The sequence below is a fragment of the Alicyclobacillus fructus genome (assembly GCF_017329605.1).
In the GTDB taxonomy this organism is placed as follows: domain Bacteria; phylum Bacillota; class Bacilli; order Alicyclobacillales; family Alicyclobacillaceae; genus Alicyclobacillus; species Alicyclobacillus fructus.
This window is the reverse complement of sequence record NZ_JAFMTY010000002.1, coordinates 1-114,120: the sequence shown is the minus strand read 5'-3', so window position 1 is coordinate 114,120 and position 114,120 is coordinate 1. Positions and strand designations below refer to the sequence as shown.

At 62.1% G+C, this 114,120-nt stretch carries 114 protein-coding genes, 1 tRNA gene, 2 pseudogenes and 1 other annotated feature (1 of these 118 only partly in view); of the genes and pseudogenes, 35 read left to right on the top strand and 82 right to left on the bottom strand.

What is annotated here, in order from left to right:
• Positions 1-387 carry the 3' end of an RNA degradosome polyphosphate kinase gene (locus J3481_RS01430; protein WP_206832193.1) on the top strand. 1,746 nt of this gene lie to the left of the window's left edge, so 387 of the gene's 2,133 nt are visible here — the last part of the coding sequence; its start codon lies beyond the left edge, outside the window; its stop codon occupies positions 385-387.
• On the opposite strand, the gene J3481_RS01425 is transcribed toward J3481_RS01430, so the two are convergent.
• Positions 388-903 carry a hypothetical protein gene (locus J3481_RS01425; RefSeq protein ID WP_206832147.1) on the bottom strand — a complete coding sequence of 172 codons (516 nt, stop codon included), beginning with the start codon at positions 901-903 and terminating at the stop codon, positions 388-390. It lies immediately after the preceding gene.
• Between the two features lie 13 nt (positions 904-916).
• Complete coding sequence (locus J3481_RS01420) at positions 917-1,747, bottom strand: SPFH domain-containing protein (RefSeq protein WP_206832146.1); 831 nt, start codon at positions 1,745-1,747, stop codon at positions 917-919.
• A 176-nt stretch (positions 1,748-1,923) separates the two neighbouring features.
• Between J3481_RS01420 and J3481_RS01415 the strand changes: the two genes are divergently transcribed.
• Positions 1,924-3,147: an MFS transporter gene (locus J3481_RS01415; protein WP_206832145.1), complete on the top strand. Its 1,224-nt coding sequence runs from the start codon at positions 1,924-1,926 to the stop codon at positions 3,145-3,147.
• Between the two features lie 25 nt (positions 3,148-3,172).
• Here the strand turns inward: J3481_RS01415 and J3481_RS01410 are convergent, their stop codons facing one another.
• The 3 genes from J3481_RS01410 to J3481_RS01400 form a co-directional block, all read right to left on the bottom strand.
• Positions 3,173-4,384 carry a hypothetical protein gene (locus tag J3481_RS01410; protein WP_206832144.1) on the bottom strand — a complete coding sequence of 404 codons (1,212 nt, stop codon included), beginning with the start codon at positions 4,382-4,384 and terminating at the stop codon, positions 3,173-3,175.
• Between the two features lie 159 nt (positions 4,385-4,543).
• A complete protein-coding gene (locus J3481_RS01405; RefSeq protein WP_206832143.1) occupies positions 4,544-4,882 on the bottom strand; it encodes a hypothetical protein in 339 nt (112 codons plus the stop codon).
• 114 nt (positions 4,883-4,996) lie between these two features.
• A complete protein-coding gene (locus J3481_RS01400) occupies positions 4,997-5,668 on the bottom strand; it encodes a spore coat protein (RefSeq protein WP_206832142.1) in 672 nt (223 codons plus the stop codon).
• A 167-nt stretch (positions 5,669-5,835) separates the two neighbouring features.
• Between J3481_RS01400 and J3481_RS01395 the strand changes: the two genes are divergently transcribed.
• Genes J3481_RS01395 through J3481_RS01385 form a run of 3 tightly spaced genes read left to right on the top strand, consistent with a single transcriptional unit; the run spans position 5,836 to position 8,829 of the window.
• Positions 5,836-6,645 (top strand): DeoR/GlpR family DNA-binding transcription regulator, encoded by an 810-nt coding sequence (locus J3481_RS01395; RefSeq protein ID WP_328702118.1) that lies wholly within the window; start codon positions 5,836-5,838, stop codon positions 6,643-6,645.
• Positions 6,642-7,631: a galactose-1-phosphate uridylyltransferase gene (gene galT / locus J3481_RS01390; RefSeq protein WP_206832141.1), complete on the top strand. Its 990-nt coding sequence runs from the start codon at positions 6,642-6,644 to the stop codon at positions 7,629-7,631. The genes J3481_RS01395 and galT overlap by 4 nt, the downstream gene beginning before the upstream one ends.
• The gene (locus J3481_RS01385) at positions 7,612-8,829 is read left to right on the top strand and encodes a galactokinase (RefSeq protein WP_206832140.1); all 1,218 of its coding nucleotides are present in this window, start codon (positions 7,612-7,614) and stop codon (positions 8,827-8,829) included. The genes galT and J3481_RS01385 overlap by 20 nt, the downstream gene beginning before the upstream one ends.
• Positions 8,830-8,888: 59 nt before the next feature.
• Here J3481_RS01385 and J3481_RS01380 read toward each other — a convergent pair whose 3' ends face one another.
• From J3481_RS01380 to J3481_RS01370, 3 genes are all read right to left on the bottom strand, one after another.
• Positions 8,889-9,161, bottom strand: coding sequence for a GNAT family N-acetyltransferase (locus J3481_RS01380; protein WP_206832775.1), 273 nt, complete (start codon positions 9,159-9,161; stop codon positions 8,889-8,891).
• A 26-nt stretch (positions 9,162-9,187) separates the two neighbouring features.
• The gene (locus tag J3481_RS01375; protein ID WP_206832774.1) at positions 9,188-10,141 is read right to left on the bottom strand and encodes a hypothetical protein; all 954 of its coding nucleotides are present in this window, start codon (positions 10,139-10,141) and stop codon (positions 9,188-9,190) included.
• Between the two features lie 71 nt (positions 10,142-10,212).
• Positions 10,213-11,226, bottom strand: a complete 1,014-nt coding sequence (locus J3481_RS01370) for an endo-1,4-beta-xylanase (protein WP_206832773.1) — start codon at positions 11,224-11,226, stop codon at positions 10,213-10,215.
• 173 nt (positions 11,227-11,399) lie between these two features.
• On the opposite strand from J3481_RS01370, the gene J3481_RS01365 reads away from it, so the two are divergent.
• Entirely contained in the window at positions 11,400-12,125 is a 726-nt protein-coding gene (locus J3481_RS01365; RefSeq protein WP_206832772.1) for a VIT1/CCC1 transporter family protein, read from the top strand.
• A 51-nt stretch (positions 12,126-12,176) separates the two neighbouring features.
• Here J3481_RS01365 and J3481_RS01360 read toward each other — a convergent pair whose 3' ends face one another.
• The 3 genes from J3481_RS01360 to J3481_RS01350 form a co-directional block, all read right to left on the bottom strand.
• Entirely contained in the window at positions 12,177-13,235 is a 1,059-nt protein-coding gene (locus tag J3481_RS01360; RefSeq protein WP_328702056.1) for an NAD(P)-dependent alcohol dehydrogenase, read from the bottom strand.
• Between the two features lie 78 nt (positions 13,236-13,313).
• The gene (locus tag J3481_RS01355; protein WP_236010960.1) at positions 13,314-14,144 is read right to left on the bottom strand and encodes a mechanosensitive ion channel family protein; all 831 of its coding nucleotides are present in this window, start codon (positions 14,142-14,144) and stop codon (positions 13,314-13,316) included.
• 97 nt (positions 14,145-14,241) lie between these two features.
• Positions 14,242-16,359 carry a peptidoglycan D,D-transpeptidase FtsI family protein gene (locus tag J3481_RS01350; protein WP_206831167.1) on the bottom strand — a complete coding sequence of 706 codons (2,118 nt, stop codon included), beginning with the start codon at positions 16,357-16,359 and terminating at the stop codon, positions 14,242-14,244.
• Between the two features lie 228 nt (positions 16,360-16,587).
• Here J3481_RS01350 and J3481_RS01345 point away from each other — a divergent pair, with 228 nt between their 5' ends.
• From J3481_RS01345 to J3481_RS01325, 5 genes are all read left to right on the top strand, one after another.
• Positions 16,588-17,883 (top strand): O-antigen ligase family protein, encoded by a 1,296-nt coding sequence (locus tag J3481_RS01345; protein WP_206831166.1) that lies wholly within the window; start codon positions 16,588-16,590, stop codon positions 17,881-17,883.
• The gene (locus J3481_RS01340) at positions 17,880-19,133 is read left to right on the top strand and encodes a glycosyltransferase family 2 protein (RefSeq protein ID WP_206831165.1); all 1,254 of its coding nucleotides are present in this window, start codon (positions 17,880-17,882) and stop codon (positions 19,131-19,133) included. Before J3481_RS01345 ends, J3481_RS01340 begins: the two co-directional genes overlap by 4 nt.
• An 11-nt stretch (positions 19,134-19,144) precedes the next feature.
• Positions 19,145-19,855, top strand: a complete 711-nt coding sequence (locus J3481_RS01335; protein ID WP_206831164.1) for a DUF1345 domain-containing protein — start codon at positions 19,145-19,147, stop codon at positions 19,853-19,855.
• An 83-nt stretch (positions 19,856-19,938) separates the two neighbouring features.
• On the top strand, positions 19,939-20,187 hold the full coding sequence (locus tag J3481_RS01330; RefSeq protein WP_206831163.1) for a hypothetical protein: 249 nt from the start codon (positions 19,939-19,941) through the stop codon (positions 20,185-20,187).
• A gap of 168 nt (positions 20,188-20,355) precedes the next feature.
• Positions 20,356-21,474, top strand: a complete 1,119-nt coding sequence (locus J3481_RS01325) for a nitric oxide synthase oxygenase (protein WP_206831162.1) — start codon at positions 20,356-20,358, stop codon at positions 21,472-21,474.
• Here the strand turns inward: J3481_RS01325 and J3481_RS01320 are convergent.
• Positions 21,471-22,367 (bottom strand): slipin family protein, encoded by an 897-nt coding sequence (locus J3481_RS01320; protein ID WP_206831161.1) that lies wholly within the window; start codon positions 22,365-22,367, stop codon positions 21,471-21,473. The two genes, J3481_RS01325 and J3481_RS01320, sit on opposite strands and share 4 nt — an antisense overlap.
• 75 nt (positions 22,368-22,442) lie before the next feature.
• Positions 22,443-23,321 carry a hypothetical protein gene (locus J3481_RS01315; RefSeq protein ID WP_206831160.1) on the bottom strand — a complete coding sequence of 293 codons (879 nt, stop codon included), beginning with the start codon at positions 23,319-23,321 and terminating at the stop codon, positions 22,443-22,445.
• A gap of 216 nt (positions 23,322-23,537) precedes the next feature.
• On the opposite strand from J3481_RS01315, the gene J3481_RS01310 reads away from it, so the two are divergent.
• Together J3481_RS01310 and J3481_RS01305 are read left to right on the top strand one after the other, a co-directional pair.
• Positions 23,538-23,622 (top strand) — tRNA-Leu (locus tag J3481_RS01310).
• Positions 23,623-23,738: 116 nt separating this feature from the next.
• Positions 23,739-24,275: a transcription repressor NadR gene (locus J3481_RS01305; RefSeq protein WP_206831159.1), complete on the top strand. Its 537-nt coding sequence runs from the start codon at positions 23,739-23,741 to the stop codon at positions 24,273-24,275.
• 14 nt (positions 24,276-24,289) lie between these two features.
• Here the strand turns inward: J3481_RS01305 and J3481_RS01300 are convergent, their stop codons facing one another.
• The 5 genes from J3481_RS01300 to polA are packed head-to-tail and all read right to left on the bottom strand — an operon-like array spanning position 24,290 to position 30,178.
• A complete protein-coding gene (locus J3481_RS01300) occupies positions 24,290-25,360 on the bottom strand; it encodes an MFS transporter (protein ID WP_328702055.1) in 1,071 nt (356 codons plus the stop codon).
• A gap of 56 nt (positions 25,361-25,416) precedes the next feature.
• Positions 25,417-26,076, bottom strand: a complete 660-nt coding sequence (locus tag J3481_RS01295) for a lytic transglycosylase domain-containing protein (RefSeq protein ID WP_206831158.1) — start codon at positions 26,074-26,076, stop codon at positions 25,417-25,419.
• Entirely contained in the window at positions 26,025-26,657 is a 633-nt protein-coding gene (gene coaE, locus J3481_RS01290; RefSeq protein WP_206831157.1) for a dephospho-CoA kinase, read from the bottom strand. The genes J3481_RS01295 and coaE overlap by 52 nt, the downstream gene beginning before the upstream one ends.
• On the bottom strand, positions 26,654-27,511 hold the full coding sequence (gene mutM, locus J3481_RS01285; protein ID WP_206831156.1) for a bifunctional DNA-formamidopyrimidine glycosylase/DNA-(apurinic or apyrimidinic site) lyase: 858 nt from the start codon (positions 27,509-27,511) through the stop codon (positions 26,654-26,656). The genes coaE and mutM overlap by 4 nt, the downstream gene beginning before the upstream one ends.
• A gap of 12 nt (positions 27,512-27,523) precedes the next feature.
• Positions 27,524-30,178 carry a DNA polymerase I gene (polA, locus tag J3481_RS01280; RefSeq protein ID WP_206831155.1) on the bottom strand — a complete coding sequence of 885 codons (2,655 nt, stop codon included), beginning with the start codon at positions 30,176-30,178 and terminating at the stop codon, positions 27,524-27,526.
• A gap of 176 nt (positions 30,179-30,354) precedes the next feature.
• Positions 30,355-30,608: a binding site (T-box leader), on the top strand.
• A 59-nt stretch (positions 30,609-30,667) separates the two neighbouring features.
• Here polA and J3481_RS01275 point away from each other — a divergent pair.
• Positions 30,668-30,976 (top strand): chorismate mutase, encoded by a 309-nt coding sequence (locus J3481_RS01275; protein ID WP_206831154.1) that lies wholly within the window; start codon positions 30,668-30,670, stop codon positions 30,974-30,976.
• Between the two features lie 59 nt (positions 30,977-31,035).
• On the opposite strand, the gene mdh is transcribed toward J3481_RS01275, so the two are convergent.
• The 11 genes from mdh to J3481_RS01220 form a co-directional block, all read right to left on the bottom strand.
• On the bottom strand, positions 31,036-31,971 hold the full coding sequence (gene mdh, locus J3481_RS01270) for a malate dehydrogenase (RefSeq protein ID WP_206831153.1): 936 nt from the start codon (positions 31,969-31,971) through the stop codon (positions 31,036-31,038).
• A 12-nt stretch (positions 31,972-31,983) separates the two neighbouring features.
• Entirely contained in the window at positions 31,984-33,282 is a 1,299-nt protein-coding gene (gene icd / locus J3481_RS01265; protein ID WP_206831152.1) for an NADP-dependent isocitrate dehydrogenase, read from the bottom strand.
• Between the two features lie 135 nt (positions 33,283-33,417).
• On the bottom strand, positions 33,418-34,716 hold the full coding sequence (locus tag J3481_RS01260) for a sensor histidine kinase (protein ID WP_206831151.1): 1,299 nt from the start codon (positions 34,714-34,716) through the stop codon (positions 33,418-33,420).
• Positions 34,717-34,719: 3 nt separating this feature from the next.
• The gene (locus J3481_RS01255; protein WP_206831150.1) at positions 34,720-35,400 is read right to left on the bottom strand and encodes a response regulator transcription factor; all 681 of its coding nucleotides are present in this window, start codon (positions 35,398-35,400) and stop codon (positions 34,720-34,722) included.
• Between the two features lie 44 nt (positions 35,401-35,444).
• Positions 35,445-36,428, bottom strand: coding sequence for a tryptophan--tRNA ligase (trpS, locus tag J3481_RS01250; protein WP_206831149.1), 984 nt, complete (start codon positions 36,426-36,428; stop codon positions 35,445-35,447).
• A 185-nt stretch (positions 36,429-36,613) separates the two neighbouring features.
• Positions 36,614-38,032, bottom strand: coding sequence for a pyruvate kinase (gene pyk / locus J3481_RS01245; protein ID WP_206831148.1), 1,419 nt, complete (start codon positions 38,030-38,032; stop codon positions 36,614-36,616).
• 97 nt (positions 38,033-38,129) lie between these two features.
• Positions 38,130-39,089 carry an acetyl-CoA carboxylase carboxyltransferase subunit alpha gene (locus tag J3481_RS01240; protein ID WP_206831147.1) on the bottom strand — a complete coding sequence of 320 codons (960 nt, stop codon included), beginning with the start codon at positions 39,087-39,089 and terminating at the stop codon, positions 38,130-38,132.
• Positions 39,079-39,981, bottom strand: a complete 903-nt coding sequence (accD, locus tag J3481_RS01235; protein ID WP_206831146.1) for an acetyl-CoA carboxylase, carboxyltransferase subunit beta — start codon at positions 39,979-39,981, stop codon at positions 39,079-39,081. Before accD ends, J3481_RS01240 begins: the two co-directional genes overlap by 11 nt.
• A gap of 42 nt (positions 39,982-40,023) precedes the next feature.
• Positions 40,024-40,221, bottom strand: a complete 198-nt coding sequence (locus tag J3481_RS01230) for a glutamate decarboxylase (RefSeq protein WP_206831145.1) — start codon at positions 40,219-40,221, stop codon at positions 40,024-40,026.
• Between the two features lie 103 nt (positions 40,222-40,324).
• Entirely contained in the window at positions 40,325-43,306 is a 2,982-nt protein-coding gene (dnaE, locus tag J3481_RS01225; RefSeq protein WP_206831144.1) for a DNA polymerase III subunit alpha, read from the bottom strand.
• Between the two features lie 5 nt (positions 43,307-43,311).
• Positions 43,312-44,619: a DRTGG domain-containing protein gene (locus tag J3481_RS01220; protein ID WP_206831143.1), complete on the bottom strand. Its 1,308-nt coding sequence runs from the start codon at positions 44,617-44,619 to the stop codon at positions 43,312-43,314.
• Between the two features lie 139 nt (positions 44,620-44,758).
• On the opposite strand from J3481_RS01220, the gene J3481_RS01215 reads away from it, so the two are divergent.
• The 4 genes from J3481_RS01215 (at position 44,759) to J3481_RS01200 (ending at position 46,929) form a co-directional block, all read left to right on the top strand.
• A complete protein-coding gene (locus J3481_RS01215) occupies positions 44,759-45,649 on the top strand; it encodes a YitT family protein (RefSeq protein ID WP_206831142.1) in 891 nt (296 codons plus the stop codon).
• Between the two features lie 83 nt (positions 45,650-45,732).
• Positions 45,733-45,975 (top strand): hypothetical protein, encoded by a 243-nt coding sequence (locus J3481_RS01210; RefSeq protein ID WP_206831141.1) that lies wholly within the window; start codon positions 45,733-45,735, stop codon positions 45,973-45,975.
• Positions 45,972-46,163: a hypothetical protein gene (locus tag J3481_RS01205; protein WP_206831140.1), complete on the top strand. Its 192-nt coding sequence runs from the start codon at positions 45,972-45,974 to the stop codon at positions 46,161-46,163. Before J3481_RS01210 ends, J3481_RS01205 begins: the two co-directional genes overlap by 4 nt.
• 79 nt (positions 46,164-46,242) lie before the next feature.
• Complete coding sequence (locus J3481_RS01200) at positions 46,243-46,929, top strand: hypothetical protein (RefSeq protein WP_206831139.1); 687 nt, start codon at positions 46,243-46,245, stop codon at positions 46,927-46,929.
• Between the two features lie 311 nt (positions 46,930-47,240).
• On the opposite strand, the gene cysK is transcribed toward J3481_RS01200, so the two are convergent.
• On the bottom strand, positions 47,241-48,164 hold the full coding sequence (cysK, locus tag J3481_RS01195; RefSeq protein ID WP_206831138.1) for a cysteine synthase A: 924 nt from the start codon (positions 48,162-48,164) through the stop codon (positions 47,241-47,243).
• A gap of 89 nt (positions 48,165-48,253) precedes the next feature.
• Positions 48,254-48,739, bottom strand: coding sequence for an arginine repressor (gene argR / locus J3481_RS01190; protein WP_206831137.1), 486 nt, complete (start codon positions 48,737-48,739; stop codon positions 48,254-48,256).
• A gap of 54 nt (positions 48,740-48,793) precedes the next feature.
• On the opposite strand from argR, the gene J3481_RS01185 reads away from it, so the two are divergent.
• Positions 48,794-50,050, top strand: a complete 1,257-nt coding sequence (locus J3481_RS01185; protein WP_328702057.1) for a DNA polymerase IV — start codon at positions 48,794-48,796, stop codon at positions 50,048-50,050.
• A gap of 126 nt (positions 50,051-50,176) precedes the next feature.
• Here the strand turns inward: J3481_RS01185 and J3481_RS01180 are convergent, their stop codons facing one another.
• On the bottom strand, positions 50,177-50,470 hold the full coding sequence (locus tag J3481_RS01180) for a hypothetical protein (RefSeq protein WP_206831135.1): 294 nt from the start codon (positions 50,468-50,470) through the stop codon (positions 50,177-50,179).
• A 132-nt stretch (positions 50,471-50,602) separates the two neighbouring features.
• Between J3481_RS01180 and J3481_RS01175 the strand changes: the two genes are divergently transcribed.
• A complete protein-coding gene (locus tag J3481_RS01175) occupies positions 50,603-50,854 on the top strand; it encodes a DUF3243 domain-containing protein (protein ID WP_012811617.1) in 252 nt (83 codons plus the stop codon).
• A 52-nt stretch (positions 50,855-50,906) separates the two neighbouring features.
• Here J3481_RS01175 and J3481_RS01170 read toward each other — a convergent pair whose 3' ends face one another.
• The 3 genes from J3481_RS01170 to J3481_RS01160 all read right to left on the bottom strand — a co-directional run bounded on the left by J3481_RS01170 (position 50,907) and on the right by J3481_RS01160 (position 53,344).
• Entirely contained in the window at positions 50,907-52,070 is a 1,164-nt protein-coding gene (locus J3481_RS01170) for a hypothetical protein (protein WP_206831134.1), read from the bottom strand.
• A gap of 216 nt (positions 52,071-52,286) precedes the next feature.
• Entirely contained in the window at positions 52,287-52,970 is a 684-nt protein-coding gene (locus J3481_RS01165; protein ID WP_206831133.1) for a metal-dependent hydrolase, read from the bottom strand.
• Complete coding sequence (locus J3481_RS01160) at positions 52,967-53,344, bottom strand: YlbF family regulator (RefSeq protein WP_206831132.1); 378 nt, start codon at positions 53,342-53,344, stop codon at positions 52,967-52,969. The genes J3481_RS01165 and J3481_RS01160 overlap by 4 nt, the downstream gene beginning before the upstream one ends.
• A 161-nt stretch (positions 53,345-53,505) precedes the next feature.
• Between J3481_RS01160 and J3481_RS01155 the strand changes: the two genes are divergently transcribed.
• Positions 53,506-53,901, top strand: a complete 396-nt coding sequence (locus J3481_RS01155) for a globin domain-containing protein (protein WP_206831131.1) — start codon at positions 53,506-53,508, stop codon at positions 53,899-53,901.
• Positions 53,898-54,401, top strand: coding sequence for a helix-turn-helix domain-containing protein (locus J3481_RS01150; RefSeq protein WP_206831130.1), 504 nt, complete (start codon positions 53,898-53,900; stop codon positions 54,399-54,401). Before J3481_RS01155 ends, J3481_RS01150 begins: the two co-directional genes overlap by 4 nt.
• On the opposite strand, the gene queC is transcribed toward J3481_RS01150, so the two are convergent.
• The gene (queC, locus tag J3481_RS01145) at positions 54,398-55,081 is read right to left on the bottom strand and encodes a 7-cyano-7-deazaguanine synthase QueC (protein WP_206831129.1); all 684 of its coding nucleotides are present in this window, start codon (positions 55,079-55,081) and stop codon (positions 54,398-54,400) included. The two genes, J3481_RS01150 and queC, sit on opposite strands and share 4 nt — an antisense overlap.
• 59 nt (positions 55,082-55,140) lie before the next feature.
• Complete coding sequence (locus J3481_RS01140; RefSeq protein WP_206831128.1) at positions 55,141-55,431, bottom strand: iron-sulfur cluster assembly protein; 291 nt, start codon at positions 55,429-55,431, stop codon at positions 55,141-55,143.
• A gap of 188 nt (positions 55,432-55,619) precedes the next feature.
• Between J3481_RS01140 and ileS the strand changes: the two genes are divergently transcribed.
• Positions 55,620-58,760 (top strand): isoleucine--tRNA ligase, encoded by a 3,141-nt coding sequence (ileS, locus tag J3481_RS01135; protein WP_206831127.1) that lies wholly within the window; start codon positions 55,620-55,622, stop codon positions 58,758-58,760.
• Between the two features lie 66 nt (positions 58,761-58,826).
• Here ileS and J3481_RS01130 read toward each other — a convergent pair whose 3' ends face one another.
• On the bottom strand, positions 58,827-59,645 hold the full coding sequence (locus tag J3481_RS01130; RefSeq protein WP_206831126.1) for an alpha/beta fold hydrolase: 819 nt from the start codon (positions 59,643-59,645) through the stop codon (positions 58,827-58,829).
• 140 nt (positions 59,646-59,785) lie between these two features.
• On the bottom strand, positions 59,786-60,649 hold the full coding sequence (locus tag J3481_RS01125) for a serine O-acetyltransferase (protein WP_206831125.1): 864 nt from the start codon (positions 60,647-60,649) through the stop codon (positions 59,786-59,788).
• A gap of 213 nt (positions 60,650-60,862) precedes the next feature.
• On the opposite strand from J3481_RS01125, the gene J3481_RS01120 reads away from it, so the two are divergent.
• Positions 60,863-62,251 carry a dipeptidase gene (locus tag J3481_RS01120; protein WP_206831171.1) on the top strand — a complete coding sequence of 463 codons (1,389 nt, stop codon included), beginning with the start codon at positions 60,863-60,865 and terminating at the stop codon, positions 62,249-62,251.
• 63 nt (positions 62,252-62,314) lie between these two features.
• Here the strand turns inward: J3481_RS01120 and codY are convergent, their stop codons facing one another.
• Together codY and J3481_RS01110 are read right to left on the bottom strand one after the other, a co-directional pair.
• Positions 62,315-63,103, bottom strand: coding sequence for a GTP-sensing pleiotropic transcriptional regulator CodY (gene codY / locus J3481_RS01115; RefSeq protein WP_206831124.1), 789 nt, complete (start codon positions 63,101-63,103; stop codon positions 62,315-62,317).
• 307 nt (positions 63,104-63,410) lie between these two features.
• Complete coding sequence (locus J3481_RS01110; RefSeq protein ID WP_206831123.1) at positions 63,411-63,731, bottom strand: YerC/YecD family TrpR-related protein; 321 nt, start codon at positions 63,729-63,731, stop codon at positions 63,411-63,413.
• Between the two features lie 192 nt (positions 63,732-63,923).
• Between J3481_RS01110 and J3481_RS01105 the strand changes: the two genes are divergently transcribed.
• Together J3481_RS01105 and J3481_RS01100 are read left to right on the top strand one after the other, a co-directional pair.
• The gene (locus tag J3481_RS01105; RefSeq protein ID WP_206831122.1) at positions 63,924-64,241 is read left to right on the top strand and encodes an antibiotic biosynthesis monooxygenase family protein; all 318 of its coding nucleotides are present in this window, start codon (positions 63,924-63,926) and stop codon (positions 64,239-64,241) included.
• Positions 64,242-64,319: 78 nt separating this feature from the next.
• Entirely contained in the window at positions 64,320-64,685 is a 366-nt protein-coding gene (locus tag J3481_RS01100) for a DUF488 domain-containing protein (protein ID WP_206831121.1), read from the top strand.
• Positions 64,686-64,823: 138 nt separating this feature from the next.
• Here J3481_RS01100 and J3481_RS01095 read toward each other — a convergent pair whose 3' ends face one another.
• The 13 genes from J3481_RS01095 to J3481_RS01035 all read right to left on the bottom strand — a co-directional run bounded on the left by J3481_RS01095 (position 64,824) and on the right by J3481_RS01035 (position 75,293).
• Entirely contained in the window at positions 64,824-65,120 is a 297-nt protein-coding gene (locus tag J3481_RS01095) for a cupin domain-containing protein (protein ID WP_206831120.1), read from the bottom strand.
• A gap of 63 nt (positions 65,121-65,183) precedes the next feature.
• Positions 65,184-66,464, bottom strand: coding sequence for a hypothetical protein (locus tag J3481_RS01090; RefSeq protein WP_206831119.1), 1,281 nt, complete (start codon positions 66,462-66,464; stop codon positions 65,184-65,186).
• A gap of 14 nt (positions 66,465-66,478) precedes the next feature.
• Complete coding sequence (locus J3481_RS01085) at positions 66,479-67,144, bottom strand: Crp/Fnr family transcriptional regulator (RefSeq protein ID WP_206831118.1); 666 nt, start codon at positions 67,142-67,144, stop codon at positions 66,479-66,481.
• 170 nt (positions 67,145-67,314) lie between these two features.
• Complete coding sequence (locus tag J3481_RS01080; protein ID WP_206831117.1) at positions 67,315-67,554, bottom strand: DUF2249 domain-containing protein; 240 nt, start codon at positions 67,552-67,554, stop codon at positions 67,315-67,317.
• Between the two features lie 126 nt (positions 67,555-67,680).
• Positions 67,681-68,592 carry a heme o synthase gene (gene cyoE, locus J3481_RS01075; protein WP_206831116.1) on the bottom strand — a complete coding sequence of 304 codons (912 nt, stop codon included), beginning with the start codon at positions 68,590-68,592 and terminating at the stop codon, positions 67,681-67,683.
• Positions 68,593-68,668: 76 nt separating this feature from the next.
• Positions 68,669-69,001 (bottom strand): cytochrome C oxidase subunit IV family protein, encoded by a 333-nt coding sequence (locus J3481_RS01070; protein ID WP_206831115.1) that lies wholly within the window; start codon positions 68,999-69,001, stop codon positions 68,669-68,671.
• Between the two features lies 1 nt (position 69,002).
• A complete protein-coding gene (locus J3481_RS01065; protein ID WP_206831170.1) occupies positions 69,003-69,617 on the bottom strand; it encodes a cytochrome (ubi)quinol oxidase subunit III in 615 nt (204 codons plus the stop codon).
• Positions 69,618-69,641: 24 nt separating this feature from the next.
• Positions 69,642-71,573, bottom strand: a complete 1,932-nt coding sequence (locus tag J3481_RS01060; RefSeq protein ID WP_236010973.1) for a cbb3-type cytochrome c oxidase subunit I — start codon at positions 71,571-71,573, stop codon at positions 69,642-69,644.
• A 35-nt stretch (positions 71,574-71,608) separates the two neighbouring features.
• Positions 71,609-72,544 (bottom strand): cytochrome c oxidase subunit II, encoded by a 936-nt coding sequence (locus tag J3481_RS01055; protein WP_206831113.1) that lies wholly within the window; start codon positions 72,542-72,544, stop codon positions 71,609-71,611.
• 260 nt (positions 72,545-72,804) lie between these two features.
• A complete protein-coding gene (locus tag J3481_RS01050) occupies positions 72,805-73,332 on the bottom strand; it encodes a sulfocyanin-like copper-binding protein (protein WP_206831169.1) in 528 nt (175 codons plus the stop codon).
• Positions 73,333-73,371: 39 nt separating this feature from the next.
• Entirely contained in the window at positions 73,372-73,671 is a 300-nt protein-coding gene (locus J3481_RS01045) for a metal-sulfur cluster assembly factor (protein ID WP_206831168.1), read from the bottom strand.
• Positions 73,671-75,011: a hypothetical protein gene (locus J3481_RS01040; RefSeq protein WP_206831112.1), complete on the bottom strand. Its 1,341-nt coding sequence runs from the start codon at positions 75,009-75,011 to the stop codon at positions 73,671-73,673. The genes J3481_RS01045 and J3481_RS01040 overlap by 1 nt, the downstream gene beginning before the upstream one ends.
• A gap of 42 nt (positions 75,012-75,053) precedes the next feature.
• Positions 75,054-75,293, bottom strand: coding sequence for an indolepyruvate ferredoxin oxidoreductase subunit alpha (locus J3481_RS01035; protein ID WP_206831111.1), 240 nt, complete (start codon positions 75,291-75,293; stop codon positions 75,054-75,056).
• 147 nt (positions 75,294-75,440) lie between these two features.
• Here J3481_RS01035 and J3481_RS01030 point away from each other — a divergent pair, with 147 nt between their 5' ends.
• The 3 genes from J3481_RS01030 (at position 75,441) to J3481_RS01020 (ending at position 78,206) form a co-directional block, all read left to right on the top strand.
• The gene (locus J3481_RS01030) at positions 75,441-75,917 is read left to right on the top strand and encodes a DUF2249 domain-containing protein (RefSeq protein ID WP_206831110.1); all 477 of its coding nucleotides are present in this window, start codon (positions 75,441-75,443) and stop codon (positions 75,915-75,917) included.
• A 101-nt stretch (positions 75,918-76,018) separates the two neighbouring features.
• A complete protein-coding gene (locus J3481_RS01025; RefSeq protein ID WP_206831109.1) occupies positions 76,019-77,698 on the top strand; it encodes a multicopper oxidase family protein in 1,680 nt (559 codons plus the stop codon).
• Between the two features lie 37 nt (positions 77,699-77,735).
• Entirely contained in the window at positions 77,736-78,206 is a 471-nt protein-coding gene (locus J3481_RS01020) for a hemerythrin domain-containing protein (protein ID WP_206831108.1), read from the top strand.
• Between the two features lie 29 nt (positions 78,207-78,235).
• On the opposite strand, the gene J3481_RS01015 is transcribed toward J3481_RS01020, so the two are convergent.
• Positions 78,236-78,421: a hypothetical protein gene (locus J3481_RS01015; RefSeq protein ID WP_206831107.1), complete on the bottom strand. Its 186-nt coding sequence runs from the start codon at positions 78,419-78,421 to the stop codon at positions 78,236-78,238.
• A gap of 102 nt (positions 78,422-78,523) precedes the next feature.
• Positions 78,524-78,772 carry a helix-turn-helix domain-containing protein gene (locus J3481_RS01010; RefSeq protein WP_328702054.1) on the bottom strand — a complete coding sequence of 83 codons (249 nt, stop codon included), beginning with the start codon at positions 78,770-78,772 and terminating at the stop codon, positions 78,524-78,526.
• 96 nt (positions 78,773-78,868) lie between these two features.
• Here J3481_RS01010 and J3481_RS01005 point away from each other — a divergent pair, with 96 nt between their 5' ends.
• The gene (locus J3481_RS01005; RefSeq protein ID WP_328702053.1) at positions 78,869-79,414 is read left to right on the top strand and encodes a GNAT family N-acetyltransferase; all 546 of its coding nucleotides are present in this window, start codon (positions 78,869-78,871) and stop codon (positions 79,412-79,414) included.
• Between the two features lie 97 nt (positions 79,415-79,511).
• Positions 79,512-80,009: a helix-turn-helix domain-containing protein gene (locus J3481_RS01000; RefSeq protein ID WP_206831104.1), complete on the top strand. Its 498-nt coding sequence runs from the start codon at positions 79,512-79,514 to the stop codon at positions 80,007-80,009.
• A gap of 537 nt (positions 80,010-80,546) precedes the next feature.
• Here J3481_RS01000 and J3481_RS00995 read toward each other — a convergent pair.
• Entirely contained in the window at positions 80,547-80,720 is a 174-nt protein-coding gene (locus J3481_RS00995; RefSeq protein WP_206831103.1) for a hypothetical protein, read from the bottom strand.
• A gap of 22 nt (positions 80,721-80,742) precedes the next feature.
• Positions 80,743-81,563, bottom strand: a pseudogene (locus tag J3481_RS00990) (transposase).
• Positions 81,564-82,417: 854 nt separating this feature from the next.
• On the opposite strand from J3481_RS00990, the gene proS reads away from it, so the two are divergent.
• Complete coding sequence (gene proS, locus J3481_RS00985; RefSeq protein WP_206831102.1) at positions 82,418-83,869, top strand: proline--tRNA ligase; 1,452 nt, start codon at positions 82,418-82,420, stop codon at positions 83,867-83,869.
• A 31-nt stretch (positions 83,870-83,900) separates the two neighbouring features.
• Here proS and tlp read toward each other — a convergent pair whose 3' ends face one another.
• The 9 genes from tlp to J3481_RS00940 all read right to left on the bottom strand — a co-directional run bounded on the left by tlp (position 83,901) and on the right by J3481_RS00940 (position 92,229).
• Complete coding sequence (tlp, locus tag J3481_RS00980; RefSeq protein WP_206831101.1) at positions 83,901-84,134, bottom strand: small acid-soluble spore protein Tlp; 234 nt, start codon at positions 84,132-84,134, stop codon at positions 83,901-83,903.
• A gap of 112 nt (positions 84,135-84,246) precedes the next feature.
• Complete coding sequence (locus tag J3481_RS00975; protein ID WP_206831100.1) at positions 84,247-84,462, bottom strand: hypothetical protein; 216 nt, start codon at positions 84,460-84,462, stop codon at positions 84,247-84,249.
• A gap of 15 nt (positions 84,463-84,477) precedes the next feature.
• Positions 84,478-85,065 carry a hypothetical protein gene (locus J3481_RS00970; RefSeq protein ID WP_206831099.1) on the bottom strand — a complete coding sequence of 196 codons (588 nt, stop codon included), beginning with the start codon at positions 85,063-85,065 and terminating at the stop codon, positions 84,478-84,480.
• Positions 85,066-85,097: 32 nt separating this feature from the next.
• A complete protein-coding gene (locus J3481_RS00965; protein ID WP_206831098.1) occupies positions 85,098-86,123 on the bottom strand; it encodes an alcohol dehydrogenase catalytic domain-containing protein in 1,026 nt (341 codons plus the stop codon).
• A 1-nt stretch (position 86,124) separates the two neighbouring features.
• Positions 86,125-87,351 carry an acyl-CoA dehydrogenase family protein gene (locus J3481_RS00960; RefSeq protein ID WP_206831097.1) on the bottom strand — a complete coding sequence of 409 codons (1,227 nt, stop codon included), beginning with the start codon at positions 87,349-87,351 and terminating at the stop codon, positions 86,125-86,127.
• 76 nt (positions 87,352-87,427) lie between these two features.
• Positions 87,428-89,086, bottom strand: coding sequence for a class I adenylate-forming enzyme family protein (locus J3481_RS00955; protein ID WP_206831096.1), 1,659 nt, complete (start codon positions 89,084-89,086; stop codon positions 87,428-87,430).
• Positions 89,087-89,118: 32 nt separating this feature from the next.
• A complete protein-coding gene (gene acpP, locus J3481_RS00950) occupies positions 89,119-89,373 on the bottom strand; it encodes an acyl carrier protein (protein WP_206831095.1) in 255 nt (84 codons plus the stop codon).
• Between the two features lie 48 nt (positions 89,374-89,421).
• Positions 89,422-90,201, bottom strand: coding sequence for an SDR family NAD(P)-dependent oxidoreductase (locus tag J3481_RS00945; protein ID WP_206831094.1), 780 nt, complete (start codon positions 90,199-90,201; stop codon positions 89,422-89,424).
• A gap of 18 nt (positions 90,202-90,219) precedes the next feature.
• On the bottom strand, positions 90,220-92,229 hold the full coding sequence (locus tag J3481_RS00940; protein WP_206831093.1) for an FAD-dependent oxidoreductase: 2,010 nt from the start codon (positions 92,227-92,229) through the stop codon (positions 90,220-90,222).
• Between the two features lie 160 nt (positions 92,230-92,389).
• Here J3481_RS00940 and J3481_RS00935 point away from each other — a divergent pair, with 160 nt between their 5' ends.
• The 3 genes from J3481_RS00935 to aroF are packed head-to-tail and all read left to right on the top strand — an operon-like array spanning position 92,390 to position 96,198.
• Positions 92,390-93,994, top strand: a complete 1,605-nt coding sequence (locus tag J3481_RS00935; RefSeq protein ID WP_206831092.1) for an AMP-binding protein — start codon at positions 92,390-92,392, stop codon at positions 93,992-93,994.
• A gap of 15 nt (positions 93,995-94,009) precedes the next feature.
• Complete coding sequence (locus J3481_RS00930) at positions 94,010-95,170, top strand: acyl-CoA dehydrogenase family protein (RefSeq protein WP_206831091.1); 1,161 nt, start codon at positions 94,010-94,012, stop codon at positions 95,168-95,170.
• The gene (gene aroF, locus J3481_RS00925) at positions 95,167-96,198 is read left to right on the top strand and encodes a 3-deoxy-7-phosphoheptulonate synthase (protein WP_206831090.1); all 1,032 of its coding nucleotides are present in this window, start codon (positions 95,167-95,169) and stop codon (positions 96,196-96,198) included. Before J3481_RS00930 ends, aroF begins: the two co-directional genes overlap by 4 nt.
• A 432-nt stretch (positions 96,199-96,630) precedes the next feature.
• On the opposite strand, the gene J3481_RS00920 is transcribed toward aroF, so the two are convergent.
• The 15 genes and pseudogenes from J3481_RS00920 to J3481_RS00850 form a co-directional block, all read right to left on the bottom strand.
• On the bottom strand, positions 96,631-97,623 hold the full coding sequence (locus J3481_RS00920; protein ID WP_206831089.1) for a glycosyltransferase family 2 protein: 993 nt from the start codon (positions 97,621-97,623) through the stop codon (positions 96,631-96,633).
• Positions 97,624-97,887: 264 nt separating this feature from the next.
• On the bottom strand, positions 97,888-98,727 hold the full coding sequence (locus J3481_RS15035) for a glycosyltransferase (RefSeq protein ID WP_206831088.1): 840 nt from the start codon (positions 98,725-98,727) through the stop codon (positions 97,888-97,890).
• A gap of 422 nt (positions 98,728-99,149) precedes the next feature.
• Positions 99,150-99,873, bottom strand: a pseudogene (locus tag J3481_RS15150) (transposase); the annotation flags it as partial.
• Positions 99,874-100,037: 164 nt separating this feature from the next.
• Positions 100,038-101,339, bottom strand: a complete 1,302-nt coding sequence (locus J3481_RS15030; RefSeq protein WP_407929310.1) for a lipopolysaccharide biosynthesis protein — start codon at positions 101,337-101,339, stop codon at positions 100,038-100,040.
• A gap of 67 nt (positions 101,340-101,406) precedes the next feature.
• Positions 101,407-102,405: an O-antigen ligase family protein gene (locus J3481_RS00900; RefSeq protein ID WP_206831086.1), complete on the bottom strand. Its 999-nt coding sequence runs from the start codon at positions 102,403-102,405 to the stop codon at positions 101,407-101,409.
• A gap of 534 nt (positions 102,406-102,939) precedes the next feature.
• The gene (locus J3481_RS15025) at positions 102,940-103,848 is read right to left on the bottom strand and encodes a glycosyltransferase family 2 protein (protein ID WP_407929309.1); all 909 of its coding nucleotides are present in this window, start codon (positions 103,846-103,848) and stop codon (positions 102,940-102,942) included.
• A gap of 107 nt (positions 103,849-103,955) precedes the next feature.
• Positions 103,956-105,038, bottom strand: coding sequence for a glycosyltransferase family 4 protein (locus tag J3481_RS00890; protein WP_206831084.1), 1,083 nt, complete (start codon positions 105,036-105,038; stop codon positions 103,956-103,958).
• 120 nt (positions 105,039-105,158) lie between these two features.
• The gene (locus tag J3481_RS00885) at positions 105,159-106,379 is read right to left on the bottom strand and encodes a glycosyltransferase family 4 protein (protein WP_206831083.1); all 1,221 of its coding nucleotides are present in this window, start codon (positions 106,377-106,379) and stop codon (positions 105,159-105,161) included.
• The gene (locus tag J3481_RS00880; RefSeq protein WP_206831082.1) at positions 106,363-107,565 is read right to left on the bottom strand and encodes a glycosyltransferase family 4 protein; all 1,203 of its coding nucleotides are present in this window, start codon (positions 107,563-107,565) and stop codon (positions 106,363-106,365) included. The genes J3481_RS00885 and J3481_RS00880 overlap by 17 nt, the downstream gene beginning before the upstream one ends.
• Complete coding sequence (locus J3481_RS00875; protein WP_206831081.1) at positions 107,562-108,899, bottom strand: UDP-glucose dehydrogenase family protein; 1,338 nt, start codon at positions 108,897-108,899, stop codon at positions 107,562-107,564. The genes J3481_RS00880 and J3481_RS00875 overlap by 4 nt, the downstream gene beginning before the upstream one ends.
• A complete protein-coding gene (locus J3481_RS00870) occupies positions 108,896-110,086 on the bottom strand; it encodes a glycosyltransferase (protein ID WP_236010965.1) in 1,191 nt (396 codons plus the stop codon). Before J3481_RS00870 ends, J3481_RS00875 begins: the two co-directional genes overlap by 4 nt.
• Positions 110,086-110,961: a UTP--glucose-1-phosphate uridylyltransferase GalU gene (galU, locus tag J3481_RS00865; RefSeq protein ID WP_206831079.1), complete on the bottom strand. Its 876-nt coding sequence runs from the start codon at positions 110,959-110,961 to the stop codon at positions 110,086-110,088. Before galU ends, J3481_RS00870 begins: the two co-directional genes overlap by 1 nt.
• 47 nt (positions 110,962-111,008) lie before the next feature.
• Positions 111,009-112,403 (bottom strand): sugar transferase, encoded by a 1,395-nt coding sequence (locus tag J3481_RS00860; RefSeq protein ID WP_206831078.1) that lies wholly within the window; start codon positions 112,401-112,403, stop codon positions 111,009-111,011.
• 262 nt (positions 112,404-112,665) lie between these two features.
• A complete protein-coding gene (locus tag J3481_RS00855) occupies positions 112,666-113,286 on the bottom strand; it encodes a hypothetical protein (protein ID WP_206831077.1) in 621 nt (206 codons plus the stop codon).
• Between the two features lie 47 nt (positions 113,287-113,333).
• The coding region (locus J3481_RS00850; protein WP_206831076.1) for a hypothetical protein at positions 113,334-114,120 on the bottom strand (787 nt) is incomplete at its 5' end.

The window sequence follows — 114,120 nt, the reverse complement described above, 5'->3', positions numbered from 1 at the left end:
ATCCGCGTGTCGAGCATCGTGGGGCGGTTTCTCGAGCACAGCCGCATCTACTATTTTCTGAATGGCGGCGAGGAGGAGTTCTACCTGTCTAGCGCTGACTGGATGACGCGCAACATGGTGAGTCGGGTCGAAATCCTGTTTCCCGTGTTGCAGGATCATCTCAAGCAGCGCCTGAAACACATCCTCGAAGTCCAGCTCCAGGACAACGTCAACCGCTGGGTTCTCAACCCGAACGGCCAATACGAGAAGGTGGCGCCCAAGCCCGGCGAACCCAAGGTCGCGTCGCAAATGCAGTTTTACCTTGAGGCGTGCGGCGCGGCGGACGAAACCGCCAAGGCCATCGCCGAGTCGATGATCCCGCGGACTCCTCCGCGCCTCGTGCCGTGATCACGGGCGAACCCAGGTGTTCCACCGCTCGTTCCGCGTTCGGAGCATCTGTTCCACCTCGCCGATGGTCTCCGGCGAGAGCGCCTGCATTTTCTCGGCGATCTCGCCATCCATTCGCGCGAGATCCGCGAGCACCGCCTCCTGATCCGCTCGCCCGTGAAACACGTACTCATCCGGCGGCACGGGCGCCGACAGGGCGAGCGTCCTCAACGATTCCACTCGCCGGATGTAGGCCTCCAGCTCTTTGACCGCGGCCAACGCCTCAAGGTTCGGAAAGGGATCTTCGCGCGTCGGCTGCGGAAGCCGTTTGCGCAGCGAACCGAGCTCCTCGCGCAACTGCGCCAAATACGCTCCAAAGGCTCGATCCATGGCATTGTGAAACGCCACCATGCGCTCGCGCAGGCGAAAGCGAGGATCGCGCACATTGACGAACCAGGCGTTCATCCAGCCTGTGAGGATTTGGTTGACCGGGGTGCCAGGAGACACCGCGATCCCGTACCGCATGAGGTCGCTCATCGACAAGGCCCCCTTACCGCTTGCCTTCGAGCTGCGTGATGCGATCGGCCGCCACCTGCGGATTTCCAATGAAGAATGGCTCGCCGATGGCCATGTTGGGCGCGGACACGACGCCCTTTTGCGCCATGATCATGGCGGTGTAGTAGCGCACAGCGTCGAGCTCGGACAGTCCAAACGCCCGAAGGGCAATCAATTCCTTCATCCGCTCGTCGCGCGGGTACACGAGCGCCTTCACGTCGTTCAACGTGAGCCCGTACACGGCCAAAAACTCCTGGAGATGATCTTTCACCAGTTCCAAAATTTCAGGCATCCGTTCATTGACCCGCTCTAACTCCGTCAATTGCACAATCTTGTTGATGGACTGTTCGATGACCGGCCCGGCGTACCAATTGACCTCCTTCATGCTCACGTAGTGGCCGGACATCGGCATGTGCTGAACCAGTTTCAGGGCGTCCTCCTTGGTGTCGACATGGACGTAGCAGCTCACGTGATAGCCCATCTCCGCCATCTCTTTCGAATACGCCACGCCGGTGACCTCGAGAATCAGCTTCGCCCGATTGATGTAAATGACCTCGTATTGCCACGGGCTCTGGCCGCCGAAAAACGCCTGCTGGAACGCGCCGATAATGGGCCGATCCGGCGTCTGGATGACGTATTGACCCGTCTCGTACACGTTGAGAATCGCGCCGCGGGACTTCAGCACCGCAAAGTGGTTGGACTCCACGGTGAGCAGAGACCCGTTGAGAATGCTGTTATCGGGATAGTGGTACACCAATACGTCCGGACCCATGATCTCCTTGCCGTCGTTGGTCAAGGTGCTGATCACCTGGCGAATCTGCGGCATCTGACGTCCTCCCTCGGAGATTTCCATCCAACGTTTTCAATTCAATTCCTAATGATGTTAGACCCATCATACCGCTTGGCGGCTGAAATGGGAACACCATTTCGCGACACTGAAATTCCTTGCCCCGTGTCGTCGAAAGAGGGGTAAGATAAAAAGAAAAACGTTGGTGATGGCAGATGGAAATCTGGCAACGAAACCTCTTGGTCCTGTGGATGGGGACGCTGCTCACGTCCGCGAGCTACTCCATGGTCATCCCGTTTCTCCCCCTGTTTTTGCTCAACATCGGCGTGCACGAGCACACCGACATCTGGTCCGGCGCACTGTACAGCGCGGCGTTTGTCGCCGGCGCCATCGCGGCGCCCTATTGGGGCTCGCTCGGCGATCGATACGGTCAGAAGCCGATGATCGTCCGGGCGGGCTTTGTGCTGTTTGTGATCTACGGCCTGACGGCCTTTGTGCATCATCCATGGGAACTCCTGATTCTTCGCACGCTGCAGGGGTTGCTGTCCGGTTACATCCCGGGGTCCGTGGCCCTCGTGGGGAGCAATACGCCTGAGGACAAGGTGGGTTATGCGCTGTCGACCCTGTCCGCGGCCAGTTCCGCGGGCGGGATCGTCGGACCGCTCCTGGGCGGATCCATCGCGCGGCTGTTCGGCAACCGCGTGGCATTTGGCAGCGCTTCCGCGCTTGTGCTCATCTCGACCCTCCTGGCCCTCGCCTTCGTGCGCGAGGTGAACAAGAAGCGCGCCGCGTCCCGGCCTTCTGTGCGAAGCGCCATCGGCGGGGCCCTTCACAACAAGCCCCTCCTCACCGCGCTCGCGCTGAACATGGTCGTGTCGTTCTCCATCATGACCATCGAGCCGGTGTTGACACTGTACATCGCCGAGCTCGATCCGTCCGCGAGCGCCAAAAACGCTTCCTTTCTCGCGGGTCTCGTGTTTTCGCTGGCCGGGATCGCGAGCGTGGTCTTCGCGCCGATCTGGGGCAAGTACGCCGACCGCATCGGCTTCGCGCGGGTGCTCACCGTCGGACTGGCGGGTGGCGCCGTCTGGACGTTCATGCAGATCCCGTTCCACAACGTGATTGCCTTTGCGGTGGTCCGCTTCGTCTATGGCGCCTTTTTCTGCGCGGTGTACCCGGCCATCAACGGACTCATCGTCCGCTCGACGGAAGCCTCGTTCCGCGGCCGGGCTTTCGGGCTCAATCAGACGGCCAACCAGATCGGCAACACCGTCGGGCCGCTCGTCGGCGGCGCCATCGCGGACGCGATCAGCATTCACGGGGTCTTCTGGGTGACGGGCGCCCTCCTCGCCGGTGTGACGGCGGGGGCATACGCCCTCATGCGCCGACCGGGCCTCCTGCCGCGAAGCGAGCAGGCGACCCACACGCCGTCTCCGTGACGCCCGCGGCCTGACCGCCAGCTGGTCACGGCTCGCCTTGCTCCGTGGGCGCGGCTTCGTCGCCCGCGTGTCTGCGCGCGATTTGGAGGGCCTGGAGCACGGTGTCCATGTCCTTCTTCAGCGCTTCGTACTGGCGCTTCCAGTGGTCCTTTTCGGCTCGGACGCGATCGTAGCGCGTGTTGGCGGAGTCCAAGAGCGCCTCGAGTTCGATGCAGCGCTGGCGGAGATCGGCCAATTCGCGCGCCTCTTCACCGGTCTCGTCGACGATCTCGACCTGCTCGAGGTACCGAATGAGCGCACGCTTCGTGATGCGCTCTCGGCCCGCGGCGCGATCCACCGAGTCGTTGACCGCATCGACAATCTCGTCCGCGCCGGTCTGCGCAACCTGCGGCCCGGCCGGATGGGCGGCCGGAGCGCCCTCCTCCTGCGCCTTCGCCGCCAATCGCGTCCGCTGAAGCCCGGCGAGCGTCCGATGCAGCGTGGCAGTGGCCCAGTCCTGCGCAGACGCCTGAGCCTTTCCGTCTCCCGCCTGGTCTCCCGCCTTGTCGCCGCGCTGATCCTCGATGCGGGACAGCACGGCGCGGCGGCGCTTTTTCCACGCCTGTTGCAGCCGCGACTTCGTCTCCGAGACGCGCCGCGACCACGTGCCAAAGTTCGAACCGAACAGTTTTCCGAGCGGACTTCCATCCGCAGGCCGCTCTTCCACCACGTCCTCGAGCGCAAACTCGCCGCGCCGGACGGCATTCACCAGCGCGTACAGGCACGCCTCGTGATACGGACCGGCGAGATCGAAATGGCGGCACTCCTCGCAGACGAACTGGCCGAGTTTTTGCAGAAACTCGTCCGTCAGGCGCGCGGTCCGCGGGATGTGGTAGTAGACGCCGTCGTCGCGATCGTCCACCTCGAGCATGCGGCGATTGCCGAGGCGCAACGCCGCCAGTTCGGCCGCCGCCACGTTGATGACAGGGCCTTCGGTGTCCTCGATGACGAGATCGACCCGGCCATGCGCCTGCTTCTTGTCGCGCAGCGCCTGGTAGATGTGCATGAGGAGCACGTCTTCGGCTTCTTCCTCGGTGTCAGGCCAGTCCTTGAGGATGAAGCTGTCCGGATCCCGCTTGGCCTCGATGAACTCGCGGGCCTCCTGAACCGTCACTTCGTTTCCGTAATATGTATCATAGAGCGTGATGCCGTATCGGGCGGCGACCTCGAGCGCGTCCATTCCCTTCAGCGTCTTCACAAGCTTCCCCTCGCAATGACCCGAGGTCTTGCCTCGGTTTCTACATGGTTCGATCCTATCGGATTCTGTTCGACAGATAAAGCCATCGGGCCTGCGATTTTTTGGCGATGAAAAAAGCCCTGAGGTCAGGGCTCGTCGACGATATGGGCCGCGGCGCCATCAGGCGCTTGGTTGGGCCGCGCGCAATGCGCGCAACAGTTTGATGCGGCACTCCGGCTCAAGCCAAGGGATCTCCTCCATCACGTGCGCCAGGACCTGCATCTCATCCGCACAGGCAAACAGCTTTCCCTCGACCTGGCCATTGTCCCGGACGTGTCGAAACCATGCGTACCAGCGCCCGTCGCAGGCAATGACGCCCGCCACGGGCTCCCGCGCCCAGACGACTTCCCCTTCGCTCAGCAATTCGTCGATGGTCCGCTCGAAGTGATTGTGCGCGCGCTCCAGGATGTCCGGTCTGCCAAAGCAGTACGCCACCATCTGGTCCGCCAAGGTCAGCATCGCAATCGACTCCTTGCGCTTGAGATTGGAAGGTGGAAAGTCTCCAAAGACCAGCATACGCGCGGATTCTCGAATCATGATTGAAAGTGGGCGGCCCACATCGGGCCGCCTGCCTCATTGAACGTTCGGCGCCTGCGGCATGCCGGGCTGCGGCATCCCTCCGGGCATCTGGTACGAGTCGATCATCGTCTGCGTGGTGTTCTTCTGCAGCGTGGCGACCTGGTAGTCCCCTTTTTGATTCATGTAGGCGAACAGATCGTACGCCATGCGGTCACACAGCCCGGCGCTCGTCATGAGGAACGTGCGGAATTGCGGGTTGGCGCACTCGAGCGCGAACATGGTGCACATCATGGCGCCGAATTTGTGCAGGTTGAGCGCGACGGCGCAGATGGCGCGATCGGACGGGGCCTGCGCCTGCAGATTCGGCGCGGGATAGGTCGGGTGGCGAAGCCCGAGTTTCGGCTGCGCGTGCATCGCGATCTGATACCCCTGTCCGCTCATCGAGCTGTTGGTCTGCAGGACGCGCACGCCTTCCACGTAGTGCTGTTCCATGGCCTGCGCCTGACGCTCGAGCATCTGGCGAACCTGCGGATCCTGGGCGTGATGCGCCAGGAAGTTCAGCACCTCGGCGTTCGCGGACGTCGCCTGCAGCACCTCGTTCATCCCGATGATCTCGTGCGCGCCAAACGGCGCATTGGGCGCATTCTGTCCTTGCGCCTGCGATCCCGCCTGGGCGTTCGCCATCATGTTGCCCTGCATGTGGGGCATGTTCGGCTGTTGCTGCATCGCTCGACCTCCTACGGAGAGAGAATGGTGTCGTCATCCGTAGGTTGCGCAGGAAACGCAGGAATATGTGCCTCAGGGATGGAACGCTGCGCCGCTTCGTCACGAAATATCATATGATGAAAAGAAAGAGACTATGTTATGATAAAACTTGATCAAGGGAGGCCGAGGTGAGAACGGTGTACCCAAAGGAACGCCAGCGCGTGCTCTTGGAACTGCTCGCCCAACACGGTTTCGCCTCCTACCGCCAGTTGGCGGAGCGGCTCGGCGTCTCGGAAATCACCGTGCGGCGCGACATGAAAGCGCTCGAGGCGCAGGGACTGGTGGAGACCGCGTTTGGCGGCGGACAGGTGGCGCGCGCCGCACGCGAATTGCCATACACCGACAAACGCATCCTCCAGATCCCGGAGAAGATGGCCATCGCCAAAGCCGCGCTCCAGCAGATTGAATCCGGCATGACCATCGCCATCGCCGCGGGCACGACCACGTGGGTGCTGGCCCAGCATATCGCTGGCTTTCAAAATCTCACGTTCCTGACCAATTCCGTGAACGTCGCAACGGAGCTCAGCAAAAACGGCTACCGCGACATCTTTCTCACGGGCGGCCAGTTCCGAACGCCGAGCGACGCACTGGTGGGCCCTGTGGCAGAGCAGATGATCCGCCAATTCCGCGCGGACATCCTGTTCCTCGGCGCGAGCGGAATTCACGTCGATCACGGCCTCTCGACGCCCAATGTGCTCGAGGCGGCTGTGAACCGCGCGATGATGGAGCGCGCGGCGAGGATCGTGGTGCTTGCCGATCACACCAAGTGGGGCGTGGAATCGCTCATCCGTTTCGCGAAGCTTGGCGAGATCGACGCCCTCATCACGGACCGCCAGCCGGGCGAAGCCGAGGCGGCCGCCCTTGCCGAGCACGAAGTCGATCTCGTCGTCGCCGGCGCCACTCCGGCCGAATCCTCCACACGAGGTGATGACAGATGACCGAACTGCGATATAACCCGCTTCTGCGCGACTGGACCATGGTCGCTTCAAACCGCCACAAGCGGCCGAATCTGCCCAAGGACAACTGCCCGTTTTGCCCGGGCTCGGGCAAAGTGCCGGATGACTACGACGTCCTGGCGTATGACAACGACTTTCCAGCGCTGTCTCCCCATCCGCCCGAACCGGACGACGTGGCGACGGGACTTTACCGCGTCGAACCCGCTTACGGAAAATGCGAAGTCATTCTATACTCAAAGGAGCACACCACGACGCTGCCTGAACTGCCGGTGGCGCACATCCGCAAGCTGGTCGACCTGTGGACGGACCGTTTTCGCGATCTGGCCTCGAATCCACGTCATCAGTACGTGCTGATCTTCGAGAACCGCGGCCCTGAGGTGGGCGTGACGATGCCCCATCCGCACGGGCAGATCTACGCTTACCCGTACGTGCCGCAGAAACTCAGGGTCGAGATCGAATCGTTTGCGGAGCACCGTGAAAAGACCGGAAGCTGCCTCATGTGCGATATCAACCGCGAAGAGGTCGCGTTTGAGAAGCGCATGTTGGAAGAAACCGAGCACTTTTACGCCTACATTCCGTTTTTTACGGACTACCCGTACGGCGCATTTATCTCGTCCAAGCGTCACGTCGGCAGCCTGCTGGAATTCACCGACGACGAGCGGACCGATCTCGCCCGCATCCTGAAACGCGTGACGAGCGGCATGGATGCGCTGTTCGACCGCGAGTTTCCGTACATGATGGTGCTGCACCAAAGCCCGGTGAATCAGGCGCAACGTGTCGATTTTCACTTTCACATCGAGTTTTACCCGCCTCTCCAGACCGCCACGCGGCTCAAGTACCTCGCGTCGTCGGAAACGGGCGCGTGGGCGCCGTGCAATCCGATGGCCGTGGAGACGACCGCGCCGCAATTGAGGGAAGCGATTCAGAAGCGAAAGGAAGCGAACCGACATGTCGATCCACTGGCCTGATCTCATGGACCGTATTCTCGCGTTTTCCCCCGGCGACACGAGCGAACTGCGCGCCTACTTCGCGCCGGGCCGAGTCAACCTCATCGGCGAACACACCGACTACAACGGCGGGTACGTCTTGCCCGCAGCCCTCACCATGGGTACGTGGCTCGTCGTCCGTCCGCGCCCCGATCGCCGGTTTCGCTTCGCGACGACCTTTTCCGATCGCGTCGTGGAAGTGAGCGCGGACGACGTGCAATTTCGCCCTGAGCAAGATTTCGCCAACTACCCGCTCGGCGTGATCGACGTGCTGCACCGCCGCGGCGTGGACGCGCCCGGCATGGATCTGTTCTTCTTCGGCAATCTCCCCGTGGGCGCCGGCCTGTCCTCGAGCGCGTCGGTCGAAGTGGTGACGGCCTTCGCCATCAACGATCTCACGGGGGCCCATCTCGATCTCGAAGCGCTGGCCGTGATCGCACAGCAGGCGGAAAACGAATTCGTGGGCGTCAACTGCGGCGTCATGGACCAGTTTTCCATCGCCATGGGGCGAAAGGACATGGCGCTTTCGCTCAACTGCCTCACCCTCGCGTATCAGTTGGTGCCTGTGCACGCGGACGGTTACCGGCTGGTCATCGCCAACAGCAACGTGCCGCGGAAGCTCGCGGGATCGAAATACAACGAGCGGCGCGCGGAGTGCGAAGCGGCGCTCGCCATTGTGAAGCGCCGGTTCCCCGAGATCCAGGCCCTCGCCGAGATCGACCCGAGCGCGTGGCCGGAGATCGAACCGTGGCTTCGCGCCGAGGGCGGGCGCGGAATGGATGCGGACGTGATCGTCCGTCGGGCGCGCCACGTCGTCATGGAAAGCCATCGAGCCCGGGAGGCGGCGCGGCTGTTGGAAAACGGGCAAATTGAGGCGTTCGGAGAACTGATGAACGCGTCGCACCGATCGCTTCGCGACGACTATGAGGTGACCGGAGAAGCGCTCGACGCTTTGGTGGAAGCGGCGTGGGAGGCCGAGGGCTGCATCGGATCGCGCATGACGGGCGCCGGATTCGGCGGATGCACCGTGAGCCTGGTGCGGGAGGACGCCGTCGAATCCTTCACGCGGCACGTGGAAACGGCCTACAGGAAGGCGACCGGGCGCACACCTTCGTTCTATGTGACCGACATCGGCGACGGCGTGCATGCGCTTCCTGCGCTCGATGCGCTTGCGCGTTGAGCGATGGCGCTCCCCCTCCCGCGCACCTGGAGGGGGAGCGCCATCGCCGCCACCGCACGTCAGGCCTGGACATCCGCATAGTCCGGCCTGCGCCGGAAGCGAAGGACGGCGTACGAGCACACGGGCACAAGCTTCACGCCCCGTTCCCGGGCCATCGCCACCAGTTCGTCCACGAGTTGGGCGGCGAGCCCCTGCCCCTGATACGCCGGATCGACCACCGTGTGATCGATGGTCCAAACCCCATCGCCCCGATCCGTACATGAAATGTAGCCGATTCGCTCACCGGCCTCGTTCCGCAGCTCAACGCCGCGTTCCACGCGAACCAGTTCCATGTTCTCGCCCTCTTCCCACAATGGAATCAGGTGCCATTCTCAAGCGTTCCGCCCGCCGATCCGTTCGCGGTGTTCGCGTCATTCTCGCCGCTCAGGCTGTTGCCCGTGCTGTTCCCCGGCTCAGGAGCGGGCCAGCCGCCGGGATGAAAGCCCTGGGGCAGGGTCTGCGGCACGCGCTCGTAACGGGTCTTCATGGTCCAGTCGATCCGCCACGTCATGCTGTTCACGGCACTCGCCGCCCGTTGCCCGAGCGCCTCGGCGACGACGGTGGCCGGCACGGCGACGACGGCCGTCACGGTGGCCGCATTCAGCTGTGGCGCTCCGCTCGCCCGCGAAATGGCGAAGTGGCCATACACCGTGGTGTGGGCGAGAAGCGCCTTCAGATCGGCCGCCGACACGCCTCGCCCGCCAAACAGCGCCGTTCCCACCACGCCCACAAGCCACGGCCCAAACATCGACTTGGCCGATCCGGCATCCATAACCGCCTCGATTTCGTCCCCAGCCGCTCCGCCTCCGGTTTCGCGCGCCGAACGCCATGCGCCGAGCATGGGATTCCACACGACCTGCGGCTCGGCGAACTTCGCCCATCCGTTCGGTGTCCTTTCGTAGCCCTCTCCGCGGAACCACAACAGGCTCGCAGCGCCGGTGACGCCGGAGGCGGTGAACATCTCAGCCGGGCTGCCGCTCACCTGCCACACGTCGTCCTCCGCGTGAAACAGCGCAAGCCGACCGTCGCGCGACAGTCGGTCGGCGAGCGACGACCAAGCCGAGCTGCGGGCATAGGCGGCCTGCCAGATCACCGACAGACTTGCCTCCGCCAGAAACTGCGTCTGGCGGTACGGAGCCTGCTGCCAGGCGTGAATCGCCTGCTGGAGTTCGGTCGCAGGCGACTGCGCGGCGGCGACATCCGGCGCGATGGCTGCCCAAGCTCCCGCCAAGGCGACGAAGGACATGGCGCTCGCAGCGTGCCGCAGGGACATCGCCATCCCTCTCCTTCGGCTTTTTCGCACATTCTACCACTCCCGAGGAGGGCCGAAAAGCGCAACTCGCCTCAACCGCGAACGAGGCGAATCACGCGCCAGAACGCCTCTTTCGGGCGATGCTCCACGTCGAAAAGCAGCGGCCAGTCCTTCCGGCCTTTCACCGGGAAATCGTCGCGCCATGTCGCGTCGTCCGCGACGCCCCACAACGTCACGTTGTCGATGGCGTCCGCGTGCCGCAGAAACAGCGCGAACAGCGCTTCGTATCGCGCCGCGAGCTTCTCGGCCACCTCCTCGTCGTACGGCCGCGTTGGATGCTGCGGGCGATCCGGCTCGTGCACCCACGGATACACGCTCACGTCGAGCTCGGTGATGTGCAGGCGGAGGCCCAGGGCCCGATACCGCTCGATGGCCGCTTCCATTTGTTCCACGGGCGGATCGTCAAGCGACACGTGCATTTGCAGGCCTACGCCGTGGACAGGAGCCCCGCGGTCCAACAGGTGCTCCAGCAGCCGGAGAATGCGATCCCTTTTATCCGGTTGGGTCTCGTTGTAGTCATTGTAAAACAGAAGGGCGCTCGGATCGGCTTGGTGCGCCAGTCGAAAGGCCTTCTCGATATACTCGTCGCCGAGCGCCGTCCGCCAGCGGCTTGGCCGGAGCCAGCCATCCCCCTGGTCGATCACGGCCTCGTTCACGACGTCCCAACAGCCGACGACGCCACGGTAGCGCCCGACGACCTCAGCGATGTGCGCTTCGAGCCTCGCCTCGACGAGTTTCGCCGGCGCCGGTTGGCCGAGATCGTCCAGAAACACCCACGCCGGTGTCTGGTTGTGCCACACGAGCGTGTGCCCGCGGACGAACATGCCGAGATCGCGAGCAAATAAAACGATTTGGTCGGCAGAGACAAAGTCATATTGGCCTTCAGAGGGATGAATTCGCTCCCACTTCATCTCGTTTTCAGGGGTGACACTGTTAAAGTGGCGCGCCACGATGTCGGCATGCGTGCGAACGGTCGCGGCGTTGACCGCCGCGCCCACGCGAAAGTGAGACTCGTAGGCGGCTCGCAGGGACGTTTCGTGAGCCATCGTCCATCTCCTCCTCGGTCGATCGCGTCCTAATGGGCTCGATAAGGCGGAACTAACTGGAACATTTAGCGTTGACTTATTTTACCAAACACAATTATGATGAGAACGTAGAGTGAAACAGGGATGCCGCCTTTGAGGCGGCTCCACTCCAAACGAACTGAGGACGATGGAAGATGAGCACCCTTTCACCATCCGCAAAACTTGATGAACTGATGGGCAGAGAACAGCGCAACACGCCGAGCTGGATAGGCGATGCCATCTACGGCGTGAACGATGGACTCGGCGCCATCTTCGGCATCATCGCTGGCGTGGCCGGTTATACAGGAAACAACCACACCATTCTCGTCTCGGGCTTCTTCGGTGCTCTGGCGAGCACGCTGTCGATGGCCGCGGGCGCGTGGCTCGCGACGAGATCGGAAAACGAGCTGTTGGACAAGGCCTTTCACGAAGCGAAACGAGACATCGAGCAGAACCGGTCGCGCGAAATCGAGATCCTCTCGCTGATCTACGAAACGCGGGGATTCGAGCCCCATGAGGCGAGAGAGATTGCCGAGCGCATCGCCAAGGACGACGAGCTCTTCCTGAAGACGATGGCCCAGGAAAAACACGGCATCCACGAGGCGAGCCGAGGCAACGCCTGGGGCGCAGCCCTATCGGGCGGACTCTCCACGTTCATCGGCGGCGTGGTGCCGCTCGTCCCGTTCTTTTTCATGCAGGGCCTCGCCGCCGTCGTCACCGCCGCGGCCATCAGCCTTGCGGCGCACTTCGTCGTCGGCGCGCTCAAGAGCCTCGTGACCGTCCGGTCCTGGTGGTCGAGCGGCATCGAGATGACCCTCGCGGGCGTGATCGTCGGCGTGGTCTCCTACTTGCTCGGGCTCGCCGGCAGCCACGTGTTATAGCCGCATGTGCCAACGAGGGCGATCGCGATTTGTCTCGCGATCGCCCTCTTCTCATGCCTGTGGATACACCACGACCTTGATGCTCTCGTTTTTGTTCGTCCGGGCGCGCTCAAGCGCGTCCCCAGCCTCGGCGAGCGGGAACGTGTCCGTGATGAGGTCCCAGACGTCGATCTCGCGCATGAGCTGGATACCCGCGGGATAGGTGTTGGCATACCGAAACACGCCCGCGATTTCGATTTCCCCATCCGTGAGCTGCGTCAGGTCGAGCTCGCGGAGCGGCGATTGCGACAAGCCCACCACGACGAGGCGACCGCCGCGGCGAAGTGCGGGCAAGAGAGAGGCGACAGCGTCCGGATGCCCGGCCGTCTCGATGGCCACGTCCACGCCTTCCGGGAATCGCTCGCGGACCGCGTCCGCGATGGCCCCCCGCTTGGCGTCCACGGCTTCGGTTGCGCCAAACTGGAGCGCAAGCCGCAACCGCTTCTCCACCGTATCGCTGACGATCACGTCGCCCGCACCGAGCCGGCGCGCCGCGATGACGGTGAAAAGCCCCACGGGGCCCATGCCGGCGATGGCGACGCGTTGGCCCGGGCGCAAGCCGGACCTCTGGATGGCGTGCAGGGCGACGGAGAACGGCTCGACCATCGCCGCCTGCTCGTACGACATCTCGTCCGGGATGGGGTACACGAAATCCGCCCGATGAGCGATATACTGAGCAAATGCGCCGTCGACAGGCGGCGTCGCGAGGAAGCGCACGTGCGGACACAGGTTGTATCTCCCCGATTTGCACGCTTCGCACCGCCCGCAGGTCACGCCCGGCTCAATGGCCACGCGCTGGCCGGGGCGGAGGTGGTTCACGTTCGCGCCTGCGGCGACGATGATTCCGCTCGCCTCATGCCCCAGAATGAGAGGACCGTCGACCACGTACCGCCCGATCCGCCCATGCTCGTAATAATGCACGTCGGAACCGCACACGCCAACCGCCTCCACCCGAATCAGCACTTCATCCGGTGAAGGCTCCGGAACCGGAACCTCGCGGATCTCCACCTGTCGCGCACCCACCAGGTACGCCGCCTTCATCGTCTTCGGAATGGCGCTCGAGACTGCCACGCGAACTCCCCTTCCTGATGCGTCCTCTCTACCTCCGATTCTAGTATACAGAAGCCGATCAAGGGCGAAAGCCCCCGCTCACGCCTCCGCCCGAAACGCCGCGATGGCCTCGCGCACGATCTCGAGATCCATCTCCGCCGGGATCTCCACTTGCACCGTGTACGTATCGGTGCCAAACTCCTTGATGCCGAGGCTTGCGCGTCCGCCGGTCATCTCGCCCAACTTCGCCTCGAACTCGCGAAACGAAATCGCGTAGGACAGCGGTACCGTGCACAGCTTGTTTCCCTCGCGCGCGCCCACCGTGATGGCCGAACTGACGACCGACGCGTTCGGCAGAACGCGCCGCACGCCCCCGTCCTCCAGAATGGTGTGATACCAGTTCACATCCACCACAGTACCGCTGTACTCCACGCCGCCAAACAGGTACGTGCGGAAGCTGACGTATTCGCCCAGTTGAAACGGCCGCACGGCAAAGAGCACCAAGCCCGCGATGAGATTCGCGAGCGTCGATTGCGCGCCGACGCCGACGATCACGCCCGTCACCGCGCCGCCAACCAGGATGCTTCCGACCTTCACCTGCAACAGGTTGAGCCCAATCACCAGCACAAACGCATAGCCGACGGCGCTGAGCGCCCGGTTGACCACGCTCAACACGCGGATGTCCGCGCCCGGGTGCCGCGACGCCATGGCGTTGACCGTGCGGCGGAGTTGGTTGACGACCAGCGCCCCCGCCCCAAACCACACGAGCGCGATGGCCCATTCGATGATTTGTCGATCCAAGGAAGGAAGCGATTGAAGCCGCTCCGACTCGCGCCCGAGATAAGCCGCCACCGCGAGCGCCACGAGCAGCACCAGATACATCGTGAACCGCCGCCATCCCACCGGCGACGATCGGGATCCGTCGGTCATGAAGACACCTCGATCTTCCAAACTCACGAACGGCCACAGCGCAAAATCGCTGTGGCCGCATAAGTACCTCCATCATATCGCAAGCTCCGGATGGGCATCAATGGCTTTCCTCCGGCAGCAGGTAGGCGGGAGACTGCGTCCAATTCGACGGAATGGCCGTGCTGGTCCATTGGCTTTTGGGCATCCACGGCTCGTGGTGCTCGTCGAAGTACGCGTCGATCATCTTGCGCGCCAAGATCGCCGAAAAGCTCGCGCCGTAGCCCCCGCCTGGCGCCATCACGGCCACCGCCACCAGCGGGTGATTGAGCGGCGCATAGCAGATGAAGACCGAATTGTCGGTCCGGTGACCGTTGATGACAATCTGCGCCGTCCCTGTCTTTCCCGCCGCTTGGTACGGTGCGCCCAGGAACGCGTAGTACGCCGTGCCCGCCGGGTTCGACGTCACGCCGTACATCCCCTGCTTGATGAGGTTCCACTGCCACGGCTCCGCGCTCACGCGGCCCAAAATCTGCGTCTTGTAAGTGAGAATGGGCTTCGAGCCCGAGTTCGGCGTCCCGTTCGGCGCATAGACGTTCTCAAGCAGGTGCGGCTTGAGCCTGAGCCCCTCGTCCGCGAGTGTCATGGCGTAGACACCGAGTTCCATGGGCGTGAACATCTGCGACTGACCGATCGCGGCGTCCGCCAGGCTGGCCGGCGATCCGTAATTGACGTATTTGCCCGTCTTCGCGAGCGACTCCTCGCTCGCCTTGAGATTGTACGGCACCTGAATGTTGCCCTTCCGGTAGTCCTCGATGTAGAACTCGCCGTGTTCCTCAAAGGGCAGATCGATGCCCGTCAACGTGCCAAGCCCAAAGTTCTCCTCCTCCTGGAACATCGCGTTGATGCCTTTCACGAAGTCCGTGTCCAGGTAGTTTTGATAGCTGCCGTCCGAAGCTGGATACGATCCGCCCGACGTGGTGCTCGACCCGAACCACTTCCCGAGCTGAAGGCCGAGCTCATAGAAAAACACGTCGCTCGACACCGTGATGGCCTCGATGGGATTCACCCATCCAAAGACGAAGCCCTCATCCTCGTTCTTTCGCTGCGTCCCAATGTAAATATAGCCGTCGTCGAGAATCTCCGTCTTCGGCGTGACCACTCCCGCTTTGAGCCCGGCGAGCAGATTCGCCGGCTTCACCGTAGAACCCGGATAGTTATACGTGTCAATCACGTTATTCAGCTGAGCCCCCGACGTCTCCAGATAGTGGACGTGATTGACATATGTGCCGTCCGTGTACCAGTTGGGGTCCAGATACGGATAGCTCACCATGGCGATCACGCCGCCCGTCTTGACGTTCAGCATGACCGCCGCCGCATCCGTGATGTCCTGCTTGTTGGTTGGCGACGAATCGATCATGTTCTGCAACAGCTCCTGCGCCACGGCCTGTTCATGTCCGTCCAGCGTGAGCTGGATGTTGTCCCCGTTTTGCGGGGCGATCTCGCCCACGCTGCCGACGGCCGTGCCGCTCGACGTGACCGTCACAAGTTCGTAACCGGGTTTGCCCTGCAGGAGGTGTTCATATTCGTACTCGACGCCAGTCTCGCCCACCTTCTGGCTGTACAGATACCCTTTGTACTGACTTACATTCTCCGCCGTGATGGCGCCGACGTAACCCAACACTTGACCGGCGAGATCGCCATACGGGTACTGGCGCTCGTAGTCCTGCACCACCTGGATGTTGGGCAGCTCGCTCTGATGCTCCACCACGTACGCCACCTGCGCATCGGTCACATTCCGAGCGAGCGTGACCTGGAGAGCCCCCGGATTGCTCTGCATGGCTTGATACAGGGCCTGCGGGGTCGTCTGGAGCACGGGCGCGAGGATGGACGCGACGCGGTGCATTTCAGCGGTCGACATCTGCGTGTATCGGTTGAATTGAAGGGTCAGGACGGGTTTGTCCCAGGCCAGCACCTGGCCGTTGGCATCGTAAATCCATCCGCGCTGCGGCAGAATGGGCACGCGCGCGTACTGCGTGAGCTGTTCCGAAGAACGAAACGAGGCGCCCTTGACCACCTGCACGTACGCCAAACGCAAAATCAGCGAGGTAAACGAGAGAAACACCAAGCTGTACACGACGTGGAGGCGGAAGCGGCGCCGCTTCGCGACCTTCTCCGGATCGGGCGGCGCCACGGCTCCGGTCCGCCTCTGCGCGCGCTTCGTTCTCGACTTTCGCACCGAGTCTCACTCCGTCCTTCAGGCTATCCATAGCTATTTAAATCAGACCCGCGCCGCAGGGCGCAAGTTCAAGTGACGATCTGGCGGCGCAGGCGCCGATCTCCGTCGAAACGTTTGCCAAAATGTCGGAAACCCACCGTATGCGGCCCGCAGATTTTCGGGTAGAATGAGTATAGTGTGGTTCGCAGGACGAGCCATGTTCGAATTTCGAGTGCTGGGAGTGCTGGCATGTCGCGACACCATCCAGGCTCGGTCCTGTTGTCGTTCGAAGCGGGGGTAGAACAGAGCAAGCGATTGGCCCGCATGGCGGTCTACGCGCTCGGCGCCTTTGCGATTATTAACCAAGGCCTCGGCGCGACCTTTCTGGCGCCCCTTGCCAACGTGTGGGGCGCTCTCGCGGTCCTGGCGCTCGCGTGGGCGGCGCTCGTCCGCCGCGCGTACGGTGTGAAGCGTTCGCAACCCGCATGGGGGCGATACGCCTGGTGGTACATCCTGTACACGCTGGCGCTCGTGCTCGCGGATCTCAAGCACCCCGTCCTCGCGCTGAACGCGTGGATGGTGGACGTGGAATACATCTTCGTCGGCCTGCTGGTGCCGCTCGCCGTCGACGCCGAGGACGCCTCGAAGCTGTTCTACGGCGTGATCGCCATGTCGTTTCTGATGGGTATAGACGGGTGGTTTCAATTTCTCATCAAAGTGCCGATTCCGAGCCAGTGGCTTGACGTGGGCGAGCACGTCCGGACGCGCGTGTTCTCGGTGATGAAGTCGCCTGCGGAGTTCGGCGCGAATCTCGAACTCACGCTGCCCCTCATGCTCGGCCTCGCCGCATGGGATGGAGACAAGCGGCGGCGAACGGCGTACCTCGTGGGAGCCATCATCGCATTGGGCGCGCTCTTCATGACGTACGATCGCGGCTCGTGGCTCGGGCTCGGCGCCGCCACCTTTTTGGTTGCGGCCGCTTTCGAGCGCCGCCTCTTGCCGATATGGGCGGGCGCGATGGGCCTCGCGATGTGTGTCCCGTCCCTGCGGCACCGGGCGTTCGACCTGTTGAACCCGGTGTATTTCATGAAGTCGTCCGCGGGCGGGCGCATGGCGCTTTGGCAGCAGGCGTTCGACGTGATGTCGCGCAACCCATTGTTCGGATCCGGACTGGGGTACTACGGCGGCTACGTCGCCACGTCCCATAGTTTTTCCGCGTTCTCCGACAATTACTATGCCAAGGTGCTCGGAGAGACCGGTATGCTCGGATTGGTGCTGTTCTTGGCCATGCATCTGGCCATCGTGCGCGATATGATGCACGTGGTGCGGCGAACGTCGGGCCCATCGCGCGCTTTGGCGCTCGCAGGGCTGACCGGCCTGACCGCCGTCCTGATTCACAGTTTCGTCGAGAACCTGTTTGAATACAATTACACTGCGAGCTTGTACTATCTGCTGGCGGGGCTCTTGTACACCTGGGGTCGCAGCTTGCCAGAGGCTGACCGAATCCACAGCCGCTGGCGGAAAGCGAGGATGTCGGACGAATGACACTGATGTACTTGCTCTGGGACACCTTTTACGACGCGCTCAAATTGGTTACGGGGCTTGTGGCGCTGTACCAGATTGTGCTGTCCGTGTATGGCATCTGGCATCGCAGACGCCCCATCACGCACGCGCCGCAAAAGCGGTTCGCCATCATCATCCCGGCGCATAACGAGGAGTGCGTGATCGGCCCCCTTCTCGACAGCCTGAAGCGCCAGACGTACCCGGAACACCTCTACGACGTGCACGTCATCGCGGACAACTGCACCGACGGCACGGCGGAGCGCGCGAGGGCGCACGGCGCCATCGTCCACGTGCGGGAAAACCGCGCCGAGCAGGGCAAGGGCTACGCCATCGAATGGATGCTGGCGCGCCTGAAGGACATGGGCGCGCATTATGACGCCATCGTCATGTTTGACGCGGACAATCTGGTCCATCCCGAGTTCCTCGCCATCATGAACGATCATCTGTGCAACGGCGATCGCGTCATTCAAGGATACCTGGACACGAAGAACCCTTTCGATTCGTGGATCAGCGTGTCGCTTGCCATTTCCTACTGGTTCGACAATCGGCTGTGGCAGTACGCCCGCGCGCGTCTCAACCTGCCGTGTACGCTCGGCGGGACAGGCCTTTGCATCGATTATCCGCTGTTGCAGGAGATGGGCTGGAAAGCGACGGGTCTCACAGAAGATCTGGAGTTCGGCATCCGCTGCGTCCGCCGGGGCATCATTCCCGTCTGGGCGCACGACGCGCGCGTGTACGACGAGAAGCCCACGAGCTTCGCGGCGTCCTTCCGCCAGCGCCTTCGTTGGCAACAGGGGCATTTTCAATGCGCACGGGAACACCTTGTGCCGATGTTCATCGAGGGGCTGCGCGAACGCAATCTGGCCAAGATCGACATGGCCATCTACCTGTTTCAGCCCATGCGGTCCATGCTGTTGTTTGCCGGCGCGATGATTGTGTTGGGTCTTCATTACCTGTCGCCCGATCCGACCGACGCGGCGACCAACCCGGCGGCCCTCATGGTCACCAACCTATGGGTCGCGGTCAACATCATTCTGTTCCTGGAGATTCCCCTCGCGCTTTTGCTCGAGCGGGTGAACTGGCGAGCCTATTTTGCGTTGCCTCTCCTCCCGTTCTTTCTCTGGACGTGGGGGCCCGTGACGCTTCAGGCCTACTTCACGCGGAGCAACCGGACTTGGTACCACACGGTGCACAAGCGCGCCATTCGCCTAGACGAACTGCGTGAGCGCTGAGGAGGGAAAGCATGGCGCCGGATCGCCATCCACAAGACGAGCACGGCTGCGGGCCATCGCTGGAATCCCGGATGGAGGCGGAACTCGCCGAACTTGTGCATTACGCCCACCGCGTGCCGCGAGGGCTGTTTTTCGGGGCGCTCGTGCTTATCGGCGTCCTGCTCACGGTCGTCTCCGTGATGCTGCACATCGCCCCGTGGTGGGCAAGCGCAGGCGTTTGCGCGCTCCTTCTGATCCTGCTCGCGGCGGCCATCTGGCAAGCGCACGACGTGTGGTCCCGCCGCCTGGCCCTCACAACCATCACCGTGCTGACCCTGTTTCTCATCGTGAGCGTATTCTATCTGGTGCACGCGCTCTTCCACGAAAATGAGTCCGCCGTGGCATTGTTTCGGGACGCGCTCCTGCTCTGGGTGACCAACATCTTTGTGTTTGCGGTGTGGTACTGGGAGATCGATCGCGGCGGCCCGCTCAAGCGCCACCGAGGCAAGCCGGATCGGCCAGATCTGCTGTTTCCGCAGATGATGGCCGAAGCCCCCGGATGGAACGAGTGGCAACCCACGTTCATCGATTACCTCTACCTTGCGTTCAATACCAATACCGCCTTCAGTCCCACAGACACCGCCGTCCTGTCGCGCAGGATGAAGCTCCTCATGATGACGCAATCCGTCATTTCGCTCGCGGTCGTCTCGGTCATCGTCGGCCGAGCCATCAACATCGGCTGAACTTTGAGACCATTTTAAGGTATTGGCTCTATATTGCTGGTAGGCCAGCTTGGCCAAACTTAGCTAGCAAGGTGGGGGTTATGATGAAGAAGTCGATTCTGGCAAGCGTGGCAGCGCTGACGCTGTTCGCGGCGCCGAGCGTTGCATTGGCGAGCACGGAGAAGGCGGCTCACGCTTCGCACGCAGTCGTGCACGTGCACAAGGCGAAGACGAGCGCGGCGCACAAGACCGTGGCGAAGAAATCCACCAAGACGGCTCCGAAGACTGTCGCGAAGAAGTCGACGGGACACAAGGCTGCAGGCAAGGGCACATCGAAATCCAAAAAGAAGTGAAGTCCAAGCGCGGCGATTGGCTCGCCGCGCTTTTCGCTTCTTCTGTTCTTGCCGCGGCCTCCGCGCGTTCTCGAGAAGGTGACAAAACGCCGACACACGTTCCTCACCACCGCCCGCGCCTTTGGAGCGACCATCGCGGTCGGATAGAATGGGTCAGGGACGGTGAACATGCGGATGAGCGCTCTTTTCGACGAGGCGCGCGCTTTTATCAAGACGTGCTACCGAGAACTGGGTAAGAACGAAGTCGAGATCGAGCGGCGGCTAGACGAGGTGCGCCGACAAATCGACCGCGAAGGCACTTATGATCACACCTTCGAAGAGCTTGAGCATGGAGCTCGCATGGCATGGAGGAACAGCAACCGTTGCATCGGCAGGCTGTTCTGGCAGACGCTTCACTTGTTCGACCGCCGCCATCTCCATCGGCCGAAGGACGTGTTCGACGCGGTCTGCGAGCATTTGGCCTTCGCCCAAAACGGTGGCAGAATTCGGCCCACCATCACAGTGTTCGCGTCGGCTTCCCGGGAGCGCGCGGTGCGCATCTGGAATCACCAGATCGTGCGCTACGCGGGCTACGAGACGCCGAAAGGCACCGTGGGCGATCCGGCATCGGCGGCCTTCACCCGAGTCTGTGAGGCGCTCGGATGGCGCGGTCGCGGCACGCCGTGGGACGTGCTTCCCGTCGTGATCGCGGACGGGGACGAGATCGCCTGGTTTGAATTGCCGCTCCCTCTCATCCTTGAAGTTCCGATTGAGCACCCCGAGTACCCGTCCATCGCCGATCTCGGCCTCCGCTGGTACGCCACGCCCGTTCTGTCCGATATGGCGCTGATCATTGGAGGAATCCGCTACACCGCGGCGCCGTTCAACGGCTGGTACATGGGCACCGAAATCGGCGCTCGCAACCTGGCGGATCCGTTTCGCTACAACATGCTGCCGGCCGTCGCCGAAGCGATCGGCCTCGATCGATCGAGCGACGCGACGCTGTGGCGCGATCGAGCCCTGGTGGAACTGAACATCGCCGTGCTCCATTCGTACCGCAAGCGAGGCGTCACCATCGTCGATCATCACACCGCGAGCCGCCAGTTCGCCTACTTCGAGCGACTCGAGCGGGACGCGAATCGCCGCGTGACCGGCGATTGGACCTGGCTCATCCCGCCCCTGTCCCCGGCGGCGACGCACATCTTCCACAGCGGATACGACGACGACTTCGTGCTGCCGAACTTCGTGCGCCAGCCGAGCCCCTATCCCGCTCCGCCCTTCCGGGTCGATCCGTCGATGTTCCGTTAGTCCCGCTCCCCGCCTCGGCGCACCTCCTCCATGCGCTCAGCGTTGGCCACCCCGAGCCACGTGCCGAGATTCATCGCATCCGACAGGGCGCTCGGCACGACGATCATCGACGCTTTTTCCTTCAAGCCCTCGTAGAGGATGTTCATGGCGCGAAGCTGAATGGCGACGGGATCGCTGTGGTAAAGGCGCGCGGCCTCCAGGAAGGATTCGGCCACCTGCACCTCGGCCTGACCGAGGATGACGCGCGCGTTTCGCTCCCGCTCCGCCTGAGCCGCGCGGGACATCGCGTCCTGGAGATTGCCCGGGATTTTAATATCGCGGATCTGGACGCTCTGAATGGAGATGCCCCACGGGCCCGTGCGCTCGTCGAGCAGGCGCTTCAGTTCGTCATCCATGGCCTCTCGGCTCGACAGCATATCCTCGAGCATCATGCGGCCAATCAGATCGCGCAGCGCGGTCTGAGCCGCCCAGGACAGCGAATATTCGTAGTCCGCCACCTGAAGCGCGGCTTTCTCCGCGTCCACCACCACCCAGAACAGCACCGCGTCGATGTTCACCGGGACCGTGTCCTTCGTCAGGGTCTGCTCCGCGGTGAAGGTGGTCGACCGCACGCGCAGGTCGATCCAGTCCGCAACCGTGTCGACGATGGGAAGGAGAAGGAACATGCCCGGCCCCGCGAGCTGACGGAACTTGCCCAGGCGAAGCACGACCGCCTTTTCCCATTGATTCGCGACGTGAATGGATGCCGCCAGAGCCCAGCCCATCAGCAGAATGACCACCCCCACGCCAAGGCCCAGCGCGCGATCCGTCCGCCCCAGGCCCAGGGCGGACGCGATGGCTCCGAGCACGAAGACGACAAAAATCAAGCGTTGCACACCGGCCACACGCCGCATGCGCATCTCCTCCTTCTCCGGCATTCCACCGGAACGACATCCGCCTCACGGGCCGCCAACGAGGCGTTGGCCGATTCACGACGAAGCGGCTTCCACAAATCGCACAATGCCACGCGCTGGGCGGGTCTGCCACGGCACGAACGAACGCTCGATCACGACGGGCGGCATCACCTCGAATCCATGCATACGTCCAGAAGCGAGCGCGAGAGCCGGTTGAAAAACAAGGCCTTGCACCGTGCCCGCGCGCGGGATCAGCTCGTACTCGAGCGTGGCCGTTTCGCCTGGCTTCAGCGCGAAGGGCAGGTTGATGGGCCTCGCTCCGCTCCGAGAGTTCGGCAACACCACGCGGACGGCGGAAATGCCGTCGTTCCCGGCCTGCCAGAGCCCCAGGATCCGCACAGGCGCCTGGGTTTCGTTGCGAAGCTGGACGGCGACGAGATTGTTCCTCGTCACGAGCGGCTCCTGAATTTCCCCGGAGTCAAACGAGACACTCAGCCAATCGACCGATCCGCGGATGACCCGGCACGTCACGCGGCCATAGGGAAGTATGCGCTTCCAGAGACCGGCGTTCACGAGAAGGCCCATGCGCTCATCCCGATAGCTGTGCGGAAACCGCACCGAGATGACGAATTGGCACAGTTGAAACGTCTTGCCGTTCTCGACATCGACTTCATGAGTCAGATCCGACCGCACGACTTCGAAACTGCCTGCCGGGATCGGCTCGAGATTCAGGGTATCCGGCACGGACTCCGCGGCCGTCCACAGATTGTACGTGAGCACAAGGGGCTTCCCCATCGCCACGACCGCATTGACGCGCCACCCCGTTTGCGCCCACCACGCGGCATCCCGCGCCCTCGGTTCCGCCCGGCGCGCCCACATCCACGTCCCCACTGCGACGGCCAACAGCACCATCACCACAGCCGCAGCGAGCGCCCCCGCACGACGCCCTTTCATGCCACACGCTCCTCAGCGAGAAGTTCGAACAGCGGCAGATCCATGCTGCTGGTTGTAGTTCATGGTACTCTTCCCCCGGGATCGTGTCTAGATGTAGAGGTCACAGCCTCAGTTCGCGCGCGAAGCCGGAGCCGCCATCAACAATGTGTCTCGAGACGCTTGACACGTGCGTTTAGGGCGACTATAATCATCCTCGTGACTCGCTTTTGAAGCCATGTCGAGATGGCGGAATTGGCAGACGCGCACGTTTGAGGGGCGTGTGGGGTAACCCGTGCGGGTTCAAGTCCCGCTCTCGACACCAGAGACTCGAAGGGTTCGGACTTCATCCGAACCCTTTCTTCGTCTTATGCGCTCCATTCCGAATTTCGTTGCCGGCCACCGCGCCTTTGCGGCCCACGAGTGAGGAGGATACGCCGCATGCCGACCGAACGACAGCAGCGCCTCTTGAACTTGCTTCAGCAGGCGGACGCCCCCGTGCCAGGGCAGGCGCTCGCCGAGGCGCTCGGCGTGACGCGCCAGGTCATCGTCCACGACATCGCTCTCCTGCGCGCGGCTGGCGAGCCTATTTACGCCACGCCGAAGGGCTACTGGCTCACGCGATCGTCGTCCGGGCGGGAAACGGTGCTCGCCGTCTCGCACACACCGGAACAAACCAAGGACGAACTGTACACGCTCGTCGATCACGGCGTGCGCGTGATGGACGTGCGCGTGGAGCACGCCATCTACGGAGAAATCGTGGGCAACCTCCTCATCACTTCGAGGCGCGACGTGGATGTGTTTCTTGAAAAGGTCCGCAGTGAGCGGGCCGCGCTTCTATCCAGCCTCACCGGCGGCTTTCACTATCACCGCGTGCAATACGACCGCGAAGACCAACTCGCGGAAGCGTGCGAGGCGCTGCAGAAGGCGGGCATCCAGGTCATGTCCGACGGAGCTCCTGAGCCCCGGACGCGTTGACTAGGTTTGCTGCCTCATGCCTTGCGTGCGACGTCGTATTCTCGAAAGAATGCCCCGTAGAGAACCGTTGAAGCGAGTTGCAAGCCTGCCGCCAAGACAAACGGCAACGCCAGACTGCCCTCGTCCAGCAACCAGCCCGAAAAGGTCGGTCCGACGGCGGAAGCGGCTCGCGTAAAGAACGAATTCATGCTCAACGAAAACCCACGCCGATCGTCCTCCGTCAGGCTCGAACCTAAGGCCGATCTCGCTCCCTGGGTGCCGCGGCTCAAGGCGGATCGCAGAGCATAGGCGGCCGATGCAAGGAAAAACGTGGGCATGAAGGGCAGGACGCACATGAGTCCAACGCCTGCGAGACGTAGCCAAACGACAGCTCTCACCATACCGATGCGCTCGGCTAAGTATCCGGAGAAAAGCGCAAACAAACCTGTCACCACGAACGACGCGGCCATCGTTCTGCCGATCTCGACGCTCGTCGCCCCGAACTTCACGGCGAACCAGTACGACATCATGGGGCCTACGAAACCAACGCCGAGCCCGTTCAACAGGTTCACGAATGCAAGCTTGGCGATGTTGCGGTTTTCGGTTTTTCTCCTTGCGAGATCGCGCGAAGTGGGTTGGCGCCCGGCGCGAGAAAATGACCGGGGTGCGTGATCATCCTCCCCCTGCCCACCGTTCCTGTGTCTCCCGCCTTCCGGCGTCCGCCAGAGGATGACAGCACAAGCGAGCGAGAGGCAAGCGACACCACAAAAGAGAGGCAGGAAGGCCGACGGACCCGGCAACTCGCGTTGCCACGCGTGGTTGAGTCCTGCCAACAGGGACCCAATGGCCATGCCGAAGAACCCAAGAGCCGTGTTGGCGCTAAAGACTCGGCTGCGCTGCTCACGTGGAGTGCCCTGAGCCATCCACGCCTGCTCCACGGGCGTGAACGGCCCAGCAGCGCCATTCTGGCCGCGTCCAAATCCGGTGAGCGCTACGGCTACCGAGATCAGGACTGGATTCCGACACAGCGCCACCAACAAGGCAGCACCACAGGTCATCAGTTCGTACACGACCAGAAACGGCTTGCGCCCGATGCGATCGGACACCGGGCCGCCTGAAGATACGCTACCGTCCGATTCGTGACGGCCATCTCGGTCCCCTCCTAGCCATTTGAGGACAAGCGCCAGGCGGGGTCTCCCCCGTAGATTTTCTTGTACAGATCGTAGTTATAGAAGACGCGATCGACGAAATGGCGCGTCTCGCCCACCGGGATTTGGTCGATGTCCTGCAGCTTCCCGTTCCACACGCCGTCCTTCAGCCACTGCGACACGCGCCTCGGGCCGGCGTTGTACGCCGCAACCGCCGCCACCACGTTGCCGTGGAAATCCTTGATCAGGCTCTTCACATACCAACTGCCAATCAAAATGTTGTAGTCCGGACTCGCAAGCTTCTTCGCGTCTTGCGGCAGCCTGCGAATGGCGCCGCCCGATCCCGACGTCTGATTTCGCAGCATCTCGGCGATCCACTCCGCGGTCTGGGGCATCAACTGCATGAGACCCACAGCGCCGGCGTGCGAGACGTCTTCCGTTCGAAACTTGCTCTCGACGCGAATGATGCTTGCAATCAGCAGCGGATCGACATCCGCGAAGCGCGCGGACTGCTGAATCTGAGCCTGATACTGAATGGGATACATCAGGCGCCAGAATCCGTTCGTTGAGATGGTCACCAGCACGGCGATGAGCAGAATTCCCGCGATGAGCTGGCGAAGGTTCAGCGCGAAGAAGAATGGCCGCTTCGGCTTTCCGCGCGAAGTTTTTGCCATAGCGCCTGCACCTGCTCTCGCGTGGATTCCAGCGGGCCGTCGTTTTCAATGACATGCGTCGCGATGGCCCGCTTTTCGTCGATGGGCATCTGCGCCTGGATGCGGCGAAGCGCTTCTGTCTCGCTCAGGCCGTCCCGCTCCATCACGCGGCGAAGTTGAGTGGCGGGGCTCGCGTACACCACGACGATCTCGTCGACGAACCGCTTTGCCGTCCCCTCGATGAGCAGCGGCACGTCCCACACCACCGGCTCGCCGGGATGGTCCCTCCAGTAATCCATCGTTTCCTGCCACATGCCCTGTTGCACGCGCGGATGCACAATTCGGTTCAGTTGCAACCGTTTCTCCTCGTCCTGGAACACGATGGCCCCCAGCTTCTTTCGGTCAAGCGATCCGTCCGCCTGCAGCACGCCTTCTCCGAACACGTCCACAATCTCGCGCAGCCCTTCGCTGCCCGGCTCCACGACCTTGCGCGCCCACACGTCCGCGTCCACCACAAACGCGCCGAGATCGCGCAACATTTGAGACACGGTGCTCTTCCCCGTGCCGATGCCTCCCGTCAAACCGATGATTTTTCCCTTCACGCGTGCACCCCCGTTCCGACAGGCATACCGGATACCACAGGCTGACAGGCCGGGCACACATGGGTCCCCCGCCCTGCGACCTTGATCTTCTGAATGGGCTGGCCGCACCTCACGCAGGGCTGCCCGGCGCGCCCGTAAACGGCCAGTTGAATCTGAAAGCCACCGTGCCTCCCGTAGCCATCGCGAAACGACCGCACGGACGAGCCGCCCTCGCGGATGGCGCGCGCTAGGACGTCCCGAATCTCGCGCAACAAGACATCGCACTGCCGCCTGCTCACCGCTCCCGCCGGCGTCAACGGATGGATGCCCGCGGCAAACAGCGCCTCATCCACATAGATGTTTCCGAGCCCCGCCATCTGCCGCTGATCGAGCAGGAGGCTCTTGATGGGCGCTCGGCGGTGCCTCAGCCGCTCGTGAAGCGCCGCACCGTCGAGCGCCGGATCGAACGGCTCCGGTCCGAGTTCCGCCAGCCCGTTGGGCAGGGGCTCTCCCTCGACGACCGCATCCATCGTGCCGAATTGGCGAACGTCCGCGTAGCGCAACTGGCGGCCCGACGCGAGCTGGAACACCACGTGCGTGTGGGGCAGCTCGGGTTCGGACGGATGAGCCACCTCGTAGCGTCCCTCCATGCGAAGGTGGGAGACAAGGAGGACGGTATCCAAGCGGAACAACAGATACTTGCCTCGCCTATCCACGCGCTGAATCCGCTGGCCCCGCAGTCGGTCCGCGAATAAGACGGGCGCGGGATGGCGCACGATGCGCGGCAGGCGGACCTCCACCTCGCGAATGACATCCCCTTCGACGCGCTCCGCGAGATGGCGCCGAACGGTTTCCACCTCAGGCAATTCCGGCACGCTCCATCCCCCTCACTTTGCGTCGTACCAGGTCGGACCGTAGGCCGTGTCCACCTTGAGCGGCACGGACAACGTCATCGCGTTTTCCATGTTGTCGCGAACCAGCACCTCAAGGGCTGCGAGTTCATCCTTCGGGCACTCGAAGATGAGCTCGTCGTGCACCTGCAGGAGCATACGGGCGTCCATCTGCGCATCGCGCATGGCCCGGTCAATCCGGACCATCGCGAGCTTGATTAGGTCCGCCGCACTGCCCTGAATCGGCGTGTTCATCGCCGTGCGCTCCGCAAAGCTCCGCAGCTGGTAGTTGCGGCTGTGAATGTCCGGCAAATACCGCCGACGGTTCATCAGGGTGGTGACATACCCCCGCTCGCGCGCCAGCTTGACGATCTCGTCCATGTACCGCTTGACGCCCGGGAACTTCTCGAAGTAACCTTCGATGAATCGCTTCGCCTCTTTCTGCGGGATATTCAGGTTTTGCGCGAGCCCGAAGTCGCTGATCCCGTAGACGATGCCAAAGTTCACCGCCTTCGCCTGGCGGCGCATCAGGCTCGTCACCTGCTCCGGCGGAACCTCGAACACGTCCGCGGCGGTGCGGGTGTGGATGTCCATATCGCGGCGAAACGCGTCGATCAGCGCCTCATCGCCCGACAGATGCGCCAAGATGCGCAACTCGATCTGCGAGTAGTCGGCGGCAAAAATGACCCAGTCCTTGTAGGTCGGCTCAAAGACCTGGCGAAGCCTGCGGCCCTCTTCAAGTCGGATCGGGATGTTCTGCAGGTTGGGTTCACTGCTCGAAAGCCTGCCCGTGGCGGTGAGCGTCTGGTGGAACCGGGTGTGGACGCGTCCGGTCTCCTTGCGAATCACCTTGAGCAAGCCTTCGACGTACGTCGACTGAAGCTTCGCCAGCAGTCGGTAGTCCAGGATCTTCTGCACGATCTCATGCATCGGCGCCAGCTTTTCCAGCACGTCAGCGCTCGTCGAGTAGCCGGTCTTGGTCTTCTTCAGGACAGGCAGGCCCAGTTTGTCAAACAGGATCTCTCCGAGCTGCTTCGGCGAGTTCAGGTTGAACGAAGTGCCCGCAAGGCGATAGATCTCCTCCGTCAGCCGCTCAATGCGCTCGGTCAGCTCGCGGCCGAACGCGACGAGCTTGTCGCGATTCACGTAGAATCCCGTGATCTCCATCTTCGCCAACACGAACGCGAGCGGCAGCTCGACCTCTTGATACAGGCGCTCCATCTCCTGCATCTGGATGGTGTACGAGAGAGATTCAAACAACTGCGGCAGCTGCGCCGCCGTGTAGGCGAGCCACTTCTCTCGGACGCCTTCGTCCAAAGGCGGCAACTCCCGCTGGAACGCGCGCGCGAACACGTCCGACAGTTCCACCTCGCCGTCCTGCGGGTTGAGCAGATAGGCGGCGAGCTTGACGTCCTGCCATCCGCATTCCGCTGTCAAGCCGATGCCGTGCGCGTCGAGTGCAAAGGCCATCGACTTCAGGTCAAACGCGATCTTCGGCCGCTCCGACACCAACCACGGCCGGACGTCACTCAGCTCAAGGCGCTCGCCGAACCGGACGTAGTAGGCGCGCCCAGCCCCCGCGACGGCCATGCCCCGAATCTCCGCTCGATGATAGTCCGGATCCGCCAAGTCCATCATCACACCGGCCGGCTCATCGAGCGAAGCGATGGCCGCCTGCCACGCGCGCGCGTCGTCGATCACGTCATACGCGAAGGCGTCCCATTCGTCGGACGAGCCAGCGTCACCGCTCGGCGCAGGTCCCGGCGTCGAATCGTGGCTCATTTCCTCGGAAATTTTGTCGACGAGGGACCGGAAGTTGAGCTCCCGGAACCAAGCGATGGCCTGCGCGGGATCCGGCCCGTCATAGCGCAGGGCGTCGAGATCGACCTCAATGGGTGCATCGCACGCGATGGTGGCGAGACGCTTGGACAAAAACGCGTCGTCGCGATGCTGCTCGAGGCGCTCGCGCAGTTTCTGCCCTTGGACTTCATCGAGGTGATCGTACACGCCCTCGACCGATCCGAAGGACGCGAGCAGTTTGAGCGCCGTCTTTTCCCCCACGCCCGGCACGCCGGGAATGTTGTCGGACGGATCGCCCATCAGCCCCTTGAGATCGATCACCTGCGCGGGCTTGAGGCCGGGATACCGCCTTGCCACGGCTTGCTCATCAAAGTGTTCCATTTCAGTGATGCCCTTGCGCGTCAAAAGCACGTGAATCCGATCGTCCACCAGCTGCAACAGGTCCTTGTCACCTGAGACCACGCGCACGTCGAAACCCGCCTCGGCCGCGCGCTTGGCGAGCGTGCCGATGACGTCGTCGGCCTCGTACTGATCGATCTCGATCATGGGAATTGAGAGCGCCTCCAGGGTACGGCGCGCGAGCGGAAACTGTTGCACCAGCTCGTCGGGTGTCTCCTGGCGCGTCCCTTTATAGGCCGCAAAATCGGCATGGCGGAATGTGGTCTTCGATTTATCGAATGCGACGGCCAAGTGGGTCGGCTTTTCGTCCGACAACAGCCGCAGGATCATGGTCGTGAATCCGTAAACCGCGTTCGTCGGCGTGCCGTCCTGCGCGGAGAGCGGCGGCAGCGCGAAGAACGCGCGATACAGAATGCTGTTTCCGTCAATCAACACCAGTTTCGATGTTGGCATAGGCCACCCCAGACTTCGCGCCGCAAGGCGCACTGTTGTCCCGCTCCATTCTATCACATTCCCACCGTCGGCCCGCGTCGTCTTGTGTCGAAGCCAGGTACCCCCAACCCGGCCGAGAGCTCTGTACGGTTGACAACATTCGTTCGATTCGCTATTCTTATGGCAAAATTCATCGAGCGACGGCCGTGAAGGAGAGAGTACATCCGCGGAGACGGTGCAGAGAGCCAGTGGTTGGTGCAAACTGGTCCAGACCGCGGCTGGAAGTTCACTCTGGAGCTGCCTGGTGAACCAGCGCGACGGGATGTTCCCTGCAGCCTGCAAGTAGCCAGCGCCGGGAGGTGTACACCTTCCGTTATCTCAATGAAGTGAAGGCGGACGCATCCGATGGCGCCGCCTGAGGGTGGTACCGCGAGCAACGCTCGCCCCTGGATGGGGCGGGCGTTTTTCATTTGGATCATCATCGCGTTCTAGGGAAGGGAGAGAACCGACGTGCAGCGCCCACTCGACGAAGAGCTCCGGGAATTGCGCGGAGCTATCGATCGCCTCGATGATCAACTCCTTCAGGTGTTGGCGGAGCGATTTGCCGCTGCGGAAGCGATCGCCAGGCACAAGGCGCGGCGCGGCGAACCGGTGGTCCAACCCGAGCGCGCGCAGCAGGTCCGGGCGCGATACCTCCGCCGCGGGGCCGAACTCCGCCTGCGACCGTCCTTTCTCGCCGCCGTGTGGAAACTCGTGCACGATGAGTCCTGCAGGCGCCAGGAGGAGATCCTCCAAAGCGTCGAACGCACCGCACGCTAGAAAGACAAAAAAGCCGAGGGACGCAGATCCCTCGGCTTTTTTTGTTTCTTGATTTTGCTTCACGCGATCACGGAGATCAACCTGCGCACGGATTCGGCGGATTTGTCGAGCGCCGCCTTTTCCTCCGGCAGAAGGTCCAACTCCAAGATGCGTTCGATGCCCCGTTTGCCGAGGACGGTCGGGACGCCGAGCGTCAGGTCGCGATAGCCGTATTCGCCTTCCAGATATGCGATGGCCGGCAACACGCGCCGCTTGTCCTTGAGGATGGACTCCGCCATCTGCACAAGCGACGCGGCGGGGGCGTAATACGCGCTCGCGTTCCCCATCAGGCTGACGATCTCGCCTCCCCCGTTCCGGGTGCGCTCGACGATGGCGTCGATCCGCTCCCTCGGCAACAGCTTTTCGAGCGGGACGCCGCCGACGTTGGCGTACCGGACGAGCGGCACCATGTCGTCGCCGTGCACGCCGAGCACAAAGCCGCGCACGTCCTCGACCGACACCCCGAGTTCCATCGCGACGAACGTGTTGAACCGCGCCGTGTCGAGCACGCCGGCCTGGCCGATCACGCGCTCCTTCGGAAATCCGCTCGTCTTATACGCCACGTACGTCATGGCGTCGACTGGGTTGGAGAGGACAATGAGACAGGCGTCGGGCGAATGCGCGACCACCTGCTCGGTGACCGACTTCACGATGTTCGCGTTCGTGGTGACGAGATCGTCCCGGCTCATGCCAGGTTTGCGCGGAAGACCGGCCGTGATGATGACGAGGTCCGATCCGGCCGTGTCCTCGTAATGGGAAGTCCCCACGACGCGCGCGTCGCTCCCGAGCACGGGCATGGCCTCGAGCATGTCGAGCGCCTTGCCCTTCGTCGGGTTCTCAAGCGACGGAATGTCCAAGAGCACCACGTCGCCGAGCTCCTTCGCCGCCAGCAGAAACGCCGTGGTGGCGCCTGTGAATCCGGCGCCAATCACCGAGATTTTCTTCCTCTCCAACATGCGAACCGCTCCTCAGTCCATATTTTTGATGATGTGATCACCGAACTCGGAGCACTTGACCTCGGTCGCGCCCTCCATGAGACGGGCAAAGTCGTACGTCACGATCTTCTGCGCGATGGTCTTCTCCATGGCGCGGGTGATGAGATCGGCAGCCTCCTGCCAACCCATGTACTCGAACATCATGACGCCCGAGAGAATCACCGAGCCCGGGTTCACCTTGTCGAGGCCCGCGTACTTGGGCGCCGTGCCGTGCGTCGCCTCGAACACCGCGTGCCCCGTTTCATAGTTAATGTTGGCGCCCGGGGCGATGCCAATGCCGCCGACCTGCGCGGCGAGCGCGTCCGAGATGTAGTCGCCGTTCAGGTTGAGCGTCGCAATGACGTCGTATTCGGCAGGACGCGTCAGGATCTGCTGCAGGAATGCATCGGCGATCACGTCCTTGACGATGAGCTTCCCGGCCTCGATGGCCTCCTTCTGCGCGGCGTCCGCGGCCTCCTGGCCCTTCTCGGCCTTGATGCGATCATACTGCGCCCACGTGAAGACCTTGTCGGAGAACTCGCGTTCGGCAAGCTCGTAGCCCCAGTTCTTGAACGCGCCCTCCGTGAACTTCATGATGTTGCCCTTGTGAACCAGCGTGACATTGCGGCGCTTGTGGCGGAGCGCGTACTCAATCGCGGCCCTCACCAGGCGCTCGGTGCCCTCGCGCGAGACGGGCTTCACGCCGATGCCGGACGTCTCCGGGAACCGGATCTTTTTGACGCCCATCTCCTTCTGAAGGAATTCGATGACCTTCTTGACCTCCGGCGTGCCTTCCTGCCACTCGATTCCCGCATAGATGTCCTCCGAGTTTTCGCGGAAGATCACCATGTCCACGAGTTCAGGATGTTTCACCGGCGAAGGAACGCCCTGGAAGTAACGAACGGGCCGCTGGCAGACGTAGAGGTCCAGCTCCTGGCGGACCGCCACGTTCAGCGAGCGAATGCCGCCGCCCACCGGCGTCGTCAACGGACCCTTGATGCTGACGATATATTCGGACAGCGCGGTCAGCGTGTCCTGCGGCAGCCATTCGCCGAACATGTTGTACGCCTTCTCGCCCGCGTACACCTCGTACCAGGCCACTTTTCGCTTCCCGCCGTACGCCTTCTCCACGGCGGCGTCGAACACCCGCTGAGCGGCGCGCCAGATGTCTGGCCCTGTGCCGTCTCCTTCGATAAACGGAATAATCGGGTGATCAGGCACATTCAACTTTCCGTTCGCCAACGTGATGGGTTCGCCCTCCGTCGGCAGCGAATATCTCTGGAACGTCGGCATGGCAGGCCCTCCCAATCTCGTTCTCTCTCGATGACCCTGCGCAACAAGGAGCGGCGCGGCGCAAGCCGCCCGCCCTTGTCTCGCGATGCATCTCCACCCATGATATAGCACACCGGCCGCCTCATGCAATCGCTCTCAATGCGGGCGCAACACCGGCACGTGCAACTCGACAAAAAATCGATCTTCATCCGCATCGATGCGCAGACGCCCCCGCATGCGGTGCACCAGCCGCTCCACGATCTGCAGGCCCACGCCGCGCTCCGGCGCTCGGTGCCGCTCCCCCGTCTGCGGGGCCACGTCGTTCTCCACTGAAAGCACGACCCACTGCCCTTGCCGATAGAGAGACCAGACGGCGGTCGAAGGGCGTTTGGCGTGATCGATCACGTTTTTGAACAGCGTGCTCACGAGCCGCTCCCATTCGCCCGGATTCGTGAACACGTACAGTCCCTCCTCGGCCTGCCCGCGAAGCTCGATGCCTTCGGCGCGCGCAATGGGCTCGTACCGCTCGGCGATCTCGTGGGTGAGATCGGACACGGCGACGGGCTCAGGCGGATCGTCGACGAGCCCGGAGCGCAACTTCGAGAGATACAGCATGTCCGAGATCATCTTCGACGCCCGGTCCAGTTCGCGCCGGATCTCGTTCGCGGCGTCCTCCGGCACGGCGCGGTTCGCGAGCATGGCGCTCGCGGTGGCAATCGGGGTCTGCAGCTCGTGCGACAGCTCCAGCACAGCCTCCTGGTACGCGGCCCAGGTCTGAAAGGCGGGTTGGACGAGCCGACGGGCCAGGACGAGATCGCCCGCGATGGCAAGCAGGAAACCGGCTCCGCCGATGAGCTCCATCAGGCGGAGGGTGTGCGTGAGCATGGATCGCTCCTGCGTGATGAGGCAATACATGTACAGCACGACGGTCGATCTCGTCGGCACAAGGCTCGACGAACCCGCGATGTCCTGCACCGCCGCTTGGAGGGCGCCCGTCGCGAGCAGGTTGCGCGCAAACCCGCCGGAAGATGCTTGACCGTACGAGGTCTGAATGAGCGCCGAGGACATCGTCGGATCCGGCACGACGACGGTGTACAGCCGGTATGGCTCATTGTCGTACGTGAACGTCACGAAGTGGCGCAGGACGGCCTCCCCGTGCACCACGGAAAAGGGGACGGGCGCGTGCGGGGAGTGGGCGACGGCGGCCGGCCCCACGGCGTAGTAGAAGATGGTGTTGCCGAGATCGTCCCGAACCGGAGGACCGAGGCCGTCCCGGTACACGCTCTCGGTCAACGCCCGCTCCACCGCTGGCACGGCCTCCGCCATCGCCTGCTCCGCGTCCCTCGCGACGTCGTTGGTCAGCTCGCGGTACACGGCCAGGCCCACGAGCACGAGCAAGAGCCCGGTGCTCACGATGAGCAAACTCGCCACGGTGATATACATGCGGCGAAACATGGGTCACTCGCCCTCCGGCTGCAACGCGTAGCCCCGGCCGCGGACCGTGACGATGGCGTTTTTCCAGCCGATGTTGGAACACTTCCTCCGCAGGAAGTAGACGTAGGTGTCGAGGGCGCTGTCCGCCACTTCGGCATCCGGGCCCCAGACCTTCGCGATGAGTTGATCGCGCGTCATGACCTGGTGCTTGTGGCGAAAGAGCGCCTCCATCAGGGCGAATTCCTTGCTCGTAAGCTCCAGCGTCCTCCCGTCGTACTCCAGGCTGCGCGACCGCGTGTGCAACCGGGCCTTCCCGTGCTCGAGCACCTCGTCGTCGGTCAGCGCGGGCGCGCGCCGGACGAGCGCCCCGACGCGGGCCAGGAGCTCGTCCGGATGGAACGGCTTGCCCAGGTAGTCGTCCGCGCCCTTGTTCAAGCCGAGCACGCGGTCTTTTGGATCGTTCTTGACGGTGAGCATCAGGATGGGCGTGGTGCACCCCGCCTCGCGAAGCTGCGTCAGCGCCTCAATGCCGTCCCCGTCCGGCAACATGTAGTCGAGCACGATGCAGTCGTACGCGCCGCTCATGCCGTGTTCCACCGCGGCAAACACGGTGTCCACCGCGTCCACGGTGTAGCCCCGCTGTTGAAAGAGCTGCACCAGCTCGCGGCGGAGCGCCGCCTCGTCTTCCACCACCAAAAGCCGCATTCCGCATCCCTCCTTGGGCCCTGCGGCTGGCGACCCGATGCGGCTCAGATCTGCAGGAAGCCGACCTTCCGCTGGACCTCGCGGAGCGTCGCCGCGGCGATTTCGCGCGCCCGTTCGGCCCCGCGGCGAAGCACCTCGTCCAGTTCTCCGGAATCCATCAGCTCCCGGTAGCGGGCCTGGATGGGCGCCAATCGCTCGATCACGACCTCGGCCAGTTCTTTCTTAAACGGACCGTATCCCTGGCCCTCGAACCTGCGCGCGACCTCGTCGAGCGACACGCCAGCGCAAAGGGCGTAAATGGTCATGAGGTTGCTGATGGCCGGCTTCTTCTCCGGATCAAAGCGGACCTCCCGCTCCGAGTCGGTCACCGCGCGGCCGATCTTTCTGCGAATGGTGTCCGCGTCGTCCAACATGGAGATGTAGGCGTTCGCGCTTTCGTCGCTCTTGCTCATCTTCTTCTCCGGGTTCTCGAGGCTCATGATGCGCCCGCCGATCTCCGGGATGTAGGGTTCAGGCACGACAAACGTGTCGCCAAACCGCCGGTTGAAGCGCCCCGCGATGTCGCGGGTGAGTTCCAGGTGCTGCTTCTGATCCTCCCCCACCGGCACGAGGTGCGCGTTGTAAAGCAGAATGTCCGCAGCCATCAGGGTGGGGTAGGAAAACAGCCCCGCCGTGACCACCTCGTGGCGGCTCGACTTGTCCTTGAACTGCGTCATGCGCTCAAGCTCGCCGTGATACGTGAAACACTGCAGGATCCATCCGAGCTCGGCGTGTTGCGGCACGTGCGATTGGACAAACACCGTCGCCTTCGCCGGGTCAATGCCGGAGGCCAGGTACAGGGCGGCCACCGACCGTGTGTTGTGGCGGAGCGCCTCTGGATCCTGCGGGACCGTGATGGCGTGCATGTCCACGACGCAGAACAGGCAATCCGCCTCGTCCTGCAATTTGACGAAGTTGCGAATCGCACCAAGGTAATTTCCGATGGTCAGGATGCCGGACGGCTGAATCCCCGACAACACGCGTTTCATGGACATCATTCTCCCAACTGTTCAAATTCGATTCAAATTCAGGCCTGCCGATGGCGCGGCGCTCCGCGCCCGACGCATTCGCTCACCATGATACGCGAAAGCGCATGATACGCGAAAGCGGAATTCCCCCTTGAAGGCGGGGAATTCCGCGCGCGCCTCTATCCAGGCTCGAACCGGTGAGCGCCTCAGACCGTGTGCACCTTCATGAAGTTCGTCGTGCCCGCCGTGCCCGCGGGAATGCCGCCCATGATGATGACGCGATCGCCCTTGTGCACATAGCCAGTCGAGAGCGCCCCTTGAACGGAACTCGCGAGCAACTCGTCCGTCGTGCCCGCGATGTCCGGCACGACGACGGGAAGGACGCCCCAGTAGAGCGTCAGGCGCCGCGCGACGTGATCGAACGGCGTCACCGCGATGATGGGCGTCATGGGCCGGTGCTTGGACACACAGCGGGCGGTGTGCCCGGACGTCGTCGCCGTGATGATGGAGATCACGTCGAGATCGGCCGCGAGCGTGCGCACGGCGTGCGCGAGCGAGTCGGACACGGTGTGCGTGACCTCCGTGCGGTGCCGGTACGCCACCTCGTCGTGCGCGATGGCAGCCTCGGCCCGCTCCGCGATCTGCGCCATCGTCCGCACGGATTCCAGCGGATACCGCCCCGCCGCTGTTTCGCCCGAGAGCATGATGGCGTCCGTGCCGTCGAAGATGGCGTTCGCCACGTCGCTCGCCTCGGCGCGCGTGGGCCGCGGATTGCGCTGCATCGAATCGAGCATCTGCGTCGCCGTGATGACCGGCTTGCCGTATCGGTTGCAGATGGAGATAATCCGCTTCTGCGCGAGCGGCACCTCTTCCGTCGGGATCTCCACGCCGAGATCGCCGCGGGCCACCATCATGCCGTCCGACACCTGCGCGATCTCGTCGAGCCGATCCAGCCCCTCGCGCGTCTCGATCTTCGAGATGATGTCCGCCTGGTAATTGTGCTCCTCCAGAATGCGGCGCACCTCGAGCACGTCCGCCGCCTTGCGCACGAACGACGCCGCGATCATGTCGACGCCGTGCTCAATCCCAAACCGAATATCCGCCTTGTCCTTCTCGGTGACGCCCGGAATGCGGAGGGTTACGCCTGGGACGTTGATGCCCTTGTTGTCCTTCAACACGCCGCCGTTCGTCACGCGGCAGTGAATGTCATGCCCCTTCACCTGGATGACCTCGAGTCCAATGAGGCCGTCGTCGATGCGGATGGGCGCGCCGGGGTACACGTCCTCCACCAGTCCCTCGTACGAAACCCAGACCCGCTCCTTCGTGCCGTACTCCACCGGATCGATGGTGAGGACGATCTCGTCCCCGTCCCTGAGCTCCACCTGGCCGCCTTGGATCTTGCCCGTGCGAATTTTCGGTCCCTTGATGTCGAGCATAATGCCGACGTGCTTGCCCACGCGGGCCGACGCCTCGCGGATGCGGCGGATGCGCTCCGCGTGTTCCTCGTATGTACCGTGCGAGAAGTTGAGTCGGGCGACATCCAAACCGGCCTCGATGAGCTTCGTCAACATGTCGAGCGATTCGCTCGCCGGCCCAATGGTGGCCACAATCTTCGTCTTTCGCATGCCTAACCCTCTCTTCGCGAAACTTTCGGCCTCGTTCCGTGCCGCGGATGCGCACACAAAGGAAGAAGCGGGAAGTCCGGCGGCGCCGGACACCGCTTCACGGCCGTTCGACGTAGGTTCCCATTTGCCGATACTTATGGTATCGCGCGCGGAGCAGTTCATCAATAGGCACGGCCACGAGCTCGCGCAGCCCTTCGATCACGGCCTCGCGGACGCGCCGCACCATCCACTCCGGATCCTTCTGCGCGCCGCCCATCGGCTCCTCGATGATCCGGTCAATGACGCCGAGATCGAGCAAATCCCTGGCTGTCAGCCGCATTACCTCGGCGGCCTTCGGCCCGAGCTTCGCGTCCTTCCACAGGATGGCCGCCGCCGATTCGGGTGCGATGACGCAGTACCACGCGTAATCCAACATGTAGATGCGGTCCGTGATGCCGAGGCCCAGCGCGCCGCCGCTCCCGCCCTCTCCCGTGACGATGGACAGCGTCGGCACGCGCAGACCCGCCATGGCGAACAAATTCTCGGCGATGGCCACGCTCTGCCCCCGCTCCTCGGCCGACATGCCCGCATAAGCGCCGGGGGTGTCGATGAAAAACACCACGGGCCGGCCGAACTTCTCCGCCTGCTTCATCAGCCGGAGCGCCTTGCGATAACCCTCCGGATTGGCCATGCCGAAGTTGCGGCGGATGTTCTCCTTCGTGTCCCGCCCCTTCTGATGGCCAATGACCGTCACCGGTTGGCCATCGATGAGCCCCACGCCGCCGACGATGGTGAGATCGTCGGCGAAGTGCCGATCTCCGTGCAACTCCACGAACTCGTCGCAGAGCCCGCGGATGTAATCCAGCGTCGTCGGCCGCCCGATTTGGCGGGCCAGCTGCACCCGCTGCCAGGGCGTCAGGTTCGCGTAGGTGGTTTCCGTGAGTTCCTTGAGCCGCTCTTCCAGTTTATCGACTTCGCCTTGCAGGTCGATCCCGTTCTTCTCCATAAAGGCCTTGAGCTCGGCGATCTTCGCCTTCAGCTCGGCGATGGGCCGCTCGAAATCCAGCTCATTCGCCATGCGCCCACCCCCGAGCCGTGTGCATGCGCACCAGCGCGCCGAGCGTCTGGCGCATCTGTTTGCGGTGCACCACTTTGTCGATCATGCCATGCTTCAGGTTGAACTCTGCGGTCTGAAAATCGTCCGGAAGACTCTGCCTCATGGTCTGTTCCACGACCCGCCGGCCCGCGAAGCCGAACATCGCGCCCGGCTCCGCGACGATCACGTCGCCGAGGCTCGCGAAGCTCGCGCTGACGCCGCCTGTCGTGGGATGCGTGATGACCGAGATGAACAGTGCGCGGGCCTCGTGCATGCGAGTGAGCGCCACGCTCGTCTTGGCCATCTGCATGAGGGACAGGATGCCCTCCTGCATGCGGGCGCCCCCCGATGCCGTGAACAAAACGAGCGGCCGCTTGCTTTCCGCGGCCCGCTCCATCGCCCGCGCGATGCGCTCGCCGACCGCCGAGCCCATGCTCCCCATCATGAAACCGGGCTCCATCGCGCCGACGACAATGGGCACCCCGTCGAGCAGCGCTTCGCCCGTGAGGACGCCCTCCAGAAGGCCGGTGGCGCGCATGGCCGCCTCCAGCTTTTCCTCGTACTGCGGAAAGCCGAGGGGATTCGTGGACGTCAAGCCGCCGTCCATCTCCTGGAACGACCCTTCGTCGACCGTGATCTCAATGCGCGTGCGCGCCCCAATCCGGAAGTGGTAGTTGCACTCCGGACATGTGTACAGATGCTTCTGCAGTTCCTTCGCCAACAGCAGGGCGCCGCACCCCTCGCACTTCTGCACGAGGCCCTTCGGCACATCCCGCTCCTCCGCAGGCCTGGGCTGCCGCGCCTCGGGCGCCGTCTCTTCGCCCGTTCCCACGGTGACGTACTGGCGCCGTCGGTTGAACAGATCTTTTAACACAACCCCACCTCTTTAACCCCACCTTGCGCAGAAGGCGCGCTGTCACGACAACGACGAGTGCAGGATGTCCCTGAGCACTTCCTGCGCCTCGTCGAGCTCGCTCTCTGGAATCAGAATCTCATATTGCTCTTTTGCGCCGCGCGCCTTCTTCACCTTGACGAGGAAGCCTTCCTCCGTCATCCTCAGGCGAACCCGTTCCGCCTGCTGCGATGTCGGTGCGATGTAGATAACCGTCCACATGGCTCCTACGCTCCTGGCAAGATCGTGATCCTTCTTGCCCGCATTATACCATGTCTGTCCCAAGAGACACATGCAGAAACCAGGATGCGACACGAAGGTTTTCTCACTTGATACGAACGTTGCCAAGCCCCACGCGCTCCTCGAGCGCCGCAATCAAGTCCTGACTGACCTGCACCCGGTAGCGCGAACCGAGCAACCGAGCCCGTCCGGTCGAAGCGTCGTACAGAGCCACCTCGGTCTCACCAGGCGCCATGGCGAGGATGCGCTGAATCTCCCTGAGCACCTGGGCCCCGCCACGGCTTCGGTACCGAATGTAGAGCCGTTTGCCGACCGCGGCGGGCGCTCCGTCCGCACCCGGCGCACCCTCTGACTTCGTCTCCGCCTCCACGAAGAGATCGAGCGCCGCCCACTGCCGGCTGTCCTCCGCGCGCACAAGCGCCTCCTCGAACATCTTGCGCCGCACGTCGCGCGACGCGCCTTCCGGGAAAAACTCGTCGAACGCGCCCGCCGCAAACAGGCTGTCGAGCGCTTTGCGGTTGACGATGCGCGGCTCAATGCGGCGGAGAAAGTCCGCCAGGGACGCAAACGGCTGCTCGGCGCGGAGCGCCAGGATGTGATCGACAGCCGCCTCCCCGACGTTTCGCACCGAAAGGAGGCCGGCGCGCAGATTCCCGTCCTCTTCCACGGTGTATCCCCGCTCGCTCCGCTGCACCGACGGCGGGCGCACCGCAATCCCGTGCCGCCGCGCGTCCTGTTCGTACAGGCGCACCTTGTCCGGCACGCCGATGGACAGCGTGAGAAGCGCCGCCAAAAAGTCCGACAGGAAGTGCGCGCGCAGGTAGGCCGTTCGGAACGCCAACACCGCGTACGCCGCCGCGTGCGAGCGGTTGAACCCGTAGTCCGCGAAACGCACGATGAGGTTGTACACCTCGTGCGCGATCTCCTCGCTGTATCCCCTCTGGATGCAGCCCTGCACAAACCGGGATCGCTCGTCATCTAGGATTTCCCTTTTCTTCTTCGACACGGCGCGCCTCAGCAAGTCCGCCTCGGCCAGCGAAAATCCCGCCATCTGGCTTGCGATCTGCATGATCTGCTCCTGGTACACGATGACGCCGTACGTGTCGGCGAGGATCGGCGCGAGATCGGGATGAGGATAGGTGACGGGGCGCCTTCCGTGCTTCGCGTCGCAAAACGCAGGAATATTCTCCATGGGCCCCGGACGATTCAGCGAGATCACGGCGATCACGTCATCCAGACTCGTGGGGCGCAGCTCCCTCAACACCCGGCGCATGCCGGCCGACTCGAGCTGGAAGACGCCGTTGGTGTCAGCCCGCGTCAGGAGGGCGTACGTGGCCGGATCGTCCTCGTTCACATGCCGCCAGTCGATGGAGATGCCCGTGCGCCGGCGGATGGACGCGACCGCGCGATCGATGAGCGTGAGCGTCTTGAGGCCGAGAAAGTCCATCTTCACGAATCCGAGCGCCTCGACGTCCTCCATCGGATAGGCGGTGACGGGCGTGTCGTCCGCCGCCCAGTCGAGCGGAATCCAGTCCGCGATGGGCTCGGGAGAAATGATCACCCCGGCCGCGTGAATGGACGTGTGATGCGGCAGATCCTCCAGGCGCTTCGCGGCTTCGAAGAGCCGCGCGGCATCCGGATTCCCGTCCACCAGTTCCCGAAAGGCGGCCACCTCCTGATACGCGCTGTCCAGCGACGCGTGCACCACGCCGGGCACCAGCTTGGCGAGGCGATCGACCAGTGCCGGATCGGCAGCAAGCATGCGGCCCGCGTCCCGCAGCGCCGCCCGGGCCTGCAGGGTGCCAAAGGTGCCGATTTGCGCGACGCGATCGCGCCCGTACTTCTCGATCACGTAGCGGATGACCTCGCCGCGCCGCTCGAATTCGAAGTCCGTGTCGATGTCCGGCAGCGAGACGCGAGCGGGATTGAGAAACCGCTCGAACAACAGCTTGTGGCGGATGGGATCCACGTCCGTGATGCGCAGCGCGTAGGCGACGAGGCTGCCGGCCGCCGATCCGCGCCCCGGCCCGGTCGAGATGCCCTGCTGGTGCGCGTGGCGGATGAAGTCGGCCACGACGAGAAAGTAATCGGCGTACCCCATGTCGCAAATGACGGCGAGCTCGTGCTCAAGCCTCGCCTCCACCTCGGGCGACAGGGTCCCGTACCGCCTGACGGCGCCCGCACGCGCGGCTTCGCGCAACACCTCGTCGGCGCTGCGCCCGTCCTTCGTCGCATAGCGCGGCATCCGCACCTGGTGGAGCGGCAGTTCGAGCGCGCACATCTCCGCGATCTCGCCCGTCCGGCGGAGCGCCTCCGGGAAGTTCGCGAACCGGTCCGCCATGTCCTCCGGCGACGCAAAGTGAAACTCGTCCGTGGCGAACCAGTCGTCGGCGTCGGGGCGCTCGAGCCCGGCGTACGCCCGGTGCCAGGCGGCATCTTCCCGCGCGAGATAGCGAACGTCGTTCGTCGCCACAAGCGGCACGTCCCAGCGGCGGGCGAGATCGACGAGCCCCGGCAGTCCCTCCCGCTCTCGGCGCAGGCCGTGATCTTGGAGATCGATGAACAGCTGGCCGGCGGGCACCGCATTCGCCACCCGCGCCAACAGCCGCTCGGCGGCATCCGCCTCGCCGCGCGCGAGGTGATGAAACAGGCGCGACTCCGGGCCTCCGCAGAGCACCACGAGGCCCTGCGAGCTCTCCGCAAGCTCGGACAGCGTGACATAGGGCACCGGGCGCTTCGAGCGCGCTTGGGTTGCAAGTCGCGTGAGCCGGCGATATCCCGAAAGCCCCATCGCCAGAACCACCACCTGATCGAGGGACGCAGCCAACCGCCCCGGCCCCGCGTCTTCCTCGTCAGCAAGCCAAGCGACCTGCATGCCGATGACGGGCGAGAGCCCTTCGCCGCGCGCCAACCGGTAGAAGGTGAGGGCGCCATACATGCCGTTGGTGTCGGTGAGCGCCACCGCCCGCATCCCATGCGCCTTCGCGGCCCGGACGAGATCGTCCAAGCGCAGCAGGCTTTCGCGGAAGGAGAACGCGCTATGCACGTGCAGGTGCACAAAGTCCACCGTGCTCACCTCTCGATCCACTGCGCGGTGACCAGCGCCTTCGCAAACACGTCGTTTTTGTCCGCAATTTCGACCTCCACCTTGGCGTAGCGCCGGCCGTCGTTCAGCACGCGCGCCTTCGCGTCGACGGTGGTGTCGACCGGCACGGGGCGGAGCACGTAGAGCGTCATGTTTTCGATCAGCATGTCGACGTGGCGCGCTCGGCGCAGGCAGACGCGCGCCGCCTCCTGAATGATGGTCGTGAGCGATCCCGTCGCAAGCGTGCCGCCCGACGTCGTCATCTGCGGCGTGACCTGCCCGCGCAGCACCGTGGATCCATCGGGGGATTGCACCACGTTGAAATCGCGCACCACGACGTCTTCCACCGTCTCTCCCACCTGCGGCTGCCGATTCATGATCTGCAACGCGCGAATCACGTCTTGGCGCGTGATGACGCCAATCACGTCCTTGTCCTTGACGACCGGCATGATCTCAAATCCCTCAAACGCCATCCGGTGCGCGGCCGAGGCGATGGTCGTCTTCGGCGTGACGGAGACCGGATTGCGCGTCATGTAGCGCGACACGGGAGCCTCGAGCTCCGCCTCCGCCACGTCGCGCGGGCTGATGATGCCCACCAAGCGACCGTTCGCATCCACCACCGGCATGCGCGAGTGGCCGGATTCCTCCACCAGATGATAGTACTTGCGCACGGTGTCGTCCGGCCGCAGGCTGACGAGCGGCTGATCCTGCAGCACGTCCTCGACGTAGAGAATGTCCTTTTTGATGAGCCGGTCGTAGAGCGCGCGGTTGATCAGCGAAGCGGTGGTGAAGGTGTCGTACGAACACGAGATGAGCGGCAGCTGATATTCGTTGGCGAGCTTCTCCACCATGGGAGACGCGGTGAAGCCGCCGGTGATGAGCACCGCGGCGCCGCTCTTGAGCGACATGCGCTGGACCTGCTCCCGGTTGCCCACAATCATCAGGCATCCGGGGCTCAGATACCGGCTGATGGACTCGGTGCGCATGGCGCCAATCACGAAGCGGCTCAACGTCTTGTGCAGACCTTCCTTGCCGCCGAGCACGGTCCCCTCCACAATGCGGACGACCTCCGCGAAGGTCAGGCGCTCAATCTGTTCCTTTTCCTTTTTTTCCACGCGCACCGTGCCGATGCGGTCCAGCGTGGACACGAAACCCTCCGCCTCGGCCTCCTTGATGGCGCGATAGGCGGTGCCCTCCGAGACGTTCAGCACGCGCGCGATTTTGCGGACGGAAATCTGGGATCCGACCGGCAGGGAACGGATGTATTCCAGGATTTGCTGATGTTTGGTCGTCACGGATCCTCCTCGGACCAGAGCGCGGTCCCTCACGGCGTAGAGTCTAGCTTGATCATAGCTTTCACGAACCTGTCGTCAATTGCCCTGAAAATCCGTGTAGAATGGTGGCAGAACTTGTGGCGATGAGGAGACGTGGGTCATGCGCGTATACGACGACGTGCGCCGCATGGTGGGCATGCGCGGCGCTTCCCACCCTGTGCTCGATTGGACTTGGCGCATTGCAGTCATCCTGTTTTCCGATCTCGTGGGCGCCGTCGCAGTCAATAACTTCCTCACCCCCGCCCACATCCTGGCCGGCGGCGTGACCGGCGTGGCGCAGATCCTCCATCACTACGTCCCAGGGCTCGGCGTGGGCACGATGTACTTCGTCTTCAACATTCCGCTGTTCATCCTCGGCTATCGGTACCTCGGCCGGCGGTTCATCTTTCAGACCGGGATCGCCATCCTGGGCTTTTCCGTTCTCGCGGACTTTGTGCGACTGCACTTCACCACGCCCACGGATCCGCTGCTCATGGGCCTGTACGGCGGCGTGCTGACGGGGCTGTCGTCTGGACTCGTCATCCGCGTGGGCGGATCGATGGGCGGAACGGACATCGTGAGCCTCGTGGTCCACCGCTTGACCGGCCGCAACATCGGCTCGGTGAGTTTCGTGATGAACGCCGCCATCGTCCTTCTCTCCATGCTGGTCTTCGGCGTGCCTGCGGGATTGTACACCTTGGTCAGCATGTACGCGGCGTCCCGCGTCGTTTCGGGCCTCATGCACTTCCAGCAGAGAAAGACGGCCCTCATCGTGACGTCCAAGCCGAGCGAGGTCGCGAGCGCCATCGGCCAGCGCCTGGTGCGCGGATCCACCGTCATGCGGGCCTATGGCGCCTACACCCAGCGCGAGCGAGGCGTGTTGCTTTGCGCCATGACGCATCTCGAAATCGCGGATCTCAAGGAAATCGTGCAGTCGCTCGATCCGGACGCGTTCATCACCATCCTCGACACCACGGAGGTCATCGGGCGGTTCCGCCAAAGTGCGCTGTGATCCAAACGTTTAACTTTTCATCTCTGCGAGCAAACTTGTAAGGAGCGTCAGTCTTGAAAACCTCGCAGGGAGGTCGATTGACCGTGAAGGTTCCGCTGACCATCGTGGCGGCCCTGGCCGCGTGGGCTGTGGGCGTATGGCCGAGCGTCGACGCGTGGGCAGATACGTCGGTGATGCATCACGCCCTGGCGCACGCGCTGTTTCTGGTCTCAGGCGGTTTGCTGGGCTTCGAGGCCGCGCGCCACGCCGCAAAGAGCGCTTGGCGCGAACGCACCCAGGAGCGCGAATACGGTTCCCCCGACGATCAGGAGGTGGCGCAATCATGAAGCTTTCACCCTGGTTTCACGCGGGGACGGCGTACATTGGTGCCGCGGCCCTCGCCGCGACCTATTTGCCAGGCGTCTTTGACGACGCGCGACCGGCGGCTCACATTTCCCAGCATCTCGCCATCACCTGCGCAGCCTTCCTCACCGCCTACGGCGTGGAGCGGCTTCGCCAATCCATCGGAAAGTAAAGCGACTTCACGCGTGACCCCCACAGATTCGCCCCGATTCGTCGAATCCATGTGATAACACGTGATCGAGGTGACTTCTGTGACTCGGGGTCTTTTTCTTGCCTTGACGGCGTCGGCCGTAAGCCTGCTGTCCCTCTGCGCGGCGCCCGCAGCTGAGGCGCGCGCCGCTTCCAACTCCATACTCCTGGCCGTGGCCAACACCACAGCCGGAAACGGCACGGACAGCTCATCCAGCGGCGGGACGAACCGGCCGAACATCCACCAGATCATCACGCAGTTCGAACAGGCCATCGCGCCGTATGAAAGCATCCATCCTACGCAAATTGCGCATCCGCCGGTTCCAACGCAGTCGCTTCCGACCTCGCCCGCGGCCATCGATGACGCGCTTCAACAGACGCTCCAGGCCTATCGGCAGGCCACCCAGAGCGACAAGCAGGCGCAGAGCCAGCTGCAGTCGGCGTTCAACGCGTACATTCATGCGCTGCAACTGTTCGTCCAGGTGGGCGATCTCAACGTGCTCACCCAACAAACGCCGGATTCGACTGCCGTGGTCTCGTACCTTCAGGACGCGCTCTACACGCAGGCGGAAGTGTCCGCCGACGTCCAACTCCTTCAGCAGGCGCGTGCGGACGGCGATGACAGCACATTGCTCGCAACGCTCATCGACATGACCCAGCTTGAACAGCAGAAGGTGTCGGATCTCAAGATGGCCACAAAGATCTTGACAAAGATGACGAACACTCTTCAGTCCGGTTTGCTGGATTAAACCCAAGGCGCCGCGCATGCGGCGCCTTTCGCTATGTCGTCGCAGATAGGTCCCCTGCGGGCGCATGTGAAACCCCTGAGGGGTGTGCTTCGAACGCTTTCCGCAGCCTGTCACAGATGCCTGATAGCAACAAAAACCCCGCCTCGCGCAGGAGGCGGGGGTTCCCGCAGTACCGGGCAGTCAGGGATAGGTACAGTGTAGAACAAGGTCAACTACACCACACCGTCAGTATATCGGGTCCTCACCCTGGCCACATGAGTCTTGAGACCTATCTTTACGCGCGATCTGCGCTCATGGCGATGCAAGGCACGTCAGCTCTGGTACAAATCGGACGAGAGATACCTTTCCCCGGTATCCGGCGCCATGCAGAGCACGCGCGCTTCCTTGGGCAGTTCCGCGGCGATGCGCAGGCCGTGGAACACCGACGCGGCACCGGATGCGCCGAGCAAAATCCCTTCCTCCGCGGCCACGCGGCGCGCCATCATCTGCGCGTCGTGATCGTCGATGAGCAAAATCTCGTCAAACGCCTCCCGGTTCAGGATGCTCGGCACAAATCCGGGGCCGGTGCCGGGGATCTTGTGCGGCCCAGGTTGCCCGCCCGACAGCACGGGAGATCCCTTCGGTTCGACGACGTAAATCTTAATCCCCGGAATTCGGGCCTTCAGCACTTCGCCCGTGCCGGTCACCGTGCCCCCCGTCCCGGCCGTCAGCACGAGCGCGTCGAGCTTGCCCTCGAAGTCCTCGAGAATCTCGAGCGCCGTCGACTTGCGGTGCGCGTCGGGGTTGGCGGGATTGTCGAACTGAGCCGGGATGAAGCTGTATGGAATGCGAGCCGCCAGCTCCTCGGCGAGCTCAATCGCGCCCTTCATGCGCTTCGACTCCGGCGTGAGATGCACCTCCGCGCCGTACGCCTTGAGCAGTTTGACCCGCTCCTCCGTCGCGTTCTCCGGCATCGTGATGATGCATCGGTACCCTTTGGCGGCGCAGACCATGGCGAGCCCGATGCCCGTGTTGCCCGAGGTCGCCTCGATGACGGTGCTCTTGCCTGGAATGAGCTTGCCCTGCCGCTCCGCTTCCAAGATCATGTTCAAGGCCGGCCTGTCCTTGACGCTGCCGGCCGGATTCTTGCCCTCGAGCTTGACATAGACGCTCGCGCCGTTCGGATCCGGCAGGCGATTCAAGCGAACGACCGGCGTGTGACCGACGAGATCGAGAATCGAGTTGTACAATGGCATAGGCAATCTCCTCACGCGCCGCGGCGCAGGGCCGCGGCAGAAATATGCCAACTTCTATAGTATAACTCGGAAAACGCGAAACGCCAGCGTCATCCGATGTTCAGCGTCTCATTTAGCAGGCGCACGGCCGCGTCCTCGTCCTGGCACACGAGCAACATCGTGTCGTCTCCGCAGATGGTGCCAAGGAGCCCGGGCGGATCGAGCGCGTCCATCAGCGCGCCGATGGCATGGGCGTTGCCCGGCGCCACCTTGATGACAATCAGGTTGTTGGCGCGCGCGTGGGAGATAAAGACCTCCGCCAGCCTGCGGCGCAGGGCGTCGACGGAAACCTTGTTCACCGCGGTCGGCAGGGCGTATTTGTACTTGCCGTTCGAGCCCACCACCTTCACGAGCTGAAGCTCCTTGATGTCGCGCGAGATGGTGGCCTGGGTGACGGGGAACCCTGCCTCCTCGAGCGCGTGCACCAAATCCTCCTGCGTCTCGATCTCGTTCTGGCTCACGATCTCGCGAATGCGCATCAAGCGCTGTTCCTTGCTTTGCACATACACCCTCCTCGGCCAAACGTTCGTGAACATCCGCAGGCGCACATCGCGCGCATGCGGTACACTGATGCCTAGAGGTGATTTCGCATTCCGCAGCGGCAAATCCTTCACATCGACATGAACGCGTTCTACGCGTCGTGTCACGCGGCCGTCGATCCGGGGCGCTACGCGGGCAAGCCCATCGCCGTCGCGGGCGATCCGGCCACGCGCCACGGGATCGTCGTCACCGCAAGCTACGAGGCCCGCGCCCGCGGTGTCAAGCCGCCCATGCCCGTGCAGCGCGCCGTGGCCATCTGCCCGGATCTCGTGCTCGTCCGGCCAGACTTCCACCTGTATCGGGCCTACGCGCAGAAGGTGTTCGCCATCGTGCGGGAGTTCACGCCGGATGTCGAGATCGTCAGCATCGACGAGTGTTACGCCGACGTCACGCACGTGCCGGGCGGGGACAGGCCGGTCGATCTCGCCCGCGCGATCCAAGCCCGACTGTTGGATTCGCTCGGCCTGCCGTCGAGCATCGGCGTGGCGCCCAACAAGTTCCTCGCCAAGATGGCGAGCGACATGAAAAAGCCGATGGGCATCACGGAGCTCAGAGGCGAGGGCATTCGCACCTTACTCTGGCCGCTCGCCATCGAGCATATGCACGGCGTCGGGCCGAGCACCGCGAAGCGGCTCAGGCGCCTCGGCATCCGCACCATCGGCGATCTCGCGGCCCAGTCCGTCGACGTCCTCGCCCGAGCGCTGGGGCCGCGGGCGGCAGAGCTCAAGGCGCGCGCCAACGGCATCGATCCGCGCCCGCTCGAGACGGAACCTCAGCCTCCGAAGAGCGTGGGCCATTCGCTGACGCTGTCCGCAGACGCGCAATCGTTCGCCGAGGTCGAAGGCGTGGTGATGGATCTGTGCGATCGCGTCGCGTCCCGCCTGCGCCGCTACGGCATGATGGGCCGGGTTGTCGCGGTGGCGGTGCGGGATCGACGGATGCGCACCTCGCGCCGCCAGGACACGCTCGCGACCTACGTGCGCCACACGGGTGAACTTTTTCAAGCCGCGAGGGCTCTGTTTCTGAGGATTTGGCCGGCCGAGCCGGTGCGATGGATCGGAGTCTCGGTGGAGGACCTGGTGCCGCGGGAAGGACACGGCGTCCAGCTTCCGCTGTGGGACGCCGCGTCTCCCGGCGGCGAGCCGCGTGACGAACGGTTGGATCGCCTGGAGCGCGCCATCGACGAAGTGCGCGCCAAGTTTGGGCCTGGCGCCATTCGCTTGGGCCGCTCACTTTTCGGAAAGAGGGACGACGTGCACGCGCGCGGCACGTCGCTCGAACGACTCGACGAGGAGGACCTACCATGACGGATCCGTTGCACGGCAACCTTGACCCGATTGTGACGATTCTCGCGTGTCTCGTCCTGGCCATCGGCCTCGTGGCGTGGACGAGCAGGCGCTCGTGACGAGCCGCCTGCGCGAATCACCCGCGCGTCATCCGCGCGCGCGAAGCCGCACGCGCCCCGGCCGCTCGTCGGCGTCGGCTCGCTGATACGCCGCTTCTTCGAGCTGCCGGGCTCGTTCGCGATCGGCACCCAGCCAAAAGTACAGGTTCGCCCCGATGTAGAGCGCGAGCAGAAGAAGCCAAAGCGCCGAAAATGTGCCTGCTAAGCCGTGCTCGAGCTTCGGCAAGCGCGGCACGCCGTACGCCGCCAGCGCGAGCGCCGCAAGGCCGTAGACGGCGGAGTACATCCGCACCTGTCTCGGCACGCCCACTTTTCTCCGCATACCGTTCTCCTCCTTTGCCTGTCCCACCTATATGCACCGCGGTTCCGGAACATGCGCGAAACGCTCGCATGACCGCTGCTGGGTCGGGGAACATTGAGCACGAGACCACCTGAACATGGAGGAGGATGAACGATGGGCGTCATGGAAACGTTCGAGAACTGGAAACAGTTCCTCGGGGAACACGTCGATCGCGCCAAAGAGGCAGGGTTGAATCAGGATCAGCTCGCGAACATCGCCACGAAGGTCGGCGAGTTCTTGGCGAGCAAAGTGGATCCGAAGAATCCCGAGCAACAGCTTCTAAAGGAAATGTGGAACGTGGCGGACGATGAAGAGCGCCGCGCCATCGCGAGCATCATGGTGAAGATGGCGGATCGCGCGCACTGAAGAAGAGGCGCCGTCCGGGCCGGGTGCCCGAGGCGGCGCCTTATACTAGGTGTCAGGTGAGTGCGGCCCAAGCGAGGTGACCCGCTCCGTCCCACCAGGCGAGCCAGTGCCCGTCGGTGTAGGCGAACGGCGCGGGAAGCACGGTCTCGGTTTGCGACGATCGATGGAGCAGCAGCGCACGCCCTCCTCCTGCATCGCTCTGATCGACCGTGAGCCAGGTGGCGTCTCCGTTCGCCATCCCCGCCTGGCGATCCGTCCACTGCTCCAGCACAGACGCACCCAACCTGTACGCGAACACCGGGTATGGAGCGGGGTTGTCGGGTGAATTCGGCTTCGGATTCGCGTTCAACTGCAAGATAGCGATCTCGTCGGTCGCGGCGTAGAGCGTGCCCGGGTGCCAGAGGGGAACGACCGTCCGATTCGAAGGGGCTGGTGAAAGGCTGATGCGCACCAAATGCGCGGGCGCGGGCGCAGACGGACCGAACGGATTCTTCGATATCGCTTCGACGAACCACAGCGCCCGCTCTCCCACGGCCATCGATAGCACGGCCAACCCGTCTCGCTGACTATCTTCTGTGAGAACCCGACGCCCTTTGCGAGTGGCGAGATCGTACGCCCAGACGGTGGTCTGAACGTCGTTCTTCATCTGTTGCACGCTCAGCCAGTAGGCCGTATCGCCCACCACCTTGAGGCCCACCACATCTCCTTCCTGGACACCGCTCTCTGCGGAACGCATCACAAAGCGCGTGCCGGTCGATCGCGCCTCCGCCCACAGCTGCCGCATCCCGTTGCCGCCGTCGGGACCCGTTTGCCACACCAGCCACCGCTCGGTGATGTATGCGGCGTTCGCCTGCAATCCCCGCGGCATCGCGATGGTCTCTTCGATGTGACCCGTGTCGGCGTCGATCACGTCGATGCGCGAAGCGCCGGTGAACGATCCGTCCGCCTCCATGAAAGGATACTGCACAACACAGAGCGCTCGGCCGGCGATGGACCAGACCTGGCTGCCCGGCAATGACAGATGGTGAACCGTTCCGTACGGAGCAGCCGCCGTGCGGAACGAGATACGCTTGATGGGGAGTTCACCCGCGGCCTGCCTGTCGGCGATGACAGGCGTCAGCTTTGCGTTTCGCGGGGCGGCGTACGTGGACCACGCCACCTCCACGACCGCCACGCCAAACAGCCCTGCGACCACCCACCTAACCCAACGCGCCATCCACGACGCCCCTCTCTTCGGATGCTCGTACACGTCTCTCGCCGCCGTGCCTCATCGGTTGTTGTTGGATCCCATTCTACGCCGTGGAAGCTCGCAGATCAACAACAATATCCAAGATTGGAACGAGAGCCGGTTCCATAGGTGGGTCACGGGGTGGGGCAGCGTTAAAAACGGCAGGCCTCGCCTCCGCGGAGCCTGCCGTTCATTTTCACCCTATCACAACTCGAACGTCTCGCCGATCTTGAGCTCCACCGCGTCGATCCCGCGCGCCTTGCAATCCTGTACAAACTTCGCGCCGTCCTGGGCGATGAGCGGGAACGTGTTGTAGTGCATCGGGATGACCTTTTTCGCCTTCAGCCACTCCGCGGCGATGAGCGCGTCGTCCGGCCCCATGGTGAAGTTGTCGCCGATGGGGAGCAGCGCGAGATCGATGGTGTTCAGTTCCCCGAGGATCTTCATATCGCCGAACAAGCCCGTGTCGCCAGCGTGGTAGATGGTCTTGCCCTCCAACGTCAACAGGAAGCCGACCGGCGGGCCGACATACACCAGGCCGTTTTCCGTCTCCACGCCCGATCCGTGGAACGCGAGCGTGACCTTCACCCGGCCGAACGGGAAGTCGCGCTTCCCGCCAATGCCCATCGGATGGACGTTCAGCCCCTTGCTCGCGTAGTAAACGGCCAATTCGTTCGCCGCGATGATGGTCGCGTTGTTGTTGCGCGCAATGGCCTCGGCGTCCAGGACGTGATCGGAATGGCCGTGCGTGAGGATGACCCACTGGACCTTGATGTCCTCCGGCTTGGCCACCGCGTTCGGGTTGCCGCTCAAAAACGGATCGATGACGAGGCGATGCTCCCCGCTTTCAATGACGAAACACGACTGGCCATGGTACGTCAGTTTCACGACTCTCGCCCCACTTCCTTCATGATCTCGTCCAGCGAAAACAGGCGGACATCTTCCATCGGTTCGCCGACGATGCGCTGGACGTCCATCCACAACCGCTGGAGCTCGAGATCGGCCTCCAGGTACGCCCGCGCGTCCTGATGGAGCTGCACAATCTCGAACAGCTTGCGCAGCGTCTCCAACTCCTCCTGCGCCGGCTCTTCGCCGCGGAGCCGCTTGGCCTCGATCTCGTACTGGCGCCGGTAGAAGTCGAGCACCATCTGCTTCGCCGGCTCGTCCTGCTCGAGCGCCTCCTTGGCCCGCTTGGCGCGTTGAAACGGCTCCCACTCGCGAATGGCCCGCGCCAGGGCGTGCGCATGATCGTACGGGTTCACGCGCCGTCCCCCCTTGCCGTACAGGTCTATTATATCGCCGGAAGAAGCGATGGGAAAAAGCGCTCACATCCCTGGAAACGGCCATAGAAGGCGATGCCCGCCGTTCTGCGCGGTTCGTCCGCTTTCGGTATACTGTCGTCAGAAGAGGAGGGTGGACCCCTGTGGAACCCACAACGCTCTATGAGGCCGTCGGCGGCGCACCCACGTTTCGCAAGCTCGTCGACGCCTTCTACGATCGCGTCGCCCGAGACGAGCTCCTTCGGCCCCTCTTTCCGCCGACGTTTGACGAGGTCAAAGAGCGGCAGTACTGGTTTCTCACCCAGCTCTTCGGCGGGCCGAGGCTTTACACCGAACGGCGCGGTCACCCAATGCTCAGAGCTCGCCACCTGCCGTTTCCCATCACCGTCCGCCATGCGGAGCACTGGCTTCGCTGCATGGCCCAGGCCATGGAGGAGGCCAACATCCCCCATGCCGCTCGGGCCGTCATGTTCGAACGGCTGCGCGGAATCGCGCTGCACATGGTCAACACGCCCCAACAGGAGGAGGGAGACGCATGACGCCGTCCTCGCCGGTCCCTCGGATGGGCGAACGGATTGCCCAACTGCGAAAGGAGCGTGGTCTCACGCAGGCCAAACTCGCCGAGCGCGCCCGCCTGTCGACGAGCGCCATCGCGATGTATGAGACCAACAGGCGACAGCCGGATGCGCGCACGCTCGCCCAGATCGCCCAGGCGCTCGAGGTGGATCTTGCGCACATTGCCCCGCACCTCGCCTCGACGGCCGAGACCGCGCCTGAACGGCCGGATTTCGCGTCGCAGGCGCAGGAGTCGGCGGAGCGCGCCGGTGCGCCCTCGGATCCCATCCGCGGCGACCACGAGCCAACGGACGCCCCCGGCGTGACCCAGCTCGTCCTCACCAAGGACGAGGCGCGACTCATCCTGTTCGTCCGCATGCATCCGGACGCCATGCCGTTTCTTCAGTCGTACGTGACGGCCGATCCGGACAAGCGCCGCCAACTGGAGCGGGCGTGGCGGCTCATCCAGGCGTTTCAGGGCTAATCGTTAAAGCCCGGCCGATATGGGATGGGATCCTTCGCGCCCGCCTCCGCGAACCCCTTCAGACGCAGCCGGCAGCTGTCACACTCGCCGCAGGCCACCTCGCCGCCCTGATAGCAGGAGGTCGTGAGCTCGTACGGCACGCCGAGCTCCAGGCCCTTGCGCACGATCTCGCCCTTCGTCCAGTGCAAGAGCGGCGTCTCGATGCGAATCGGCCGCCCCTCCACGCCCGCCTTTGTGCCGATGCGGAGCACGTGTTCCACGCCCTCGATGAACTCCGGCCGGCAATCCGGATATCCGCTGTAGTCGAGCGCATTCACGCCGATGTAGATGGCTTCCGCGCCGATGACCTCCGCGTAGGAGGCCGCGATCGCGAGAAACAGCAGGTTTCGCCCCGGCACGTACGTTACCGGAATCTCGCGGGACACGCCCTCCGTGGGCACCTCAATCGATTCGTCCGTCAAGGCGCTGCCGCCAATTTGGCGCAGAAAATCGATGGACACCACGCGGTGGTCCTTCACGCCGTAGTACGCAGCCACCTTCTTCGCGGACTCGAGTTCAATCCGATGCCGCTGCCCGTAGTCAAACGTGATGGGATAAAGTTCGTAGCCTGCCGCGCGCGCGATGCCCATGCACGTCGCGCTGTCGAGGCCACCGCTCAGAATCACCACAGCCTTTGCCATGACCCCACGCCCTTGTCGCGAATGAGATGAAGCGCCCGGCTTGTCCGGCACGGCGGGCCTCAGCAGCCCACCGGCGCCGACTCCCCGAACACGAAACCGTCCTCACTGTAATCGAGCACCACGCCGTCCAACAACTTGGCGATGGGCTGTCCCACCGTGATCTCGACGCCCCCTTCCGGGCCGCTCACGCGGATGACCGAATCGAGCGGGGTGGACACGTCGTCGATCACGACCTGAAATCGCGGACCCCCGCACCGGTTGGCGCGGTCGATCCGTATGAATTCGGATGGCCGAAGCTCTTCCCGCGCAAGGCGGATCAGTTCGCCAAGAGCCCGATCACTGACCTGCACCTGAAAGCCCCCGCTTCCCTGTACAATCTCTGCACACCACAGTATACTATACGTCGAAAATAGGAAACGGACGAAGCGGCACGCCGATTTGCGGCTGCCCAAACACTCGTCCCCGGCGGACGAGTGTTTTTGTTGCATCCTGCGCGGCTTTGGACAACGTCCGGCCAAAAACCGACAAGGAGTGAACGATGCAGATGGCGATGCGGAAGGTCGACGCCAAGGAACCGGCCACGTCGCGCGAACAACGCGTGCTCGAATTCTGGCGCCGGGAGAACATCTTCCAGAAGAGCGAGAAGGCGCGCGAGGGGCGGCCAGAGTGGGTGTTTTACGAGGGGCCGCCGACGGCCAACGGTCTGCCGCACCCCGGGCACGTGTTGACGCGCGTGTTCAAGGATCTCTATCCCCGCTACCGCACGATGAAAGGCTACCACGTGATGCGGAAAGCGGGATGGGATACCCATGGACTGCCGGTCGAGATCGAAATTGAAAAGAAATTCGGCATGAGCGGCAAGAAGGACATCCAGGCATTTGGCATCGAGCGCTTCGTCCAGGCGTGCCGGGAGAGCGTGTTCAAGTACGAGGAGGTCTGGCGCGAGCTGACCGAGCGCCTCGGCTACTGGATCGATCTCGACCATCCCTACATGACCCTGACGGACGACTACATTGAATCCGTCTGGCACCTGCTCAAGACGATCTACGACAAGGGCTGGCTCGTGGAGGGGCACCGCGTGAGCCCGTACTGCCCGCACTGCGAGACGACGCTCTCCAGCCACGAGGTGGCGCAGGGCTACAAGGATGTCAAGGACCTGTCGGTCACGGCCAAATTCCGCGCGGAAGAAGACGTGGACGGCCGGCCGACCTACTTCCTCGCCTGGACCACGACGCCTTGGACGCTCCCTTCGAACGTGGGCCTCGCCGTCAACGAGGATTTCACCTACGTGCTGATTCACAAGGCCAAGGCGGACGAGAACATATGGGTGGCCGAAGCGCTGATGGACCAGTATCTCGAGGAGGGCGACCGCGTCATCGGTCGTAAGACCGGGCGCGAGCTCGTCGGATCGCCCTACGCGCCGGTCTTCCCGTACGTCGTGCAGGAGGGCAGGAAGCATCTCGTCATCGCGTCGCCGCACGTGACGGACGAATCGGGTACGGGCATCGTGCACATGTCGCCGGCGCACGGCGAGGAGGACTACAAGGCGTGCCAGGCGGCCGGCCTCATCTTCGTCAACTTCGTGGACGAGTCCGGGCGCTTTACGAAGGACGTGATCGACTATGAGGGCCGGTTTGTCAAGGACGAGGATCTGAACGTCGATCTCGTCAAGGATCTCGCGTCGCGCGGCCTGGTGTACGAGAAGCACAAGCACGAGCACAGCTACCCGCACTGCTGGCGCTGTGACACGCCGCTCATCTACTACGCGATTCACTCCTGGTTCATCCGCACGACGGAGTTCAAGGAGCAGCTCATTGCGAACTCCCAGTCGGTCAACTGGATCCCGCCGCACATCCGCGACGGGCGCATGGGCAACTTCCTGGAGAACGTGATCGACTGGAACCTGTCGAGATCGCGCTACTGGGGGACGCCGCTGCCCATCTGGCGCTGCGATGCGTGCGGCGAGATCGAGTGCATCGGATCCAGGGCGGAGCTCGAGAAGAAGGCGGGGCGCCTGCCGAAGGAGTTGCACAAGCCGTACATCGACGAGCTCACCTGGCCCTGCGCGTGCGGCCGAGGCACGATGGTGCGCGTCCCGGAAGTGATTGACGTCTGGTTCGATTCCGGCTCGATGCCGTTTGCGCAGCTGCACTATCCCTTTGAAAACCGGGAACTGTTCGAGCGCCTCTACCCTGCGGACTTCGTCTGCGAAGCCATCGATCAGACGCGCGGCTGGTTCTACAGCCTGCTCGCCATCTCGACGGCGGTCACCGGGCGCGCGCCGTACAAGAACGTGCTCGTGCTCGGCCACGTGCTCGACGAGCACGGCAAGAAGATGTCGAAGTCGAAGGGCAACGTGATCGATCCGTTCGAGGCGTTCGACAAACACGGCGCCGACGCGGTGCGCTTCTACTTCGTGTCCAACACTCAGCCGTGGAACTCGCAGCTCTTCTATCACCGCGCGGTGGCGGAGGCGAAGGCGAAATACATCGACCTGCTGCAGAACATCCACCAGTTCTACGCGCTCTACGCCGGGATCGACGGGTTCAACCCATACGAGGTGGAACAGGTGCCCGTGGCCGAGCGTCCGCTGATGGACCGCTGGCTCATCGCGCGCCTGCACCAGACCATCCAGGGCGTGGACGAGGCGTATCATCGCTACGACGCCACACAGGCCGCGCGGCTTCTGCAGGCGTTTGTCGACGAGCTTTCCACGTGGTACGTGCGCCGCAACCGCGACCGGTTCTGGGCGGACGGCATGGAGAAGGACAAGGCGGCGGCTTATCTGACGCTGTTTGAGGCGCTGAAGACGGTGGCCTTGCTCACCGCGCCCATCACGCCGTTTTTGGCCGAGGACATCTATCAGAACGTCGTGCGCCTCGGCGGGGATGCGAAACACGTGCCCGAGAGCGTGCACCTGTGCGACTTCCCGGCGGCGGACGAGGCGCTCGTCGACGACGGGCTCATCCGCGAGATGGCGCTCGTGCTGCGGGTCGTGGAGATGGGGCGGCACTTGCGCAATGAGAGCAAGCTGAAGACGCGCCAGCCGCTCGCCGCGCTGTACGTGCCGAAGGCGCAGAAGGATGTGCTCGCGAAATTCGCGGACGTCATCCAGGACGAACTCAATGTCAAGGAGATCCGCTATGTCGATCTCGACGAGATCGCGCGGCCGACCCTGTATCTGAATCTGAACGCGGTGGGCAAGCAGTTCGGCAAGAAGACGCCCGTCTTGAACGAGGCCGCCAAGAAGGCGGACGAGGCGCAGATTCGCGCCTTCCGGGAGACGGGCGCGGTGGTGCTCGAAGGCGAGACGCTCACGCAGGAACACGCAGAAATCCGGTACGAGGCGAAGTTCGACGGCCTTGTGACGGTGGACAACCGCCTGTTTGTGGGGCTGGAGACGCGGCTCACGCCGGAGCTCATCGAGGAAGGATACGTGCGCGAGGTCATTTCGAAGATGCAGATGATGCGCAAGGAGGTCGACTACGGCGTCACGCACCACGTGCGGTTCCACGCGGAGGGCGATCCGGAGCTGCTGGACGTGATCGCGCGGAACCGCGCCCGCATCGACCAGACGGTGCTCGTGCGCGAATGGAGCGATGCGCCGCTTGCAGACGCCGATCTCACCAAGGAGTGGGATGTGAACGGCAAGAAACTGACGTTGTCCGTCGCCCGCTGAAAGCAAACGGGCCGTTCCGAGGGTTGTTCAGACCCAGGGACGGCCCCTTTTTCGCGATGAAGCCTGTCACAGATCCTTCGCAGGATCTTCCTGGCCGAGGAATGCCAGCAGATCGCGGATCACGGCGGCGCCTGCCTGCATGGCGAACCCGTGGCCGCAGCCGGCGTACAGCTTCAGCCTGGCGCCGGGGATGCGATACGCGAGCCGCTCCCCATTGGTGTACGGCAGCACGCGATCCTCAAGGCCGTGCATGACCAACGTCGGGCAGGATACATTCGGGAGCCTGTCCCAACTCCCCTGCCACCTTTCCACGGCGTCGAGCTGCGCCTGGTAGACCTCCTCGGGCATGTCGGCGCGGAGCAAGACGCGAAACGCGCTTTGCAGGTACGCCTCGTTTTTTGCCCGAAACGCGTCGGGGAAGAACAGGCGCATGTACCATGCGGCGCGGGCGGAGGCGTGCGCCGGGCGGGATCGCATCTCCCGCTTCACCTCGTCCGACTGCACCATCTGCGGCCCGCCGCAACCGGTCGCGGCGAGCACCAGCCTCTCCACCTGAGCCCCGTGCCGAAGCGCGAGTTCCTGCGCGATCATGCCGCCCATCGAATAGCCGAACACATGCGCACGTTCGAAGCCGGCCGCCTCCAGCACGGCGAGCGCGTCGTCCGCCATCTGTTCGATGGTCCAAGTCGCCGACGGATCCGCCTCCGACTGGCCCGCACCGCGGTTGTCAAAGGCGATCACGGTGTGTCGCGCCGAAAGCCGGCGCAAAAACCCGGCCCCCCACCAGCGAACGTTCCCTCCGACGCCCATGATCAAAAGAAGCGGCGCGCCTTGACCGTGAACTTCGTAGTAGAGCCGGGCATCGGGTCGTTCCACAAACGGCATGGCCAGCTTCCTCCCATCCGCACGACACAAAAAAAGGCACACCCAACCTGGGTGGCCCAATATAGGGGTAAAGGGGTACTTCAACTGTAACACATGTCCAGCCGAAGCGCCACACATCACACGGAGAATGCGGGCCTCTCTCACGGACGCGCGTTGCGCGGGCGAACGACGCTTTCCGCCTCGTAGATGACCTTGCTGTACGGCAGGACGGACTGCGTCACCCACGCGTTCGAGCCAATCACGCTGTGATGGCCGATGACCGTTTCGCCGCCGAGCACCGTGCAGTTGGCGTACAGAATCACATAGTCCTCGACGGTCGGATGCCGCTTGACGTGGCGCTGATACTCCCCTTCCTCGTCCTTCGGGAAATACAGCGCGCCCAGCGTGACGCCCTGGTAGATCTTCACGTGATTGCCCACCACGGCCGTCTCGCCGACCACGATGCCTGTGCCGTGATCGATCATGATGCTCCGGCCAATGGTGGCGCCCGGGTGCAGATCCACGCCCGTCACGCGGTGCGCGTACTCGGTCATCATGCGGGGCAGGAGCGGGACCCCGCGGCGGTAGAGCACGTTGGCCGCGCGGTACACCAGGAGCGCGAAGATGCCCGGATACGTGAGGATGACCTCGTCGCACCCGGTCGCGGCCGGATCGCCATTGACCGTTTCGGTGATGTCTTCGTAGACGAGACTCTGCAGATGCGGGAGGTTCTGAATGTAGACGTCGGCCGTCTCCCACGCCTGTTTCTGGGTCTCGCTCGTGCCGGACGACAGGCAGGACTGGTGCGTGGCCCGGTGCACCTGCTCGGCCAGTTCGGCGCGGAGGCGATCCAGCGTATCGGAAAGGTGTTTTCCACCTTCAGCATCGAAGTAGTTCGGTAGAATCGCCGCGCGCGTCCACTCGATGATGTCCCGAATGGCCCGCGGCTCTGGATGACAGATGCGCCCTTTGAACATGCAGACGCTCTGCTGCAACAGATGATTTGCTATCGCTTGGGTGTCCATGCCGATCTCGTCTCCCCCTCGCCAGCGGCAATCGCGCTTCGAAAGACAGTATACACCTGTGGCGGATCGCAAAAAACTCTGTATACCTTGGGGCATAATAGGAATTGTACAACCCGCGAAGTTTGAACGGAGCCGCCGCCTCGGTTCCCATGGAACGCACATTAGGCTATGCTCAAATGGGAACAGAGGATCGAGAGAGGAGTCGTGACACCTTTGGATCTCATTCGCCATCTCGAGAGCTACCTGGAGAAGGAGCGCGACGCGTTGCTCGGCCAATTGAAGGAGCTGTTGTCCATCCCGAGCATCAGCGCCCTGAGCGAACACCGCGGCGACGTGCGGCGCGCGGCGGAATGGATTGCGGACCGACTCACGTCGGCGGGCTTCGAACACGTCGAACTGATGGAAACCGGCGGTCATCCGCTCGTGTACGCCGACTGGCTGCACGCGGAAGGCAAACCCACCGTGCTCGTCTACGGCCACTACGACGTGCAGCCCGTCGATCCGATCGAACTTTGGGAGTCTCCCCCGTTTGAGCCGACCGTTCGCGGCAACAAGCTTTACGCGCGCGGCGCGAGCGACGACAAGGGCCCGACGTTCATGCATATCGCCGTGCTATCGGCGATGCTGAAGCTCCACGGGCGCCTGCCCGTGAACGTCAAGTTCTGCATCGAGGGCGAGGAGGAAATTGGCTCGGCGCACCTGCACAGCTTCCTCGAGCGGACGCGGGACAAGTTCCAGGCGGATCTCATCCTCATCTCGGACACCACGCTCGTGGGACCGAATCAGCCCGCCGTGGTCTACGGCCTGCGCGGCTTGGCCGCCGCCCAGATCGACGTCCGCACCGCCGCGTCCGATCTCCACTCCGGCCTCTATGGCGGCGCCGTCCCCAACGCCGCGCGGGCGGTGGCCGAGATCGTCGCGAGCTTCCACAAGCCGGACGGCAGCGTGGCCGTCGAAGGATTTTACGATCGCGTCCGGCCGCTGACCGAGGCCGAGCGCGAGGAATTCGCCAAGCTGGGGCACGACGAGGAGGCGCTCAAACAAGCGCTGAACCTGTCCGATTTGTGGGGCGAGCCCAGCTACACGGCGCTTGAGCGCATGTGCGCGCGACCGACGCTCGAGGTGAACGGCATCTGGGGCGGGTTCCAGGGCGAAGGCACGAAGACCGTCATCCCCTGCGAGGCGCACGCCAAGATCACCTGTAGACTGGTGCCGGATCAAGACCCGCAGGAGATCCTCGATCTCGTCGAGCGGCACGTCCAGGCGCACGCGCCGAAGGGCGCGCAGGTGACGTTCGTGCGCCAGGACGGCGGCAAACCCTACGTGGCGCCGTACGATCATCCCGCGCTGCAGCTCGCGGCTTCCGCCTACGAGCACGCGTATGGCGTCAAGGCCGTGTTCACGCGCATGGGCGGATCCATCCCCGTGGTGGAGACGTTCTCGACGCTGCTCCACATCCCCGTCGTCATGATGGGCTTCAGCCTGAACGACGAGAACTTCCACGCGCCGAACGAGCACTTCTCGCTCGACAACTTCGACAAGGGGCTGCGGACGCTCGCGTACTACTACCACCAGCTCCCGACAGCCATGAGCGGCAACTGAGCCGCATCACGCGACGAGCGGCCGATCCCGCACACGGGATCTGGCCGCTCGCTTTCCTCCGCCTCAGCGCTCGAATTGGCGGTTGATCTCCTCTTCGACGTACGGATTCAGAATCCGGAGGTGCGTGCCCTTCATGCCCAGCGACCGGCTCTCGATGGTGCCGGCGCTCTCGAGCTTGCGGATGCTGTTGACAATCACGGACCGCGTCACGCCGTGCTGATCCGCAATCTGGCTGCTGACCACGATGCCCTCGGGCGAGTTTCGAACCGCGTCGAGCAGGTACTTCGCGGCCTGCAGCTCCGAGAAGCTGAGCGACTCCACCGCCAGATGCGCGAGCGCGCGCTGCCGGCTCTCCTCTTCTTTCTGCTGCTGACGCGAGTGAACAATCTCAAGCGCCACAACCGTGGCCGCGTACTCCGCGAGGATCTGATCGTCCTCATTGAACGGCCGCTGCGATCTCGCGAACAACAACGTCCCCTGCCGCTCGCGCGCACCGATGATGGGCGTGATCATCAGGTGCTTGCTGCGGAAGGATTCGTTCTCCTCAGGTGAGAACACATAGAGCGGTTTCTTCTGCTCGTCGGTCAGATTCGCGATGGTCTGCTCGATGCGCAGAAGGTGTTTGTTGAAGTCGCCGGGGAATCGCTGATCCCGCGTCATGATGTTCAACCATTCCTCGGTCAGCTCGTGCTCCGCCACGCCATAGCCGAGGATTTTGCCTTTGCGCCCCACGATGTAGACATTCGACTGCATGAGGCGGCTCAAAAATTCTGCGACTTCTTGAAATTCCACCTGCTCGTTCGATCGATGCAACAGTTGTCCAAGTTCTTGAACTTGTTCCAACAAACTCACGATCTCGTCACCTTGTCCTTCCCCCGGCGAGAGCCGGAAAATTGTACCTTCCCTGACCGCCTCGGCGTTCAGGCGGCGGGTTTCCCACGCACTCCGCATTCGCAGAATTGTCTCTGATGTTCAAATTATCACCATAACACAGACAATTTATCCACGCGTAATGAGCTTACTAGACCTTTGTCCACTTGTCAAATGAACAAACTGCGACAAACTCTCCGCGCCCCCGCGGAGGTTTGCCGCAGCTCCATCGCCCGCTATGCTCAGTCTGTGCTGTGGAAAAAAAGTTATACCAAGCGCCGCCGTTCCATCATTCGTGACCCGATCCGCTCCGCGCCGGCTTGCCGTACAGGCGATCCAAGATCATGCGGTAGCCATCCGCGCCGTAATGAAGGCATCGCTTGACGCGGCTGATGGTCGCGGTGCTCGCACCCGTGGCCTCTTCGATGGCGTGATACGTGGCGCCCTCTCGCAACATGCGGGCGACCGCGAATCGCTGCGCCAGCGATTCGACCTCGCCGACGGTGCACAGATCTTCAAAGAACCGGTAACATTCGTCCTCATTCTGCAGAGCCAGGATGGCTCGAAACAACTCCCGCACCTCGGACTGGTTGAGCCTCTCCAGCGCCATGTGCTTCATCCTTCACTGCTGTGACGTACCAAAGTCAGTATACCAATACGGCGCTGAGGTTGCCAGGGCGGGGTGAGGCCCCCTATGATGGCTTGACACACTATGCGAAAGCTCTTCTGTTCAACAAGAACTTCGCTCGATATGATGATGATAATCATGCCATGCTTCATTGATGATGTGGAGGGGAAAGGTATGCTCGCCAAAGTTTCCATGAAGCCACCCTATTATGCCGTTATCTTCACATCGGTTCGAACCGAGGGCGATCGCGGCTACGAAGAAATGGCTACCACCATCAAGAAACTCGTTGAACAACAGCCAGGCTTTCTCGGCATGGATTCCGCTCGGTCCCATGTGGGCATCACTGTATGTTACTGGGACTCTCTTCAGGCGATTGAACGATGGAAGAAAAACGAACAGCATCGAGTGGCGCAGGCGCTGGGGCGGCGAGACTGGTATGCCCAATATCGCGTGCGGATCTGTAAGGTGGAGGCGGAATATGGGTGGCCGTGACCTTCGCACTGCGGGAAGGTCAGTGAATTCCATAAGCGTTGTGCCCTTGCCCTTGTGCGCAACAGGGAGGCGAAATCGATGCCCTTTTTTCTGAAACGCGTCTACGACGCTCCCGAGTCGTCCGACGGTTTTCGCGTACTCGTTGATCGACTCTGGCCCCGAGGCATTCGAAAGGACGCCCTTGTCATCCACGAATGGTTGCGAGACGTGGCGCCATCGCATGAACTTCGCAAATGGTTTCACCGAGATCCAAGTCGCTTCATGGAGTTTGCGGACAGGTATCTCGAGGAGCTTCGGACCGATGAGCCCCATCGATTGGCTGTGCTTCGCCTTCAGGCGTGTGAACAGTCTTACGGCCGAGTCACTCTAGTGTATGCTGCCCGCGATCCCGTCCACAATCACGCTCGCGTGTTGCTCGAACATCTCGCGGAGAGTCGACGTTAGCGAAGCGGCATAGGCCGCACGGCCGCAAGAGCGACCAACAAGGGTCCACGAACCTGATAAAAAAGGTTTCATGGTACTTTGGATGACTCGGAACTGACGAAGTTGGTCGACATCAGTCTGCGTCCATGACCGCGTTCACTAGAACCCGGACTTTTCTTCCGCGATGAGAACAAGGAGCGCGATGCTATCTTGGTTGGCGCGCACCGCATGCGGGGTGCCCGGCGTCAAGTTCACACAATCACCGGGCCGCAGACGAACGTCTTCGCCGTTGATGGTAAGGGTCAATTCGCCTGACCAAACGCAAAGAAAAAGGTGATGCGGCGCGCGGTGTTCGGTCATCTCCTCTCCCGCTTGGAGTGTGAGTTGCGCGACTCGATGAGCATTGCCGACAAACAGCGACCTCCATCGCTCCGTTGTACCCTCTTCAATTCGCATGTCGCCACCCCCTCCACGGCATGGGTGTTCACAGGCATTCCAGCCCCACCAAAAACGCTCGGTTCACATCCCTCGCACGGAGCGGTTCAAGCGGGAGCGCATCATGCTGCAGCCTGTCCGTACAAGGAACCAAACGAACGCCAACCACGCCAAGCCACCGCCCACGGCTAAAAGGATTTGGCTCGCGGGAGCGGCAGCGTTCAAAAAAGCCGATATCACGAGTGCTGTCCCGATGACGGAGGTCCACAACTGCGCGGACGATGTGGGCTGCGACCGAAACGTCACGCCGAAGAGAAGTGGCATCACGGCATAGGACGTCCCGTACACCATGGTGGTCATCCAGCCCAGAAACAGCGCGTGCAGGACTGGAAGCGCGTCGCTATCCCATCCGGCGAGCATCAGTGCCCCTGCGATTCCTGCGTACACGTAACCTACAAACCAGGCCAAAACCGTAACACGCGGTGCGAGCATGGCCCGAAGTGAAGCGTACAAGAAACACCGCCGGCGCGCGAGCAGGGTCAAGTAAACAACCGCTATCCACACAAGACAAGACCCCATGAGGATTCGTCCCGTTCCTGCGAATGCGGTTAGGTTGATAGCGTTCCCCAATGCGAGGACGACGGCGGCCGGAAACCAAACCGCCTGAAAAAACCTGAAAGGCCAAACAGGCAGCGTCACGTCCCCGACGAGACGGGGATAGAAGTGAAGCGAAACGGAGGCCACCGTGCCGACGAGCCAGCCGTAATAAAGCAACATGTTTGCACCACGAGATCCTTCATCGAGCCATAAGACCGCAGTACACGACCATACTGCACTCGCAGCCAGGAGCATGCCACTCAAATCTGTCCCTCTCCTGGCCACTCGATCCGTTTGCACGCAGTCCTCCCGCCGGCCAAGGGGACGAAGATGTTCTGGAATGGCGGGTATTGAGACCAGTCCTCGGCGCTTGGCCCGGAGAGCGAGCAGGATGTTCGTCAGAAAGACAAGAGGAGAAAACGCCTGTGCAACGACGCCGACATGCACCATCCCGGCAACTCCTACGGCGTAACCCGTGACGATGAAGGCGATGCCCAGTTCCGCGATGAAGAGATGCACCCATCCCACCATAGGCGGATGGAGGCGCAAGCCCGCAGAAATCGACAACACGGCATACGTCATCCCGAAGATGGCCATCGTCAGCCATCCCCACGGGTTCATCTCGGCGTGCAGGGCCGCCAGGGTTGACCACGACGAAGGCCTTGCCGCCATCCAAAACCCGAGCGTCGAACCGACGGAGAAATTGACGAGAGCAGCCGCAAAGAAGGCTATCGGCAACGGCCCGACAAGCCCCCACTCATCCTCCATCTCTTCACACGCCGTTATTCGAGTTGATCGAGATGAACCAGCCATGGGTCTCGTTCCCCCTCCACGACACCTTCGCGGCGCAATTGGTTCCATATTCGGTTGACCGACTCGCGGCGCAATCCCACCGCTTGCGCGATCTCGGCGTGCGTGACCGGAAGATGGACACGAATACCCTCTGGCGTCGGCACGCCGTGTTCTTCCGCGAAATGACGCAGAAAGGCGACCACTCGCTGACGCGAGTCATACACGGCCAACTCCTGCAATTTCGCCTGCAATTGAACGATTCGATCCGCCAGCACCCGAAGAAGTTTGATGGCGAGCGGAGGATAACGGCGAAGCAACGCATCGAACGCGCTCGTGGAGATAGCATAGACAGCCGTCGGTTCAATGGCGCGCGCCGTCCCTGGATACGGACGGTCCTGAAAGAAGCCGACGTGGGGAAACATTTGTCCCTTTCCCAGAACGGCAACGATATGTTCCCGCCCCTCTTCGTCCACCTTTTCAACCTTGACAAGGCCTCGCACGATGAAAAACACAGCCTCGCGCGGAGTGCCCTCGATGAAGATGGTGTCGCCGCGATCGAACTGGCGAAGGATAGCAAGATGCGCCACGCGGCCGAGTTCCTCCTCCGACAGATCGCGAAAGAGCGAAAACTCCCTCAGGTCCTGGCTCGCATCCATAAGGCATCCCCCTCGTAAAAGGCACCGCATCGCCCTTGTCTGTTGATGGCTTGATCTGAGCATACACCATCCAGCGCCAGGCCAGATCGACCAGAGGTTGTGAACCGACCTTGACATCTACGCGAAGTCATCAAAGTTCCACGCGCTGGCATGCCAGCGCGTGGGCTCCGTCATGCTTTCACTTTGCCAATGCGCACCTGGAAGACTTCGGGTCCACGTTCGAGATACTCCCAGGTGAACTCGCCTTCGCGCTCATGTTGAAACTGGTAGAACAGCGGGACAGGGTCGTGATCGTTGACCAGAAGCATGGCCTGCCCCGGTTCGAGTTTGTCAAACGTCTGAAAGATGACGCGGTGCTTCATTTGCGGGGGATACTCAGGTGCGCGAACGACATATGCGAAGTCCGACATGAGGGTTCCTCCTTCTAGAATGGTCGCGCTCGGTCGTGGAACTGTCTGCGCTCATCGTCAATCTACCGCGTTTTGCGACAGCGCAGCGTGATGCATGTCACACGCATTCGGTGGACGAAAGTCTCCCTACACACTCGTGGCGGCGATGAGAATGAGCGCCAGGGGCAGATAGACGAGCGACGCCTGAAAAGTACGCTTCGCGCAGGCGGTGATTGGCCCTCGCTTCGCGGCCAACCGTACATGCAGAGCGAGGAACCACACGTTCAAGAGGCCAGACAGTATCAGATCCAGCAAAGGATGGACCGTGAAACGAGAAGCGGCGAGATCAACTCCTGCCAGTGCAAGTGCGTACACCAGCATCTGCGCGATGGTCGCGCGTTCCCCCCTGACGACGGGCATCATCGGGACGGCGGCCTGACGATATTCATCGGCACGGTAGAGCGCGAGTCCCCAAAAGTGACTTGGCGTCCATAGAAACACGACGAGAAACATCAGCCACGCGAGCGGCGCCAGATGTCCCGTCACGGCAGACCATCCGACAAGCGGAGGGATTGCACCCGCCCCTCCGCCGATGACGATGTTTTGTGGAGTGCTACGCTTGAGCACCATGGTGTACAGCACCGCGTAGTACAGGTATCCCGCAGCCGTCAACCAGGCTGCCAACGCGCCGACACCTACGTAAAGAACGGAGAGACCAACGAGCCCGAGAGCAAGGCCACCCGCCAGGGCAACGCCGGGCGCAATTTGACCCTGTGGCAGAGGCCTGGATTCCGTGCGCGCCATCACTCGATCAATATCGCGATCGAACCACATGTTGATCATGGCTGCGCCCGCGCACGCGAGCCCGAGACCAAAGAGAACGACCAACACCAGCCTCAAAGGAGGTAGGCCACGGGCGGCTGCTATCATGGCGCAACACGCGCTGAACAGAAGAAGCGCGTTGATGCGAGGCTTACCGAGCTCCCAAAAAGCCCGCAGGGTCTTGTGAGCGGAACCGAGACGTTCGCGCACGGTCGAATCTCTGTTCACCGCGAGCATAAGAACACCTCCCGTATGGGATTTTCGCGCCTGTTCCCCTTGAACTCGAAAGCGTCCAGCTCGACAACGGAATCGTTCACTGGACCTGGCTGTTGAACGACATAATCCAGATAGACCCGATTGCGATGGAAAGCGTGAAGAAGAGGCCAAGAAGCATGGCCGTTCCCTTGATACGACTGCCATCTCCTTCTTTCACATGCATGAAAAGAAACAACTGGACCAACACCTGTATCGCCGCGAGCGCCATAAGAAGGCCCAGAAGAAATTGGACAGGCACCGCACGAATCCCGACAGCTGCGAATGCGATGGCGGTCAAGACGAGCGACAAAACGTAACCGACGATGTACGCGCGCCTGTCTTTGCCATCCCGCCGTTTTGCCTCTTGAAGATGAGCTGTGGCCTTTGGCATGTCATATCACCATCCCCGTGAGATAGACCACCGTAAAAATCAACACCCACACGACATCGAGGAAGTGCCAATAGAGATTCACAACAAAAACCTTGCGCGCCGTGCTGGGGTTCAGCCCACGGCGAAGAACCTGATACCCCGTTACGAGCATCCACAAAACCCCGAACGTGACGTGGCAACCGTGTGTCCCCACCAACGTGAAGAACGATGATAGAAAGGCGCTTCTCTGCCATGTCGCGCCGATGAAGGCATCATGTGCGAACTCGCTCGCCTCGATCGCCAAAAAGATCATTCCCAGTGCAACCGTGACCGCCATCCAGAGGGCGACGAACTTCCCCCGGCCTTCCCGCATGGACAGCGTGGCGAGACCGCCCGTGAAACTGGACGTGAGCAGAGCCAGCGTCTCCGCGCCGAATCCCCTCATATCGAACAGTTGGGCAGGCGTGGGCCCGCCGTCTGTATGCGTGCGAAGCACAAGATAGGTGGCAAATAGGCAACCGAACAAAATCATGTCGGTCGCGAGAAAAATCCAAAAGCCGAGAATCCGAAGGCGGTCGTGCGCATGTGCGTACTCGAGGCGAAGAGCGCCATCCCCGGCCTCATGCGGTTCTCCCATCGCGTGTGCACTCGCTGCCATACGTCACACCCTCCCCAACGTCGCCTCATGGTGTCGAATGGTATCCGCGGCGATGACTACTTCGTCGTCTTCCTCCAGCGCTCGGATGAGCAAGCAGCAGAGTACGCCGACCAAACCAACAACCGTCAACACATACCATTGGAATACCAACCCGAATCCAGCGACGAAGAACGACAGGCCAATCAAGAATGGACGTGCGGTGTGCTTGGGTACGTGGACATCTCGGATCTCTTCCGCGCGCGGCCGCACGTGCTCCATCTGTCCTTCGTGTTTCGCGGCCCACCACATATCGCGCGCCGTTACGGTCGGGATTACCGCAAAGTTGTATTCAGGTACTGGCGACGGAAGAGACCACTCGAGCGTCCTGCCGTCCCAGGGATCGCCCGTTACGTCGCGCTCGCCGTGGCGAATGCTATACAAAACCTGCCAAACGATGACAAGAAACGCGAGCCCCATGAGATATGCCCCGATGGTTGAAACGAGGTTGAGGGTGTTCCAGCCCATGTTGGCCGGGTACGTGTACATACGCCGCTGCATGCCCATCAGCCCTAGCGCGTACTGCGGCATGAAGCACACATAGAACCCGACATTCCAGAGCCAGAACGCGACTTTTCCAATCTTCTCGTCGAGCTTGAACCCAAACATCTTCGGCCACCAGTAATACATCCCCGCGAGCATGCCGTAGACGACACCGCCGATAAGCGTCTGGTGAAAGTGCGCGATGAGGAAATAGCTGTTGTGGTACTGATAGTCCTCCGGCGCGGCGGCCAGCAGGATCCCAGTCGCTCCTCCCGTGACGAAGTTCGGAATGAACGCGAGGGTCCACAACATGGGCAACGTCAGCAGGATGCGCCCGCGGTACATGGTGAATAGCCAGTTAAAGATTTTGACACCCGTTGGGATTCCAACGCACATAGAAGCAATGGCGAAGAAGGTGTTCACGTCAGCCCCTGCACCCATGGTGAAGAAGTGGTGTGCCCATACGAGATAACTGATCACACTGATGAGCAGCAGGGACGCCACCATCGACTTGTACCCAAAGATGGGCTTGCGTGAAAATGTCGCCACGACTTCCGAATAGACGCCGAACGCTGGGAGAATGACGATGTAAACCTCCGGGTGACCCCAGACCCAAAACAGGTTGATGAACATCATGGGATTGCCCCCGTGCAGGATGGTGAAAAAGTGCGTACCCGCGAGGCGGTCCAGAAGCAACAGCGCCAGCGCCACGGTCAAGGCCGGAAACGCGGCCAGTATCACGATACAAGCCGCCAACACGGACCATGTAAAAAGGGGCACCCGATTCCACGTCATTCCTGGGGCACGCATGCGCAAGATGGTGACGAGGAAGTTGATCCCCGTGGCGATGGTTCCAATGCCGGACAGGTTGATGGCTACAAGGTAGTAGTTTTCTCCAGGCCCCGGATCGAAACCGAGCTCGGTCAAGGGAGGATAGCTCACCCAGCCCGCATCCGGCGAACCGCCAAACACGAACGAGATATTGAACAGGAGCGCACCAAAAAAGAACAACCAAAAACTGATCGCGTTTAGATACGGAAAGGCCACATCTCTGGCCCCAATTTGGAGGGGCACGACGATATTGAACAGCGCAAAGATGAAGGGCATCGCCATGAACAGAATCATGATCGTTCCATGCGTGGTGAAAATCTGATCATAATGCTCGGCGTCCAGAAAGTGTTCGCCTGGAAAGGCCAGTTGCGTGCGCATCAACAGCGCGTCGACCCCGCCGCGGAACAACATCAGCAGTGCGCAGACAAGATACATAATCCCAATGCGCTTGTGATCCGTGGTCGTGAGCCACTCTCTCCACAACCAGCCCCAGCGCTTGGTGTAGGTCAGCGTTACGACGATGCCGACCACAGTCAACGCGATCAGCGCATCGGATATCCAGATCAGTGGGCCTTCGTTCCACATCAAGAAATGATCCGCGAATTGCCGCAGCGCCGGATTCACCGCCCCTCACCTCCCGAGAGCGAAGCCAAATTGGAGCCGGAACTTGCCTGAGAATGTCCCGAAGAGGTCATATTCCACATGCCCGGCATATACTGTCCTCCATCCTCCCATACCACCTGATCAAAGAGGCCTTTAGGAAAGCCACCGTACGAAATCCGCCCGACCACGCCAGGCGCCTTCAGTTGCTGATAGCCCGCTTGGGTGAGGGGCGGCGCACTCTGGCGGAGCATGAGTGCCCAGGAGGCAAAAGCTTGTTCGGGTTGGGCCTCGACCGTGAATGCCATGTCCGCAAATCCCTTGCCGGTGAAGTTGGCACCGTGTCCGTAGTAGTTGCCCGGTTCATCCGCCTGAACCCACAGCCGCAAGGCCATCCCCGGCATGGTGTATTCTTGGCCCGCCAACTGAGGCACCCAGAAGGAGTTGATTGGCGCGTCGGAGGTGAGTACGAACTGCACCGGCACTCCCGTGGGAATCACGCAGTAGTTCACGGTCGCCACATGCTCGTCGGGATAGAGAAACAACCACTTCCAGTCGAGCGACACAACGTCGACGGTCACGACATCGGAATTGGATTCGGGAGGGCGTGTGAGCGCGAATGTGGTCTTCGCCGTGTACGCCCCAAGGATTCCGACGATCACGACGGGTATTGCCCACCACACCCACTCGAGCAACCGACTGTCTGTCCAATGGGGCGCATAGGGAGCCCGGTTGCCTGGTTTGTCCCGATATCTCCACACGATGTACGCCGTCAAGGCCAAGACGGGGACAATCACGACAAGAAGCAGGATGACCGACAGGACGATGAGCCGATCGATTTCCTTCGCCACCGGGCCCGCCGGATGCAAGACCAACACGTCTTGTCCGCAGCCCGCCAGTGCAAAGGGAGCGAACACAAGGAGGCCGAACCGCCACCAGCGACCCCTCTGTCTCACGGAATCCACACCCCTTTCCTTATCTCGACTTCACGGTAAGGTGAAGGGGCGCGGCCTTCTGTGCGTTCGATCACACAGAGCGTGGGGCCATGCGTGGCGTCCATCGATTGTTCAAACATGTGACGAGGATGTGACGAGAGGAAAACAGCCGTGAATGGTCACGTCGAACGAGGCAGGATGATCGCATCTGAACGGGGAGAAACGCACGGGACCGTCGAGACTGACGGACTGTGCAACGAGGACACCGGCGCGCGGTGCCCTTACGACGTACCGTGTACGATGAGGGACGGCGTCTTTGCCTGTGGCGACACCTCGAGCTTGTCCCACATCCCTGCGAGGGCATGTCCGGGGACTCCACACACGAGCGCGTACGTCCCCGGCCGGGAGACCGTGAACACGACATCGACCTGCGTGCCCTTGGGACTTCCCTGGGATGGATTTGGCGTCTCGGCTCCAGGGAACGCGAGCAGGCTGGCATCGAAGCTCGCGCGGGCGCGATCCTTCTCAGGCACCACCATGGCGCTGTGCGGCGTCAAACTTGCGTTTTGAAATTTCATGGAAACGCTCCAGCCCACCGGCACCACGAGCGTCATCTCACCGTTGGCATAACCGTCGAAGTTCATTCCGCCGTTTGCGCTGCCATCGCCGGCAATGACAGTCCACTCGACCCGGTGTTGCTTCGCGTCCCACGTGACCAGGTCGGATGGTGACTCGGAACTGGAAGGCGTTGATACCCCGCACCCTGCGGCGAACGCCGCCGTCCCCAAAGCAGCCAGACAACACAACATGCGCTTCACATTCGCTCGCTCCTCGGTACGACTTGTCGATCACATCCATCCTAACACGCGCCGGGCCTCCGGCGACATGCGTTCCGGCGTCCATGGCGGATTCCACACCACACGAACGTCGACCTCCGCGACGCCGAAGGCGCGCGCTGCAGCCCATTCGACGGCCTCGATCAACGTCTCGTGAGCCGGACATCCTGGTGTCGTCATGGTCATCTCGATGACGAGTCGTCCCTCCTCGGGTTCTTCCATGCGATAGATGAGGCCCAGGTCGATGACGTTCAGGCCGAGTTCAGGATCGTATACCTCACGCAGACGGGTTTCCACCTCTCGCAAATCAATCACACTTTTCCCTCCTTCCTTGCCGCGCGCCGAAACACGGACGACATGTGGAACGCGAAGACGCCGAGGCTGGCCGCCACCATCCAGGCACCTGCCTCACACAGCCAAGCTGCGCCAAACGGGGCCCCCAAGCCCACCCCCGTCGCTCCTAACGCCATGCCTCCAATCACAAACCGCGCTGAGGACACATCAAGCAGATGGGAGATGAGAACACTCGATCCCGTCCGCTTCGTACCGGCGAATCGCCGCGTCCAGGCGAGAAAAGGCACGATCTTGTAGGCTAGTGAGACGACGGTCAGGGAGACGAATCCAAGGAGCGCGAAGGGTACCAATCCCCGCCAGATGGCAGCATCCCGAAAGGACGTCACATGCCAAGCGAACCCCATCGCCCATAGCACGCCGAGCGCAAGCGCGGCCAGAACGCCACGAATGGGTGCCTCGACTCGCCTGCGAACGCGCCTCTTCAAGATCTGCCGCACAGCCAGCGCATGGGTCAGGAAGGCCGCGACGACGCCAAGCGCCGATACCAGCCCGATCGCAAGACTGGGTGCCCAACTCCACACGACCAGCGCGTAGAGCGCAAACAGCGATGCCCAAAAGGCCCACTGTTCGTAGCGGGTGTCGTAGCCGTGCGACAGCGTGAACATAGGCACGAGCTTGTAACTGAACCCAAAGATCAAGAATCCGAAGAATCCCCCGCCCGCTAACAGGATGTGCGTCGCCAGGATGGCCATCTGTTCCGCCTGAGCGGCTGGCCAAAGATTCGCGTCACCGAGAATCAGGGTGACTGCAGCGGCAAGGGCCAGCGCGAGGTGCAAGTGAGCGAAGAACACAAAGCGCCACATCGGACCTCGATCGCGAGCGCGAAGCAAGGATACCATCATGTTCCCGCAGAACCCGTACAACACTGCAGCCATCCAGGCTCCGAAGATCACAATTCCGGCTGGCCACCATGCTGCGAAGCTCGCCAGGAAACCGACGAGCCCCACCACATGTGCGTAGAACAGGACGCGGGCCCATCGAACGCTTGCGATGGGCACAAGAAACGCAACGGTTGAAAGCTGATATACGGCGCCCATGACGAAGGACATCAACCCACCCAGGGTCAGCAGATGCGTCAACGTCACGCCGGCAGGCGCACCCGGGGAAAACAGCACCCCGCGGTTGACCTGCCAGGCGAGATCGCACGCAAAAAGCAGAAAGCAAACGAGTCCGACCGCCATGTACCGCAAGGGCAACGTGACTGGCGGAGACTGAGCAACAGGTCCTGGTCCGGTCCCCGTGAGCGGCCGCGACGTCGAGTCTGCCAAATGGCTCACCACCTTCCTCGTGACGTCCATGCCCATCGTTCCTGAAGGACATCTCAGAACTCGTTCAGGACCTCATCCCCCTTGGAAAAACGCCCGGTTGATCTCAATCCAATGCCGTTCGTCTTCCGGCACGTTTTCTTCGTGGAAGATGGCAGATACGGGGCAAACGGGCTCGCACGCCCCGCAGTCGATGCATCGAGCCGGATCAATCAGATAGGTGGCTCCGCCGTCGTGAATCGCGTCCACGGGGCAGACTTCGACACAGTCCGCTGCCTTTTCGCCAATGCAAGGCGACGTGATGACGTACGTCATCGTGATGACCCCCTTCGGCGCATCTCGCCTGCAAGCATCATACGCCCCGTGACAAAGGCAAAGCGTGCTCAAGATCACAGCTCTCGTGAGTCGGTTGTCGCACAATGGTTGATGCAGGGCGTGGAACTACCGTCAGGAGGGATCGCTATGCGGAGGGTTGTCGTACTCGATGTGCGGGAGATCCTTTTGAAAAAAGGAGAACCGTTCCAGTTGATCATGGAGCACGTGGATGCGCTCGTGCAGGACGACGTGTTCGAGCTTCATGCCACATTCAAACCTGCGCCGCTCATTCGCTTTCTCTCACAGCGCGGATTTCGTCACGCAGTGCGGAGATTGGCGGACGATCACGTCGTATCCCAGTTCACGAAACGCGTGAGGTCCCAACCTTACTGGTATCTCGACAACCGAGGTCTCGAGCCGCCGCAGCCTATGCTTCGGACCCTCGCCCTGTTGGACGAAGAGCCGCAATTTCAGGCAGGAGCCATGGGATTGGAAATCTGGAACGATCGCGTCCCCGTCTTCCTCCTCCCCGAGGTCGACGCTCGAGGCTTTGAATATGAGATCGCGGAAGACGAAGAAGGCGTGCGCCTGAGCCTTTACAAATCCCCGAATTCAGGCACCTGAGTCGGAGACCCGCGGGCGGATCGCGTTGATCCGAAGGGTGGTCAGGCGTATCATGGCGCTCGACGGAAATCTGCGGGGAAAACGGCGAATGGAGTGACGACATGCGACGGGCAGCGAAGGTCGGGATCGTGACGGCCGCGGTGGCGCTCGCGGCGGGCATCGGCGGCGCGGCACTCGTCGAAACGCGGCACGGGAGCGAAACGCCGAGCGCCCCTCTCGCCCGCGTGCCGGGGCCAAATGGCGTATACACGCCCATCAGCGCGCTGCAGGCGCGAATTCCGAAGGGCGCGCGCGTGGATCGCTTCACGCTAAACGCCGAATATCGAACCATCCGGATTCACGGCCAGGCCATCCGGGCCATGACCTTCAACGGCACCGCGCCGGGCCCGCTGCTCGTGGCGCACCAGGGCGACGTGGTGGAGGTCACCGTCCACAACCACCTGTCGGTGCCGCTCACGGTGCATTGGCACGGCCTGCCCGTCCCAGGAGCAGAGGACGGCGTGCCCGGCGTCACGCAGAATCCCATCCCGCCCGGGGGCAGCTACGTCTATCGATTCGTGGCCAACGAGGCCGGAACGTACTGGTACCATTCGCACGACTACAGCTTCGAAGAGGTGGGACTTGGGCTCTACGGCGCCATCGTCATTCTGCCGAAGCAGAACCCGTACCCGGCCGATCGCGACGATACCCTGGTCCTGCACGAGTGGCCGACGGAGTCCACCGCGCGCGCGATGATGGCGAATCTCACCAAAGGCCAGGACGGCCAAGGCGCCATGAACGGCATGAGCGGGATGATGGGCGCGCAGGGCGCGGCGAGCGGATCCGCCGCCATCCAACGCATGCTGCCCGGCCCGCCGCTTGAGACGCACGGCTTCGCCGTGACCGCGGACGACGTGGCGGCGCTCGACGAAATGGCCGGCATGTACGGCGCGTACACGGTCAACCAGAACGCCGACGGCACCACCGTCTTGCCCGCGAAACCGGGCGATCTCGTCCGGCTGCGCATCGTGAACAGCGGCAACATGACGCATCTTCTGACCCTGGTGGGCGCGCCCTTCCGCGTGGTGGCGCTCGACGGCCACGACATCTCGAACCCGGGCTGGCTGCAGAACGTCCTCTTGCCCGTGGGCGCGGCGGAGCGGTACGACATCGAGTTCCGCGTGCCGGCATCCGGAGCCGCATACCTCGTCTGTGCCGATCCCGACGCCACCGCCCGCCAAGAGCTGCGCGCGGCCGTCGGCTCGCCCGGCGCGTGGTCGCACTTCCAGGGCGTCAGCCTGAGCCAGCTCCAGCGCGAGCCGTGGTTCGATTTCACCGATTACGGCAGCGGGCACCTGCCGGGCGAGACCGTATTTCGCCTGAACGAACGCTATCAGGTCCGCTACACGATGAAGCTTGGCGTGGGCATGTCCGCAGATAGCATGGTCTACACCATCAACGGCCGGGCATTTCCCGACATCCCACCCATCGTCGTCCGGACCGGCGACAACGTGCTCGTGCACATCGTGAACGACAGCCCCTACATCCACCCGATGCACCTGCACGGCCACGACTTCCAGGTCTTGACCCGGGATGGCCGCCCCGTCAAGGGAAGCCCCATTTTTCTCGACACGCTCGACGTGTTCCCGGGCGAGACGTACGACATCGCGTTCCGCGCGGACAACCCCGGGCTTTGGATGTTCCATTGCCACGATCTCGAGCACGCCGCGTCCGGCATGGACGTGATGGTGCAGTACGCGGGAGTCACCGATCCGTATCCCATGAACGAGATGTCGGAGTAAATCAGCGGGCATCGAACCGCAGAGGAGGAGTCAAGCCATGGGCAAGCGCCGCCACGAAGCGCTGCAACCGCTCTCCCGCCATCACCACTACGCGCTCGTCGTCGCCATGCATCTGACGCGCGAAGAGCAACCACTCCCCGATCTCCTGGCGGAGTTGCGCCGCTTTTGGGACAACGGCGGACAGGCGCACTTTCGCGAGGAGGAGGAAATCCTGCTTCCTGCGTACGCCAAGTACGGAAGCCTGGATCGCGACGAGATCGCCCAGATGCTGCTCGATCACGTCCGGATCCGCAGCCTCGTGAGCCGCGCGCTCGACGATGGCGACACCTCCGTGCTGGCTGAATTGGGATCGGCCTTGCGCGCGCACGTCCACTTGGAAGAACAGGTCATCTTCCCGCTCATCGAGGAGACGCTTCAAGAGCCGGATCTGACGCGGTTGGCGCCGTTTTTCGAAGAGCATCGAGCGTCCTCGCCGTACGCGAAACCCGAGCCAGATGCGGACGCCTGAAGCGCCCGGCCGGGGCGGCGCCGCCGGCCTCACCGCTTCAGCGTGCGAATGACCTCCAGCAGGTGGTCGATCTCGTCCATTCGAGCCCGCCGCTCGTCTGCACCGCCCTCGAACTCGTCGGGATTGGCCTCCTCCAGCTTATGCCGCCGGTGCTCGAGGGCACGCGCGACATGCCGGATGGCATCCTGATAACCGCGCTCCGCTTCCGTCTCCAACGCACATCCTCCTTGCGCACCGCCTACCTGGCGATGGTCAGTTGGCCTCGTATGAGACTCAGCATACCGCATTCGGAGTCTGTTGTGGCGGCGACATGGGCATCAGCTGCTCGGAGGATCGGGAGGATGAGTCTCGTTGCGCTCGTCGCGTGGAGCGTCGCCCCACAGGTCGCTCAGGCTCACGCCCAGCGCCTCCGCGATGAGCCCGAGTTTGGACGCGTTGCTGCCGCGCGCACCCGACTCAATGGCGTAAATGTAGCTCACGCTCACGCCGGCCTTCTCCGCCAACTCGCGGACTGACAACCCGCGCAATTTGCGATAGTATCGTAAGCGTTGGGCAAGTTCCGCCACGCGAACCACTCCGTTACATTTCTACGATTGAAAAAATCATATCAGAATTCGCGGCTGGGCGGTAGTGGGATTTTTCGATGGAAGAAGGGGTTGTCCGTGGAGCGTGTAGACGGCGCCGTTTTTCGCCTCTCCATGAACGACTGGGATGCGCTGGACGCGCTGTACCGCCAGTGCGCGGGCTGCCCGGACTGGCCGCGGGACGTCCGCGATCGTCAAGCGTGGTTGAAACTCATGGAGTCCTGGCAGATCGGAGCATGGCTGGGAGACGCGGCCGTCGCCATCGCCATGGCGCTCGAGGACTGCCCGGTGGGCTATGCGGCCATCACGCTCGCGTTCGACAACGACCCGGCCCTCGGGCGCGCAATGGAGGTGGGGACCTTCATCGCCCCGAGTGCGCGCGGCACAGGATTGAACGCGCAGCTCAAACACTGGGCGAAGGACGAAGCTTCGCGACTTGGCGCGAATTGGCTCGTGGCCTGCATCCCGGTCCATCACGCCCGCGCCGCACGGGCGTTCCTGAAAGTCTATCCCGACGCGACTGTATACGAAGGAGAACCGAATCACCCGTGGTGGGCGTACTGGAAGCGGCGGTCGTTCGCCGCCGGAGAAGCGGTGCGCCTGTTTGCCCTTCCGATAGCATGAAAATGCACACCATCCGTCATTGATCCCTTCCGCGTTTTTGTCTACATTTGTGTAGAACGTCACACATTTGTGGACACCGCCGAAGGGAGCTTGGCCCATGAGCCTTGGACAGCGCCTTCGCCAACTTCGCGAAGAGCGCGGCTGGACACTGGCCCAGGTGGCCGCGGCCGCAGGGCTTTCCGTCAGCCACTTGAGTGCAATTGAAAATGGGACGCGCCGAAACCCCTCGTTCCACATTGTCGCGAGACTCGCAAGTGTGTACGGCGTGCCGATGGAATCGCTCGTGGACGATGCGGACCGGAGGGCGTCGGTTCAACTCAGCGAGGACGAAGAAGAGGCGCAGGCGTCGTACATGGATATGGCGCGCCGGCTCGCCGAGGCCGACGCGCTCTCCCACCCTGCGCGACTGCTGGAGGTTCTGGCGGCCTATTTGCGCGAACGGGAGCAGGCGTATGAGGCGAAGCCGCGGACCCAAACGAATAGGGCGGACAGCCAGAACGCCGAGTCTCGGGATGCTGCTCTGCGGCCCTTGCCGGATAACGGCAACCAAGGCGGCAAGAGCCACGAGGAGAAAGACGAATCCGAAGGCGAATGAGCTGCCCTCCACCGCGCCCAAGCGTATCAAGCTTGAGTAGGGTTTGCCTCGGGGGATTGCCAAGGTAAAGGTAAGAGAGAAGAGACCTCACTGTCGACAACAAAATCCCCGCGTTGCAGCGCGGTCAGAGGAGTGAGGTCTCTTGAGGTCTCTGATGTTGGTTATTCGACGCGCCTTCTTCGCTTTCCTACACGCGTGGTCGACTTTGGCTGCTCCTGCTCACCCATGTAACTTCTCGGTCCGGGAAGAAAACGTGGTGGGAGCGCTCACCACGGCCGCCGGGGAACGGATTCAACAGGTACTCGAGGTGCGGAACGAGTGGTTAGCGGAGCAACGGGATAAGCGTGAATGGGATTCGTGGTCATTTTGGGAACTCGGCGAGTGTGCATGAATTTTAGCAAGTGAAGCGCTATGTAGACGAAGCGCGAGCAAGTTATGGGCAATCTCGCGCGCTTTCAAGAGCTCGCCTTGTGAATGTTCCCTTCTCCTCAATCTCCCGCTCCAGCTCACGCAACAAATCCGTCATCCCCGGGATCTTCAATGCAGATGCTTCTTAAGTTCTTCAAGCTCTTCGCGTGACAGTCCAGTCGCCTTTTCAATTACTTTCGTAGGAACACCTTCTGCAAGCAGGTTATTCGCAATTTCGCGTGCTTTTAACCACTCACCTTTTTCGACAAACTCCTTCTCCAGTTCCTTGAGGAAATCCGTCATCTCCAACACCCTCACGTACCTGTTAATGCACGTTCTTGCGAATCTCTTCCGCGTCTTGCTCTGACAGTCCCGTTAACTCTATGACATCGGAAATTGAAGCTCCCTTACGGAACATGCGTTCAGCAATCTCCCGAGCTTTCAACCACTCGCCCTTTTCTACAAACTCTTTCTCCAGCTCCTTTAGAAAGTCCGTCATCTCCAACACCCTCCTCGGTTGTTGCTTCTGTTCATCCGCCATCACACGTCCGCTGAAGCCGAGAATCAGCGCCGCCAAATAGTTCTGTTCATGCCCATCTGGCAAGCGCTGCACAACCTCGATGATCTCCTCAAACGCCTCATCCCGCGTCCGGCGCTCAAACCTCATGTGGAACGCGAACGCCAGCCGCACCCGGTCTTCCTCCGTCCACTCATGCGCGGACAGGTGGCGCTTCACGATCTGCAGCGCCGCGTCCCCGTCTAAGTGGCTCAGGTACACATTCTCGACGGTGTATTGCATACTCCCGGCGTCCAATTCCGACGGCGCCTCGGTCACGTCGCGCGTATACAACACCACCGTTCGGATCGGCCGCTTGTACCGCTCAGGGCAATCGCCCAATCATATGCACCGAATCGGTACAGATTCGGCTCCCGCGTCGTCTGGAACTCGAGATGCAACAGGCGGCCATCGGCCAACTCCAACATGATGTCCGTGAACTCCTGTCGCACCTCGACCTTTGGCAACTCCGTCGGCAATGCGCGCACCACACGCGCGTTATGGATACCGATGACCGACAGCACCTCGCCTGCCAACGCGTTGGTCAGGTGTTTCGCCACAATATCATTTCCGGTTCGTGCAATCTCCATCGTGTTCGTTTGCCTCCAGTATACCGCGCCGCTCTCCCTTTGCACGATCAAGCTTCAGTAGGGTTTGCTTCAGGGAGGGGGTTCCAAGGTAAAAGAGAAGAGACCTCACTCTCGACAACAAAATCCCCGCGTTGCAGCGCGGTCAGAGGAGTGAGGTCTCTTGAGGTCTCTGATGTTGGGTATTCGACGCGCCTTCTTCGCTTTCCTGCCCGTGTGGTCGGCGGTGCAAGAGTTGGCTGCTCCTGCTCACCCGTGTAACTTCTAGGTCCTAGAAGAAAACGTGGTGCGAGCGCTCACCAAGGCCGCCGGGGAACGGATTCAACAGGTACTCGAGGTGCGGGACGAGTGGTGACAGCATTTGGACGCGTCTGGGACTGGCGTCACGTAGAGAGGTTGCTGGCTCGGGACGGATGGCGCAGCACGGGCGAAGCAAGAGGCCGACAGGTTTCCAGGCGATGCAAGGAGCAGACGCGCTGGTGCGTGAGCGGAGGCTCGTGCGAATGGGTAAACCCTGCAGGCGATTGCACCGCCCGAGCATGTGAAGCCCACAAAGAAGCCCGTCGTGCCGACGCAAGTCCCCGTGAATGAAGCAGACATCGCGCGCAAGTGGAGGATGCGGAAAGATGGCTTTCGACGCATATACCAGCACTGGTCGGCCCGCAGGCCCGCATGCGGGCCGACCATGGGTCAAGTACGTGCTTCGTGAGCTGGTGCGGCTTCGCACACCATTGGGTGACCACTTGGCGCGGTGAGGCCCTACGATAACCTGACGCACACCACCGCGCCCCACCGAGTTGACTGCACCGCGCTGGCTTCGTAACATGGCACAGAGGACAGTGCGTAGGAGGGCCGGTATGGCGAAACAGGACAAGCAGTTTGTCAAGGAAATCACGCCTCAATCCGAGGACTTTTCCCGCTGGTACATCGACGTGCTCCAGAAGGCCGAATGGATGGACTACGCGCCGGTGCGCGGCTGCATCGTCATTCGCCCGGACGCATACGAGATTTGGGAGCGGTGCCAGCGCGAGCTGGATCGGGAATTCAAGCGGACGGGCCACCGCAACGCGTACTTCCCCCTCTTCATTCCGGAGAGCTTTTTCGAAAAGGAAAAGGAACACGTGGAGGGTTTCAATCCAGAGTTGCCGTGGGTGACAGAAGCGGGCGGAGACATCCTTGAGGAGCGGTTGGCCGTGCGGCCGACGTCCGAGACGATGTTCGGCCACATGTACGCCCAGTGGATTCAATCGTATCGGGATCTCCCACTGCTTCTGAATCAGTGGGCGAACGTGGTGCGGTGGGAAAAGCGGACGCTTCCCTTTCTTCGCACGAGTGAGTTTCTCTGGCAGGAGGGCCACACGGCGCACGCCACCGAGGAGGAAGCCCGCGAGGAGACCATGCGCATGCTCGGCATCTACGCCGACTTCGTCGAGTCGTTCCTCGCTGTGCCGGTCATCCGCGGCCAGAAGACACCGAGCGAAAAGTTCGCCGGAGCGGTAGACACCTACACCATCGAGTCGCTCATGAAGGACGGCCGCGCGCTGCAGACGGCCACGAGCCATTATCTCGGCCAAAACTTCGCCAAGAGCTTCGAGATTCAGTATTTGGACCGGGACAATCAGCTGAAGTACGTCTACACCACGTCCTGGGGCATGTCGACCCGCATCCTCGGCGCCATTGTCATGGTGCACGGAGACGATCGCGGCCTCGTCCTGCCGCCGAAGCTCGCGCCGACGCAGGTCGTTGTGGTGCCCATCGGCCCCGCCAAGTCGCGTGAGGCCGTGGTCGCCAAGGCGCGCGAACTGTTCGAGGCACTTCAGCGCGCCGACGTCCGCGTCCATTTGGACGATCGCGACGACGTCAGCCCCGGCTGGAAATTCAATGAGTACGAGCTCCGCGGCGTTCCCATCCGGCTCGAGCTCGGCCCGCGCGATCTCGAGGCATCTCAGGCCGTCCTCGCCCGCCGCGACACCGGTGAAAAGCTGACCGTGCCGCTCGACGCCGTGGTCGATCGCGTCCTCGAACTCCTGCCCCAAATTCAGGCGGACATGTTCGACGCGGCCAAGCGCCGCCTGGAGGAGAATTCGCACGTCGCAGAGACGCTGGATGAGCTCGTCGAGATCATTCAGACGAAGCGCGGCTTCGTCCTCGCGGGCTGGTGCGGCGACGAGGCGTGCGAGCGCGCCGTCAAGGACGCCTGCACGGCCACGAGCCGGTGCATTCCGTTCCATCCGCCCGCGCAACCGACCGCCTGCGTCACGTGCGGCAAACCCGCCAAGCACCCGGTCTGGTTCGCAAAGTCGTACTAAAAAGGAGCTGCCTTCCGGCAGCTCCTTTTCCTCATTGCAGGCGATCCCGGGCGTCGTGCGCTTCGTCCCGGATTTCCTCGCGGAACCCTTCAATCGCGCGGCGGCGACGCTCGTTCTTGGCGACCAAATTCCGCACGTCCTTCGGGTTCATCTCGTCCGCGTGCGCGGCCAGAAAGTCCTCCGCCTCGTGCAGGTTTTCCATGGTGTTGTGAATGGCCTCCTGCAGGCGCTCGACGTTGTCCGCGCGGTTGTCCGGATTCGGCATGCGCCATCTCCCTCCCTCGACCGATTGCAGTCCCTAATCTGCGCGGCGAGGGAGTCCTGCATGAGCGAAAGCTATTGGAAACCGGCCCTTGCGCGTTCCGCCGTCCGAAACGTCACTTCGAATCGTCGCCGCGCTTCGACGCGCGCTCTTCAAACGCGGCGTATCCGGCCATGGCGCCCAACAGCATGCAGATGAAGCCGAGAACGTAGCCGATGAACCAAAGCGCCGAGTGCGTCTTGTAGAACGCCGTGCTCGCCACCACGATGAGCGCGCCAAGCACGCCGATGGCGTACAGGTACCTGCGGACCTTGGCATCCGGCCGATTCATAGGACCGCGCTCCCTTCATTGGACCTCCGCGAGCCAAGGATAATAAATCACGTCGCCATTCTCAAACTGGACCGCGAGGCGCTCCTCGTGAAGCCAGTGCGGATCGTACCGCTGTCCGTCGCGCCTGGCCTCGGCGAGCACCTCCGACCGGGTGCGAAACGCGCAGTCGCCCGACTCCGGCCGCCAGGACATCTGCCACCACTTGCCTTCATGTTGAAACCAGGCGATTCGCCAGGCGTCGTGCCGCCAATAATAGGACGTGAGAAGCTCGGGCTCGGGGTGCGCCAGAAGGAGCTCGTACGCCTGAGCGCGCGCTTTGGCCGGATCGCGCAGGATGAAATCCAGCCAAGCGTGCCGCTCGCCGGGCTCAAGGCGGGGCTTGAACTCGCGGAACGCCTGTAGCAGGGCGTAGCGCACCCCGGCGAGCTGAATCGGCGCTTCTTCGGCCTCGGTCAGGCGGCGCAGCCAGGTGTGAAGATCTTCGGCCGTGGCACCCTCGCGCACCGGCAGATCCATGGCGCGCTCCGACAGGCACAGGCGCACGTCCCGGTACAGGCTTGCGCATCCCTTCGCCAACAGCTGATGGGCGACGTTCACGGGCATGGGATCCCCTCCTTGGCGCCGTCTTGCCGCCGTCACGGCGCGTCGAACACAATGATGTCCCGGCCGAAGAACGGGTTTTGGATGGCGTCGGGCGCCTCGTCGAGCGACAGCCTTCGCCCTGCGACCACGTCCGGTTGAATTCGGCCCTCCGCCGCCATCTGAAGCAGCGCCTCCACGTCCTCCCGCCGGGAGCCGAAGCTGCCGACCAGCGCGGCGCCTTTGCGCGCGAGCTTCGCAAACGAGACGGGCATGTCGCCCGCGGGCATGGCCACCGTCGCGAGCTTGCCGCCCGGGCGCAGGACGTCGAGCGCGAAGGCCACGCCATCCGCAAACCCGGAAGTGTCAAGCGCAAGCCCCAGGCCGCCTTTGGCCATCCGCCTCAGCCGGCGCCCGGCCTGGCGCGGATCGTCCCCCAGTGTCACAAACTCGTCCGCGCCGCAGACGAGCGCGAGCGCCCCCGCGTCCTCCCTGCGGCTCAACACGGCGACCTGCGGCACCCCGAGCGCCTTCGCAATCTGCACGGCCGCGAGCCCCAGCCCTCCGGTGCCGAGAACGAGCACCGCCTCTTCCTCCGCCGCGCCGGCCGAAACCATCGCCCGGTACGGCGTCGCGTAGGCGTCCACCAGGATGGCGGCCTCGGCCGGATCGAGCCCCTCCGGGCGGCGCAGGACGTTCTGCGCGGGCACGGCCACATATTCGGCGTCGCCGCCCGGGCGCGTGAAGCCGATGACGCCCTGATGCGGGCAGAGGTGCTCCTCGCCGCGCGCGCACGCCGCACACTGGCCGCAGGGCACAAACGGGTGCACGACAATGGCGTCCCCAGGCGCGAATCCCGACACGCCTTCGCCGAGCCGCGCCACCCGTCCCGCGATCTCATGCCCCAGCACCACCGGATACGACGTCCCAAACGGCGCGCCCTCGCCGCGGACGAGCTGCCGGTCGCTCCCGCAGATGCCGCACGCCTCCACCTGCACGAGCACCTCGCCGGGTCCGGGCTCCGGCATCGGCACCTCCGCGACCCTCAGGCCATTGTCCGGGTCGTACACCAGCGCGCGCATGTCACTCGGCCCTCTTCTGCGCCCGCTCGCGCCGGCGCGCCTCGGTGAGGAGCGCCTCCGCGATGGTCATCTTCTGCATCTCGAGGGTGCCCTCCTCGAACCAGAGCGACCGCGCGTCGCGGTACAGGCGTTCGACGGGGCTTGTCACCGCGTAGCCAATGCCCCCGTAGAGCGAGAGCGCCCCGTCCGTCACCTCGCCCACCATGCGGATGGCGTTCGCCTTCGCGATGGCGGCTTCCAGCGAGATGTCGCGGCCCTGATCGTACTTGTACGCCGCGTCGAGGCAGAGGAGCCGCGCCCCCTGAATCGCAATCTGCATCTCCGCCAGCCGCATCTGCACCGCCTGACGGCTCGCGAGCGCCTTGCCGAACGTGGTGCGGCGCCGGACGTGATCGAGCGCGCGGTCGAGCGCCTCCTGCGCGAGGCCCACGGCGCTCTGCGCGATGCAGGCGCGGCTCTGATCCAAAAAGCCGCGCACGGCCACGCCGAAGCCCTCGCCGATCTCGCCGAGCACCTCGTCCTCGCCAACTTCGCAGTTGTCAAACTCGATGATGGCGTGCGAGCAGCCCTTGTCGCCCATCATGTGCGGCATGGGCGTCAGTTTCATGCCCTTGCGGCCCTGCGGCACGAGGAACGCCGTCAGCCCCGTGCGACCCGCGCCGCCTTCCATCTTCGCGATCACGGCGATGACCGCCGCCTCCTCGGCGAAGGTGATGAGGTGCTTGCGGCCGTTCAACACGAACTTGCCGTTCTCGTAGGTCGCGATGGTGCGCAGATCGATGCCCGTGCCGTTGTCCGGCTCAGTGAGCGCAAACGCGACGAGCGCGCCCTCGTTCACGAGCTTCCCGAGCCAGTAGGCCTGCTGCTCGCGCGTGCCCTGGGCGACCGTGCGCCAGATGCTGTTGTACGCGTGCACCATCATGCGGATGGTGCCGTGCATGTGCGAGACTTCCTCGAGGATGGGGAAGTAGAGGCCGAGGGGCAGCCCTTCGCCGCCCACCCACTTGGGCTGCGTCAGCTTGTGGAAGCCAAGCTCCCGGATCCGCGCCCACAGCGCCTCGGGGATGCGCTCGTCGCGCTCGATTTGCGCGCCCCACTCGGCGCCTTCCTCTTCGCGAAACTGAATCACCCGGTTTCGGATCTCGTTCGCGCGCGCGACGAGATCGGCGTCATACGAAGGAAACGACGGCGCGATGGCGTCCCGCGCCGACGGGTTCAAGATGTCCATGCACGATCCTCCCAGAACGATCCCTTCTCATCGAACCGAGTGGGGCACCCGCGAAGTCCGGCGGGCGCCCCACGGCTCACACGTTGGCCTCTTTGCCCTCGGCCTCGAGCCGAAACCGCTCGCGCAAATCTTTCTTCTTGATCTTGCCGGAATGCGTCTGCGGGAACTCGGTCATGAATTCGAGCCTGTCCGGGAACTGGAACTTCGCGAGCCCCTGCGCCGCGAGGAATTCGCGCAGCTCCTTCAGCGTGAACGGCTTCGCGCCCTCCTTGAGGATGACGCAGGCCACCGTCTGCTGGCCGAGCGTGGGATCCGGCGCGCCGACCACGGCCACGTTCTGCACGGCCTCGTGCTTGGAGATGGCGTCCTCGACCGTCTTCGGATCGATCTTCGTGCCGCCGCGGTTGATGATGTCGTCCGCCCTGGCGATGAAGATGAACCGCCCGTTCTCGTCCTGGCGCAGGATGTCGCCCGAATGGAACCAGCCTTCCTCGTCCCACTGGCGGTGCGCCGCCTCCGGATTGTGATAGTACCCCGCGCTGAAATTCGGCCCGCGCGCCCACATCTCGCCCGGCTCGCCCGGCTTCACGTCGCGGCCCTCCTCGTCCACGAGCCGGACCTCCGTGCCTGGGATGACAAAGCCGACGGTGGACGACAGCGCCTCGAGCGGATCGTCCGGGCGCGTCGCAGTCGCGAGGAAGCCTTCCGTCCAGCCGAACATGCACCCGACCTTGATGCCGCTGTCGCGCTGAAGTTGCTCGAGCACGGCCTTCGGCACCGGGGCTCCCGCGTAGATGAACAGCTTGACGCTCGAGGTGTCCGCCTGCTTGAGGTTCGGTGCGTTGGCGACGTGGATGACGTGCGGCGGCGCGCCCACCAAGTACGACGGCTTGTACTTCTCAATCCAGTCGATCACGCGGCTCGCGGAAAACCTGTCGAGCAGCATGATCCGCCCGCCGCTCGCGACGGTCATCATGACGCCTGCGAGCATGCCGGTCTGGTGGCAAATCGGCGCGAGACAGAGCACGGCCTCGCCCGGCTGATAGCCGAAGTTCTTCGCGTACGCGCGCGCGGCCCACAGGTAATTGGCGTGCAGGTGCACCACGCCCTTCGGCGATCCGGTGGTACCGGAGGTGAACACCATCAGGAACGCATCGAGGGGCTCCGGCTTATTGGCCGCAAGCTCGGCTTCCGAAAGCTGCTTGCCGGCCTCGCGCAGGCTCGCAAACGTCGTCGCGCCCTCAGGCGCCCTTTCGGCGTCGCTCTGGACGACGATGTGCGCGAGATCCGGAAGCTCCGGCTTCAGGCTCACGGCCATGTCGTAGAGCGACTCGCCGCGGAAATAATCCGCGATGATCCACACCTTCGCCCGAGACGTGCGCATGCTCGAGATGATGGCCTGGCGGCCGAGATCGATTTGCAGCGACACGCCGATGGCGCCGATGCGTGCGGCCGCGAACACGGCCACGACGTAGTCGAGGGCGTTCGGCAGCTGCAGGGCGACGGTGTCCCCCTTGCGCACGCCCATCTCGTACAGGCTTGCCGCCACGGACTCAATCTCCCACCACAGCTGCTCGTACGTCGCCTCGCGCGTCTCGTCTCGGTGGACAAACTGCGGATACTTCTTGACATCTTCGTAAAAGACGTCGACAAACGACTCCTTTGTCCAATAGCCCTTTTCGAAGTACAGCTTCGCACGCTCTTCGCTCAGCGTGCGGCCCGGAAAGTCAAACATCGCCACGCCTCCACTTCAGGGAGTTAGCGCCGTCATTCGGCCAGGCGGCGCTCGATGTAGTCGACCACGCCCGCCACCGTCGAAAGCTGGCCGAAGTCGGCCTCGGGGATCTCGATGTCGAACTCGTCCTCAAACGCGACGGCAAGCTCGGTGAGATCCAGCGAATCCGCGCCGAGATCGTCCACAAAGAGGCTGTCCGGCTTCACTTCGGATTCGCTCACCTGCAGCTGGCTCGCGACCACCTTGCGCACGCGCGCCTCGATATCTTCCCTGCTCAACGTTGCCATGTCGCATCTCCTTTGTTCAGAAGGTCAGAGTTGTGCGTTCAAAAGCGTTCAAAAGCTTTCAAAGCCGCCCGTGAGGAGCGTCAGGCCGCCGTCCACCCAGATGACCTGGCCGGTGACGAAGCGGCTGAGATCGCTCGCGAGAAACACGGCGACGTCCGCCACTTCTTCCGGCGACGCGAGGCGCCCGAGCGGCGTGTGCGCCTCGACGTCGCGGCGGTAGGCATCGTAGTGATCCGCTCCGTAGAAGCGGGCCGACTCGGTGTCGACGACGCCCGGGTTGATGGCGTTGACTGTGATGTTCTTCGGCGCCGCCTCGCGGGCGAGGTACCGGGTGAGCGCCTCGAGCGCCGCCTTCGCCGTGCCGAGCGTCGCGTAGTTAGGCAGCGTGAACTGGCTGCCCATGCTCGACATGGTGATGATCCGCCCACCGCCGCGGCGCTCCATCATGGGGATGACGCGCTGCGCCGCGAACACCGTGCTGTGGATCACGACCCGGTACGTGCGATCGAGGTGGTAGTCCTTCAGTTGCTCGATGGGCTTGAACGCCGACGCGGCGGCGTTCGCGACGAAGATGTCGAGATCGCCGAATTCGCGCTCAATCTGGTCAAACGCCTGGTTGAGCTCGTCCTGGCTCTCGAGCTCCGCCTTGACGACGAACGCCCGGCGGCCGAGATCGCGAATCGCCTGCGCCGTCGCCTCCGCCTCTTCCGGCTGGCGGCGGTAGTGGACCACCACGTCCGCGCCGTGCTTGGCCATCTGAATGGCGATGGCGCGGCCGATGCTGCGGCTCGATCCGGTGATGAATGCCCGTTTTCCCTCGAGTAACAACCGTTTCGCCTCCCCGGCTCATCCAATGTCATAGGCGGCCATCCAAGCTTCGCGGATGGCGCGCGCCGCGTTGATGTCGCGGCTGTCCTTCGCGCCGCCGACGACGTGCACGCGCACGTGCGAAGGAAGCTTCTCGGTCCACGCCGTGTCCTGCGGCACCTGTCCAGTGCAGAGCACGACCTGATCCGCGCGGACCAGTTCCTCGCGGCCCTCGCGCTCGATGCGCACGCCCTCCGGCGTGATCTCGCGCATGACCACGTTGGGAATGACGTTCACGCCGAGCCGCTGCATCTCCTGGCGCACGACCCAGCGCGTGCTGCGGCCAATGCCGCGCCCGATGCGATCGCTCCTGGCGAGCATGGTCACCGTGCGCTCGATGGGCTTCGGCACGGGCAAACCCTGCTCCTCGAAAAATGCCTCCGCCTCGGGCTCCATGCGGCGCCTCGTGCCGAGGAACACGGCGACGTCACAGCCGATGCCGCCCGCGCCGAGAATGACGATGTTCCGACCCGGCTGCACGCGGCCCAGAAGCAGATCCTGGTACGACACCACGTGCGGCAGGTCCTCGCCTGGGATCCCCGGCGCCTTCGGCTTGACGCCCACGGCGACGATCACGTCGTCGAACGCGGCGAGCTGGTCCAGGCTCGGCTCTGTCTGCATTGTAACAGTCACGCCCAAGCGTTCAAGCATGACCTCATAATACCGAATCGTCTCCAGAAACTCGTCCTTGCCCGGGATGCGCGAGGCGAGGCGGAACTGCCCGCCGAGTTCCTTGTCTCGCTCGAACAGCGTGACCTCGTGCCCGCGCTCCGCCGCCGCGCGCGCCGCCTCGAGCCCGGCCGGACCTCCGCCCACCACCGCGACGCGCCGCCTGACGGGCGCCTTGACGCGCGGCCTCAGCGCCTCCTCGCCCGCGCGCGGGTTGACGAGGCAGCTCACCACGCGGTACGGTTTCACGAGCGTGTGATCGAGGCACGACTGGTTGCAGGCGATGCAGACGTTGAGGCCGTCGCGATCGCCCTCGAGGATCTTCTTCGCGAACTCCGCGTCGGCGAGCCAGGGCCTTGCCGGCGCGATGAAGTCGAGGAAGCCGTCGGCCACGAGCTCGTTGGCCACCTCGGGGACGTTCAGGCGGTTGGCCGCCATGACGGGCACTGTCACACGCTGGCGCACCGCCGCCGCCACGGCCGCGAACCCGCCGCGCGGCACCACCTGCTGCACCGTGGGCACGGCCGCCTCGTGCCACCCGATGCCGACGTTGAGCGCGTCCACCCCGGCCTTCTCAAGCGCCTGGGCGAAGCGGAGCGTCTCCTCCTCCGTGGTGCTCCCGGGCATGCAGTCGAGCCCGGACATGCGGAAGATGATGGGAAATTCCTGCCCCACGGCCGCGCGCGCCGCCTGCACCACCTCGATGGGCAGGCGCATGCGCCGCTCGAAGTCGCCGCCGTACTCGTCGTCGCGGTGGTTGGTAATCGGCGACAGGAATTGGTTGAGCAGATAGCCTTCCGAGCCCATGATCTCGATGGCGTCAAAGCCGATCTCCTTCGCGGTCCGCGCCGCGTTCGCATAGCCCTCGATGGTACGGCGGATGTCCTCCAAGGTCATCTCGCGGGGCGTCTCGCGCGTGAGCCGAGACGGAAGCGGGCTTGGCGCCACCGCCTGCTGGCCAATCTCCCCTGAAAACGCATACCGCCCGGCGTGGTAGAGCTGAAGGGCGATGCGCCCGCCGACCTCGTGCACGGCCTTCGGCAGTTGCGCCAGCCGCTCCACGTGGCGCGGGTTCGTGAGCACAAACATGTGGCCGCCGCCCTCCGGCAGCACGCACGCGCCGCCCGTGATGATGAGCGCCGCGCCCCCCAGCGCGCGCTCGCGGTAAAAGGCGCACAGGCGCGCCATCATCTCGTCGTCGTCGTGCTCGAGGCCCATGTGCATGGAGCCCATGAGAATGCGGTGCGGAAGCTCCAGTGAACCAATCTTCCCCGGCTGGGCCAGCGCTTCATAGCGCCGTTTCATCCATCTCTCTGGCATGATGTCACCTCGTCCCGGCCGCGCACGTCCCGCGCGGCACGCATGTTTTCGCACCTGGTCTTATAAGCTGATATTAACACCTGGTATTGAATCCGTCGACCGAGCGGTGATAGAATGCTTATCACCAGGTACGAATTTTGTGCGGAAAGGGGCGGCGCCCGTGAGCGCTCCTTTGTTCTTGGATCAGTTCGAAACCACCCTGCGCGACCATCCGGAGCAGATGGCCGTCATCGATCTCTCCGGCGACGAGCCCGTCATGCTCACCTACGCGGAGCTCGACCGGCTTGCGGCGCGCATCGCGGCGCGCCTGCTTCAGCTCGACGTCAAGCCCGGCGAGGCCGTGGCGTATCAGCTTCCGAGCGGATGGCCGTTTGTGGCGCTGACGCTCGCCATCTGGAAGGTGGGCGCCACGCCGTGCCCCATCCTGCCCCAGCTCCGCGAGCGCGAGGTGGCCTTCATCCTCAACTCGTCCGAGAGCCGCGTCTTCATCGCGCCGGACGCGTTCCGCCGCTTCGACTACCGGCCGTTGGTCGAGAGCGTCTTGAAGGAAGCGCCGCGCGTCGAACACGCGCTCATCCTGCCGATGGCCCCGTACGCCCCGCTTTCGTCCGATCTCGGCGGACTCCTCGCGCCGGAGGCAGACGCCGAGGCGGCGAAGGAGGCGCTTTCGGCGAGACGTCCTGGGCCGGATAGCCACTCGCAGCTTCTATACACATCCGGCACCACCGGCGAACCGAAGGGCGTGCTGCACACGCACCGGACGCTTTCCGAGGCGCTTCTCATCCACACGCGCACGCTCGGGCTCACGTCGAAGGACCGGATCTGGGTGCCCTCCCCGACCGCTCACCAGACAGGATTTCTCTACGGAATGCTCGTTTCCTTCTATATTGGGGCCCCGGGAATTTATCACGCCATCTGGGACGTGGACAAGGCGCGCGCGGCCATCGAGGAGCACGGCGCGACGTTCGTCCAGGCCGCGATGCCGTTTCTCTCCGACATCACCCGCGCGGACAGGCCGTCTAAGGGTCTTCGGCTCTTCATCGCCACCGGCGCCGCCATCCCGCGGCAGCTCGCGCAGGAGGCGCGCGAAAAGCTTCAATGCACCATCGTCGGCGCATGGGGGTCCACCGAATCGTGCCTCGTCACCGTCGGCCGGCCGTCGGATCCGCCGGAGAAACTCTGGGGCACGGACGGGCGCGTGCTCGACGGCATGCAGATCCGCGTGGTGGACGACGAGGGCCGCGAGCTCCCGCCCGGCACCGAGGGCAACTTTCAGGTCAAGACGCCCGCCATGTTCGTCACCTACCTCCACCACCCCGAGTGGTACGAGGCGAGCTTCACGCCGGACGGCTACTTTGACACGGGCGATCTCGCCGTGATCGACGCGGACGGCTATCTGCGCATCACGGGCCGCAAGAAGGACGTGGTCAACCGCGGCGGCGAGAAGATCCCGGTGGTGGAGATTGAGGACCTCCTGTACCAGCACCCGGACATCGTGGACGCGGCCGTGGTAGCGATGCCGGACGAGCGGCTCGGCGAGCGCGCTTGCGCCTACGTGGTACTGAAACCGGGCGCCAAGCGGCTGGAACTGTGCGACATCACGGATTTCCTCGGCGAGCGCGGCATGGCGAAGATCTACTGGCCGGAGCGGCTCGAGATCATCGACGAGATGCCGCGAACCGCGAGCGGCAAGATTCAGAAGTACGTGCTGCGCCAGGACATCCAGCGGAAGCTGGAGCACGAGCGCGCGGAGAAGACGGGCTGACGGAGGACTGTAGCCATGATGCGGACGCTGGACGAGTGGAAGAAGGACGTCGACGCTTACGTCGCGGGCCCGGCCAGGGCGTGGTCTGAGCATATTGAGGCGACGGGGACGGTGCCGGACGCCCTGTGGCGCGAGCTTCGCGATCGGGGCTATCTGCGCCTCGCGGCCCCGCGCCATCTCGGCGGGCACGGGCTTCCGTTTGCGGAGTACCTCGAGCTCCTCGAGCTCTTCGCCAAGACACACGGATCGATCCGCGTGATCGTCCACGTGGCGAACAGCCTGTGGCGCTCGCTCGCGCAGAAGGCAAGTCCTGAGCAGGTGGAGCGGTTCGTGAAGCCGTTTATCGCGGGCGACATCCGCGTGACGTTCACGCTCACAGAGCCGAACTCGGGATCCGGCGCGGACCTCAAGACGACGGCCCAGCGCGAGGGCGACGAGTACGTCCTGAACGGCGAGAAATGGATGATCATCTTCAGCGACGTGGCGGACTACTTTTTGCTCTTCTGCCGGCTCGAGGGGACGTCGGGCGGCGAAGGGACGCTCGCGCTCCTCGTCCCACGCGACGCGCCGGGCCTCACGATTGAGCTCATGGCGCCGGCCATGGGCATCGCGGGCACGGCGCACGGGCACCTTCGCCTGCGCGACTGCCGCGTACCCGTCGCCAACCGCCTCGGCGAAGAGGGCGACGGCCTGGAGGTGGCGTTCCGCGGGTTTCTCGATCCGTCCCGCACCGCCATTGGCATGACCTGCGTCGGCGCGGCGGAGCGAGCGCTTGAGCTCGCGGCCCAGCACGCCCTGCGGCGCGTCACCTTCGGCCAGCCGCTCGCCAAGCGCCAGATCATCCAGATGTGGCTCGCGGAGATGGCGACGGACATCGAGGCGGCGCGCCAGCTCGTCCTCCACGCGGCGCGGCGGTTCGACGAAGGCCATCCCATCACCGTGGAAGCGGCGATGGCGAAGATGTTCGCGACGGAGATGCTGCAGCGCGTGACGGACAAGGCGCTGCAGATCCACGGCGGGCCGGGTTACTTCAAGTCGAGCGAGATGGAGCGGATCTACCGGGACGCAAGGATGCAGCGGTTTGAAGAAGGGACGTCCGAGATTCAGAAGATGGTGATTGCGCGCGACGTGATCGAAAAGGCCAAAGCGGCTTGCGAAGGGAGCGAACGGAGATGATGGTGATTCACCACGGGAAGGTGGATTTGAAAGAGGAGCTCATCAAGGCGGGCCTTGAAGAGTGGGTGGGCTCGCTCTACCCCGCGGGCGCGGGCGTGACCGTGCTCGCGGCGAAGGACGCCGGACTCGCCGAGCGCGTGGCGCGAGTCTTTGGCGTGACTGAGGTGCGCGAGATATCCCGGCCGTACGCCCTCGCAAGCCGCGAGTACAAGCCGGAGGACACCGTCGTCGAAGTCCGCGGCCACCGGATTGGCGCGGGCGGCGTCACCATCATGGCCGGGCCGTGCTCCGTCGAGTCGCTCGAGAACATCGTCGATATCGCGAAGGCCGTGAAGCGCCTCGGTGGGCACGTGCTGCGCGGCGGCGCCTTCAAGCCGCGATCCAGCCCGTACTCGTTCCAGGGCCACGGCGAGGAGGGCCTGAAGATGATGGCCGTCGCGCGCGAGGTGACAGGCCTGCCGATTGTGTCGGAGGTCATGGAGCCCGGCATGGTGGGACTCGTCGCCGAATACGTGGACATCCTGCAGATTGGCGCGCGCAACATGCAGAACTATCCCCTCCTGCGCGAGGTCGGGCGAGTCAACAAGCCGGTGCTGCTCAAGCGCGGCCTATCAGCGACCATTGAGGAGTGGCTGATGGCGGCCGAGTACATCCTCGCGCAGGGCAATCCAAACGTGATCCTGTGCGAGCGCGGTATCCGCACGTATGAGACGGCGACGCGCAACACGCTCGATTTGAACGCCATCCCGGTGGTCAAGTCGCTCTCGCACCTGCCGGTGCTCGTCGATCCATCCCACGGCGTCGGTAAGCGCGCGTTTGTGCGGCCCATGGCCCGCGCCGGCGTGGCGGCCGGAGCGGACGGCGTCATCGTCGAGATTCACCCGGTGCCGGATAAGGCGATGTCCGACGCGGCCCAGACCATCGACTACGAAGAATTCGGCCGCATGGTCCAAGAGGTGAACCGCGTGGCGCAGGCGCTGGCGGGATCGATCGAGGGCGCGAGCGCGCGGGAGATGGTGGGGGTGTGAAGTGAGGCGGGCTCGGTTGCCGGGCCCGCGTAATCAAGGGCGGTCTCCAAAATGCGCCCGCCCTTCACACGGATATCCGCTGGAGTTAAAATCGTGATGCTTGACTCCAGATAATCCGCGCTCCGTCGCGCTACGGCAACCGAATTCGCCCGGAAACAACCCACACGTCGACCAAGGTCCAACGTGAGCAATTAGTGGAACCGTGGAGAGTATTGGGGCTGTATTATACGAGGTCTACATATGCAACCTTCGAGCGCCTTTCTCATCAGATCACGCGATCCTCTGTCTGCACGGTTCATGATTTACTGTTCTACCACAGGTCTACGCAACGCAGAGTTTTTATAATTTTTGGTAAATAAATATATTACATGCAAAAGAACACAGACCACTCATTACACGGATTGTTTCAAGTAAGATAATTTGGTTCTACCCCTAATCCCTTGCTACAAGACTGCGAATGCTGTCTTTGGTAACGCCCATTGCTAACAAGGCTAGAACAAATAGACGCGAAATGGGTAGTATCCCCGGCCCAAGCTCGAAACACCTAGCAAGCGTCTTGAAAGCGGACGCCCGGTCCCCCATATGTCCATAGGCGACAGCCAGTTCGACGACAGAAAGACGGTACATCCTCCGGACTTTTAGGTACTGGCGCTTACTTAGACAGTGTCCGTATTCATGAACAAATCCCTTTATACAATCCACCTTGCTCTTGGCATTTTCAAGTCTCTTCGCCGTCTGCTGCCCTTGATGAATTCGATAACGCCCTAGACGTCTTGCGACGTAGTACGCATTTGCCCGTTTTGCGCCAATGGCTAGGAAGAGCCCAAAGTCTGGCACGGTACCACCGTATGGGGGTATGAAGCCGACCGACTCCAACACTGTCCTGCGAAACAAGGTGGTGTGCAGCGAGAACGGCTGAAGGTCAAGCACCCTGTCCAGTACATCTGTGTAGACTCCAGATGTCATGGACAACCTGCCAAATGCGTGCGCCGCCTTTTCTGATTCCAGTGGCAGAATGCAACTCTCCGAGTCCATGATCCAATGGTCGGTGGAACAAAATGCGCACTCAGGGTGGCGGACCAAGGCTTGATACGTCTGTTCGAGAAACTCAGGCTCCCACTCGTCATCGTCGTCAAGCATCGCCACAAACTCGCCCGATGCCATTTTGAAAGCCTGTCGTCTGTTCTCAAGCTGAAGGCGAGGCGGATTATTCCTGACATAGATCACTTTGTCGCGTCCAAGCTTGTTGCGGAACCACTCCACAGTTGCGCTAGTCTCTTCGTTGCTTCCATCCTCACTTATTACCACCTCACTCGGCGGTAACGTCTGCGCCAACACAGATTGTAGGCACCCCTTTAGAAGGCGAGGACGGTTGCATGTCGGAATTACTACACTAATATGCGGCCTAGTGAGCAAATCGTTCACCTTCCACTTGTTTGGGCTCCGTCGACTCCGCGCGTGGGCGCTATCGAATACAGATTAACGAAGCATTACGGAACTTCATCCAGAATATCACCGTCGGCGATCGACCAAGAGGGACTTAGTGTCAGAATACATAAAGTAGGAAATGAGTTCTCATGTTACAGAGGCCCAATTTGGCCGTGTAACATATCGCATCAACGAAACCGTGGCATCTGCCGTCTTTGTAGGTTTCTAGGACCGCACAGTTGCAGTCCAACAGTGATAGGCCTACGACTTACCCAGACTGATGAGACGTTGTGCAGCACGTAAGTAGGCGTACAGATTGCTTCTCCTGAAGAGAAGCGCTCGCTTTCCGCAGCTCAACACCATGTCCGTGACGAACACCATCCATGCATACACGCGTCCATGTGTCTCGCGCTTGATGAGGAAATTATAGAATATCCGTTGCTCCTCAGTATCCCTAGAGCAGTCTCGATTCGGAGCTGTATGTACGACATTCAGCCCAGGAATAATCACTATTGTGTAGCCTTTACTTCTCGCCTGAACTCCCAACCAAGCCTCGGAGTATCCGTAGTTATACGTTGTATCCCATTCCACTGCGAGAGCTGCGTGTAGAGGCCACAGCATCAATTGGTCGCTAAGTCCCGTTCCTCCACGTTGGGGCGCTGGTCTACATCGCACCCCCTTCCAATTTACCTCCGTTGGCCAGATGGTTCGTCCCCCTGGACCTTCTCTCACCCCAACGCAGATGATCGCACCTGGCTCCCGCTGGCTTGCCTGATGCAGCGACTGCAATGACGTTGCATCAACTTGGATATCTCCGTCGATAAACAGAACATGAGTGATGTCTTTTCTCGAGGCAAGCACATTCAACCCATTTAGGCGGTTTGCGACAGGCCCCTTCTTAGGACCACAGACGTACTCTGCGCCTGAGTCTTCGGCAATCCGTTTCGTGATGCTCGCATACGGTTCATCGGAGTCATCGGATACGACGACACAGCGACTTATCGCACTCACGTGGATCTCTCTAACCAAAGGCTCGAGCCTATCAGGCTCGTTACGCGTAATAACCACTGCGCCAACCAGCACGTCTACCTCTTGTTTCATTCCGAGTGGTAGCCTCCAAGATTCATACGTCTTGCAAATACGTCATTCGATTGTGTACATGTTGTGACACTATTCACGTCATCTAGGCCCCAGACGTCTTCTCGGAACGTTTCCATTACATTCCTCAATCGGACCTGCGACCACGAACCATTCACTCCTTCAACCTTATTGGTTCACTGCGAGCACCTCAGCCGAAACGGTCCACCTGCCGTCGTGAAATTACGTGCCTCATTGAGCCCGGAATGCGCTTCTACGCACGTGAGTCTTTTGCAGCAGAACGACTGATTCCATCGCCAGCGAAAACGGCGCACACTTCTCGTGAAAGATCGCACACTCCATAAAAATACTTTTCTGCTTTCTAGATACATCACACCCCTTCGGTAGCGTTCATTCGAAGGCGTGCCGTCAAAATCCATACCTTAGGACGGCTCCCTTTCGTTTCGACGGTCCATCGGAATGAACGCCTGAGCATCCACCACGCGCAGCCTCGTAGTTTTCTTCTGGTCACACCCGGCGTTCATCAGCACGAAGGAAATCCGCCAATCGCGATGATGCAACTCCTCCATAAGCGGAATGGCCATCTGTCCGTCGTAGACGCTCTCCGCAGCGCCAGGGAAGGCTCGCTCTTGGCATCCACGGCCAAATACACCTTGTAGCCGAACCACACAACTTTATTGCCGAAGGCGTCGAACTTCGCGCCCCAGTTGGCCCGGTCTGTGGGCCGGACCCCTGAGCGTGGGCATTTGCGCCCATACGCATGGACCGCCGTGCTGTCGATAGCGACGTGCTCGCCCTTGACGAGCGCTTCAACACGACATTGGCATACAAGTTTCCTAAACAGCGCCGCAACGCCGTTGTCGACGATGGCTTAGAAGACGCGACTTAGCGTCGAGACGGACGGAACCGATTCGTGAAGGGAGAAGCCGGACTGATCGCGGAAGCGCAAATCGCTCTCCAGGCGTCGGTGAAAATGCGTGAAGGTCGACATGCCCTCAAGGGGTGCCACGAGAAACGCGCGCAAAAATTGCTTCTCAAGAGATCGATTTTGCCCCTTGGGGTGTCGAATTTCTTAGCTTCGCGGCATATGGACTCAGATCGAATCGCAGAGAAACAACGTTTACGCCGCTCTGCAAGGTCAATTTCCATCCACTCGTCAAAGGAAAACGACTATGTTTGTTGAACATACAGGTTGGACCTCACCTCCTGGCGATGGATTGGTTGACTATTTGCCAAGTTGGGGTGAGCTCTTTCTTTGTGCTCGAAAAACCCTTGCTACACAAGGGCTCGCGATTCCGCAAAACCTCACACAACTATTCGTGTGACGCGACTTTGCGCGGAATCATCTTGAAAGCCGTTCTAAACAGCAAGGCGGTTGCTCTCTTGAAATCCTGACCACGTGGAATCAGTTCAAGGGCTGATGGCACCCCCAGGTCGCGCAAATTAAATAGAAGAGCTGAGAGCCGCGAGAGACTAGAAGCCAGATAACACGCTGCTACGCCCGACAGTCCGAAGCGGCCCCCCACCACCCATATACACATTAGGACGGTCACCGCGGCCGCAGATTCGCTCCATGTCACCATCAGAGGTCTTCCGGCTGCACCGTACGCACCTCGAAGCACTGACGACTCCGCATCCAGAATTGCTCCAACGATTAGCATTTCCGCAGGCACAACCGCCCTTGAAAAGCGACTCCCATACATAAGAGGTACCGCTCCCCACGCGACTATACTGACTGCAACACCCAAAATTAAGGCCAATGTAAGGGCCTGCCGGGACATCCTCACTACGCGATGCGCACGATCATCGCTCGCCGAATGATCATCGATTGCAAGCATCGGCAACGTGGTCACGCTCAAGGCTGCGGATACAACCGTGACGGGTGACGATACACTCTGCGCCACAGATATGTATCCTAGTTGTTCGGTAGGAATTAAGACCGACAAAAGCATGGTCGCCACATTAGAACTCGCAACGCCGGCGATACTAGCGCCATGGATCCTTAGCCCGTAGGATAGAGACTCTGCAAGCCTTGTCCATGTGAAGCTAAATCCGAACACTCGCTGCTTCAACAAATAAATCAGCGCGCACACCCAAAACACAAAGGATGCTGCCGCGTTTCCGTAGAGATTGGGCCCTAGCGTTCGGACGTGCAATACACACAAAAGCGCCAAAGACACCACTAACAAGAAGGGTATTCCAACTCGATACAGATTGTACAATCTGAAACTACCTCTCGAGGCACTGACCGCAAACGCCAGGTCCAGCATGGGGGTAAATCCTGCCTGCATAAGATAAGTGCGAAGTACGGAGTGGGTCAGTTCGGGATAATGCCACCTTAAAAATGGGTAGACTAAGAGTTGCGCAGTAAGCCATATGGCAATGGTACTGGCAAATGCCCATAGCAACAAGGAATTCTCGGTGTAGCGATCCCCACGGTTCTTGCTGAGCATGTAGCATGCGGTCTGATATATGCTTAAGTCCAAGAGCCATGAAATGCTCGACGTCCAAACTCCGAGCGCTGCTAGTACCCCTCTCCCGTAAGGACCATACATTCTTGCCGTTAGAATTCCCGTAACGACGTTCAGGGGGAGCTGTAGTCCCAACGAAATCATTGTGCCAATTGATCGTCGAATGCCTGAGGACACACGTTCACCCCCTCGCCAGCTATCGTACCTATTCCTATATCAGCCCGTGTTTCCGATGCTTGACCGCAAACGTGTTCACACAGCTCACGGAAGAACGACTTTCCACTTCGTCGGCCGCCACAGCAACCAGCAACCATGCGCAGTACCCTACAATCCCCTCCAAATTGTTGGCCGAGAGAAGGCTTGCGTCTATGCTCAACATGGCAGCCAGTGCAATCGGAACGAAGCTTTTCTGGGTGCACTCTTGTTTAGCTCGTCGGTGAAGGTCACGCAGCAACTTCAATTGGCCGACTAAGAATGCAGGGCCTAAAATTATACCGAATTCGAGTAGGATATCTAATATACCGCTATCAAAATTCAGTAGCGCTCCAGAACTGCCGGACGACAACTTGGTCGCCACTCCCGCGGCGCCTAATCCTAGCCCCGCGGGTTGTCTGATAATCGTTAGGATCTCAGAGCGGTAGAACTGTAACCGCGCCTGATAAGATATATCAGATTGTATTGAGGAGAACGTGTCGATGCGCCCTACAATCTCCCGTATACCCGGCATATATGGCGCAAGGTAGAAAGCTAAGACAACGATGACTGCTGCCGTCACGTATACCCGCGCTCGACGCGAGCCCGACGTGAAACAACCTACTAGAAGCAGTGCTATAACAAGGGTGAGCCATGCTGTGCGGTCGAGCGTCAGAGCCAAACAAGCCGCAACGGTAATAGCCCCGGCGATTCTCATAGGGCCATTTGCCCTTGAATGATAGAGCATCGCGAGCAATGACAACGTGAGAAACATGGCGCATGGCTCTGGTGAGTTGATAGTCGAAAAAACGCGGATCTTTCCAGGTGACGGATAACCAATGGAATCCATTCCGCTGTGCACCATCCAAAATGTATCCCAGGGAGGCGCGACCATATATTGGTAGCAACCATACACGGCTACCCCAAAAGCAATCCAAGCAAGGGAGTCAATCCATAGCGCACCATACCTTCTTGCGCGATTGCGAGCGTATGGGAACAACGCCAGCGGTCCAGCCACGTTGAGAAGCTCATATCCGGCGGATAGGTGATTTCTCAACGTGCCAATTATCAGGGCATAAGCGATGGAGATTAGTACAATTGCGATAGGCTTCCGGAAAGGATGAGACGGCACGCCCGTGCTTCTCCTCAGCAGTGCAGGCACCATTGTCATTACAAGGCACAACTGCGGAACTACACTTAGGGGTGAAACGTTATGATACTGACCTGTGTACCAATCGATAGCACGTCGAAGTTCTGGACAGCCCACCCAAGTCAACGTCACATAGGGAATCAGCAGGGCTGAGTCGGCCAGGGCCAGTATCGCTGCTCCCACGCATATCGCGATTGAGGCCACTGTCTCCGGGTACGAACCAACACCTGAGCAAACGGCACCTGCCAAAATTCCGATGGCAACGGCAGACGTCGCAAGGCCTAGATTATGTATTCCCGTGAACGACGACATCACGAGTCGCGCACTACTAAAACCCAAGCTTAGTCAATCCTCCAGTAGACACGTACTAAGGTTAGCAGAAGGTTGCAAGTTGGTAGCTAGTTAACACGTGAGCTCGCGTTTCATCCATTTCGCTACGGCCATCATGTTCCCCCGCAAGGCGGGCCACAAGGCCTTCACAACGGTCGTCTCCCGCCGGGCGACCCCGATCAGCCACCTCACGAACCCGGGCGCCGCCCGGTATCCTACCAGGATGCTGTAAACTGCGCGCACCACCGACCTGGAAAAACTGAGCGTAGCAAACAAACTAGCATTTTGGTTGTAAGCCGCGTCTAGCACTGCCTCCGCGACAAACTTGTTCCTTTGGTCCTTGTCGTGCCGCGGACCAAGATAGTGCTCTACTCGGAGGTCTGGATCATACACAAGTCGATAGCCATGCCGTACGATCCTAAGACATACATACACCTCAAAATGCACCTGAGCGCCGTCACCGCGCAGGAACGTCGGCAAGCGAATTAACTCCTTCCTAAAGGACATGTTCACGCCCTTTAGCACGTGCGTATAGACTGGAGAACCCTGACCGCGGTGATGGTTACCCGATACTCTTCCGAACCAGGACAACCTCCCTACTCTCTTCGACGAAACCGGGGGATCCGTGTTGCCGGCGATCAGGTCCCTGCCCCCTACGCCACCGATGCTCGTATCGCTATAGTAAGTTACCATCCTCTCCAGCCAGTCTGGCAACGGAGCTGCATCATCGTCAGTAAATGCGACTATGGCTCCGCGAGCTGACTCGGTGCCAGCCTGCATCGCGTGGACCACACCGTCGGAACTCACCTGCACAAGTCGTTTCGCGTAATTGGACGGCTGTGAGACCCACTGCTGTAACCACTCGGCCGTCCCGTGATCATTCCGTCTAAACACCACTATCACTTCATAAGGGGGAAGAGTCTGCTGATCGAGTGCGGACAGGCAACATTTTAGATATTCCAGCCTTCTGTAGGTGGGCACGACCACTGAAATAGTAAACCCTTTTCTAGTTCCAGGCTCTTGAACCGGACACCCGGACCCAGACACGTTTCAAACCCTCCTAGCTTAAGGGAAAGCGTGACTCGCGACTAGGCGGATTCAACTTCTTCGCTAGTCGTTGCTTCCAAGTATACCTCCAGCGTCTCCCGACACATTCGCTCGACCTGAAATCTGTCGAGCCCAGCAAGAGCACGACTGGACAACTCTTCCCTTAGTTCCCGACTGTCGAGTACTCTTCGTATTCCAGCCTCCAATGCATCCACGTTCATTGGTTCCACTAGGAGGCCAGCCTGTCCTCCGTCTAATACCTCGGGGATGCCGCCCACATTTGTGGCAACAATCGGAAGCCCCAGAGCTCGTGCTTCCGGAATCACGAGTGCAAAAGACTCTTCTCTCGATGCCAAGACAAACACGGTTGAACCATCCATATATGCCTCCGGGTCGGGAACAAACCCGACAAAATGGATTCTATCTGGAGTAGCAGCTCGATGGGCAAGATTTTCGAACTTCTCGCGGTCTGGGCCATCACCTACTAAATATAAATGAACTTCAGGATGGTCCCCGGAAATGCGAAAAAACGCCATGATGAGCTCCCTTATCCCCTTACGCTCGTACATGCCCGCCACCGTGACAATCCGCGGTGACCATATGTCATCTTCGGTGACGAGACGAGCTACGGACTGCCGCCTTGGCGAGCCTAGAGGCCCGTTCAGCACGACCCGTACCTTCTGCTCTGGGATACCTCGACGTACAAGGCTGTCTGCGACTGCCTTACTGACTGCGATTACCCGTTTGCCAACGCCCATGAGGGTTGCATGACGCTGAAATTCGTTATGGACCGTTGTTACTAGAGCATATCGGCTAAACGTCGACAGCGCTCGGGCCATTAGAGCTGGAGCAACGGTGTGGGCGTGGACGATGTCTGGCTGGAAGTCATCAATAGCTTTATGCAGTTGCAACAGTGACCTCGGGACAGCGCGGACATCCCGCAATCCACGTACGGTGTAGTGGCGAACGCCGTATTCTTGCAGGAGCTCGACGAACTCACCTCCCGAAGACACAACGGCTACTTCGTGCCCATGCTCACTTTGCTTGCAAGCCAAATCGACACACACATTCACGATTCCATTGCCCACGTTTCGGCAGTGGTTAACCATGTGCAAAATCTTCATGTTAACGACGGCATCCTTTCAAAAGGAGCTGTTTTTCGCCACAACGCGCCATCTGCATCTGTCGCGCGGCAAATCTATTCCCTTTTGCGAGCACGACCTCCAGGACGACACGAGTGAACACTAAAATGGTCGGGTTTCCAGGGTGGTGAGTTGCATCGAGGACCCTAATATCGATACGTACACGCTCCGAAAGGTGGCTGCATGAGCCTCCGGTGCAAACCGCTGCAGACTCTGCTCCCGCCCTATCCTGCCCATGGTTTTCAGCCGCTCGGGATCATTCGCCAAAGCCCTCAACCTATCGGCAATGGCTTGAACGTCACCAATAGCGACTAGAAAACCATTGACACCGTCTTCGATGATCTCCGGTATGCCCCCGCCGCGTGTGCCAATGACGGGCCTTTCTGCAAGCATCGCCTCGACGATCACACGTCCAAAAGGTTCGTTGTCACTTGGAACGACGAGAACATTCACCGCACGCATCACGCCCGCCACGTCTTGCCGAAAGCCCAAGAAACGCACGTATCGCGAGAGACCCTTCTCCGAGACCAAGCGCTTGAGATAGGCCTCGTATTTGACGTTTTCCGGGCGAAATTTGGGCGCACCGACAACCCAAAGCTCGCTGTCTGGATAATCTCGGTGAAAAAGTTCGAAGGCCTCAATCGCGTCGTGCTGACGCTTCCACGGGGTGATTTGCCCCACCATGCCTACCACAAACGCGTCAGGCGCAACTCCGAGTTCAGCGCGTAGATCTCCTCGAGAGAGCTCATCCAGCGTCACGGCGTTGTAGATCACGTTGATCTCGCCTTCGTACCAGCTTCCCGCTCGAAAGTCGTTCGCAATAGCTTGAGATATAGCGACGACGTGGACCCCCATGCGCGACGCGAGCCTGCGAATAGCCCATCCCACCAGGTTCTTGGGTAGTGCATCGCGAACATGCCAAAGTTGCGGTACCTGCTTCGGCAGCAACAGGCAAGCGAGACCTGCCCGAATCGAGTTGGCATGGATGACATCCGCTGAGAGACGACTAACCACCTTCCTCAACTCAAGGGACGTGCGGAAAATGTCCCAAGTTCCCCTTGCTATCTTTAACGGATTCGTCGACATCCTCGCGGTGATCGGGCGTAGCGCGATGACCTGGATCCCTTCCTGACGCGCTCGCTCCAACAGCTCGCCCTCGGGCGCTACGAGAACAACGTTGACCTGGTCGCGGATCCCTGTCATCAAGGTCAGAAGGCTGATTTCGGCTCCGCTCACGTCACCCGTGTGGTTGTAGTACACAACTGTAAGACGTGTTGCGGAAGGCGTTGGTGCCATCCTCTGATCTTCACATAAATTGTCCAAAGGCTACCGTCCTCTCTGCCCGCGGCGCACCGCCGCCAATGGCCATCTGAAAGACTTCCGCTACCTGCGAAACGACATGAGGCCACGTGTAGTGATTCAGGACGTGTTCCCGAACGTCAGAACGACCCGGCAACCGGATGGCGCCCGAGATGGCCTTCGACAACCCCTCCGCAATCGCCACGGCGGAGACATCGCGAAAGAGCAAATCTTGCCGAAACGCACGCAGAATTTCTTCCGTTCCGCCAACCGGAGTGCCCATCACGGGCGTTCCACACGCCATAGCTTCGACGGTCACAAGGCCGAATCCTTCAAATGAAACGGACGGAACCACCATTAGGTCTGCAGCTTGATAGTACATGGGAAGGAGGTCATCTTCCACGCGTCCCTCAAGGCGGACACAATTCGACAGCTTGAGCGCCTCAACGCGCGCCCAAAGCTCGTCCCGTAGAGCGCCATCTCCGACGATGACGAGTATCGCTTCAGGATGACTCGCGCGTACCTGTGCGAATGCCTCGAGCAATAGTTCAAGCCCCATTCGCCTCGCCAAGCGACGCACTGTCAGAATGACAAAACGATTCTCTGCGATCCGCAGCCCTGCCTTGGCCGGTGCAGTGTCCTCCTGAAACTGAAACCGAGCAACATCTACCGCGCCGGGAATGATGTGAATGCGGTCCTCCGGGACCCCATACAGACCATGAAGCGCGTCTCGAAAGGCCTTGCTGAGTACGACGAACTGGTCGCTATGTCGATAGACTCGACGTTCAATCCATCGTTGGATCCGAAATGAGATCTCGCGCCGCACTGCCATCCGCCCTTGAGACTCCACTCTAGCTTCGTACGCCCAAGGGCCGTGGAAGTGGGTGACCAGAGGGACATCGGGTGCTTCGTCCAAAAGCCCCCAGGCATAATACGCGAAGTGCGAATTGACGACATCGTACGCGCCCGATGTCAACTCTTCGCGGAACACCCGCTTCCAGGCACTTCGAGTCGCTAACACGCCTGATGCCAGCTGCACGCCCCGCACGTGATGCGGCAATACCAGTGAGCCCGCGTCCGGCGGGACCCTGACGAGAACCTTTGTCCTATGACCCGACCGAATCCAGGCGTTTGAAAAGTCCATCACGTAACGTGGAAGACCACCGGGGCGCAGGGTGAACCACTCGAGCCCGACCATCAGGACGTTCATGTCGATCGATCACCTGACCACACCGTCCGGCTTCGGTTTGCAGTCTTGCATCCCGCCCGCCCCACGCTTAGGACGGTGAAGCCGAGCCCCTCGAGGCTCGCCACGTCGGCGAGTGCGTTTCTGCCATCGAAGAGAAAATGACTTCGCATGCGCCGCGCCACGTCTTCCCAATCCATGTCGAGGAACACAGGCCATTCCGTGACGAGGACAGCGGCGTCGGCACCTTGCAACGCTTCAGACGGACGATCCGTGACCGGATACAAGCGTCCTTCCACAGTCAAGGTCTGCACCACCGGATCGCAGTGCACGACTTCACAGCCCCTTCTCTCCAAATCGGTAGTCAGCGCAATCGCTGGGGATTCACGCACGTCGTCGGTGCCTGGCTTGAAAGCAACACCAAGCAGTACCACCCGCAACCCGCGCAGATCGCCAAAGTGCGCCTCCAGTGCGCGGATGGGAGCCTTCCACTGCTCGGCATTCACTTCAATCACGGCTCGCAGCAACTTGAACTCGTAATCCACATCTTCCGCGATGTGGGCCAAAGCCTTCGTGTCCTTTGGAAAGCACGACCCGCCGTAGCCAAGCCCTGCCCGCAGGAACGAAGGACCAATGCGCGGATCGAGCCCCATGCCAAATGCCACCTGCGTCACATCGGCGCCGACGCGCTCGCACAGGTTGGCGATCTCATTGATGAACGAGATCTTCGTGGCGAGAAAAGCGTTCGACGCATATTTGATGAGTTCCGCCGTGTTACGGTCGGTGACCACCACCGGGGCATCGACCCAAGCGTGGAGCCGACGCAACAGCGTTTCATCCTCTTCCGAGGCCACGCCGAACACCAGGCGATGGGGATGGCGCGTGTCCTCCAGAGCCGTGCCTTCGCGCAGAAATTCGGGCACGGAGGCCACGCGAAGATCGTCTCGTCCGCGGTCGGCAAGGCCTTTGCGAATCTTCGAGGCGGTTCCCACGGGTACCGTGCTCTTCATCGCGATCATGGCGCCAGTCGGAAGCTTCCTGGCGAGCTCTTCTACGCAGGCCCACACCGCAGTAAGATCGACAGAACCGTCTGGTAGCGTGGGCGTACCGACCGCGATGAAGGCCACATCGACCGCATCTTCGGCAGTGAGTTCCGTCGCGAAACGCAGCCGTCCGTTCGCCAGCTGTGTTTGCAGGACCGATTCAAGCCCCGGTTCAAAAATGGGGCACCCGCCGCGGCGCAAGGATTCGATTTTCCGAACATCGGTGTCGACCGCAAGGACATCGTGGCCGCCTTCCGCCATGCAGACCGCGGTCACGAGGCCGACGTATCCGGTGCCCATCATGCACACCTTCATGAGAGCGCCTCCGTTCCCGAATCTTGAATGATGAATCGCCGAGCGGGCAATGTCGCGGAACGCTGCCGGTACGCGTCGAATACCACCTGCTGAATGGCCTCATGGAAACGTTCGACTGAAAACCGCTCCGCAGTGGCACGAATCTGTGCCCGATCCCATCTGTATCCATCCAGTTGGCGCAGCGCATTCGCCAGATCTTCTGGGTCGGGGCTTGTGAAGAAGAGACCATTCACGCCCTCGATGATGGTGTCAAGCGCTCCGCCCGCGCGATATGCGACGACCGGTTTGCCCTGCGCATGCGCCTCAACCGGGGAGATGCCGAAATCCTCCTCACCGGGAAAAATGAACGCCTTGCATCGCGCGAGGTAGTCCTGCTTGACTTCTTCAGGCTGAAAGCCGAGAAACTTCACGGTCGGCCCCGCCATCTCCTCAAGGCGCTTTCGGTCCGGGCCGTCGCCGATGACGACAAGCGGCCAGTTGTGGCGTGTGCAAGCTTCCACGGCGAGATCGATCCGCTTGTACGAGACAAGCCGCGAGACCACCAGGAAAAACGGCTCCTGCTCGCGATCGAGCATCGGCGGCAGTTCGACAGGCGGATGGATGATCACCGCGTCGCGTTGGTACACGCGTCGAATCCGCTCCCGAACCGTGCGCGAGTTCGCAATGAATACATCCACGTCTCGGGCGGTCCGCACGTCCCACCGCCTGAGCCACGGCACAAGCCATCGGGCGAGGCGCTTCAGCAGGCGAGGACCCGGCTCTTCGCGTATGTACGCATCGAAATTCCATGCGAAGCGCATGGGCGTGTGACAATAGCAAATATGAAGCGGCTGTGACCCGGGAAGCTTCACGCCCTTCGCGTAGGCGCTGCTCGACGACAGCACAACGTCGCAATCAGGAAGTCTCATCGTCCGAAACGCGAACGGATATAGCCAGAAAAACCACTTGAATTTTCGCCGGACGAAAGGCAGGGCCTGCATCCAGCTCGCTCGGACCGGTGCATTCTGCAGCGAAGGCCAACATTTCCCCGGTTCCCAGAGCGATGTGTAAATCGGCGCTTCGGGGAACACCCGGTGCAAGTGGGCCATGACTTTCTCTGCGCCGCCGCGCTGGTTCAAATAATCATGGACCAAGACCACGGATGGCGTTCGCGGTTTCCCGCCTGAGGGTTCGTCGTAAGGAACCATCACGCTGTGCCTTCTCTCGCGTAGTAGCGCTCGAGGAATGCAAAGATGTCGGATCGCACGACCTCGTCCTGCAGGGCGAACTCAAGCGTGGCACGAACATAGCCGCGCTTGTCTCCGACATCGTAGCGTTTGCCCTCAAACTCCAAGGCCACGAGGCCGGAGCGCTGGCATAGGAGGCTGAGTGCGTCGGTCAATTGAATCTCCCCACCTCGCCCGGGGCCGACGCATTCTAGGATGTCAAAGACATCAGGGGTGAGAACGTATCGCCCGGCGACCGCGAGATTCGATGGCGCCTCTGCGACCTGTGGCTTTTCCACAAGACTCTCCACGTCCCAGAGGCGTTCCCGAATGGGAAGCGGACGAATCACGCCATACCTGCTGACTTCGGTTTCTTCCACTTCTTGTACGGCGACGACAGAACGCCCGGTTTCCTCATGCACCTGGATGAGCTGCTGGAGACAAGGCGTTTTGCCTACGAAGACGTCGTCGCCGAGAAGAACCGCGAACGGTTCATCTCCGACGAGTCTGCGCGCACACAAGACTGCATGCCCAAGGCCGAGCGGCCGCGCCTGGCGCACATAATGGAAGTGCGCCATGCGGCTGATGGAACGAATCTGATCAAGCTGAGCCAGCGACCCCTTTCGTTCGAGCACGTCTTCGAGTTCGACGGAGGCATCGAAGTGATCCTCGATGGCCCGCTTCGAGCGACTCGTGACGATGATGATCTCTTCAATTCCCGAAGCCACGGCCTCCTCAACGATGTATTGAATCGTCGGCTTGTCGACAATCGGTACCATTTCCTTGGGGATGACCTTCGTCGCGGGCAAAAGCCGTGTGCCAAGACCTGCCGCGGGAATGACGGCCTTACGGATCATGACGACCCCCTCGTTTCTACGCCGATTTTCAAATGCGGAGCCAGGCATCAGCTTGCGCCATTACGCCGGATGACAGCCGGGATGGTCTGGAGAATGATCTTCCAATCGTTGAGATACGACCAATTATCGATGTAGTCCATGTCGAGCTGCATCCATTCGTCGAAATCGATGTTGTTCCGACCGCGGACCTGCCAGAGACAGGTGAGCCCGGGCTTCACGCTCAGCCGCTTGCGGTAGGCGTGATCGTACTCCACGACCTCGTTTGGCAAGGGCGGGCGGGGCCCGACGAGGCTCATCTCGCCCTTCAGCACGTTCCAGAGTTGCGGCAGCTCGTCCAGGCTTGTCTTCCGCAGAAATCGGCCGACACGGGTCACACGCGGATCGTTCCGCATCTTGAAAACCGGGCCTGACATCTCATTCATGGCGAGAAGCTCCTGCTTGCGCGCCTCGGCGTCCACGACCATGCTGCGGAATTTATGTATCCGAAAGATTCGTCCCCGAAGACCCACACGTTCCTGTGAGAAAAACACCGGCCCGCCGTCATCCAGCTTGATGGCAATGGCGATGAGTCCGAAGAGCGGGCTCAGAATCAGAAGTCCTATCGCGCTCACCACGACATCCGTCACGCGTTTGCACAGGACCGCGACCGATGAGTGCGGGATGCCCGGGATGTAAAGCCGCGGCACGCCTCCACCATCGACGACCATGCCCCGCTCGACGAGCGTGAGCCACCCGTCCGCGATGAGCTCCACCGTCATCCCCTGTTCTCGACAGGCCGAGATGACTCGTTCAAGCTCCGGATGACGAAGCGGCAGCGCCAGCACGGCCCCGTCTGCGGGATGAGCGGCGAGGATCTCGCGAATGGCGCCGACATCCCCGAAGTAGGGAAGACCGGCGGGCGGCTCGCCCCGCCCCGACCCCACGAAGCCGATGACGCGAATGCCCTGGCCTGGAGAGCGCTCCAGCGCATCGAGATACTGCATGACCATCGGCCCCTCGCCGATGATGACCCGCGTCTTCTGATCCCATCCGGCGCGGCGCAATTCATAGAGGACCCAGCGCACCCCCAACCGGTTCAGGCTCATCCCGACGACGACGGTCAAAAGATACATGCCTACGAACAACCGGCTCAGACTGTGCATCTTGAGCGCAAAAGAGAGCAAGGAGACGAAGAGCACCGCCACCGTGTTCACGCGGAGAATGACTTTGACGTCGTCCCTGTAGTCCGTGAGGCGCCGCACCGGGTAGTCCCCGAAGACCAGGAGCGGAACCAACCACGAGATGAGGATGACAACCTCGTACGAGGGCGACGAACCGAACGGGAAGGGCGGGCGACCTCGTATGGACCAGCACACGTAATATTGAAGACAAAAGGCCGCGACGAGCGTGAGCGTGTCGAGCAATAGCCCGAAGAGTTTGGCGTTTGACTTGATATACCCCAAAGTACCCCGCCCCCTTTTGCGGGTGTCTCTCTCTTTGCCGCGCTGTCCGCACGGCCTCGTGCCCGCGAAGGAAAACCCTCTGTTGTATTATAACATGCCTTTTTGAGGATTGTTATAGATTCATTGCACACAAAAGAAATTCGTCTCATTTCTCGCAGGTATGTGGTTGGATTCCTTGGATTTCTTGACTCGACTGTGCCTGTCGTTGGACATCAACTGGCGGGTCGGCGTGCTGCGTTCTTGTATGCAAAGTGGTAGCGGACTACCCCAACACGGCTTCGAGCGCCGCAATCTGCTGCGGCGTGAAGCGCGACAGGATCTGCGCCTTGATGCGCGCCTTCTCCGCCGGCGTGAGTTTGGAGCGCTCGGCATACAACCGAGCGTACTCCAGGATTTCCGCCCGCGTGAATCGGCTCAGGATGAAATCAATCGCTTGTTGCTTGGAATGAAAGACGATGGGCTGGCTCTCCGCCGATGCCGGCGTAGAAGCAACGGACGTCAAGGGCGCCGCAGGAGACGCCCCGCCCCCGCTTGCAGCGCCCGAACCGCCCGTACGCCCAGCCGAGGAGCCAACGCCCTGGCTTGGCGCGGCCCCTTGGCTTGGCGCAGACGGGCTCGTGGGCCCAGGCGGCGTCCGGAGCGCTCCCTTGGAAGTAAGGGACGTGTTCGACTCTGTGGCCAGCGCATGTTCCAGCTCTCCGGCGGAGCGTCCATACGCCTGCCGCATCACGGCAGCCACTTCCCGCTTCACGGTCGGATCGCTCAATACGGTCACCGCCACGTGCTCGGCGGCTGCCTCTTCGAGCCGATGATACGCATACCATCCACCCGAACCCAGGGCGACGACGGCGCATGCCGCCACCGCCCACCAGCGACGCTTCATCTACCCATCCACCATCTTTCTTGACGCCACGAGGTACAGCCTGAGCTTCACAGGGTCAGCTTCCCTTGAGCGTACGCCTGAGCAGCCGCCCAAATCAGCGCGTCCATGCCTGCACCATTCGGATCAACCGGCCCGACGGCGGAGTTCGCCCCGTGCTCCATGTTGTTCCAAATGGTCGGAATATCGTTGATGCTGAGCCCAATCTGGCCGAGGAGCCCCTTAAACTTCGGATTTTCCGACACAGCGGTCTTCAGGGCGTTCACAACGGCCTGCTGCAGAGCCGTTTGCTGCGACGTTCCGCCACCACCGCTGCTCTCGTTGCCAAGAATCGTGATCACCTGGCTCACTACGGCGGACTTGAAGCTCTCAAAGAACTGATACAGATCCGACATGGTGATGGACGGATACAGCTTCTGCAAGTCAGTGAGAATGGTCTGCACGTTGCCGGACGTCGTAGACGTATCCTGGCTCAAAAGCGCGTACGACATCTGCTGGACGATGTCCTGCACCACGGATGCGGCCAATTGCTGCTCCTGCGCAGACACCTGAACGTCCGTCGTGTTCCGTCCGGTGTAGAGCATGGCCACCCAGCCGGCTTGATTCAGGTTGTGCGCATTGATCTCAGCGGTTTGAACCGCCTGCAGCTTGGCGGGATTCGTCTCCAGTTCGCTGTGCATGATCTGGAGGTCACTCACCATCTTGCTCAGCGCCTGATCTTCAGGCGAGGTGCTGCCTGTGCTGCCTGTGCTGCCTGTGCTGCCTGTGCTGCCTGTGCTGCCTGTGCTGCCTGTGCTGCCTGTGCTGCCTGTGCTGCCTGTGCTGCCTGTGCTGCCT

Excerpts from the sequence above, each read along its gene's own strand:
- J3481_RS01425 (WP_206832147.1), bottom strand. The coding sequence starts at position 903 with ATGAGCGACCTCATGCGGTACGGGATCGCGGTGTCTCCTGGCACCCCG.
- J3481_RS01420 (WP_206832146.1), bottom strand. The coding sequence starts at position 1,747 with ATGCCGCAGATTCGCCAGGTGATCAGCACCTTGACCAACGACGGCAAG.
- J3481_RS01415 (WP_206832145.1), top strand. The coding sequence starts at position 1,924 with ATGGAAATCTGGCAACGAAACCTCTTGGTCCTGTGGATGGGGACGCTG.
- J3481_RS01405 (WP_206832143.1), bottom strand. The coding sequence starts at position 4,882 with ATGCTGACCTTGGCGGACCAGATGGTGGCGTACTGCTTTGGCAGACCG.
- J3481_RS01400 (WP_206832142.1), bottom strand. The coding sequence starts at position 5,668 with ATGCAGCAACAGCCGAACATGCCCCACATGCAGGGCAACATGATGGCG.
- galT (WP_206832141.1), top strand. The coding sequence starts at position 6,642 with ATGACCGAACTGCGATATAACCCGCTTCTGCGCGACTGGACCATGGTC.
- J3481_RS01385 (WP_206832140.1), top strand. The coding sequence starts at position 7,612 with ATGTCGATCCACTGGCCTGATCTCATGGACCGTATTCTCGCGTTTTCC.
- J3481_RS01380 (WP_206832775.1), bottom strand. The coding sequence starts at position 9,161 with ATGGAACTGGTTCGCGTGGAACGCGGCGTTGAGCTGCGGAACGAGGCC.
- J3481_RS01375 (WP_206832774.1), bottom strand. The coding sequence starts at position 10,141 with ATGTCCCTGCGGCACGCTGCGAGCGCCATGTCCTTCGTCGCCTTGGCG.
- J3481_RS01370 (WP_206832773.1), bottom strand. The coding sequence starts at position 11,226 with ATGGCTCACGAAACGTCCCTGCGAGCCGCCTACGAGTCTCACTTTCGC.
- J3481_RS01365 (WP_206832772.1), top strand. The coding sequence starts at position 11,400 with ATGAGCACCCTTTCACCATCCGCAAAACTTGATGAACTGATGGGCAGA.
- J3481_RS01355 (WP_236010960.1), bottom strand. The coding sequence starts at position 14,144 with ATGACCGACGGATCCCGATCGTCGCCGGTGGGATGGCGGCGGTTCACG.
- J3481_RS01345 (WP_206831166.1), top strand. The coding sequence starts at position 16,588 with ATGTCGCGACACCATCCAGGCTCGGTCCTGTTGTCGTTCGAAGCGGGG.
- J3481_RS01340 (WP_206831165.1), top strand. The coding sequence starts at position 17,880 with ATGACACTGATGTACTTGCTCTGGGACACCTTTTACGACGCGCTCAAA.
- J3481_RS01335 (WP_206831164.1), top strand. The coding sequence starts at position 19,145 with ATGGCGCCGGATCGCCATCCACAAGACGAGCACGGCTGCGGGCCATCG.
- J3481_RS01330 (WP_206831163.1), top strand. The coding sequence starts at position 19,939 with ATGAAGAAGTCGATTCTGGCAAGCGTGGCAGCGCTGACGCTGTTCGCG.
- J3481_RS01325 (WP_206831162.1), top strand. The coding sequence starts at position 20,356 with ATGCGGATGAGCGCTCTTTTCGACGAGGCGCGCGCTTTTATCAAGACG.
- J3481_RS01320 (WP_206831161.1), bottom strand. The coding sequence starts at position 22,367 with ATGCGGCGTGTGGCCGGTGTGCAACGCTTGATTTTTGTCGTCTTCGTG.
- J3481_RS01315 (WP_206831160.1), bottom strand. The coding sequence starts at position 23,321 with ATGAAAGGGCGTCGTGCGGGGGCGCTCGCTGCGGCTGTGGTGATGGTG.
- J3481_RS01305 (WP_206831159.1), top strand. The coding sequence starts at position 23,739 with ATGCCGACCGAACGACAGCAGCGCCTCTTGAACTTGCTTCAGCAGGCG.
- J3481_RS01295 (WP_206831158.1), bottom strand. The coding sequence starts at position 26,076 with ATGGCAAAAACTTCGCGCGGAAAGCCGAAGCGGCCATTCTTCTTCGCG.
- polA (WP_206831155.1), bottom strand. The coding sequence starts at position 30,178 with ATGCCAACATCGAAACTGGTGTTGATTGACGGAAACAGCATTCTGTAT.
- mdh (WP_206831153.1), bottom strand. The coding sequence starts at position 31,971 with ATGTTGGAGAGGAAGAAAATCTCGGTGATTGGCGCCGGATTCACAGGC.
- icd (WP_206831152.1), bottom strand. The coding sequence starts at position 33,282 with ATGCCGACGTTCCAGAGATATTCGCTGCCGACGGAGGGCGAACCCATC.
- J3481_RS01260 (WP_206831151.1), bottom strand. The coding sequence starts at position 34,716 with ATGTTTCGCCGCATGTATATCACCGTGGCGAGTTTGCTCATCGTGAGC.
- J3481_RS01255 (WP_206831150.1), bottom strand. The coding sequence starts at position 35,400 with ATGCGGCTTTTGGTGGTGGAAGACGAGGCGGCGCTCCGCCGCGAGCTG.
- trpS (WP_206831149.1), bottom strand. The coding sequence starts at position 36,428 with ATGAAACGCGTGTTGTCGGGGATTCAGCCGTCCGGCATCCTGACCATC.
- pyk (WP_206831148.1), bottom strand. The coding sequence starts at position 38,032 with ATGCGAAAGACGAAGATTGTGGCCACCATTGGGCCGGCGAGCGAATCG.
- J3481_RS01240 (WP_206831147.1), bottom strand. The coding sequence starts at position 39,089 with ATGGCGAATGAGCTGGATTTCGAGCGGCCCATCGCCGAGCTGAAGGCG.
- J3481_RS01230 (WP_206831145.1), bottom strand. The coding sequence starts at position 40,221 with ATGTGGACGGTTATCTACATCGCACCGACATCGCAGCAGGCGGAACGG.
- J3481_RS01215 (WP_206831142.1), top strand. The coding sequence starts at position 44,759 with ATGCGCGTATACGACGACGTGCGCCGCATGGTGGGCATGCGCGGCGCT.
- J3481_RS01205 (WP_206831140.1), top strand. The coding sequence starts at position 45,972 with ATGAAGCTTTCACCCTGGTTTCACGCGGGGACGGCGTACATTGGTGCC.
- cysK (WP_206831138.1), bottom strand. The coding sequence starts at position 48,164 with ATGCCATTGTACAACTCGATTCTCGATCTCGTCGGTCACACGCCGGTC.
- argR (WP_206831137.1), bottom strand. The coding sequence starts at position 48,739 with ATGTTCACGAACGTTTGGCCGAGGAGGGTGTATGTGCAAAGCAAGGAA.
- J3481_RS01180 (WP_206831135.1), bottom strand. The coding sequence starts at position 50,470 with ATGCGGAGAAAAGTGGGCGTGCCGAGACAGGTGCGGATGTACTCCGCC.
- J3481_RS01175 (WP_012811617.1), top strand. The coding sequence starts at position 50,603 with ATGGGCGTCATGGAAACGTTCGAGAACTGGAAACAGTTCCTCGGGGAA.
- J3481_RS01170 (WP_206831134.1), bottom strand. The coding sequence starts at position 52,070 with ATGGCGCGTTGGGTTAGGTGGGTGGTCGCAGGGCTGTTTGGCGTGGCG.
- J3481_RS01150 (WP_206831130.1), top strand. The coding sequence starts at position 53,898 with ATGACGCCGTCCTCGCCGGTCCCTCGGATGGGCGAACGGATTGCCCAA.
- queC (WP_206831129.1), bottom strand. The coding sequence starts at position 55,081 with ATGGCAAAGGCTGTGGTGATTCTGAGCGGTGGCCTCGACAGCGCGACG.
- ileS (WP_206831127.1), top strand. The coding sequence starts at position 55,620 with ATGCAGATGGCGATGCGGAAGGTCGACGCCAAGGAACCGGCCACGTCG.
- J3481_RS01130 (WP_206831126.1), bottom strand. The coding sequence starts at position 59,645 with ATGCCGTTTGTGGAACGACCCGATGCCCGGCTCTACTACGAAGTTCAC.
- J3481_RS01125 (WP_206831125.1), bottom strand. The coding sequence starts at position 60,649 with ATGGACACCCAAGCGATAGCAAATCATCTGTTGCAGCAGAGCGTCTGC.
- J3481_RS01110 (WP_206831123.1), bottom strand. The coding sequence starts at position 63,731 with ATGGCGCTGGAGAGGCTCAACCAGTCCGAGGTGCGGGAGTTGTTTCGA.
- J3481_RS01105 (WP_206831122.1), top strand. The coding sequence starts at position 63,924 with ATGCTCGCCAAAGTTTCCATGAAGCCACCCTATTATGCCGTTATCTTC.
- J3481_RS01100 (WP_206831121.1), top strand. The coding sequence starts at position 64,320 with ATGCCCTTTTTTCTGAAACGCGTCTACGACGCTCCCGAGTCGTCCGAC.
- J3481_RS01095 (WP_206831120.1), bottom strand. The coding sequence starts at position 65,120 with ATGCGAATTGAAGAGGGTACAACGGAGCGATGGAGGTCGCTGTTTGTC.
- J3481_RS01090 (WP_206831119.1), bottom strand. The coding sequence starts at position 66,464 with ATGGAGGATGAGTGGGGGCTTGTCGGGCCGTTGCCGATAGCCTTCTTT.
- J3481_RS01085 (WP_206831118.1), bottom strand. The coding sequence starts at position 67,144 with ATGGATGCGAGCCAGGACCTGAGGGAGTTTTCGCTCTTTCGCGATCTG.
- J3481_RS01080 (WP_206831117.1), bottom strand. The coding sequence starts at position 67,554 with ATGTCGGACTTCGCATATGTCGTTCGCGCACCTGAGTATCCCCCGCAA.
- cyoE (WP_206831116.1), bottom strand. The coding sequence starts at position 68,592 with ATGCTCGCGGTGAACAGAGATTCGACCGTGCGCGAACGTCTCGGTTCC.
- J3481_RS01070 (WP_206831115.1), bottom strand. The coding sequence starts at position 69,001 with ATGCCAAAGGCCACAGCTCATCTTCAAGAGGCAAAACGGCGGGATGGC.
- J3481_RS01065 (WP_206831170.1), bottom strand. The coding sequence starts at position 69,617 with ATGGGAGAACCGCATGAGGCCGGGGATGGCGCTCTTCGCCTCGAGTAC.
- J3481_RS01060 (WP_236010973.1), bottom strand. The coding sequence starts at position 71,573 with ATGTGGAACGAAGGCCCACTGATCTGGATATCCGATGCGCTGATCGCG.
- J3481_RS01050 (WP_206831169.1), bottom strand. The coding sequence starts at position 73,332 with ATGTTGTGTTGTCTGGCTGCTTTGGGGACGGCGGCGTTCGCCGCAGGG.
- J3481_RS01040 (WP_206831112.1), bottom strand. The coding sequence starts at position 75,011 with ATGGACGTCACGAGGAAGGTGGTGAGCCATTTGGCAGACTCGACGTCG.
- J3481_RS01035 (WP_206831111.1), bottom strand. The coding sequence starts at position 75,293 with ATGACGTACGTCATCACGTCGCCTTGCATTGGCGAAAAGGCAGCGGAC.
- J3481_RS01030 (WP_206831110.1), top strand. The coding sequence starts at position 75,441 with ATGCGGAGGGTTGTCGTACTCGATGTGCGGGAGATCCTTTTGAAAAAA.
- J3481_RS01025 (WP_206831109.1), top strand. The coding sequence starts at position 76,019 with ATGCGACGGGCAGCGAAGGTCGGGATCGTGACGGCCGCGGTGGCGCTC.
- J3481_RS01020 (WP_206831108.1), top strand. The coding sequence starts at position 77,736 with ATGGGCAAGCGCCGCCACGAAGCGCTGCAACCGCTCTCCCGCCATCAC.
- J3481_RS01000 (WP_206831104.1), top strand. The coding sequence starts at position 79,512 with ATGAGCCTTGGACAGCGCCTTCGCCAACTTCGCGAAGAGCGCGGCTGG.
- J3481_RS00995 (WP_206831103.1), bottom strand. The coding sequence starts at position 80,720 with ATGACGGATTTCCTCAAGGAACTGGAGAAGGAGTTTGTCGAAAAAGGT.
- proS (WP_206831102.1), top strand. The coding sequence starts at position 82,418 with ATGGCGAAACAGGACAAGCAGTTTGTCAAGGAAATCACGCCTCAATCC.
- tlp (WP_206831101.1), bottom strand. The coding sequence starts at position 84,134 with ATGCCGAATCCGGACAACCGCGCGGACAACGTCGAGCGCCTGCAGGAG.
- J3481_RS00975 (WP_206831100.1), bottom strand. The coding sequence starts at position 84,462 with ATGAATCGGCCGGATGCCAAGGTCCGCAGGTACCTGTACGCCATCGGC.
- J3481_RS00970 (WP_206831099.1), bottom strand. The coding sequence starts at position 85,065 with ATGCCCGTGAACGTCGCCCATCAGCTGTTGGCGAAGGGATGCGCAAGC.
- J3481_RS00965 (WP_206831098.1), bottom strand. The coding sequence starts at position 86,123 with ATGCGCGCGCTGGTGTACGACCCGGACAATGGCCTGAGGGTCGCGGAG.
- J3481_RS00960 (WP_206831097.1), bottom strand. The coding sequence starts at position 87,351 with ATGGACATCTTGAACCCGTCGGCGCGGGACGCCATCGCGCCGTCGTTT.
- J3481_RS00955 (WP_206831096.1), bottom strand. The coding sequence starts at position 89,086 with ATGTTTGACTTTCCGGGCCGCACGCTGAGCGAAGAGCGTGCGAAGCTG.
- acpP (WP_206831095.1), bottom strand. The coding sequence starts at position 89,373 with ATGGCAACGTTGAGCAGGGAAGATATCGAGGCGCGCGTGCGCAAGGTG.
- J3481_RS00940 (WP_206831093.1), bottom strand. The coding sequence starts at position 92,229 with ATGCCAGAGAGATGGATGAAACGGCGCTATGAAGCGCTGGCCCAGCCG.
- J3481_RS00930 (WP_206831091.1), top strand. The coding sequence starts at position 94,010 with ATGATGCGGACGCTGGACGAGTGGAAGAAGGACGTCGACGCTTACGTC.
- aroF (WP_206831090.1), top strand. The coding sequence starts at position 95,167 with ATGATGGTGATTCACCACGGGAAGGTGGATTTGAAAGAGGAGCTCATC.
- J3481_RS15035 (WP_206831088.1), bottom strand. The coding sequence starts at position 98,727 with ATGAAACAAGAGGTAGACGTGCTGGTTGGCGCAGTGGTTATTACGCGT.
- J3481_RS15030 (WP_407929310.1), bottom strand. The coding sequence starts at position 101,339 with ATGATTTCGTTGGGACTACAGCTCCCCCTGAACGTCGTTACGGGAATT.
- J3481_RS00890 (WP_206831084.1), bottom strand. The coding sequence starts at position 105,038 with ATGAAGATTTTGCACATGGTTAACCACTGCCGAAACGTGGGCAATGGA.
- J3481_RS00880 (WP_206831082.1), bottom strand. The coding sequence starts at position 107,565 with ATGAACGTCCTGATGGTCGGGCTCGAGTGGTTCACCCTGCGCCCCGGT.
- J3481_RS00875 (WP_206831081.1), bottom strand. The coding sequence starts at position 108,899 with ATGAAGGTGTGCATGATGGGCACCGGATACGTCGGCCTCGTGACCGCG.
- J3481_RS00870 (WP_236010965.1), bottom strand. The coding sequence starts at position 110,086 with ATGGTTCCTTACGACGAACCCTCAGGCGGGAAACCGCGAACGCCATCC.
- galU (WP_206831079.1), bottom strand. The coding sequence starts at position 110,961 with ATGATCCGTAAGGCCGTCATTCCCGCGGCAGGTCTTGGCACACGGCTT.
- J3481_RS00855 (WP_206831077.1), bottom strand. The coding sequence starts at position 113,286 with ATGAAGCGTCGCTGGTGGGCGGTGGCGGCATGCGCCGTCGTCGCCCTG.